107 protein-coding genes and 1 pseudogene (2 of these 108 cut by a window edge) are annotated in these 112323 nt (G+C 71.2%); 52 read left to right on the top strand and 56 right to left on the bottom strand.

What is annotated here, in order from left to right; translation table 11 throughout:
• A protein-coding gene (locus tag CPH93_RS12760; protein ID WP_331716988.1) for an ATP-binding protein crosses the window boundary here: on the top strand, positions 1-82 show its final stretch. The gene continues 260 nt to the left of window position 1, outside the view; the window shows 82 of its 342 coding nt (coding positions 261-342); the start codon falls outside the window, past its left edge; it ends in the stop codon at positions 80-82.
• A gap of 350 nt (positions 83-432) precedes the next feature.
• Positions 433-645, top strand: coding sequence for a hypothetical protein (locus CPH93_RS12755; protein ID WP_085924810.1), 213 nt, complete (start codon positions 433-435; stop codon positions 643-645).
• Between the two features lie 26 nt (positions 646-671).
• On the opposite strand, the gene CPH93_RS12750 is transcribed toward CPH93_RS12755, so the two are convergent.
• Positions 672-1373, bottom strand: a complete 702-nt coding sequence (locus CPH93_RS12750; RefSeq protein ID WP_006603606.1) for a FadR/GntR family transcriptional regulator — start codon at positions 1371-1373, stop codon at positions 672-674.
• Between the two features lie 131 nt (positions 1374-1504).
• Here CPH93_RS12750 and CPH93_RS12745 point away from each other — a divergent pair, with 131 nt between their 5' ends.
• Complete coding sequence (locus CPH93_RS12745; RefSeq protein WP_096212908.1) at positions 1505-2023, top strand: gluconokinase; 519 nt, start codon at positions 1505-1507, stop codon at positions 2021-2023.
• Between the two features lie 59 nt (positions 2024-2082).
• The gene (locus CPH93_RS12740) at positions 2083-3480 is read left to right on the top strand and encodes a GntT/GntP/DsdX family permease (protein WP_096212907.1); all 1398 of its coding nucleotides are present in this window, start codon (positions 2083-2085) and stop codon (positions 3478-3480) included.
• A gap of 181 nt (positions 3481-3661) precedes the next feature.
• Here the strand turns inward: CPH93_RS12740 and CPH93_RS12735 are convergent, their stop codons facing one another.
• Positions 3662-5230, bottom strand: a complete 1569-nt coding sequence (locus tag CPH93_RS12735) for an FAD-dependent monooxygenase (RefSeq protein ID WP_231977299.1) — start codon at positions 5228-5230, stop codon at positions 3662-3664.
• A gap of 38 nt (positions 5231-5268) precedes the next feature.
• On the opposite strand from CPH93_RS12735, the gene CPH93_RS12730 reads away from it, so the two are divergent.
• Entirely contained in the window at positions 5269-5952 is a 684-nt protein-coding gene (locus CPH93_RS12730) for a TetR/AcrR family transcriptional regulator C-terminal domain-containing protein (RefSeq protein ID WP_093484808.1), read from the top strand.
• Here CPH93_RS12730 and lepB read toward each other — a convergent pair.
• The 4 genes from lepB to CPH93_RS12710 all read right to left on the bottom strand — a co-directional run bounded on the left by lepB (position 5905) and on the right by CPH93_RS12710 (position 10536).
• A complete protein-coding gene (gene lepB, locus CPH93_RS12725; RefSeq protein ID WP_173909796.1) occupies positions 5905-6798 on the bottom strand; it encodes a signal peptidase I in 894 nt (297 codons plus the stop codon). The two genes, CPH93_RS12730 and lepB, sit on opposite strands and share 48 nt — an antisense overlap.
• A 245-nt stretch (positions 6799-7043) precedes the next feature.
• A complete protein-coding gene (locus CPH93_RS12720; RefSeq protein ID WP_096212904.1) occupies positions 7044-8207 on the bottom strand; it encodes an acyltransferase family protein in 1164 nt (387 codons plus the stop codon).
• Positions 8204-9559 carry an alpha-2,8-polysialyltransferase family protein gene (locus CPH93_RS12715; RefSeq protein WP_096212903.1) on the bottom strand — a complete coding sequence of 452 codons (1356 nt, stop codon included), beginning with the start codon at positions 9557-9559 and terminating at the stop codon, positions 8204-8206. Before CPH93_RS12715 ends, CPH93_RS12720 begins: the two co-directional genes overlap by 4 nt.
• Positions 9559-10536, bottom strand: a complete 978-nt coding sequence (locus CPH93_RS12710) for a glycosyltransferase family 2 protein (RefSeq protein WP_093484812.1) — start codon at positions 10534-10536, stop codon at positions 9559-9561. The genes CPH93_RS12715 and CPH93_RS12710 overlap by 1 nt, the downstream gene beginning before the upstream one ends.
• Positions 10537-10724: 188 nt before the next feature.
• On the opposite strand from CPH93_RS12710, the gene CPH93_RS12705 reads away from it, so the two are divergent.
• From CPH93_RS12705 to CPH93_RS12635, 15 genes are all read left to right on the top strand, one after another.
• Entirely contained in the window at positions 10725-12062 is a 1338-nt protein-coding gene (locus CPH93_RS12705) for a DUF6716 putative glycosyltransferase (RefSeq protein WP_096212902.1), read from the top strand.
• Between the two features lie 56 nt (positions 12063-12118).
• Entirely contained in the window at positions 12119-13324 is a 1206-nt protein-coding gene (locus CPH93_RS12700; protein WP_093484814.1) for an acylneuraminate cytidylyltransferase, read from the top strand.
• A 66-nt stretch (positions 13325-13390) separates the two neighbouring features.
• Complete coding sequence (locus tag CPH93_RS12695; protein WP_093484815.1) at positions 13391-14317, top strand: N-acetylneuraminate synthase family protein; 927 nt, start codon at positions 13391-13393, stop codon at positions 14315-14317.
• Between the two features lie 56 nt (positions 14318-14373).
• Positions 14374-15552, top strand: a complete 1179-nt coding sequence (locus tag CPH93_RS12690; protein ID WP_096212901.1) for a hypothetical protein — start codon at positions 14374-14376, stop codon at positions 15550-15552.
• Positions 15553-15735: 183 nt separating this feature from the next.
• Positions 15736-16992 (top strand): amidohydrolase, encoded by a 1257-nt coding sequence (locus CPH93_RS12685; RefSeq protein WP_096215415.1) that lies wholly within the window; start codon positions 15736-15738, stop codon positions 16990-16992.
• 141 nt (positions 16993-17133) lie between these two features.
• Positions 17134-18168, top strand: a complete 1035-nt coding sequence (locus CPH93_RS12680) for a BMP family lipoprotein (protein ID WP_093484817.1) — start codon at positions 17134-17136, stop codon at positions 18166-18168.
• 130 nt (positions 18169-18298) lie between these two features.
• A complete protein-coding gene (locus tag CPH93_RS12675) occupies positions 18299-19975 on the top strand; it encodes an ABC transporter ATP-binding protein (protein ID WP_371126881.1) in 1677 nt (558 codons plus the stop codon).
• Entirely contained in the window at positions 19972-21087 is a 1116-nt protein-coding gene (locus tag CPH93_RS12670) for an ABC transporter permease (protein WP_093484819.1), read from the top strand. Before CPH93_RS12675 ends, CPH93_RS12670 begins: the two co-directional genes overlap by 4 nt.
• A gap of 73 nt (positions 21088-21160) precedes the next feature.
• Positions 21161-22453 (top strand): ABC transporter permease, encoded by a 1293-nt coding sequence (locus tag CPH93_RS12665; protein WP_173909795.1) that lies wholly within the window; start codon positions 21161-21163, stop codon positions 22451-22453.
• Positions 22450-22845 carry a cytidine deaminase gene (locus CPH93_RS12660; RefSeq protein WP_096212900.1) on the top strand — a complete coding sequence of 132 codons (396 nt, stop codon included), beginning with the start codon at positions 22450-22452 and terminating at the stop codon, positions 22843-22845. The genes CPH93_RS12665 and CPH93_RS12660 overlap by 4 nt, the downstream gene beginning before the upstream one ends.
• A gap of 233 nt (positions 22846-23078) precedes the next feature.
• On the top strand, positions 23079-23432 hold the full coding sequence (locus CPH93_RS12655) for a DUF6247 family protein (protein WP_093484821.1): 354 nt from the start codon (positions 23079-23081) through the stop codon (positions 23430-23432).
• Positions 23429-23701 (top strand): hypothetical protein, encoded by a 273-nt coding sequence (locus CPH93_RS12650; RefSeq protein ID WP_096212899.1) that lies wholly within the window; start codon positions 23429-23431, stop codon positions 23699-23701. The genes CPH93_RS12655 and CPH93_RS12650 overlap by 4 nt, the downstream gene beginning before the upstream one ends.
• 459 nt (positions 23702-24160) lie before the next feature.
• Entirely contained in the window at positions 24161-24331 is a 171-nt protein-coding gene (locus CPH93_RS12645) for a hypothetical protein (RefSeq protein ID WP_197708750.1), read from the top strand.
• 119 nt (positions 24332-24450) lie between these two features.
• Positions 24451-25728, top strand: coding sequence for a thymidine phosphorylase (locus CPH93_RS12640; protein ID WP_096212898.1), 1278 nt, complete (start codon positions 24451-24453; stop codon positions 25726-25728).
• Positions 25729-25826: 98 nt separating this feature from the next.
• Complete coding sequence (locus tag CPH93_RS12635) at positions 25827-26417, top strand: Uma2 family endonuclease (protein ID WP_231977296.1); 591 nt, start codon at positions 25827-25829, stop codon at positions 26415-26417.
• Positions 26418-26492: 75 nt separating this feature from the next.
• Here the strand turns inward: CPH93_RS12635 and CPH93_RS12630 are convergent, their stop codons facing one another.
• Positions 26493-27812, bottom strand: coding sequence for an MFS transporter (locus CPH93_RS12630; RefSeq protein WP_093484824.1), 1320 nt, complete (start codon positions 27810-27812; stop codon positions 26493-26495).
• Between the two features lie 95 nt (positions 27813-27907).
• Here CPH93_RS12630 and CPH93_RS12625 point away from each other — a divergent pair, with 95 nt between their 5' ends.
• A complete protein-coding gene (locus CPH93_RS12625) occupies positions 27908-28888 on the top strand; it encodes a LysR family transcriptional regulator (protein WP_093484825.1) in 981 nt (326 codons plus the stop codon).
• Positions 28889-28914: 26 nt separating this feature from the next.
• Here the strand turns inward: CPH93_RS12625 and CPH93_RS12620 are convergent, their stop codons facing one another.
• The gene (locus tag CPH93_RS12620; RefSeq protein WP_096212897.1) at positions 28915-29721 is read right to left on the bottom strand and encodes an alpha/beta hydrolase; all 807 of its coding nucleotides are present in this window, start codon (positions 29719-29721) and stop codon (positions 28915-28917) included.
• A gap of 103 nt (positions 29722-29824) precedes the next feature.
• Between CPH93_RS12620 and CPH93_RS12615 the strand changes: the two genes are divergently transcribed.
• Together CPH93_RS12615 and CPH93_RS12610 are read left to right on the top strand one after the other, a co-directional pair.
• On the top strand, positions 29825-30985 hold the full coding sequence (locus CPH93_RS12615; protein ID WP_096212896.1) for an adenosine deaminase: 1161 nt from the start codon (positions 29825-29827) through the stop codon (positions 30983-30985).
• 142 nt (positions 30986-31127) lie between these two features.
• A complete protein-coding gene (locus CPH93_RS12610) occupies positions 31128-31412 on the top strand; it encodes a hypothetical protein (RefSeq protein WP_093484828.1) in 285 nt (94 codons plus the stop codon).
• Between the two features lie 151 nt (positions 31413-31563).
• On the opposite strand, the gene CPH93_RS12605 is transcribed toward CPH93_RS12610, so the two are convergent.
• From CPH93_RS12605 to afsQ1, 5 genes are all read right to left on the bottom strand, one after another.
• Complete coding sequence (locus CPH93_RS12605; protein ID WP_093484829.1) at positions 31564-31773, bottom strand: PspC domain-containing protein; 210 nt, start codon at positions 31771-31773, stop codon at positions 31564-31566.
• A 45-nt stretch (positions 31774-31818) separates the two neighbouring features.
• Positions 31819-32373: a VanZ family protein gene (locus CPH93_RS12600; RefSeq protein ID WP_162501011.1), complete on the bottom strand. Its 555-nt coding sequence runs from the start codon at positions 32371-32373 to the stop codon at positions 31819-31821.
• 66 nt (positions 32374-32439) lie between these two features.
• The gene (locus tag CPH93_RS12595) at positions 32440-33066 is read right to left on the bottom strand and encodes a hypothetical protein (RefSeq protein WP_231977294.1); all 627 of its coding nucleotides are present in this window, start codon (positions 33064-33066) and stop codon (positions 32440-32442) included.
• Complete coding sequence (locus tag CPH93_RS12590; protein ID WP_096212895.1) at positions 33063-34856, bottom strand: sensor histidine kinase; 1794 nt, start codon at positions 34854-34856, stop codon at positions 33063-33065. Before CPH93_RS12590 ends, CPH93_RS12595 begins: the two co-directional genes overlap by 4 nt.
• A complete protein-coding gene (afsQ1, locus tag CPH93_RS12585; RefSeq protein WP_026169550.1) occupies positions 34853-35530 on the bottom strand; it encodes a two-component system response regulator AfsQ1 in 678 nt (225 codons plus the stop codon). Before afsQ1 ends, CPH93_RS12590 begins: the two co-directional genes overlap by 4 nt.
• Positions 35531-35756: 226 nt before the next feature.
• Here afsQ1 and CPH93_RS12580 point away from each other — a divergent pair, with 226 nt between their 5' ends.
• Positions 35757-36554, top strand: a complete 798-nt coding sequence (locus CPH93_RS12580; RefSeq protein WP_096212894.1) for a SigE family RNA polymerase sigma factor — start codon at positions 35757-35759, stop codon at positions 36552-36554.
• Between the two features lie 252 nt (positions 36555-36806).
• Here CPH93_RS12580 and CPH93_RS12575 read toward each other — a convergent pair whose 3' ends face one another.
• Positions 36807-37409, bottom strand: coding sequence for an ATP-binding protein (locus CPH93_RS12575; protein ID WP_093484832.1), 603 nt, complete (start codon positions 37407-37409; stop codon positions 36807-36809).
• A gap of 274 nt (positions 37410-37683) precedes the next feature.
• Here CPH93_RS12575 and CPH93_RS12570 point away from each other — a divergent pair, with 274 nt between their 5' ends.
• On the top strand, positions 37684-38088 hold the full coding sequence (locus CPH93_RS12570; RefSeq protein ID WP_093484833.1) for a hypothetical protein: 405 nt from the start codon (positions 37684-37686) through the stop codon (positions 38086-38088).
• A 118-nt stretch (positions 38089-38206) separates the two neighbouring features.
• On the opposite strand, the gene CPH93_RS12565 is transcribed toward CPH93_RS12570, so the two are convergent.
• The 7 genes from CPH93_RS12565 to deoC all read right to left on the bottom strand — a co-directional run bounded on the left by CPH93_RS12565 (position 38207) and on the right by deoC (position 44547).
• On the bottom strand, positions 38207-38902 hold the full coding sequence (locus CPH93_RS12565) for a hypothetical protein (protein ID WP_096212893.1): 696 nt from the start codon (positions 38900-38902) through the stop codon (positions 38207-38209).
• A gap of 19 nt (positions 38903-38921) precedes the next feature.
• Positions 38922-39578: a hypothetical protein gene (locus tag CPH93_RS12560; RefSeq protein ID WP_096212892.1), complete on the bottom strand. Its 657-nt coding sequence runs from the start codon at positions 39576-39578 to the stop codon at positions 38922-38924.
• Between the two features lie 32 nt (positions 39579-39610).
• Positions 39611-40753: a WXG100 family type VII secretion target gene (locus CPH93_RS12555; RefSeq protein ID WP_096212891.1), complete on the bottom strand. Its 1143-nt coding sequence runs from the start codon at positions 40751-40753 to the stop codon at positions 39611-39613.
• The gene (locus CPH93_RS12550; protein WP_096212890.1) at positions 40750-41085 is read right to left on the bottom strand and encodes a hypothetical protein; all 336 of its coding nucleotides are present in this window, start codon (positions 41083-41085) and stop codon (positions 40750-40752) included. Before CPH93_RS12550 ends, CPH93_RS12555 begins: the two co-directional genes overlap by 4 nt.
• A gap of 141 nt (positions 41086-41226) precedes the next feature.
• Positions 41227-42093 (bottom strand): aldehyde dehydrogenase family protein, encoded by an 867-nt coding sequence (locus CPH93_RS12545; protein WP_162501010.1) that lies wholly within the window; start codon positions 42091-42093, stop codon positions 41227-41229.
• Positions 42093-43544: an aldehyde dehydrogenase family protein gene (locus CPH93_RS12540; RefSeq protein WP_096212888.1), complete on the bottom strand. Its 1452-nt coding sequence runs from the start codon at positions 43542-43544 to the stop codon at positions 42093-42095. The genes CPH93_RS12545 and CPH93_RS12540 overlap by 1 nt, the downstream gene beginning before the upstream one ends.
• Positions 43545-43551: 7 nt before the next feature.
• Positions 43552-44547, bottom strand: a complete 996-nt coding sequence (gene deoC / locus CPH93_RS12535; RefSeq protein ID WP_173909970.1) for a deoxyribose-phosphate aldolase — start codon at positions 44545-44547, stop codon at positions 43552-43554.
• A 214-nt stretch (positions 44548-44761) separates the two neighbouring features.
• Here deoC and CPH93_RS12530 point away from each other — a divergent pair, with 214 nt between their 5' ends.
• Positions 44762-45394 (top strand): PH domain-containing protein, encoded by a 633-nt coding sequence (locus CPH93_RS12530; protein WP_096215410.1) that lies wholly within the window; start codon positions 44762-44764, stop codon positions 45392-45394.
• A 309-nt stretch (positions 45395-45703) separates the two neighbouring features.
• Here CPH93_RS12530 and CPH93_RS12525 read toward each other — a convergent pair whose 3' ends face one another.
• The 3 genes from CPH93_RS12525 to CPH93_RS12515 form a co-directional block, all read right to left on the bottom strand.
• Positions 45704-47389, bottom strand: coding sequence for a phospho-sugar mutase (locus tag CPH93_RS12525; protein WP_096212886.1), 1686 nt, complete (start codon positions 47387-47389; stop codon positions 45704-45706).
• A gap of 617 nt (positions 47390-48006) precedes the next feature.
• Positions 48007-48828: a purine-nucleoside phosphorylase gene (locus CPH93_RS12520; RefSeq protein ID WP_093484842.1), complete on the bottom strand. Its 822-nt coding sequence runs from the start codon at positions 48826-48828 to the stop codon at positions 48007-48009.
• A gap of 458 nt (positions 48829-49286) precedes the next feature.
• Complete coding sequence (locus tag CPH93_RS12515; RefSeq protein WP_096212885.1) at positions 49287-49724, bottom strand: gamma-glutamylcyclotransferase; 438 nt, start codon at positions 49722-49724, stop codon at positions 49287-49289.
• A gap of 138 nt (positions 49725-49862) precedes the next feature.
• On the opposite strand from CPH93_RS12515, the gene CPH93_RS12510 reads away from it, so the two are divergent.
• Positions 49863-51308, top strand: a complete 1446-nt coding sequence (locus CPH93_RS12510) for an NAD(P)H-quinone dehydrogenase (RefSeq protein ID WP_093484843.1) — start codon at positions 49863-49865, stop codon at positions 51306-51308.
• 339 nt (positions 51309-51647) lie between these two features.
• The gene (locus CPH93_RS12505) at positions 51648-52601 is read left to right on the top strand and encodes a DeoR/GlpR family DNA-binding transcription regulator (protein WP_006603550.1); all 954 of its coding nucleotides are present in this window, start codon (positions 51648-51650) and stop codon (positions 52599-52601) included.
• A 48-nt stretch (positions 52602-52649) separates the two neighbouring features.
• On the opposite strand, the gene CPH93_RS12500 is transcribed toward CPH93_RS12505, so the two are convergent.
• The 6 genes from CPH93_RS12500 to CPH93_RS12475 all read right to left on the bottom strand — a co-directional run bounded on the left by CPH93_RS12500 (position 52650) and on the right by CPH93_RS12475 (position 58405).
• The gene (locus CPH93_RS12500) at positions 52650-53204 is read right to left on the bottom strand and encodes a TetR/AcrR family transcriptional regulator (RefSeq protein ID WP_096215409.1); all 555 of its coding nucleotides are present in this window, start codon (positions 53202-53204) and stop codon (positions 52650-52652) included.
• 209 nt (positions 53205-53413) lie between these two features.
• A complete protein-coding gene (locus tag CPH93_RS12495) occupies positions 53414-54223 on the bottom strand; it encodes an inositol monophosphatase family protein (RefSeq protein ID WP_096212884.1) in 810 nt (269 codons plus the stop codon).
• Positions 54220-54843: a 2'-5' RNA ligase family protein gene (locus tag CPH93_RS12490; protein WP_096212883.1), complete on the bottom strand. Its 624-nt coding sequence runs from the start codon at positions 54841-54843 to the stop codon at positions 54220-54222. The genes CPH93_RS12495 and CPH93_RS12490 overlap by 4 nt, the downstream gene beginning before the upstream one ends.
• The gene (locus tag CPH93_RS12485; RefSeq protein ID WP_096212882.1) at positions 54840-55682 is read right to left on the bottom strand and encodes a carbohydrate kinase family protein; all 843 of its coding nucleotides are present in this window, start codon (positions 55680-55682) and stop codon (positions 54840-54842) included. Before CPH93_RS12485 ends, CPH93_RS12490 begins: the two co-directional genes overlap by 4 nt.
• 47 nt (positions 55683-55729) lie before the next feature.
• Positions 55730-56872 carry a hypothetical protein gene (locus tag CPH93_RS12480; protein WP_443031442.1) on the bottom strand — a complete coding sequence of 381 codons (1143 nt, stop codon included), beginning with the start codon at positions 56870-56872 and terminating at the stop codon, positions 55730-55732.
• 264 nt (positions 56873-57136) lie between these two features.
• Entirely contained in the window at positions 57137-58405 is a 1269-nt protein-coding gene (locus CPH93_RS12475) for a hypothetical protein (protein ID WP_096212880.1), read from the bottom strand.
• Positions 58406-58772: 367 nt separating this feature from the next.
• Between CPH93_RS12475 and CPH93_RS12470 the strand changes: the two genes are divergently transcribed.
• Positions 58773-59957, top strand: coding sequence for an alpha/beta hydrolase (locus CPH93_RS12470; RefSeq protein ID WP_096212879.1), 1185 nt, complete (start codon positions 58773-58775; stop codon positions 59955-59957).
• Between the two features lie 91 nt (positions 59958-60048).
• Here the strand turns inward: CPH93_RS12470 and CPH93_RS12465 are convergent, their stop codons facing one another.
• Positions 60049-61818, bottom strand: coding sequence for an acetyl/propionyl/methylcrotonyl-CoA carboxylase subunit alpha (locus tag CPH93_RS12465; protein WP_093484845.1), 1770 nt, complete (start codon positions 61816-61818; stop codon positions 60049-60051).
• Positions 61819-62300: 482 nt separating this feature from the next.
• Between CPH93_RS12465 and CPH93_RS12460 the strand changes: the two genes are divergently transcribed.
• The gene (locus CPH93_RS12460) at positions 62301-62765 is read left to right on the top strand and encodes a hypothetical protein (RefSeq protein WP_096215408.1); all 465 of its coding nucleotides are present in this window, start codon (positions 62301-62303) and stop codon (positions 62763-62765) included.
• 35 nt (positions 62766-62800) lie between these two features.
• On the opposite strand, the gene CPH93_RS12455 is transcribed toward CPH93_RS12460, so the two are convergent.
• The 7 genes from CPH93_RS12455 to CPH93_RS12430 all read right to left on the bottom strand — a co-directional run bounded on the left by CPH93_RS12455 (position 62801) and on the right by CPH93_RS12430 (position 68731).
• Complete coding sequence (locus tag CPH93_RS12455) at positions 62801-63382, bottom strand: DJ-1/PfpI family protein (protein WP_093484846.1); 582 nt, start codon at positions 63380-63382, stop codon at positions 62801-62803.
• 51 nt (positions 63383-63433) lie between these two features.
• Complete coding sequence (locus CPH93_RS12450; protein ID WP_093484847.1) at positions 63434-64264, bottom strand: MOSC domain-containing protein; 831 nt, start codon at positions 64262-64264, stop codon at positions 63434-63436.
• 55 nt (positions 64265-64319) lie between these two features.
• The gene (locus CPH93_RS12445; RefSeq protein WP_096212878.1) at positions 64320-64931 is read right to left on the bottom strand and encodes a Maf family protein; all 612 of its coding nucleotides are present in this window, start codon (positions 64929-64931) and stop codon (positions 64320-64322) included.
• A 44-nt stretch (positions 64932-64975) separates the two neighbouring features.
• Positions 64976-66460, bottom strand: coding sequence for a peptidoglycan D,D-transpeptidase FtsI family protein (locus CPH93_RS12440; RefSeq protein ID WP_096212877.1), 1485 nt, complete (start codon positions 66458-66460; stop codon positions 64976-64978).
• A 162-nt stretch (positions 66461-66622) separates the two neighbouring features.
• The gene (gene mmpB, locus CPH93_RS37255; protein ID WP_256332016.1) at positions 66623-66751 is read right to left on the bottom strand and encodes a morphogenic membrane protein MmpB; all 129 of its coding nucleotides are present in this window, start codon (positions 66749-66751) and stop codon (positions 66623-66625) included.
• A gap of 135 nt (positions 66752-66886) precedes the next feature.
• Complete coding sequence (locus CPH93_RS12435) at positions 66887-67099, bottom strand: acyl-CoA carboxylase epsilon subunit (RefSeq protein WP_093484850.1); 213 nt, start codon at positions 67097-67099, stop codon at positions 66887-66889.
• Between the two features lie 42 nt (positions 67100-67141).
• Positions 67142-68731, bottom strand: coding sequence for an acyl-CoA carboxylase subunit beta (locus CPH93_RS12430; RefSeq protein ID WP_093484851.1), 1590 nt, complete (start codon positions 68729-68731; stop codon positions 67142-67144).
• A gap of 293 nt (positions 68732-69024) precedes the next feature.
• Here CPH93_RS12430 and CPH93_RS12425 point away from each other — a divergent pair, with 293 nt between their 5' ends.
• The 5 genes from CPH93_RS12425 to hutH all read left to right on the top strand — a co-directional run bounded on the left by CPH93_RS12425 (position 69025) and on the right by hutH (position 75464).
• Positions 69025-69978, top strand: a complete 954-nt coding sequence (locus CPH93_RS12425; RefSeq protein WP_093484852.1) for a biotin--[acetyl-CoA-carboxylase] ligase — start codon at positions 69025-69027, stop codon at positions 69976-69978.
• 189 nt (positions 69979-70167) lie between these two features.
• Positions 70168-71415 (top strand): adenylate/guanylate cyclase domain-containing protein, encoded by a 1248-nt coding sequence (locus CPH93_RS12420; RefSeq protein WP_096212876.1) that lies wholly within the window; start codon positions 70168-70170, stop codon positions 71413-71415.
• Between the two features lie 121 nt (positions 71416-71536).
• Entirely contained in the window at positions 71537-72337 is an 801-nt protein-coding gene (locus CPH93_RS12415; RefSeq protein WP_096212875.1) for an enoyl-CoA hydratase/isomerase family protein, read from the top strand.
• A gap of 359 nt (positions 72338-72696) precedes the next feature.
• Entirely contained in the window at positions 72697-73809 is a 1113-nt protein-coding gene (locus tag CPH93_RS12410) for a GGDEF domain-containing protein (RefSeq protein ID WP_096215407.1), read from the top strand.
• Positions 73810-73919: 110 nt separating this feature from the next.
• Positions 73920-75464, top strand: a complete 1545-nt coding sequence (hutH, locus tag CPH93_RS12405; RefSeq protein WP_093484854.1) for a histidine ammonia-lyase — start codon at positions 73920-73922, stop codon at positions 75462-75464.
• Between the two features lie 23 nt (positions 75465-75487).
• Here the strand turns inward: hutH and CPH93_RS12400 are convergent, their stop codons facing one another.
• A complete protein-coding gene (locus CPH93_RS12400; RefSeq protein WP_093484855.1) occupies positions 75488-75880 on the bottom strand; it encodes a hypothetical protein in 393 nt (130 codons plus the stop codon).
• 108 nt (positions 75881-75988) lie between these two features.
• On the opposite strand from CPH93_RS12400, the gene CPH93_RS12395 reads away from it, so the two are divergent.
• The 3 genes from CPH93_RS12395 (at position 75989) to CPH93_RS12385 (ending at position 79452) form a co-directional block, all read left to right on the top strand.
• Positions 75989-76327 (top strand): hypothetical protein, encoded by a 339-nt coding sequence (locus CPH93_RS12395; protein ID WP_231977293.1) that lies wholly within the window; start codon positions 75989-75991, stop codon positions 76325-76327.
• 339 nt (positions 76328-76666) lie between these two features.
• Positions 76667-77947 carry a L,D-transpeptidase gene (locus tag CPH93_RS12390; RefSeq protein WP_093484856.1) on the top strand — a complete coding sequence of 427 codons (1281 nt, stop codon included), beginning with the start codon at positions 76667-76669 and terminating at the stop codon, positions 77945-77947.
• 269 nt (positions 77948-78216) lie between these two features.
• On the top strand, positions 78217-79452 hold the full coding sequence (locus tag CPH93_RS12385; protein WP_093484857.1) for a DUF2786 domain-containing protein: 1236 nt from the start codon (positions 78217-78219) through the stop codon (positions 79450-79452).
• A 35-nt stretch (positions 79453-79487) separates the two neighbouring features.
• On the opposite strand, the gene CPH93_RS12380 is transcribed toward CPH93_RS12385, so the two are convergent.
• Both CPH93_RS12380 and CPH93_RS12375 read right to left on the bottom strand, forming a co-directional pair.
• Complete coding sequence (locus CPH93_RS12380; RefSeq protein WP_096212874.1) at positions 79488-80135, bottom strand: response regulator; 648 nt, start codon at positions 80133-80135, stop codon at positions 79488-79490.
• Complete coding sequence (locus tag CPH93_RS12375; RefSeq protein WP_231977291.1) at positions 80132-81523, bottom strand: sensor histidine kinase; 1392 nt, start codon at positions 81521-81523, stop codon at positions 80132-80134. Before CPH93_RS12375 ends, CPH93_RS12380 begins: the two co-directional genes overlap by 4 nt.
• Positions 81524-81836: 313 nt before the next feature.
• On the opposite strand from CPH93_RS12375, the gene CPH93_RS12370 reads away from it, so the two are divergent.
• From CPH93_RS12370 to CPH93_RS12360, 3 genes are all read left to right on the top strand, one after another.
• Positions 81837-82388: a hypothetical protein gene (locus CPH93_RS12370; protein WP_096212872.1), complete on the top strand. Its 552-nt coding sequence runs from the start codon at positions 81837-81839 to the stop codon at positions 82386-82388.
• Positions 82389-82674: 286 nt separating this feature from the next.
• A complete protein-coding gene (locus CPH93_RS12365) occupies positions 82675-84600 on the top strand; it encodes a sulfatase (protein WP_096212871.1) in 1926 nt (641 codons plus the stop codon).
• A gap of 58 nt (positions 84601-84658) precedes the next feature.
• Positions 84659-85078 (top strand): hypothetical protein, encoded by a 420-nt coding sequence (locus CPH93_RS12360; protein WP_173909794.1) that lies wholly within the window; start codon positions 84659-84661, stop codon positions 85076-85078.
• Positions 85079-85138: 60 nt separating this feature from the next.
• Here the strand turns inward: CPH93_RS12360 and CPH93_RS12355 are convergent, their stop codons facing one another.
• The gene (locus tag CPH93_RS12355) at positions 85139-86164 is read right to left on the bottom strand and encodes an alpha/beta fold hydrolase (protein ID WP_159394989.1); all 1026 of its coding nucleotides are present in this window, start codon (positions 86162-86164) and stop codon (positions 85139-85141) included.
• Positions 86165-86460: 296 nt separating this feature from the next.
• On the opposite strand from CPH93_RS12355, the gene CPH93_RS12350 reads away from it, so the two are divergent.
• Positions 86461-87612 carry a baeRF10 domain-containing protein gene (locus tag CPH93_RS12350; protein ID WP_096212869.1) on the top strand — a complete coding sequence of 384 codons (1152 nt, stop codon included), beginning with the start codon at positions 86461-86463 and terminating at the stop codon, positions 87610-87612.
• 90 nt (positions 87613-87702) lie between these two features.
• On the opposite strand, the gene CPH93_RS12345 is transcribed toward CPH93_RS12350, so the two are convergent.
• On the bottom strand, positions 87703-88302 hold the full coding sequence (locus CPH93_RS12345; RefSeq protein WP_096212868.1) for a TetR/AcrR family transcriptional regulator: 600 nt from the start codon (positions 88300-88302) through the stop codon (positions 87703-87705).
• Positions 88303-88420: 118 nt separating this feature from the next.
• Here CPH93_RS12345 and CPH93_RS12340 point away from each other — a divergent pair, with 118 nt between their 5' ends.
• Together CPH93_RS12340 and CPH93_RS12335 are read left to right on the top strand one after the other, a co-directional pair.
• A complete protein-coding gene (locus tag CPH93_RS12340) occupies positions 88421-89188 on the top strand; it encodes a class I SAM-dependent methyltransferase (protein ID WP_096212867.1) in 768 nt (255 codons plus the stop codon).
• Between the two features lie 205 nt (positions 89189-89393).
• A complete protein-coding gene (locus tag CPH93_RS12335; RefSeq protein ID WP_096212866.1) occupies positions 89394-89993 on the top strand; it encodes an SLATT domain-containing protein in 600 nt (199 codons plus the stop codon).
• A gap of 37 nt (positions 89994-90030) precedes the next feature.
• Here the strand turns inward: CPH93_RS12335 and CPH93_RS12330 are convergent, their stop codons facing one another.
• Positions 90031-90768: an SDR family oxidoreductase gene (locus tag CPH93_RS12330; protein WP_096212865.1), complete on the bottom strand. Its 738-nt coding sequence runs from the start codon at positions 90766-90768 to the stop codon at positions 90031-90033.
• Positions 90769-90996: 228 nt separating this feature from the next.
• Here CPH93_RS12330 and CPH93_RS12325 point away from each other — a divergent pair, with 228 nt between their 5' ends.
• Complete coding sequence (locus tag CPH93_RS12325) at positions 90997-91824, top strand: helix-turn-helix transcriptional regulator (RefSeq protein ID WP_096212864.1); 828 nt, start codon at positions 90997-90999, stop codon at positions 91822-91824.
• Positions 91825-91966: 142 nt separating this feature from the next.
• On the opposite strand, the pseudogene mgt reads toward CPH93_RS12325, so the two are convergent.
• The 6 genes and pseudogenes from mgt to CPH93_RS12295 form a co-directional block, all read right to left on the bottom strand.
• Positions 91967-93287: pseudogene (gene mgt, locus CPH93_RS12320) on the bottom strand (macrolide-inactivating glycosyltransferase).
• A 41-nt stretch (positions 93288-93328) separates the two neighbouring features.
• A complete protein-coding gene (locus tag CPH93_RS12315) occupies positions 93329-94219 on the bottom strand; it encodes a toll/interleukin-1 receptor domain-containing protein (RefSeq protein ID WP_093484868.1) in 891 nt (296 codons plus the stop codon).
• 52 nt (positions 94220-94271) lie between these two features.
• The gene (locus CPH93_RS12310) at positions 94272-95738 is read right to left on the bottom strand and encodes a vWA domain-containing protein (RefSeq protein WP_096212862.1); all 1467 of its coding nucleotides are present in this window, start codon (positions 95736-95738) and stop codon (positions 94272-94274) included.
• Between the two features lie 315 nt (positions 95739-96053).
• Positions 96054-96470, bottom strand: coding sequence for a hypothetical protein (locus tag CPH93_RS12305; protein WP_231977290.1), 417 nt, complete (start codon positions 96468-96470; stop codon positions 96054-96056).
• A gap of 156 nt (positions 96471-96626) precedes the next feature.
• Positions 96627-97307, bottom strand: coding sequence for a peptide-methionine (S)-S-oxide reductase MsrA (gene msrA / locus CPH93_RS12300; protein ID WP_096212860.1), 681 nt, complete (start codon positions 97305-97307; stop codon positions 96627-96629).
• A 131-nt stretch (positions 97308-97438) separates the two neighbouring features.
• Complete coding sequence (locus CPH93_RS12295) at positions 97439-98602, bottom strand: hypothetical protein (RefSeq protein ID WP_096212859.1); 1164 nt, start codon at positions 98600-98602, stop codon at positions 97439-97441.
• Between the two features lie 256 nt (positions 98603-98858).
• Between CPH93_RS12295 and CPH93_RS12290 the strand changes: the two genes are divergently transcribed.
• Entirely contained in the window at positions 98859-100010 is a 1152-nt protein-coding gene (locus tag CPH93_RS12290; protein WP_096212858.1) for a cystathionine gamma-synthase, read from the top strand.
• Between the two features lie 24 nt (positions 100011-100034).
• Here the strand turns inward: CPH93_RS12290 and CPH93_RS12285 are convergent, their stop codons facing one another.
• From CPH93_RS12285 to CPH93_RS12275, 3 genes are all read right to left on the bottom strand, one after another.
• On the bottom strand, positions 100035-100337 hold the full coding sequence (locus CPH93_RS12285; RefSeq protein ID WP_443031441.1) for a hypothetical protein: 303 nt from the start codon (positions 100335-100337) through the stop codon (positions 100035-100037).
• Positions 100334-100819 carry a sigma factor-like helix-turn-helix DNA-binding protein gene (locus CPH93_RS12280; RefSeq protein ID WP_096212857.1) on the bottom strand — a complete coding sequence of 162 codons (486 nt, stop codon included), beginning with the start codon at positions 100817-100819 and terminating at the stop codon, positions 100334-100336. The genes CPH93_RS12285 and CPH93_RS12280 overlap by 4 nt, the downstream gene beginning before the upstream one ends.
• 224 nt (positions 100820-101043) lie before the next feature.
• Positions 101044-101544: a MarR family winged helix-turn-helix transcriptional regulator gene (locus CPH93_RS12275; protein WP_006603484.1), complete on the bottom strand. Its 501-nt coding sequence runs from the start codon at positions 101542-101544 to the stop codon at positions 101044-101046.
• Positions 101545-101751: 207 nt separating this feature from the next.
• On the opposite strand from CPH93_RS12275, the gene ilvA reads away from it, so the two are divergent.
• The 3 genes from ilvA to CPH93_RS12260 all read left to right on the top strand — a co-directional run bounded on the left by ilvA (position 101752) and on the right by CPH93_RS12260 (position 105525).
• The gene (gene ilvA / locus CPH93_RS12270; RefSeq protein WP_443031440.1) at positions 101752-103035 is read left to right on the top strand and encodes a threonine ammonia-lyase; all 1284 of its coding nucleotides are present in this window, start codon (positions 101752-101754) and stop codon (positions 103033-103035) included.
• A 526-nt stretch (positions 103036-103561) separates the two neighbouring features.
• Positions 103562-104650, top strand: a complete 1089-nt coding sequence (locus CPH93_RS12265) for an ATP-binding cassette domain-containing protein (protein ID WP_096212856.1) — start codon at positions 103562-103564, stop codon at positions 104648-104650.
• Positions 104647-105525: an ABC transporter permease gene (locus CPH93_RS12260; RefSeq protein WP_173909792.1), complete on the top strand. Its 879-nt coding sequence runs from the start codon at positions 104647-104649 to the stop codon at positions 105523-105525. Before CPH93_RS12265 ends, CPH93_RS12260 begins: the two co-directional genes overlap by 4 nt.
• A 78-nt stretch (positions 105526-105603) precedes the next feature.
• On the opposite strand, the gene greA is transcribed toward CPH93_RS12260, so the two are convergent.
• Both greA and CPH93_RS12250 read right to left on the bottom strand, forming a co-directional pair.
• The gene (gene greA, locus CPH93_RS12255) at positions 105604-106101 is read right to left on the bottom strand and encodes a transcription elongation factor GreA (RefSeq protein WP_006603480.1); all 498 of its coding nucleotides are present in this window, start codon (positions 106099-106101) and stop codon (positions 105604-105606) included.
• A 318-nt stretch (positions 106102-106419) separates the two neighbouring features.
• The gene (locus CPH93_RS12250; RefSeq protein ID WP_093484875.1) at positions 106420-106830 is read right to left on the bottom strand and encodes a DUF4307 domain-containing protein; all 411 of its coding nucleotides are present in this window, start codon (positions 106828-106830) and stop codon (positions 106420-106422) included.
• A gap of 129 nt (positions 106831-106959) precedes the next feature.
• On the opposite strand from CPH93_RS12250, the gene mca reads away from it, so the two are divergent.
• Together mca and CPH93_RS12240 are read left to right on the top strand one after the other, a co-directional pair.
• Positions 106960-107832: a mycothiol conjugate amidase Mca gene (mca, locus tag CPH93_RS12245; protein ID WP_096212855.1), complete on the top strand. Its 873-nt coding sequence runs from the start codon at positions 106960-106962 to the stop codon at positions 107830-107832.
• 4 nt (positions 107833-107836) lie between these two features.
• Positions 107837-108085 carry a hypothetical protein gene (locus CPH93_RS12240; RefSeq protein ID WP_096212854.1) on the top strand — a complete coding sequence of 83 codons (249 nt, stop codon included), beginning with the start codon at positions 107837-107839 and terminating at the stop codon, positions 108083-108085.
• A 191-nt stretch (positions 108086-108276) separates the two neighbouring features.
• Here CPH93_RS12240 and CPH93_RS12235 read toward each other — a convergent pair whose 3' ends face one another.
• Complete coding sequence (locus tag CPH93_RS12235; protein WP_096212853.1) at positions 108277-111546, bottom strand: tetratricopeptide repeat protein; 3270 nt, start codon at positions 111544-111546, stop codon at positions 108277-108279.
• A gap of 431 nt (positions 111547-111977) precedes the next feature.
• Between CPH93_RS12235 and CPH93_RS12225 the strand changes: the two genes are divergently transcribed.
• Positions 111978-112323 carry the 5' end (the start) of an MFS transporter gene (locus CPH93_RS12225; protein WP_231977289.1) on the top strand. The gene runs 1385 nt beyond the window's last position, so 346 of the gene's 1731 nt are visible here — the first part of the coding sequence; its start codon is at positions 111978-111980; its stop codon lies off the right edge, out of view.

Here is a 112323-nt window from a genome sequence, read left to right as displayed (position 1 = left end):
CGAGACCAGAGAGCCTCTGGGCAAGGTCGTCTGGTCCCGCTTCAAAGCCGGATCCAGAGACGGCCAGGGCCGCCCGTGCTGAAGCCGCACCCCCTACGGTGGCCGAGCCCTGGCCTCCTGGTCTCGCTGCATTCTCCGCTGCGCGCCCTACGGCCTGCGGCTGCCGACCCACCCGCGCTGGAGCGACCTCGTCTGCGGCAGCGGCCAGGCGGTTCTGGTCCTCGTCCCGGACCCACTGCGGCAGACCGCCAACGTGGTCCGCGTCCCCGCTGTCCCTGGCCGCCGAGCCCGCCCCGGGCGCGGCCTGCGATGGGTCGTGGGGCGGGGCCCGGCAGCCGGCCCCTGGCCGGGGCCGTCTCCGGAACGCGACCGCTCGCCCCGCAGGCGCCGGCAGCTTGTGAGTCGTGGGGCGGGCTGCGTCAGACTGTGGGCATGTTGTCACCCCGCCGTGCGTGCCCTATCTGCACTCGAGAGATCGCCGTTGTCGGCGGGCGCTTCGCTCGCCATGACCCGCCCGGGCGGCGGACGGTGCTGGAGCTGATCTCCTGTCCGGGCTCGCGGCGGATCGCGCCGATGATGGCTCCGGCGGAGAAGCTCTTCGATCCGGAGGAGCCGCCGATGCCGGGTCAGCAGCCGTTGTTCTGAGGCAGGCTGCCGACGGCGGGCGGTAATTACGGGGCCAGGACGTCCAGTTCGGCCATGGCGCCGGCGGTGATCTCGCGGGTGAGGGACTCCGCGCGGGCTGCGTCGCCGGTGCGTACCGCCTCCGCGACCTGTACGTGGAGGGTGACCGCGGCCGGGTCGGGGTCGGTGAACATCACATGGTGCTGGGTGCGGCCGGTCAGGACGGCGGCGACCACATCGCCGAGGCGGGCGAACATCTCGTTGCCGGAGGCGGTCAGCACGATCCGGTGGAAGGCGACGTCGTGGACCAGATAGGCGTCGAGCTGCTGGCCGCGTGAGGTGGCGACCATGCCCATGGCGTGCTCGGTGAGTTCGGCGCACTGCGCGGGGGTGGCGTGCTGCGCGGCCAGGCCCGCGGCGACCGGTTCGACGGCCGAGCGCAGCACGGTCAGGGAGCGCAGCTGCCGGGGCCGGTCCCGGCCGGCCAGCCGCCAGCCGATCACCCGCGGGTCGTAGACGTTCCACTCCTCGGTGGGCCGGACGGTCACCCCGACCCGGCGCCGGGAGGCGACCAGCTGCATGGATTCCAGTACCCGGACCGCCTCGCGGATGACCGTGCGGGAGACGTCGAAGCGCTCCTCCAGTTCATCCGTGCGCAGGACCGTGCCCGGAGGGTAGTCGCCCGCGGTGATCGCGGGTCCGAGGGACTCCAGTACACGGGCGTGCAGTCCCTTCCCCTCGTTTTCCATGGGCCAAGCCTACGTTCCCGCACCCGGCCAATTAAGTATGACGTTTTCATCACGAGCTCTTGAATACGTCGTACCTAATGGGTTTCAGTGGGGCCCGCACGAGGTCAAGGAAGACAGCGAGGTACCACGGGATGAGCACCCCCGACGTGATCGTCGTGATGGGCGTGGCCGGCACCGGCAAGACCACGATCGGTCCGCTGGTGGCCGCCGCACTGGGCGTCCCGTACGCCGAGGGGGACGACTTCCACCCGCCGGCGAACATCGCCAAGATGTCGGCCGGCATCCCGCTGGACGACCACGACCGCGGCCCCTGGCTGGACGCCATCGGCGCCTGGGCGCACGGGCGGGCCGGGCAGGGCGGGGTGGTCAGCAGCTCCGCGCTCAAGCGCGGCTACCGCGACCGGCTGCGCGCCGCCGCCCCCGGCGCCGTCTTTCTGCACCTCACCGGGGACCGCGCGCTGATCGAGGCGCGGATGGCCGAGCGCACCGGCCACTTCATGCCGGCCGCGCTGCTGGACTCCCAGTTCGCCACGCTCGAACCGCTCGGGCGCGACGAGACGGGCGTCACCGTGGACGTGGCCGGCACCCCGCAGCAGATCGCCGGACGGGCCGTCACCGCGCTGCGCGCGATGACCGCACCGGCCGGATAACCCCCCAACACCCCCCACTGCAGCACCCCTTCCCCCTCCGTACGACCAAGGGAATCGCCGTGACACATCTCAGCGTCGAGATGCTCGCAGCGGATGCGACCGAGCCGATCACCTCGGCCGGTCACGCTCAGCTGGGCATCGCCGTTCTGGCCGGCATAGCCGTCATCGTCCTGCTCATCACCAAGTTCAAGCTGCATGCCTTCCTGTCGTTGATCATCGGCTCGCTGGTGCTCGGTGCGGTGGCCGGTGCGCCGCTCGACAAGGCCATCACCAGCTTCACGACGGGGCTCGGTACGACGGTCGCGGGCACCGGCGTGCTGATCGCGCTCGGTGCCGTCCTCGGGCGGCTGCTCGCCGATTCCGGCGGCGCGGACCAGATCGTCGACACGATCCTGGCGAAGGCGGGCCGGGGGGCGATGCCCTGGGCGATGGTGCTGATCGCCGGGATCGTCGGGCTGCCGATCTTCTTCGAGGTCGGCATCGTGCTGCTGATACCGGTGGTGCTGCTGGTCGCGCGGCGCGGCAACTTCTCGCTGATGCGGATCGGCATCCCGGCGCTGGCCGGACTGTCCGTCATGCACGGGCTGATCCCGCCGCACCCCGGGCCGCTGGCGGCGATCGACGCGGTCGGCGCGAACCTCGGTGTCACCCTCGCGCTCGGTGTGGTCGTCGCCGTCCCGACCGCGATCATCGCCGGTCCGGTCTTCTCCCGTTACGCGGCCCGCTGGGTGGACGTCCGCCCGCCGGAGCATCTGGTGCCCGCGCGCAGCTCCGACGACCTGGAGAAGCGGCCCGGTTTCGGGATCACGGTCGCCACCGTGCTGCTGCCGGTCGTGATGATGCTGGCGAAGGCGCTGGTGGACATCGTCGTCGACGATCCCGCGGCCGGCGTGCAAAGGGCCTTCGACGTCATCGGCTCGCCGCTGATCGCGCTGCTGACCGCCGTCATCGTCGCGATGTTCACGCTGGGGCGGGCGGCCGGCTTCACCCGGGGCCGGATCGCCACGACCGTCGAGAAGTCGCTCGGCCCGATCGCCGGTGTGGTGCTGATCGTGGGTGCGGGCGGCGGCTTCAAGCAGACGCTGGTGGACGCCGGCGTCGGCCAGATGATCCTGGACGTCTCCAAGGGCTGGCACGTCTCCGCGCTGCTGCTGGCCTGGCTGATCGCGGTCGCCATCCGGCTCGCGACGGGCTCCGCGACGGTGGCCACCATCTCCGCCGCCGGGCTCGTCGCCCCGCTCGCCGCGGAGATGAGCACCACCCACGCCGCGCTGCTGGTGCTGGCCATCGGCGCCGGGTCGCTCTTCTTCAGCCATGTCAACGACGCCGGATTCTGGCTGGTCAAGGAGTACTTCGGCCTGAGCGTCGGGCAGACGCTGAAGACCTGGTCGGTGATGGAGACGCTGATCTCGGTCGTGGGGATTGTGTGCGTCCTGTTGTTGTCGTTGGTTCTGTAGGGAGCCCCGGGCCAGTCGCTGATTCTTTGGAGCCCCGACCCTTCCGACCCCGCCAGCCCTTCAGAACCCCAGTCCCTCAGGGCGGTTCACGCCCCGGGCGCCCCACCCCCCTCAGGCGCCCGTTCCCCGGCACGAGGCCGCACCGGCAGACATCCGCCGGTGCGGCCTCGTGCGCTTGAGGTCAGCCGGCCGGCTGGAGAGCGGCGGTGCCGACGAAGTCCGTGAGGGCGGCGGACACGTGGGTCGTGGCGTCCTTCGCCGGTGCGCCGAGGGCGAGATAGCCGTCGGGGCGGACGAGGACGACGGCCGGGCCGCTGCCGTACGCGTCCTGGACATGGCCCTCGGCATCGAGCAGATCGGGGGCCGGGCCGCCGACGCGGACGATCCGCAGCAGGGCGGGGTCGGCGGGCAGTCGGGTCTCGTCCAGCTCGACGTCGCCCAGGGCGAGCACGGTGAAGTGCGGGCCCCGGAAGGCGTCGAAGAGCCGGGTGGGCCGGCCGTCGGCGGTGCGGCACGGGGCGTCGGGGGCCCGGTCGCCGGCGACGGGTATGCCCTCGGCGAGGTCGGTCCGCAGTTCCCGGGTCAGGGGGCTGTCGGGGTAGCCGATGTCGAGCTGGTGCAGGTCCCGGCCGCGGTGCAGGCTGCCGGAGCGGTGCAGCCGGGTGCTGGTGTCCAGGATGCGCGCGGCGATCGGGCGGCGCTCGGTGCCGTAGCTGTCGAGCAGGGAGTCGGGGGCGCCGTACCGCAGCACCTGGCCGAGCTTCCAGCCGAGGTTGTAGGCGTCCTGCACGCTGGTGTTGAGGCCCTGGCCGCCCGCCGGGGAGTGGATGTGCGCGGCGTCGCCGGCCAGGAAGACCCGGCCGGTGCGGTAGGAGTCGGCCATGCCCGCCCGGGGGCGGAAGAGCGAGGTCCACACCACCTCGCGGATCTGGTCGGCCGCCAGGTGGGTGCGCGCCGCGAGCAGGGTGCGGATCGTCTCCGGCGAGGTGTCCGTCGTCCCCTCGGGGGCCGCGATCAGGGTCTGGAAGAGGTCGGTGCCGGCGAGCGGCAGCAGGGCGGTGAAGGCGCCGTTCGGCAGAACCCAGCGGTGCCAGTGGTCCCGGTCGAGGCCGTCGACCCGGACGTCCGCTATCAATGCCGCGCCCGGCTCCAGCGACGGCCCGCTCATCCCGACGCCCAGCGCCCGGCGTACGGTGCTGCGCCCGCCGTCGGCGGCGACCAGATAGCCGGCGCGCACCGTGTGCGGCGCCCCGCCGACGCGTTGCAGACGGACCGTCACCCCGTCCGCGTCCTGGGTGAAGTCGGTGAGTTCGGTGCCGAGGAGCACGCTGCCGCCGAGCTCGGTCAGCCGGTCGTGCAGCACCTCCAGGTTGCGGAACTGCGGCACCATCAGGGCGCTCGAATGGGGCACGGCGGGCGTCGGGTCGACCCGCTCGATCATCTCCCGGACCTGGGTGATCCGGCCGTTCTCCCAGAGGGCGGTCGGCGGATAGAGCCCGCCGACCGCCTGGATCGCCTCCAGCACTCCGAGGTCCTCGTAGACCTCCTGGGTGCGCGGCTGCAGACCGGTGCCGCGGGCGCCGGGCGAGAGGCGGTCCTGCCGCTCGACGACCAGGGCGCGCACCCCGCGCCGGGCGAGGTCGATGCCGAGCGCGAGGCCGGTGGGGCCCGCGCCGGCGATCAGTACGTCGACGGTCGTGGGGAGGTCGTCCGCCACAACGGCGCTGTCCTTAACGTTGTTAAGCTCCATGCTTCCGAGCATGTCTTTAACGGTGTTAAGTTGTCAACATGGTTTCTCGCATCGACCGGAAACAAGTGGTGGACACCGCTCTGCGGCTGCTGAACGAGGTGGGCCTCGACGGTCTCACCCTGCGCCGCATCGCCAAGGAGCTGAACGTCCAGGCTCCCGCGCTGTACTGGCACTTCAAGAACAAACAGGAGCTGCTGGACGAGATGGCCACCGAGATGTTCCGGCGGATGATCGCGCCGATGCTCGGGGAGGGCCCCGGGACGACGGGCCTCGGCGGGACGTGGCGGGACGCCCTGCTCACCAGCTGCCGGGCGCTGCGCCGCGAACTGCTCGGCTACCGCGACGGCGGCAAGGTCTTCAGCGGCACCCGGATGACCGACGAGAGCTACGCCCGGCCGCTCGACAACCTCCTCACCCGGCTCACCGGGACGGGCTTCTCGGCGGGCCTGGCGGCGCGGGCGTGGTGGACCGCGTACAGCTACACCATCGGCGTGGTGATCGAGGAACAGTCCGTCTATCCCGAGCCGGGCGTGCCGGAGGCCCGCCGCCCGGAGGACCGCGACCCGGCCTACGACCTGGAGAGCCGCGCGGAGAAGATCGGCGTGGACTATCCCCTCGCGGCGCGGGCGGGTTTGGAGATGTTCGGCGACATGGACCGGAACTTCGAGGCCGGGCTACAGCTCATCATCGCGGGCGTCGAGGCCACTGCCGCGGGCGGGTGAAGCCGGCGACGCAGTGTCCTCGGTGGTCTGCCGGGCGCCACTCCGGCGGCGCCATACGGCGATCGGCACCGCGCCCGCGAGGCCCAGCGCCGCCGGAGCCGCCGCGACGGCCTTGTCGAGTCCGGGCTGGTCGAAGGTGTCCGGCACCGGCAGCCACGACCAGCGGTTGATCGGCCATGCGATCGTGAAGGCACGTCCCACGACCTGCTTGGTCTCGACGGTGCCGTTGCCCTTGAGGTTCGTGTGGTAACGGGAGTCCTGGGACCTCTGACGGTGGTCACCCATGACCCAGATGCTTCCCTTGGGTACCTTGATCGGCCCGAATGGCTTGTCACCGCAGGGGGTGTTGCCGGGAAAGAGGTACGAATCCTCCTTCAGCGCCTTGCCGTTGACCTTGACCGGGCCGGTGCCGTGGCACTCGACCGTGTCGCCGCCGACCGCGATGACCCGCTTGATCAGGTCCTTCTCCTCCGCTGACGGCATCAGGCCGATGAAGCTGAGGACCTGCTGGACAGCGTTGGGCTCAGGGGCCGGCGTCTCGTCGAGCCAGCCGCCCGGGTCGTGGAAGACCACCACCTCGCCGCGCTGCGGCTCGGAGCCGAACCATGGCGTCAGCTTGTCCACCAGGACCCGGTCCCCGCGCTGCAGGGTGTCCTGCATCGAGTCGGACGGGATCGAGAACGCCTGCACCAGGAAGGTCTTGATCAGCAGGGCGAGGAGAAGAGCGATACCGATGAGAATCGGCAGCTCTTTCCAGAAGCCGCGCTGCCTTCTGGCCTTCTTCACGCTGCCGCTCTCCTCCTCGCCCCCGAGTCGTCCCCACGGCCGCTGCTGGTCCGTCGACACTCCGGACCGGTCGGTCGCCCCAGGCCCGCCGACTGTCCTGCGTCCGCCGTCCGTGCGGCGCTGAACACGCACGCATTCCCCCGCACGTTAAGCGGCACCTGTTGCGATCGTCCCGAGGCCGTGTATCAGGCACATCTCGATCTTTTCCCCGGACCGTGACAGTCACCGGGAACGGCGTCGGGCCCGGGGCGATTCCTACGCGGTTCTTGGACGTCGTTTCCACGCGGAGTTGAACCGCCCGGCCGTCAGAGCGACGGCCGCCGCGGATCGATCGCGTGCTTCAGCAGCGGGGTCAGCGGGCGCTCCAGGAAGCGGTGCAGCAGCCACGCCAGCAGCAGCATCAGCCCCACCGTCAGAAGCAGCGTGGCGTACGAGGGCAGGCCGAGGGTGTGGTGCAGGGCGCGGACGACCACCCACCCCAGGTGTTCATGGACGAGGTAGAACGGGTACGTCAGCGCGCCCGCGACGGTCAGCCAGCGCCAGTTCGCCCAGCGCAGCAGGCCCAGGGCGACCGCCGCGACGAGGGCGAAGCCGAGCGTGACGACGGCGATGATGCCGGCCGTCGAACGGTAGGAGAACGCGGTGGCCGACGCCGCGTGCCAGAGCCCGGCGACCGCGTAATGCTGTCCGACCAGCCAGCTGACCAGCACTATCGCCCAGGCGATCGGATCGCGGGCGCCATAGCGGTGCAGCAGATACAGACCGATGCCGCCGATGAAGAACGGGGCGTACTCGGGCATCAGGACGGTGTCGAGGAAGGGCTCGTGCGCGGCCTGGGCGAGCGCGGCGGCCAGGGTCCAGCCGGCGCAGAAGAGCACCACCCGGCTGCGGGTGGCGCCCGGCAGGACGACGCAGAGCGCGAAGAGGGCGTAGAACCGCATCTCCGCCCAGAGGGTCCAGCACACGCCCAGCACCCGGTCCACGCCCAACGGCTGTTGCAGCATGGTCAGGTTGGTGAGCACCTCACTGGGCGGCAGCGCCTTGTAGGCGACCCAGGGGAGCGCGAAGACCGCGGTGATCAGGAGGATCGCGGCCCAGTACGCGGGATAGAGGCGGGAGATGCGCGAGGCGATGAAGGCGCGCAGCGTCCGGCCCCAGCCGCTGAGGCAGATGACGAAGCCGCTGATCACGAAGAAGATCTGGACGCCCAGACAGCCATAGGCGAACAGCGGCGCCAGGGTGGGGAATTGGTGGGCGGGCGTGCCGCCCCAGGCCTGGGATATCTCGCCGCTGCGCCCCCCGTAGTGGTACGCGGCGACCATCAGCGCGGCGAGCAGCCGCAGCCCGTCCAGGGCGCGCAGCCGCGACGAACCGCCACGGCTGCGCCCTTGTATTGCCGCCGGTCCCGGGGCGGTGACGGCCACCGGCGTGACCGGTGGCGCGCCGGTGGTCAGCTCGGTGGCGGTCATCCGAACGCGGCCCGCTTCTTCAGCCGCCGCTGCACCGCGCGCGCCCGGCGGGCGACCCGGCGGACGGCGGCGTTGCGCGGGATGAACGACAGCTGGGACGGGATGGCGCCGGGCAGCGCCAGCGCGGTCAGCCGGCGGCGCTTGAAGTAGCGCCAGGTGAACTGGTCGAGATGGGCCGCGAGATAGCGCTCGGCGTGCGGCCGCAGCTCCGGGTACATCTGGTGCTGCATCGCATAGCCGACCGCGGCGACCAGGCCCTCGACGCTCTCCGCGGTGGCGGCGGTGCGCGGCTGCTCGCTGCGGTCGCCCAGGTCGGGCACCAGCGCGTCCACGAGCGTGACCGGGATCCGGTTGCTGTTCTGGTACGGGGTGAGCCGCTCCAGCAGCAGACCGGTGCCGGTGCGCGCCGTCGGCAGGCCGTAGAAGGTGGCCGCCGTCAGCAGCGCGGTGGAGAAGCAGCCGACGACCAGCGCGGGCCGCATCCGCTGGTAGAGCACCTCGGCCAGCACCGGGCGCTCCAGCACGGTCAGTTCCAGGTCCAGCTTCTCGGCCTCCCGCTCCAGCAGCCGCGACCAGCGGGCCGGCGCGGACGGGTGCGGCTTGAAGACGACCGTGCGGTGACCGCGCTCGGCCGCGCCGCGCAGCATCCGCACATGCAGCTCCTCTTCCTCCTCGGGAGTGAGGATGCCCAGCGCGGAGAGGTACTGGCCGAGCAGCAGCGCGGCACCCTCCGGCAGGTCCAACTCGCCGCTGGCATCGGAGAGTTCGGACAGCACCTTGAGGAAGGTGTCGGCCGGCACACACCGCGGCTCGACCTCGAACTCGGTCAGCAGGAGCGGCGTCAGGCCCGGCACCAGGTCCAGGTGCAGCAGCCGGTTGATCCGGGTGCCGATCAGCGGGTCGAGCTTGTTGCGGGTCGGGCCGTAGCTCATCAGGCCGTCGGCGTAGACGTCGATCGGCGCGTCGGGGAACAGATGGGCGACCGCCAGTGCCGGGTTGACCTGGATGGACTCCACGACCAGCTCGACGCGGTCGTCGCCCAGGCCCCACAGCAGCCGCAGATGCCGCTCCCACATCGGGGCGTCGTCCGCGCGCGGGGACCAGCCGCCGGGGTGGAACGGGCTGATCGTCTCGTTCCAGGACAGCACCCGGTCGAAGCGGCCGCGCAGCCGCTCGAAGCCGGGCATGGTGTCCAGCGAGGCGCTGGTCTCCGGGGTCGCCGCGTTGTTGCTGAGCAGCAGCAGCCGGCGGTCGGCCGGGGCGAAGCAGTCGGCGTCCAGCGCGGCGGCGAGCGTCGCCGCGCCGTAGAGCGTGGACGCCATGAAGATCTGGGTACGCGGTCGGGTGGACATCAGGCGGCGACCTCCGCCGGGACAGGGCGACGGCGCAGTCGCCGCAGCCGGGACGCGCGCTGCACATCCATCGAATCCAGGGCTTCCTTCAGTACGTCCTGCGGCATGCGTTTCATGGCCGCCGCGCTCATCGCGCGCAATTTACGGGCGACCTGCGGTTCGAAGCGTTCGATCGAACCGAGGTGGTGGGCAATGATCGCGCAATAGGTGCGCACCGCCTTGGGCAGCAGGAATTCCGCATCGCGATCTTGCGCGGTCTCCTCGATCACCTGATCGAAGGCGCGGATGAAGTCCAATTGCCGCACATCGCCGATCTGGGTCAGGGAGGAGGCCACTCCGCGCCGGTAGAAAACGCCGAGTTGTCCGATCACCGCCATGGACTGCGCCTCGCGGTGCAGCCGCCAGATCCACGGGCGGTCCTCCGCGGTGCGCAGCCCGTCCCGGAAATGCAGCACCCCGTCGTCCAGCAGCCGGCGGTGGTACATCCCGGCCCAGGCGAAGGCGTAGTCGACGGAGGTGGAGCGGTCGGCGGGCAGGATCACCGCGCGCGGGTCCAGCACCACCCCGCGCCGGCCGTGCGGGACCCGGTGGACGGTGCGCGCCCGGGCGGTGCACTGGACATGGTCGGTACGGACGAAGTCGCACCCCAACTCTTCGATGGCCGAGAGGAGTCGGGGGTAGTAGCCGGGTGCGAGCCAGTCGTCGCCGTCCAGGAAGGTGACGTATTCGCCGCGGGCCTCGTCCAGACCGGTGTTCCGGGCGGTGGCCAGCCCCCCGTTCTGTTCGTGCCGCAGCAGTCTGGCGCCCGGCAGCTCGCGCTCGGCGCGCGCGAGGATCTGAGGGGTCTCGTCGCGCGAGCAGTCGTCGACGAGCAGGAATTCAAAATCCTCGCGGGCATTGGCCGCCAGGCTTTTCAGGGTGTCGGGCGCGTATGTCTGCACGTTGTAGAACGGCACGATGACGGAGAGCTTAACCACCCGGGTGACGTTAGGCGCGGCGCCCGGCTTTCGTCTTTACGGGGTGCGGACCCCAGGGTGAACGAAGAATGGCGGGATGGTTAACCAGGCCGACAATCGGGCCGGTTCGTCATTCGTCGACCCGCTGTTAACCCTTTGTTGCGGCCCAGTTGGCCCGCCAAACGGAATGCCTTCCTAGCGTCTTCGACGTGCCATCACGTACCGCTTCCACGCCGCGAGTCGCCGTGCTCGCCGACTCGGATACCCGCTGGAAATGGGGCGCTTTGACAGCGTACCGGCTCCAATCGGACATTCGACTCGACGGATACCTCCTCCGCGGCCGCGCAACCCCCACGGTCCGCCAGCTCGACGAGGTCGGCGCCCGTGCGGACTCGCTGCGCGAAATCAGGGGCGTCGATTTCGTGCGTTCCGTCGACCGTACGCGCTATGACGTCATCGTGCTGGCCTGTGTAGGCGGAGCGGTGCAAGCCGTGCTGCACGGCCTGGCCCGCGCCTGGAGCGCCGGGACGCCGGACGCCGCCGGACAGCACCGCCCGGTCGTGGTCACCGGCTACGTCGGAGTGGTCTACGAGAAGCTCGCCGACGGGCTGCTGCTGCGGCACGGCGCCGACGTCGTACTCGCCAACTCCCGGCACGACGCGGACCGGTTCCGCGAGGTCTACCGCGGCGTCGGCGCCGACGACCACAGCGTCGTCGAATGCGCCCTGCCCTTCCTCGGCGGCGAGCGCTACACCGGCGAACACACCCCTTACACCGTGGTGTTCGCCGCCCAGCCCTCCGTCCCGGAGAGCCGCGCGGACCGTGGCTACCTGCTGCGCCGGGCGGTGGAGCACGCCCGCATGCACCCCGACCGCGAGGTGCTGATCAAGCTCCGCAGCAAGCCGGGCGAGCACACCACGCACATCGAGGAACTGCCCTACCAGAAGCTCGCCGCCAAGGCGCCCGGCGGACTGCCCGCCAACTGCCGCCTGGTGTACGGCAACATGGGCGAGGTCCTGGACCGTACCGACCTGATGGTCACGGTCAGCTCGACCGCCGCCCTGGAGTCCCTGCACCGCGGCATCCCCACCGCCGTCCTCACCGACCTCGGCGTCCGCGAGGCCCTCGGCAACCACCACTTCCTGGGCTCCGGCTGCCTGGCCTCCTGGGACGAGCTGGACGCCGGCCACCGCCCGGAGCCGGACGCCGACTGGCTCGCCCGGCAGGGCGTCGCCGCCCACGGGGACTACGAGAAGGCCTTCGACGCCGCCCGCGCCCGGGTCACCGTGCTGCGCGAGGCCGGCCTGCTGCCGCCGCTCGCCCCCTACTACACCCCCCGCACCGCCCCCGGCTACCTCCCCGGCATCCTCGCCCGGCACGGCCTCGACCCGCACGGCGAGCCGCTCGCCGGATACGACGAGGCCCCCGAGGAGACCGGCGGACTGCGCCGGGTCGCCCGCGAGACGGTCCGCGAGGCCGCCCGCGGCGCCTACCGCCACGGCGTCCAGCGCGTCGCCCCCGCCATCCGCCGCTGGGGGCAGCTGTGAGCGCCCGCCCGTCGCCCGCCACCTCTGATGGCCCGAGCCCTACCGAGGAGCCCGCAATGTCACCCACTGTTGTGGCCGTCATCCCCGCCCGCGGCGGATCCAAGGGCGTGCCCGCCAAGAACCTCGCCGCCGTCGGGGGAGTGCCCCTGGTGGCCCGTGCGGTCCGTGAGTGCCGCGCCGCCCGCCTGGTCACCGATGTCGTCGTCTCCACCGACGACGCCGGGATCGCGGCCGCAGCCCGCGGCGCCGGAGCCGTCGTCGTACGCCGCCCCGGAGACATCGCGGGCGACACCGCCACCAGCGAGGCCGCCGTCCTGCACGCCATGGACGCCTACGAGGCCGAGCAGGGCACCACAGTCGACGCGGTGCTGCTGGTCCAGTGCACCAGCCCGTTCATAGTCCGCGAGGACATCGACGGGGTGGCCGCCGCGGTCGTCGAGGACGGCGCGGACAGCGCGCTGACCGTCGCCCCCTTCCACGGCTTCGTCTGGCGCGACGCCGAGAACGCCGTGGCCGGCACGGCCGACGCCACCGACGGCGGCCACGGCGTCAACCACGACAAGTCCTTCCGGCCGCGCCGCCAGGACCGCCCCCAGGACCTGCTGGAGACCGGCGCCGCCTACGCCATGGACGCGGCCGGCTTCCGCACCAGCGGCCACCGCTTCTTCGGCCGCACCGAACTCGTCCGCACCGACCCCGCCCGGGTGCTGGAGATCGACGACCCGCACGATCTCGCCCGCGCCCGCGCGCTGGCCCCGCTGCTGGACGCCCCGCGCCCCGGCGCCCTCCCCACCCGCGAGGACATCGACGCGGTGGTCCTCGACTTCGACGGCACCCAGACCGACGACCGGGTGCTGATCGACTCCGACGGACGGGAGATCGTCGCGGTCCACCGCGGCGACGGCCTCGGCGTCGCAGCCCTGCGCAAGGCGGAGCTGAAGCTGCTGATCCTGTCCACCGAGACCAACCCGGTCGTCGCCGCACGGGCCCGCAAGCTGAAGGTGCCCGTCCTGCACGGCATCGACCGCAAGGACCTCGCCCTCAAGCAGTGGTGCGAGGAGGCCGGCATCGCGCCCGAGCGCGTGCTCTACGTCGGCAACGACGTCAACGACCTGCCGTGCTTCGACCTCGTCGGCTGGCCCGTGGCGGTCGCCGGCGCCCACGACGTGGTGCGCGGCGCGGCCCGCGCCGTCACCGCGACGCCCGGCGGCAGCGGCGCCATCCGCGAGATCGCCGCCTGGCTCCTGGGCCCGTCCCTGTAAACCCGCCCAGCCCCGTACACCCCAGACCCCACCCCCGCACACTGATCAACACGAAGGAATCTCCCCATGAGCAACAACTCCCGCCTCCGCACCCTCGGCAACCGCGAGGCCGGCCCCGGCCGCCCCGTCTACGTCACCGGTGAGATCGGCATCAACCACAACGGCGACCTGGAGAACGCCTTCGCGCTGATCGACGCCGCCGCCGACGCCGGCTGCGACGCGGTGAAGTTCCAGAAGCGCACCCCGGAGATCTGCACCCCGCGCGACCAGTGGGACATCGAGCGCGACACCCCCTGGGGCCGGATGACCTACATCGACTACCGCCACCGCGTGGAGTTCGACGAGGACGGCTACCGCGCCATCGACGAGTACTGCAAGAAGCGCGGCATCGCGTGGTTCGCCTCCCCGTGGGACGTCGAGTCCGTCGCCTTCCTGGAGAAGTTCGACGTGCCCTGCTACAAGGTCGCCTCCGCCTCGCTCACCGACGACGAGCTGCTGCGCGCCATGCGCGCCACCGGCCGCACCGTCATCCTCTCGACGGGCATGTCCACCCCCAAGCAGATCCGGCACGCCGTCGAGGTCCTGGGCAGCGACAACATCCTGCTCTGCCACGCCACCAGCACCTACCCGGCCAAGGCCGAGGAGCTCAACCTGCGCATGATCAACACCCTGCAGGACGAGTACCCCAACGTCCCGATCGGCTACAGCGGCCACGAGACCGGTCTGCAGACCACCCTCGCCGCGGTCGCCCTCGGCGCCACCTTCATCGAGCGCCACATCACCCTCGACCGCGCCATGTGGGGCTCCGACCAGGCCGCCTCCGTCGAGCCCGGCGGCCTGACCCGCCTGGTCCGCGACATCCGCACCATCGAGGAGTCCCTCGGTGACGGCGTCAAGAAGGTCTACGAGAGCGAGCTCGGCCCGATGAAGAAGCTGCGCCGCGTCACCGGTGTGGTCGCCGAGGCCGAGGCCGCCGAGCCGGCCGCCGTCTGAGCCCCACCGACGAACCGACGGGAGCCAAGGTGAGCTCACCTGAAGGGGCCCGCGCCGTGCCCGTCACGCCCGGCGCCGAGGTCCCGCCCCCGGAGACGACGGATACTCCCGCCCGTCGTCTCCGGGGGGTCCCGCGCCAGCGCCACCGGACCACCGGCGACGGCAAGGGCCCGGCCGCCCGGGGCAGGGGCACCCTCGCCTTCGTCGAGAGCCCGGTGCAGCTGCTGAACGTCCTGGAATGGGCGCACACGGCACAGGCCACCGCACTCACCGTCGTCGTGCTCTCGCCGCACGACCCGATGACCCGCGGCCAGCTGCGCCGGATGGCCGAACTCGCCCGCGACGAAGGCCATGCGGTGCGCTGGGAAGAGGCCCGCGGCGGCCCCACCGCCCCGGTGCGCACCATCGGCGGGCTCACCCCGATGCTGCGCCGCGCCGGGCGCATCGTCATCGGCGACCCGTTCTCCCGCTACGTCCAGCTGCTGCTCACCCTCACCAAGGCGCGCGATCTGGTCGTCGTCGACGACGGCACCGCCACCATGGAGTTCATCTCCCAACTCGCCCGCGGCGAACGGCTGGTGCGCTGGCACCGCAACGGCAGCGGGCGCGGCGCCCGGGACCTGGCCTTCGCGCCGTTCTCGGCCACCGCCAGGCGCCGGCTCACCCCCACGCCCGAGGGCGGCCGGCGCACCGTCGGCCTGTTCAGCTCGATGCCCGTCGAGGTACCGCCCGGCGTCGAGGTCACCGCCAACGACTTCGCCTGGACCCGCGGTCGCTTCGGCCCGCCCCGGCTCACCCGCGCCGCCGACATCGTCGGCACCTCGCTGGTGGAGACCGGCGTCGTGGACGCCGACCGCTATCTGGCCGCGGTCGGCGCCCTGGCCCGTACGCACGGCGCCACCCGCTACTTCGCGCACCGCAAGGAGAGCACCGAGAAGCTGCGCCGGCTGTCCGCCGAAACCGGCCTGGAGGTCGTCCGCCCGGACCTGCCGCTGGAGCTGATCGCCCGGCGCGGCCCCATCGGAGCGCTGATCGTCAGCTTCCCCTCCACCGTCGTGCACACCCTGCCACTCGCCCTGCTCGGCACCGAGGTCAAGGTCGCGGTCTGCGACATCGATCCGCAGTGGCTGACCGCCCACGCCTCACCGCGCGCCCAGGGTTTCCTCGACGGCGTCACCGGCACCGCCCGGGACGTCCAGCGGCTGCCCTTCACCCAGCAGATGGCCGCCGGCTGAGGACCGGCCGACGTCCGGCCGGGCGGACGACGGCACCGCGCAGGAAGCCCTACTGCATACCCTTCGCATAAACCGTCCATGCGCCGAGCGGCCTAGATTTTCTTCCCCTAACGGGCTGAACTTTTGTTGATCGAGGGACAGTTGCCCCACCCGGGCCCGTAACCTGCCCAGGTGAACCATCTGATGTCCCGCGATGCCGGCTCCGCCCGTACCCCCGCCGGGGACCAGCTCCCCGGCACGCTCCCCGACGCGCTGCGCGCCGAACTCAGCCTGTTCCGGCGCGACTTGCACATGCACCCCGAGCTCGGCAACCAGGAGCTCCGGACCACCGCGGCGATCAAGGAGCGGCTGGAGCGGGCCGGGTTGCGCCCCCGGGTGCTGGCCACCGGCACGGGCCTGATGTGTGACATCGGCACCCCCGACGCCACGGCCGACGGGCAGGCCGTCGCCGCGGACCCCGCCCGCCCCCTGCTGGCCCTGCGCGCGGACATCGACGCCCTGCCCATCCCCGACACCAAGGACGTCGACTACGCCTCGACGATCGCCGGCCGGGCGCACGCCTGCGGCCACGACGTCCACACCACCGTCGTCCTCGGCGCCGGCCTGGTCCTCGCCGAACTCGCCCGCACCGGCGCCCTGCCGCGCCCGGTCCGGCTGATCTTCCAGCCCGCCGAGGAGGTGCTGCCCGGCGGTGCCTCCGACGCGATCGAGTCCGGCGTCCTGGAAGGCGTCGGCCGGATCCTCGCCGTCCACTGCGACCCGCGCGTCGACGCCGGCCGGATCGGGCTGCGGGTGGGAGCGATCACCTCCGCCTGCGACCGTCTGGAGGTCGGACTCGACGGCCCCGGCGGTCACACCGCCCGCCCGCATCTGACCACCGACATGGTCACCGCCGCGTCCCGGGTCGCCCTCGACGTCCCGGCGCTGCTCTCCCGCCGGGTCGACGCCCGCGCGGGGCTCGCGGTCACCTGGGGCCGCCTGGCCTCCGGCCACGCCTGCAACGTGATCCCGCAGCACGCCGAGCTCTCCGGCACCGTCCGCTGCCTCGACCTCGACGCCTGGCGGCAGGCTCCGGACCTGGTCCATGCGGCGATCGACGAGGTCGCCACGCTGCACGGCGCGAAGTCGCAGATCACCTACGTCCGCGGGGTGCCGCCGGTGGTCAACGAGCCGGTCACCGTCCAGCTGCTGCACTCCGCGATGACCGCCCGCCGCGGCGAGGGCGCCATCGAGGACACCGAGCAGTCCCTCGGCGGCGAGGACTTCTCCTGGTACCTCGAACACGTCCCCGGTGCCATGGCCCGCCTCGGCGTCCACCCACCCGCCGAGACGACCCGCCGCGATCTGCACCGCGGCGATTTCGACGTCGACGAGCGGGCGATCACGGTGGGTGTCGAGCTCTTCACCGCCGCCGCGTTGCTCGACGGTGACCGGGCGTAACCTCGGCGAACCCTGCTCGTCAGCTCGCGTTCGCGACGATCCGATAACGGCTTCCAGCACCCCCTTTATCTGACATCTACGCGCGTTACGATGCCGCGGAATCAGCGCCAATGGAGGCGCTACGAGTCGAAGGGGCCCCTCGTGCGCCGGGTATCCAAGATCGTTGCCGCGGGCATCGCCACCGCGGCCCTCACCTGTTCGCTGACCGCCTGTGGCGCGTCGTCCACCGAGTCCGGAGGCCAGAACAAGGGCGTCGGCCTCGCTTTCGACGTCGGCGGCCGGGACGACCACTCGTTCAACGAAGCCGCTGCCCGCGGTGTGGACAAGGCCGGTAAGGACCTCGGCGTCAAGTCCAAGATGATGACCGCCAAGAACGGCGAGACCGAGGCGGACCGCGAGCAGCGGCTGTCCTCCCTCGCCGAGGCCGGCTTCAACCCCGTCATCGGCGTCGGCTTCAACTACGGCAAGTCCGTCAACAAGGTCGCCAAGGACTTCCCGAAGACCACGTTCGGCGTAGTCGACTCGCCCGCCGAGGCCAAGAACGTCTACGGCATGGTCTTCGCCGAGAACGAGGCCTCCTACCTCGCCGGTGTCGCCGCCGCGCTGAAGAGCAAGACCCACAAGGTCGGCTTCATCGGTGGTGTGAACAACGCGCTGATCCAGAAGTTCCAGGCCGGCTTCGAGCAGGGCGTCAAGGAGACCGACCCCAAGGCGAAGGTCACCTCCGAGTACCTCTACGCCAACGACGACAAGGGCTTCAACGACCCGGCCGCCGCCAAGGGCAAGGCCAAGGGCATGCTCGACTCCGGCATCGACGTCATCTACACCGCGGCCGGCCAGTCCGGCAACGGCTCGATCGAGACGGTCGCCGGCAAGAAGGGCACCTGGGCGATCGGCGTCGACTCCGACCAGTACCTCCAGCCCGGTCTGGCGAAGTACAAGGGCTCGATCCTCACCTCGGTGATGAAGAACGTCGACGTGGCGGTCTACGACCTCGTCAAGAGCGTCAAGGACAAGAAGCCGCTGACCGGCACCAAGAGCTACACGCTCAAGGACGACGGCGTGCGCCTGTCCACCTCGGGCGGCTTCATCAACGACATCCAGGGCAAGATCGACGCGGCGAAGAAGAAGATCGCGTCGGGCCAGGTGAAGGTCAAGGAGACCCCCGCCAAGTAGCAGGGCACCAACGGGCCCGGCGCGGTGGCCACCGAGCCGCCGCGCCAGGCCCGTTCGCCGGAGCGACCCGGCAGCCCCTTCGGCTTTTTTCAGGCGCCGACACTACGCGCGTAGCGCGGGAGTTGGCGCGATACCGTCGCCTCCCCGCTCCTCCGTACCACTCCCTGTCCCCCGAGGAGAGTGCGCCATCAAAGCGTCCAGCAGCCCCCAGGCAGGCAGCGCCCCCGCCGCAGCACCCGCGGTGGAACTCCGCGGGATCACCAAGCGGTTCCCGGGCGTCGTCGCCAACCACGACATCGACATCACCATCCACCGCGGCACCGTCCACGCGCTCGTCGGTGAGAACGGCGCGGGCAAGTCCACGCTGATGAAGATCCTCTACGGCATGCAGAAGCCGGACGAGGGCACCATCCGCATCGACGGCGAACAGGTCAGCTTCCACAGCCCGGCCGACGCGATCGCCCGCGGCATCGGCATGGTGCACCAGCACTTCATGCTCGCCGACAACCTCACCGTCCTGGAGAACGTCGTCCTCGGCGGCGAGAAGCTGCACGGCATCAGCGGCAAGGCCCGCGCCGAGATCCTCAAGATCTCCGACCGCTACGGCCTCGGTGTCCGCCCCGACGTCCTCGTGGAGGACCTCGGTGTCGCCGACCGCCAGCGCGTGGAGATCCTCAAGGTCCTCTACCGCGGCGCCCGCACCCTCATCCTCGACGAGCCGACCGCGGTCCTGGTCCCCCAGGAGGTCGACGCGCTCTTCGACAACCTGCGGGAGCTCAAGGCCGAGGGCCTGACCGTCATCTTCATCTCGCACAAGCTGGGCGAGGTGCTCTCGGTCGCCGACGACATCACCGTCATCCGGCGCGGCACCACCGTCGGCTCCGTCGTCCCCAGCGAGACCACGCCCAAGCAGCTCGCCGAGCTGATGGTCGGCAGCGAGCTGCCGTCGCCGCAGACCCGCGAGTCGACGGTCACGGACGTGGAGATGCTGAAGGTCGAAGCGCTGCGGCTGACCACCACCGACGCCGAGGGAGTGGCCCGTACCGTCCTGGACGATGTGTCGCTGACCATCCGCAAGGGCGAAGTGCTGGGCATCGCGGGTGTCGAGGGCAACGGCCAGGCCGAACTGGTCGAGGCCCTGATGGGCATGCGCGACCCCGACAGCGGCACCATCGAGCTGGACGGCACCGACATCAGCCACGCGCCGACCCGCACCCGGCGCGAGGACGGCATCGGCTACATCCCCGAGGACCGCCACCGGCACGGCCTGCTGCTGGAGGCCCCGCTGTGGGAGAACCGCATCCTGGGCCACGTCACCGAGAAGCCCAACGCCAAGGGCCGGCTGCTGGACCTCAAGGCCGCCCGCGCCGACACCGAGCGGATCGTCGCCGCGTACGACGTCCGTACCCCCGGCATCGAGGTCACCGCGGCCTCGCTCTCCGGCGGCAACCAGCAGAAGCTGATCGTCGGCCGCGAGATGAGCCACCACCCCAAGCTGCTCATCGCCGCACACCCCACCCGGGGCGTGGACGTCGGCGCCCAGGCGCAGATCTGGGACCAGATCCGCGAGGCGCGCCGGGAAGGGCTGGCCGTGCTGCTGATCTCGGCCGACCTCGACGAGCTGATCGGGCTGTCCGACAACCTGCGGGTCATGTACCGCGGGCGGCTGGTCGCCGACGCGGACCCCGCCACCATCACCCCGGAGGAGTTGGGCTCGGCCATGACCGGCGCCGCAACCGGCCACCTTGAAGCATCTGACAACGGCTCCGCCGAGGGCCCGTCGACGGAGGAAGGTGATTCCGAGTGAAGAAGTTCGCCAGGTTCGACAAGAACAAGGTGATCCTCGGGATCGCCGCCCCCGTCCTCGCCATCGTGGCGGCCCTGCTGATCACTTCGGTGATCATCCTGGCCACCGGCAAGGACCCGCTGCACGCCTACGCCGTGATGGCCGACTTCGGCTCGAAGAGCGACAGCCAGGTGTGGATCATCAACAAGGCGGTCCCGTACTACCTGTCCGCGCTGGCCGTCGCCATCGGCTTCCGGATGAACCTCTTCAACATCGGCGTCGACGGCCAGTACCGCATCGCGGCGTTCTTCGCCGCGGTGGTCGGCGGTGCCCTGACGCTCCCCGGCTTCCTCCAGATCCCGCTGATCATCCTCGTCGCGATGCTGGTCGGCTCGGTCTGGGCGGGCATCGCGGGTCTGCTGAAGACCACCCGCGGCGTCAGCGAAGTGATCACCACGATCATGCTGAACGCCATCGCGGCGGCGGTCATCGGCTACTTCCTCCAGGACGGCCGGCTCGCGGTCAAGGACGGCAACCTCTTCCACACGCCGAACCTCCCGGCCTCCAGCCACTTCTTCACCCTCCCCACCCAGCCCGCTCCCCTCGACGGCTTCCTCGTCGTCGCCGTGGTCGTCGGCTTCGTGTACTGGTTCGTGCTCAACCGCACCCGCTTCGGCTTCGACCTCCGCACGGTCGGCCAGTCCGAGTCCGCGGCCGAGGCGGGCGGCGTCAGCGTCAAGCGGATGATCGTCACCTCCATGCTGCTGTCCGGCGCCGCGGCGGGCCTGATCGGCATGCCGACGCTGCTCGGCGAGTCGTACAACTACGGCACCGACTTCCCCATCGGCATCGGCTTCACCGGCATCGCCATCGCGCTGCTGGGCCGCAACCACCCGGTCGGCATGGCCTTCGGCGCGCTGCTGTGGGGCTTCCTCGAACGCACCGGCACCCAGCTCGAATTCGAGGACTACCAGCAGGAGATCGTCGGCGTGATGCAGGGCGTCATCGTGCTCTGCGTCGTCATCGCCTACGAGCTCGTGCGCCGTTACGGCCTCAGACTCCAGCAGCGGCAGGTCGGCGAGCAGCTCGCCGCCCAGGCCCGTAAGACCGACAAGGCGGAGGTGACCTCGTGAGCGAACGGAGTGAGCGAACCATCGAGAGGTGCGTGCCGTGCGAATGCGCGGCCGAGCGAAGCGAGGTCTCGGCATGAGTACGAACCTCACGGCCCCGGTCGCGGAGAGCACCGGCCACAAGCACAAGCCCAAGCCCCCCAGGATGAAGCTCACCTACCCCAAGGTGCTGCTGATCATCGCGGGCGCGCTGATCCTGCTGTCCCTGCTGCGGGTCATCACCGGCGCCAACAACCTGACCGAATCCGGCCAGTACACCGCGGCACTCAACGCCGCCGTGCCGATCGGCCTGGCCGGCCTCGGCGGCCTGTGGGCCGAGCGCTCCGGCGTCATCAACATCGGCCTCGAAGGCATGATGATGCTCGGCGCCTTCTCCGCCGGCGCGGTCGGCTGGGAGCACGGCCCGTGGGCCGCGGCCCTGGCCGGCATCGTCGGCGGCGCATTCGGCGGACTGCTGCACGCCCTCGCCACCGTCACCTTCGGTGTCGACCACATCATCTCCGGCGTCGCCATCAACATCATGGCGCTCGGCATGACCCAGTTCCTCGCCAAGCTGTGGTTCGGCGCGGAGGGCAGCGCGGCCGCCGCGGCCGGCGGCAACGACAAGCAGTCGCCACCGATGCCCGACATGCCGACCTTCACCGTCCCCGGCCTGTCCGACTGGCTCTACTCCATCGAGCAGCACCACTGGTTCCTGGTCTCCGACGTGGCCGGCATCTGCGGCTCCCTGGTCAGCAATGTCTCCTGGCTGACGGTGCTGACCGCCGTCCTCTTCGTGCTCACCTTCTTCGTCCTGTGGCGCTCCTCCTTCGGGCTGCGGCTGCGCTCCTGCGGTGAGGGCCCGATCGCGGCCGAATCGCTCGGCGTCAACGTCTACCGCTACAAGTACGCGGCGGTGGTCGTCTCCGGTGCGCTGGCCGGACTCGGCGGCGCCTTCCTCGCGATCTACGTGCACATCTACCAGGACGGCCAGACCGGCGGCCGTGGCTACATCGGCCTCGCCACCATGATCTTCGGCAACTGGCGCCCGGGCGGCGTCGCCATGGGCGCCGGCCTGTTCGGCTTCATGGACGCGCTCCAGCTGCGCGGCGGCGGCCCCACCGTCCATGCGCTGCTGCTCCTGCTCGCCGTCCTGCTCGTCGGCCTCGCGGTGTGGAAGCTGCGCACCGGCTACCGCACCCAGGCCGTCATCAGCCTGGTCTGCGCGGTGCTGCTCGCCGTCTGGTACCTCACCACGACGACCGTCGCCCTGGAGATCGTCAGCGTCGCCCCGTACATCACCACGCTGCTGGTACTCGCGCTGGCCGCCCAGCGACTGCGGCCCCCGAAGGCCATCGGCAAGATCTACCGAAGGGGCCAGGGCAAGTGACCACCGCTCCCGACTGGGAGTCGTTGCGAGGGCAGGCCCGGGACGCGATGTCCCGGGCCTACGCCCCGTACTCCCGCTACCCCGTCGGCGCCGCCGCCCTGGTGGACGACGGCCGCATCGTCACCGGCTGTAACGTCGAGAACGCCTCGTACGGCCTCTCGCTCTGCGCGGAATGCGGCCTGATCTCCGCCCTGCACGCCGGCGGCGGCGGTCGCCTGACCGCCTTCACCTGCGTGGACCACGCCGGCGACCTGCTCGTCCCCTGCGGCCGCTGCCGCCAACTCCTCCACGAACACGGCGGCCCCGACCTCCTGGTCGACACGGCGGCCGGCATCCGCCCGCTGTCGGAGCTGCTGCCGGATGCGTTCGGGGCGGGGCATCTGAAGGGATGACGGGGCGGCCGGCTGATGGCGGCTCTGCGGTACGGCATGGAGTCGCGGGCGTCCAGCAAGCGGCTCCGGGATCGCGCACGCCCCGGAAGTCACGGAGCAGTAGAACGCTCCCGCCAGCCCGGTCCAGGCGCGGGTAGTCACACCGCCTCTCCCTCACTCGTTCGAGGGGAGGGAGAGCACTTGCGCCGGATACGCTGACGCACGGGATCAGAATCACGCCCATGGGAGTAGCCATGACCACCTCCGCCGCTGGGCAGCCACTCATTCCCCAGCCCCCTGCCACGGTTGCCGCACTGCGACAGGCGATCAGCCAGATCGCGCCCGCAGCGCTGCCGGCCTTCACACGGGAGTTGGACCAAGCGGCCGACCAGTCCCGGCAGGGCTCCGACCTGGCACCGCTCCAGCGGTTCATCGCCCAGTGGGCCGCCTATGTCCACATCCAGCGTCAGCCCGACGTGGCAGCGGACCTCCGCCGGTGGGAGAACGCTGCCGAATCGGGCGACGCGGCTCAGGCACGGCAGGCGGCCTCCGAGATCGGCCGGATCCTGGACGAAGCCCACGCCGCCATCGGACTCCCGGCGCGGTGAGCGCTGACTGGCGCTGGGAGTACGACCCCGACCACGAACATGTGGCGGGCGGTATACCCGGTCACGTGGTGACGGAAGTGGAACGTCTGGCCGGCCAGCTCGTAGACCTTGCAAAGACGGGCATCGACGTCAGCGATTTCGGCAACGGTCCCCGACCGGGAGGCCTGCGCCGCATGGACGCGGCCGGCGGCTGGTTCTACTTCCTCGTGGCACCACGTGCCCCGCTGATCATCATCGTCCGCATCATGCCACCGTTCGACGCGCTGTAGCCGTCGCCACTGAAGCATCGTGCGTACCTAGGGTTACTTGGCACGCGAGTCCCGTAGGCACCGGGGTCTCCTGCCCGGTGGGCATCACACCGGCGCCAGATGCGACAGACAAGTAGCTGCCCGCCTCCATCAGATCGGCCGTGGCCCCGACAGGGTCTAACTGTGCTACGGCCTCTGTTGTTCCGCGGACCTACCGGTCCGACTCCGCACCACAGGCATTTTTCCTGGTGCCCTTTTCGGTCAAGTGGCCCTGGAGGCAAGGCGTGTGCCTCCCCTCGACTCGCCAGGATTCAAGGCATGGCGAGTCCAGGGGCAAGGACATCCATGCTCTTGCCGGGGAAAGTGAGGACCAGGTGGCCGCTGCGCCGGTGGCTCTTCGCGCGGTACTTCGGCTTTCCGGGCGGCCGCGCCTCCTCGACTGGCGTTGGCTTTTGTCCCCATCGGTAGGCGACGCCGCTGGTGACTTCCACCGGACCGCGCGACCTGTGGGCACCGATGGAAGAAGCCCACCAGCTGTGGCGGCGGCTCAACCGGCCACGACGCGAGTGGTTCAGCATCGAGGCCGGCCCCGCTGAGCAGACCGTGACCTACGCGGAACCGGACGGCCAGCTCCACCGCTGGACGCTGTAGCCGACACCGGCGGCAGCGCACCGCCCCTGGGGCCGCCCCAGGGGCGGCCGCCCGCCGCCCCTGGCCACCCCGGCGTCTATGCGTGTAGAACGGACCTACCCGTTCGAAAGGAACCGTCCATGGACGTCATCTCCGTCATCCGTACCAAGCGCGACCGCGGCGAGCTGACCCCCGCTCAGATCGACTGGGTCATCGACGCCTACACCCGCGGCGAGGTCGCCCACGAGCAGATGTCGTCCCTGGCGATGGCCATCTTCCTCAACGGCATGAACCGCACGGAGATCGCCCGCTGGACCGCCGCCATGATCGCCTCCGGCGAGCGCATGGACTTCTCCTCCCTGCCCCGCCCCACCGCCGACAAGCACTCCACCGGCGGTGTCGGCGACAAGATCACCCTCCCGCTCGCCCCGCTCGTCGCCGCTTGCGGTGCCGCCGTCCCGCAGCTCTCCGGCCGGGGCCTCGGCCACACCGGCGGCACCCTCGACAAGCTCGAAGCCATCCCCGGCTGGCGCGCGACCCTCTCCAACGACGAGATGCTGAACGTCCTCCGCGACGTCGGCTCCGTCATCTGCGCCGCGGGCGACGGTCTCGCCCCCGCCGACAAGAAGCTCTACGCGCTCCGCGACGTCACCGGCACCGTCGAGTCCATCCCGCTCATCGCCTCCTCGATCATGTCCAAGAAGATCGCCGAGGGCACCGGCTCCCTCGTCCTGGACGTCAAGGTCGGCTCCGGCGCCTTCATGAAGCACCTCGATGACGCCCGCGAACTGGCCTCCACCATGGTCGAGTTGGGCACCGACCACGGCGTGAAGACCGTCGCCCTGCTCACCGACATGGCCACCCCCCTCGGCCGGACCGCCGGCAACGCCCTCGAAGTCCGCGAATCCGTCGAGGTACTGGCCGGCGGCGGCCCCCAGGACGTCGTCGACCTCACCCTCGCCCTCGCCCGCGAAATGCTCGACGCGGCCGGCCTCAAGGACGCCGACCCGGCCAAGGCACTGGCCGACGGCTCCGCCATGGACCACTGGCGCCGCATGATCGCGGCCCAGGGCGGCGACCCCGACGCGACCCTCCCCGTCGCCCGCGAACACCACGTCGTCACCGCCGCCTCCTCCGGCACCCTCACCACCCTCGACGCCTACGCCGTCGGCCTCGCCGCCTGGCGCCTGGGCGCCGGCCGCGCCCGCAAGGAGGACCCGGTCCAGGCGGGCGCGGGCATCGAGATGCACGCCAAGCCCGGCGACACCGTCACCGCCGGCCAGCCCCTGCTGACGCTGCACACCGACACCCCCGAGAAGTTCCCCTACGCCCTGGAGGCCCTCGACGGCGGCGTCCTCGTCGGCCCCGAGGAGGCGGCCTTCGCCGCCACCCCGGTGGTGCTGGAGCGGATCGCCTGACCTGGGGTTTTCCCGTATGGGTGAACGGGACCTGCGGGCTGCCGCGGGTCCCGTTCGGCGTGGTGGAGTCGGGGGTGAAGTGAAGCCGAGGAGCCGCCGTGATTCCACTCACCGCCGAGCATTACCCGCAGGAGGGCCGCGTTTGGGAGGCCCTCGTCCGCATCTGGGAGGACACCGAGGCCCCTGAGGGCTGCATGGTGGAGATCATCGACGGCGTCATCACCGTGGCGCCGCCGCGCGACACTCTGCAGAACGTGATCGTCTGCACGCTGCAACGCCCTCTTTACTCCGTCATGCCGGATGACTGGGGCGCCTATCAGAAACTCGGCCTGGCCCTTCCCGCCCGCCGCGGAATCTACGTCCCGCACCTTGTCGTGGCGCCCGAAGCCGCACTGAGCGTCGCCGGTTACGTCACTCCCGCCGCAGCCGCCGAACTCGTCGTCGAGATCACCTCGGTGACGAACGCGGTGCACGCACGGACCCAGAAGCGCGCCGGATACGCCTGCGCGGGCGTCCCGCTCTACCTGCTTGTGGACAAGTGGGCCCCGGGTGGCCCGATCCTCACCCTCTACGGCGAGCCCGAGGGCGAGACGTATCGCAGGCGCAGCACCATGAAGTTCGGCGAGCCGGCCCACCTCCCCGACCCGTTCGGCGTGACCATCGGCACGGACGACTTCCTGTCGCCATGACCACCCGCCGCACATGGACGAAGAGCCCGCCCCACCAGGACAGGTGGCAGGGCGGGCCCTTCGGACCGAGGGGTGTTACGCGGCCTTCTCCAGGTGGAGGAGCCGGCGTTCGGCCACGGCCTTGCGGGTGGCGTAGAGGGTGATGGAGGCGGCGGCGACCATCGCGACGAGGCCGAGGAGGACGGTGCCCTCCCAGCCGACGGCGTAGAAGGCGGCGGCGCCGAGTGCGCCGCCCAGGCTGCTGCCGGTGTAGTAGGCGCACTGGTAGAGGGCCGACGCCTGGGCGCGGGCCGTCTTGGCCGTGCGGCTGACCGAGGACGAGGCGACCGCGTGGCCCGCGAAGAAGCCCGCGGTGATCAGGATGAGCCCCGCCAGGACGGCGTACACCGAGTCGGCCAGCGAGAGCAGCAGGCCCGTGGAGGTGGTGCCGACGGCCAGGTAGAGGGCGCCGCGACGGCCCGTGCGGGCGACCAGCTTGCCGGCCGCGGCCGAGGAGACCGTACCGACCAGATAGACCACGAAGATCGAACCGACGATGCCCTGCGGGAGGTTGAACGGCTCGGCGACCAGGCGGTAGCCGATGACCGTGTAGACCGCGCCGAAGACCGTCATGAACAGCCCGCCGATGGCGTAGAGACGGCGCAGCAGCGGGTCGGCGAGGTGGCCGCCGAGCGTACGGGCCAGTGCCCGCGGGCCCACCGAACGGGACACGAAATGCCGGGCCTTGGGGACCAGCAGCCGGAACGTCACCGTGCAGACGACGGCCAGCACACCCACCGCGCCGAGCGCGGCGCGCCAGCCCCAGGCCTGGGCCACCCAGCCGGTCACGATCCGGCCGGACATCCCGCCGATGCTGTTGCCCGCCACGAACAGTCCGATGGCCGCCACCAGGGCCTTGGCCCGTACCTCCTCGGCCAGGAACGCCATCGCCGAGGCCGGCAGCCCGGCCAGCGCCACACCCTGGATGCCGCGCAGCGCGATCAGGACGCCGAGCGACGGGGCGAACGGCACCAGCATCGCGATCAGCGTGGCCACCGTGAGGGACACCGTCATCAGCGTGCGCCGGCCGAAGCGCTCGGAGACCGCGCTCAGCGGGATCACGCCGAGCGCCAGGCCGAAGGTGGCCGCGGACACGGTCCAGCTGGCCTGGTCGGGGCTCACCGCGAGGTCGGTGGAGATCGCGGGCAGCAGCGCCTGCGTGGAGTAGAGCAGCGCGAAGGTGGCCACTCCGGCGGCGAAGAGGGCGAAGCTCATCCGGCGGTAGCCGGGGCCGCCCGGCCGCAGCTTGGCCGACTCTGGGTCGGTCGTGGCGGCGGAAGAAGAGGAGCCGGTGGACGACGGGGGAGAGGCGGCCGCACGGTCGGTGACGGACGCCCCGGTATCAGCGGGAGGCATGGTTTGAAAGTAGGCCTCTGAGTTTCATGCGTCCAATGCATGGAAACGGCATAATCAATGCTGTGATGCATGATCGCAGGTCAGGAGAGCCTCTGTTGCAAGGTCGCAACAGAAAAGACGCCGCAACGACAGCTCGTGGCGGTGGGGAGGCGGAGGCGGCCGAGCTCGGCACCGGCTCCTGGGCGGCCGTTCTCGCCCCGCGGCTCGCCCAGTTCACCGCCGTCGCCCGGCACGAACACGTCACCCGCGCCGCGCTGGAGCTCGGCATCCCGCAGCCCACCCTCAGCCGCGCCCTGGTCCGCCTGGAGGACGACCTCGGTGTCGCCCTCTTCGCCCGGCACGGCCGCACCCTCTCCCTCACCCCGGCCGGCCGCGCCTTCCTCGCCTCCACCGAACGGGCGCTGACGGACCTGGAACGGGCGACCGAATCCGTACGGGCCGACGTCGACCCGGCGGCCGGGAAGGTGGCGTTCGGCTTTCTGCACACCATGGGCTCGGAGACCGTGCCCGGCCTGATCCGCAGCTTCCGCGCCGACCACCCGCGGGTGCGCTTCCAGCTCGTCCAGAACTACGGCGAGGCGATGATCGAGCGGCTGCGCGCCGGTGACCTCGACCTGTGTCTGACCTCGCCGGTCCCCGACTACCCGGACCTGGTCGCCCGGCGGCTCGACGAGCAGAAGCTGCGCCTGGTCGTCCCGGACGACCACCCGCTGGCCGCCCGCAAGCGGGTCCGGCTCGCGGAGGCGGCCGGGGAACTGTTCGTCACCCTCGAACCCGGCTACGGGCTGCGCCGGATCACCGATGCGCTGTGCGCCGAGGCGGGCTTCACCCCACGGGTCGCGTTCGAGGGGGAGGAGGCCGAGACGCTGCGCGGACTGGTCGCGGCGGGGCTGGGGGTGGCGCTGCTGCCGCCGCCCGCCGTGCCGCGGCCCGGGGTGGCCGAGCTGACCGTCACCGCGCCGCGGGCGGTCCGCGAGATCGGCGTCGCCTGGCTGGAGGGCCACCCGGACACCCCGCCGGTGGCCGCGTTCAAGAAGTTCCTGCTGAGCCGGCGGGGGAAGCTGCTGCCCCGGTGACGAGCATTGCCGCGCGGGGGAGGGCGTCAGTGCCGCAGCGACGCGCCGAAGCCCGCCGCCAGCGGCATCCGCAGCCCGAGCGGCGGCGGTGCGGCCAGCGCGTCCCGCACCGGCCGGGCGAAGTCCCGCGCGAACAGCGAGCCCAGCATGAAGTCGGCCGCCAGGGCCTGGACTTCGCCGCGGTGCTGGTGCAGCGAGTGGCCGTCGGAGTGCACCTCGAAGCGGCAGGTGTCGCGGTTGACCTTCTTGGCGCGCTCGGCGTAGCGGTAGGACAGATCGGGGTCGGTGCGTTCGTCGTTGGTGCCGTGCACCAGCAGGACCTGCCGGCCGATGAGCTGTTTGACCGGATCGGGCTGCGCCCGGTCCTGCTGCGGGTCGGGCAGCCAAGGAGCCAGCGCCAGTACGGAGTTGACGGCCGGATGCCCGGCGGCGTGCAGGGCGGCGCGGGCCCCCATGCCCGTCCCCACCAGGCAGACCGGCACATCGCCGTAACGGCGGACGACCTCCTCCAGGGCCCAGGCCGCATCGTTCGCCGGATGGGCCGCGGTCCCGTTCCAGCCGCTGTGGCGGTAGCGCACGACATGAGCCGTCAAGCCCTCGGGCCGCCCCGCCTTCGCCAGCCGGCGCGCCAGCGGACGCATCGCCAGCGCCGTCACCGGCGACGGCCGCCGCACCCCCGTCGGCCCGCCCCCGGGCAGCAGCAGCGCCACCCCGCTGACCTCCCGGCCGCCACCACCCCTCCACCGGAGCGCCTCGCGCGCCCCGTCCCTGCCACTCGTTCCCAGCGGTTTTCCCAGCCGGGCTTCGCGCACCGGCAGTGCTTGCTGAGCCATGACCAGAACGATGGCAGATCGTGGCGTGCCCGCCACCCTGCGGACGGGTCACTGTTACGTATCGTTCGGCGATATCTACGCGCGTAGGGGCTAGAGTGCCGAAATGACGAGCGAGACCACCACCCTTCCGACCAGTGAACAGATCCGCCGTGCCCCCAAGGTGCTGCTCCACGACCACCTCGACGGCGGCCTGCGCCCCGCCACCGTCGTCGAGCTGGCCCGCGAGACCGGCTACGAGGGACTGCCCGAAACCGACCCGGAAAAGCTCGGGGTCTGGTTCCGTGAGGCCGCCGACTCCGGCTCGCTGGAGCGCTACCTGGAGACCTTCGCGCACACCTGCGCCGTCATGCAGACCCGCGACGCACTGGCCCGGGTGGCCGCCGAGTGCGCCGAGGACCTCGCGGCCGACGGCGTCGTCTACGCCGAGGTCCGCTACGCGCCCGAGCAGCACCTGGAGCAGGGCCTGAGCCTCGAAGAGGTCGTCGAGGCCGTCAACGAGGGCTTCCGCGAGGGCGAGCGGCGGGCCCGCGAGAACGGCCACCGCATCCGCGTCGGCGCCCTGCTGACCGCCATGCGGCACGCCGCCCGCGCCCTGGAGATCGCCGAACTCGCCAACCGCTACCGCGACACCGGCGTCGTCGGCTTCGACATCGCGGGAGCCGAGGCCGGCTACCCGCCCACCCGCCACCTCGACGCCTTCGAGTACCTCAAGCGGGAGAACAACCACTTCACCATCCACGCCGGTGAGGCCTTCGGCCTGCCGTCCATCTGGCAGGCCCTGCAGTGGTGCGGCGCCGACCGCCTCGGTCACGGCGTCCGGATCATCGACGACATCGAGGTCGCCGACGACGGCTCGGTCAAGCTCGGCCGGCTCGCCTCGTACGTACGGGACAAGCGCATCCCGCTGGAGATGTGCCCGACCTCCAACCTCCAGACCGGCGCCGCCGCGTCCTACGCGGAGCACCCCCTCGGCCTGCTGCGCCGGCTGCAGTTCCGGCTCACCGTCAACACCGACAACCGGCTGATGAGCGGGACGAACATGTCCCTCGAATTCGAGCACCTGGTCAAGACATTTCGATACACGCTCGATGACATGCAGTGGTTCACAGTCAATGCGATGAAATCAGCGTTCATTCCTTTCGATGAACGACTGGCCATGATCAATGACGTCATCAAGCCCGGTTATGCGGAACTCCGGGCCGAATGGCTGTTCCGCCCGGCAGCCACAACGACCCCTGTGAGCAGCGGTTCTGACTCTGTGTAAGGGAAAGTGTGAGCGTATAGCGCAGCGGCCGGTGGATTGTCCACCGGCCGTTTTTCCATTCGCCTCGGCTGTTTGCGGCGCCGGTTGGCACATCAGTAGGTTGATTGGCCGGTCAAGCCCCCATCAACGAGGACGTAATTCGATGAAGCAGGGAACCATCAAGACTCTCGGTGTCGCCGCCCTCGGCGCCGCCTTCGCCGTCACCGCCGCGGGCGTCGCCAGCGCCGCCCCGGCGGTCGCCGCCGGGGACACCACCGGCGTGCTGCACAGCCTGCCGGTGAAGGACGCCGCCAAGACCGTCTCCGGTCTCACCAAGACCAAGGCGACCGGCAACGACGTCAAGACCAAGATGAACTCCCAGGGCAACAAGCTGCTGGGCGGCCTGCCGACCAGCGCCGTCACCAAGACCCTCCCCCTCGGTGGCTGAACCTTCCCCCAGGCCCGTCCCGTGAGGGACGCGCAGGGCACTCTGCCCCGGTCTTACGCCCTCGTGCGTACGGCCGGGGCATTGCTGTGGGGCAGGGGAACGGGCCGGGCGTGCGGCCAGCGGCCGGGCCCGGGGCCGTCGGCCGGCCGGGTCACCAGGAGGTGGCGGCCCTGGCCCGGTCCTCGGAGGGCAGGAGTATCCACAGCGCCAGGTAGACCAGGAACTGCGGGCCGGGCAGCAGACACGACAGCACGAAGATCACGCGCATCGTCGTCGGTGTCGTACCGAAGCGCTGGGCCAGGCCCGCGCACACTCCGGCGATCATTCGGTTGTTGCGGGGACGGACCAGTGCGGTGGCCATGACGGCGACTCCTTTGTGACGTGGTGGGACGTGTGCCCCGATGTCTCAAAGGTAGGTCCGGCTGCCGGAGAGGACATCAGCCTGCGGAGCCACCTCGACCCTGGGGATCCTCGGGGTTCTCCCCCTGAGCTGCTCCTCCCGGCGACGGAGCCGGCACCGGGCCCCGGGGACGACCGCCAGATGCACCAGGGCCACCCCGAGCGTGCCCAGCAGCACCGAGTCGATGTCCGGGACCCGTCCGGGTACCCCTGACTGCAGCAGCTCGATGGCCAGCGCGATCATCGCCCCGGCGAACGTGGTCCGGGCGAACGACACCAGGGGCGAAACGTTCAGCCGGCCTGCCGAGAGGGGCAGCAGCACCCCCAGCGGCGCCAGCAGCATCACCGAGCCGCCCAGATGCTCGACGGCCTGCCACGACGGGCCGAGCGCCAGCTCGGCACGGATCGTCGCCAGCGGTTCCAGATTCGCGGCCGGCACCCACGGCACCGTGCGAGGACGCAGCGTCAGCCAGCTGACGATCAGCAGATGCGCCACGAGGAGAAGCAGTCCGGTGACGCGCATACGGGGGTCGGCGGTGGTGCCGGGGCCATGACGCTGCACACAGGCCAGGACGCCATGAGCGGGGGCTGCGGTTCCGCCCCCTTGCGCCTCTCTTGGCCCGCCCCTTCACCCCACGTCGGACAGCGGGTCCCCCCACCCGGCGTTCTCCGCGATGTCCGGATTGGCCAGCACATCCGCGGAACAGTCGAAGCGGTGCGCCGTATCGTCGCCCGGCCCGCCCAGCACCGCCGCATGCGTACGGCCCAGCGCCGCGCTCGCGCCGTAGGTGCACACCAGCTGCGCCAGCGCGAAGGACGGCAGATCGTCCGGCCGGATGCTCAGGCGCAGCGCATCCGACGGATCACCGGACCGCGGCCCCGTGACCTTCAGATGCGGCGGCAGCGCGCTGCTGAAGCCGGCCTTCTCCTCGTCGGGCGAGGGCCGCCGCTGCAACTCGGTCAGCAGCGCCCGGGCGGTCGGCAGCCGCGGGTCGGTGGCCGGCGACCCCTTGGGCAGCGTCACCGTCCGCTCCACCTGCGCCAGCGCCGAACCGCACACCAGATAGACGGAGGCCTGGGTGGTGCCCGGTGTGCCCGGCGCCGTCCCGGCCGCCGGCGCCTTGCAGCTCACCCGGGACGGCGCACCGCCCGCATCGACGGGGACGGACGTACCGCGGATCCCGCAGCCCGCGACGGCGAGCGCGAGCGCCGCCACGGCGCCGGCGCGCCGCCCTGTCCGCCTGGTCGGCGTCATCGGTCGCCCTCCGTACCCTCGTCCGCCGCGCCGTCGTCCCGGCCGCGCTCCCGGTCGCCGTCCGCCAGCGGGGAGGCGTCCATCGGCAGCCGCAGCGTGAAGACCGCGCCGCCCTCGGGGAGGTTGGCCGCGGTGATCTCCCCACCGTGGATGTGCGCGTTCTCCAGCGCGATCGACAGGCCCAGACCGCTGCCCTCCGACCGCGGCCGGGAGGCGCTCGCCTTGTAGAAACGGTCGAAGACATGCGGAAGGACCTCTTCCGGGATGCCGGGGCCATGATCCCGTACCCGGATCACCAGCGTCCCGCCCCCGGGCCGCCCCGCCTCCGCGCCGTGCCCGGACCGCTCCGGCCCGCCGTCCCCTGCACCGGCCTGCGGCCCGCCGTCCTCCTCCGGCCCGGCCGAAGGGCCTGCCGCATCGGCGGCGCCGAGGGCCGTGCTGCCCGTCCGGCCGGCCGCCCCGGCACCCGCCGCGGCCTCGGTGCGGACCGAAACCCGCACCGGGGAGCCGCCGTGCTTGAGGGCGTTGCCGATCAGATTCGCCAGGATCACATCCAGCCGCCGCGGGTCCAGCCGGGCCACGATGCCGCGGTCCGCGTCCAGATCGACCGCGTCCAGCCAGGCCCGGGCGTCGATACAGGCGGTCACCTGGTCCGCGACATCGACATCGTCCAGCACCAGCCGGGCCGTGCCCGCATCGAAGCGGGTGACCTCCATCAGGTTCTCGACCAGGTCGTTCAGCCGCCGGGTCTCGCTGACCACCAGCTGCACCGCGGGCGCGATCATCGGATCGAGGGACTCGGCCTCCTCCTCCAGCACCTCGGAGACCGCGGTGATCGCGGTCAGCGGCGTCCGCAGCTCGTGCGACATATCGGCGACGAACCGCCGGGACGCCGCCTCCCGCCCGCTCAGCTCCTCGACCCGCTGCTCCAGCCGCTCCGCCGTACGGTTGAAGGTCCGTGAAAGGTCCGCGAGTTCATCGGTGCCGGTCACCCGCAGCCGGGTGTCCAGCCGCCCCTCGCCGAGCTGCCGCGCCGCATGCCCCAGCCGCTGGACGGGTCGCAGCACCGTCGTCGCCGCGGCCTGCGCCAGCAGCGCCGAGCCGACCAGCGCCAGCGCCGTCGCGATCCCCAGCGACCAGGCCAGCGAGTTGAGGTCCTGCTGCTCGGTGGCCAGCGACTTGATCATGTAGCCGGTGGGGCCGCCGCCGGTCACCTTCGCCCCGGCCACCAGATAGGGAGTGTCCTGGACCTCCCTGCGCTGCCAGTACAGATGGTGCGCATAGCGGTTGGACTCATCGACCGGACGCGCCTCGTTGACCGCCGTACGCAGCGACGCCGGCACGGTGGTGAGCGTCAGCAGATCCTTGTCGGTGGTGGCCGCACAGTCCTTGCCCTTGCTGTCCACCCCGATCAGCAGCACCGCGTAATTCTGCGGCCCGGCCGCCATCTGCCGCGCCGCGTCCTGGAGTTCGGCACAGCGCGGACGCAGCGGCAGCGACCGGGTGCTGTCCTCCAGCGCCTTGCGGAAGTCGTTCAGCACGGCATTCTGGGTGCGGTCCAGCACGGTGTTGCGGTTGAGCCAGTACGCGATACCGGACGCGGAGACCGCCGCGGTCAGCGCCACCAGCGCAAAGACCACCACCAGCCGCAGCCGCAGACTCGTCCAGCGCAGCAGTCCCGACGCCCGGCGCAGCAGCCGCAGCGCCCGCCGGCCGCCCGCGGGCGCGCCGGCGTCCCCGCCGCCCGCGGTGTCCTCCTCCGTGGCGCCGCTCGCGGAACGTTCCCTCACTGCGGCGAATCCAGCCGGTAGCCGACACCACGGACCGTACGGATCAGCGTCGGCGAGGACGGCACGTCCTCCACCTTCGCCCGCAGCCGCTGCACACACGCATCCACCAGACGCGAGTCACCGAGATAGTCGTGCTCCCACACCAGCCGCAGCAGCTGCTGGCGGGACAGCGCCTGACCCGGCCGGCGGCTCAGCTCCAGCAGCAACCGCAGCTCGGTCGGTGTCAGTTGCAGATCCTCGCCGTTCTTGGTGACCGTCATCGCCGAGCGGTCGATCACCAGCGAGCCGAACGTCGCCGAATCGCTCGACTCCCGCTCACCACGGCGCAGCACGGCCCGGATCCGGGCGTCCAGCACCCGCCCCTGCACCGGCTTGACCACATAATCGTCGGCGCCCGACTCCAGCCCCACCACGACGTCGATGTCATCGTTACGCGCGGTGAGCAGGATGATGGGCAGCTGGTCCGTACGCCTGATCCGCCGGCACACCTCGAAGCCGTCGATGCCCGGCAGCATCACATCCAGCACGATCAGGTCCGGGCGCTGCTCACGCAGCAGCTTCAGGCCGTCCTCGCCCGTCGCCGCGGTCACCACACGGTGACCCTGGCGGGACAGCGAGAGTTCGAGGGCCGTGCGGATGGCGTCGTCGTCCTCGATCAGCAACAGGAAAGGCACCCGGCCATTCTGTCCCATGGGGCGCCGAGACATCGACCAGTGGCGCTTTCGTACACAAGGCCCGCATCCCCCGCACCCCGGCGACGCGCCGCACCGGGCCCCTGTGACAGGCCTGTGACAGTCGGCGGACAACGCGATGAAACTGGGTTGGCAGTCTTTTGGGCACCGGGAGAGATCAACAACCGGGACACACCGAACGAGCTGGCTCTACGACGGGGGGCGCGCGATGAACACACTGCACGGCACCACTACCAGCGCAGTTATCACGCGACTCCACGACGTCGTCAGGAACGGCGAGAAGTCCGCAGGGGCCACCTCCCTGCGGGGAGCGTGCACACGCGGCCCCGGACGTCAGCGGACGCCCTACCGGGTGGCCATCGACGCCACGACCGTGACGCTCGACGGGGGAAACGGGCAGCGCACGGGAGACGCCGCCCACAACGGGGGAACGGAGTACGGGGAGGCCACGGGGGAACGGCGCTCCGCGTCGCAGGAGGCCGAGGCCGAAGCGGCCTTCACCGCCTACGTCCAGGAGCGCCGCGCCTCCCTGTACGCCACCGCCTACCACCTGACCGGCGACCGCTACGAGGCCGAGGACCTGCTGCAGAGCGCCCTGTTCTCGACCTACCGGGCCTGGGACCGGATCAGCGACAAGGCGGCGCTCGGCGGCTATCTGCGCCGCACCATGACCAACCTGCACATCAGCGCCTGGCGCCGGCGCAAGCTCAACGAGTACCCGACCGAGGAGCTGCCGGAGACGGCGGGCGACGTGGACGCGATGCGCGGCACCGAACTGCGCGCCGTGCTGTGGCAGGCGCTGGTCCGGCTGCCCGAGACCCAGCGCACCATGCTCGTACTGCGCTACTACGAGGGCCGCACGGACCCGGAGATCGCGGACATCCTCAACATCAGTGTCGGCACGGTGAAGTCGAGCATCTGGCGCGCCCTGCGCCGGCTGCGCGAGGACGAGGTCCTCAGCTTCGGCCGTGACGAGGAGGAGTCCTTCGGCGAGCTGGTGGCCTGAAGGACGGGGGGAAAGCCCGAGGGGGACCGGGGGGAAGCCCGAGGGGGATACGGGGGAACCGGCACGAACCAAGCGCTCGGCGCTCGGTGACGGCCGGACGTATCGGGGGATACGGGGGAACACGGGGGAAGAAAAGCGGGTTCGGACGACCGGGGGGGCCGTCCGAACCCGCTTCTTCATGCGTACGCGGCCCCACGACCGCAGGCGGCCGGCGCAACCGGCCCCCGGCACTTGGCCGAACGGATCCGCGCCTCAGGAACGCGCCGCCGCGCCCACCGCATCCACCGCCCGCGCGGCCGATATCCGGGCCAGCGCCTCCGGCTTGGCACAGGGGTGCGCGCCCAGCGCGGTGAGCCGGGCGACGATCGACCGCTCGCTGCGCATCAGCCGCAGCCCGCGGCGCAGCAGATACGGGGCCGGCTTACGGCCCTCGCGCAGATCCCGGGCCAGCCGGCGGCGGAACGTGGTGGACGGACGCCCGCGCAGACACAGCGCATCGGCCAGCAGCCCCGCCGCCCGGCACCGGGCGATGACATCGGCGGCGAAGACCCCCTCCGCGAGGAACAGCGGCGCCCCGCCGAGGTCCAGGCCCGACGCGCCCACCCGGGCACTGGTCGCGATGTCGTACACCGGAACATCGGCGCGCCCCGTACGGCACAACGCCTCGATGGCCGCGACCGCTGCTTCGGCGTCCCAGGACAGCGGCGAGTCCCAGTCGGCGCCGCCGCCGTCGGGCAGTTGCGGCAGGGTCGGGTCCGTCCCCTCCTTGTAGAAGTCGTCGAGCGTGAGGACGGGCAGGCCACTGCACGCGGCCAGGGACGACTTGCCGGAGCCCGAAGGGCCGGTCAGCAGCACGACCCGGGCGGGAGGGCCGCCCTGCTCATGGGGGTCCCCCCGCTTGAGCGAAGCCGAGAGTGGGGGAGGAGTCGAGAGCGCGGGGGAGGACGGCCGGGAGGAGGAGTGAAGGCTCACGGGCACCCATTGTCGCGCATTGGCCCGTGTGGGGTACCCCTGGCGCGCGAGGTGGATCGGCCCCCGCACCTCAACTACGCTACGCAGTCAACCGATTACCGAGCCGCTCTCGCTCGCACAGCACTTCGACCGCTTCGACCCCACAGGCAGGTGGCACATGCCCTCCCACGCACGTCCCAAGCCCAGCCGCATCCCCCGCACCCTGCTGCGCGCGGGCCTGGTGATCTCCGCGGCCGGTGCGGCGATCGCGGCGGGCGGTGCGGCAACGGCGAGCGCCGCCCCCGCCTCCGCCACCCAAGGCAGCACCGACACCGGCGCCGCGGCCTCCGCGCTGACCGGCGCGGTGCTGCACTCCACGGCCGGCGGCGTCGGCCCGGTCAAGGACCTCAAGGTGGACCCGCTGGCCAACACCGCCGTCGACCCGCTCGCCAACACCGTGGGCGCCCAGGTCGCCGACTTCAAGCCGGTGGGCACCACCGTGGTGACCGGTCCTCTCTCCAGCGGCAGCACGCTCCGGAACCTGCCGTTGGTGGGGACGTTGACGAGGGTGTTGCCGGGGTGAGGTCCCGCGCGGCTGGCGTGGTCCCGGCGTCCGTGGGGCGTCCGGACCGGCCGCGGGCCCGGCCGCCGGCCCGTTCGTCGGGGCCCCGGCCGACCCGGGTTCAGCGCCCGGCCCGGGGTCAGCGCCCTTGGAACGCCGTGACCATCGCCTCCATGTCCTCCTGAAACGAACAACTCAGCGCCAGCCACGAGCCGTCGACGAAGACGAGGTCGAAGCGGCCACGCGGGAACGTCATACGCGGCCTGGGCCGCAGCTCCGCGATGTTCGAGAGCTGTATCTGCACGGCGAGTTCCAGCTCGGGCTCGCGCTCCCGCCACCCCGTGGCCTGGTCGGTCAGCACGAACAGCCGGCGGTCGGTGAGCGCCTGGTGCTGGAGCGAGCCACCCGCGTTGGTGACCTGGACGAGGAATCGGCCGGCCATGCTGGTCCAGTCGCCCTCCATGGTCTTGCCGAACAGCGCGCGGTTCGCGGCGTCGTCGAGCGCGTCCTCGATGTCCTCCTGGGCCTCGTTGAGTGTCTCCGCCACGTTTCCGGCGGCGCGCGTCAGCCGGTTGTTGACCAGCCCGTTGTTGAGCAGGCGGCTGTCGGAGGGTCGGCGCTCGGCCGTCCCGACGGACGGCTGCGACGCCTTGTCGAGGACATCGCTCAGCTTCCCCAAGAGACCCTTCGGGCGCGACGACCGCTTCCGCGGCGCCTTGAGATGGGCGGGCACGAGCGGGAGGTCGGGGTACTCGGAGTAGTCCCGGGCCTCCCAGAGCACCTCGCTGGGCTGGAGGAACCGGCGGCAGGGGGTGGCATGGTCGATCTTCGGCATACGGTCATTCTCCTCGGTTCTAGGCGGCGACGAACCCCTCCATGCGCTCGCGCGACAGGCTGCCCAGGGCGATCCACGATCCGTCGACGAAGGCGACATCGAACCGCCCCCGGCTGACGACCTTCGAATGTGCGGTGGCCCCGGCGATATGCGTGCGGGGTACCTCCGCCCCGAAGCCCCACTGCGGGGCGGGGTTCCGCCAGCTCGTGTTGTGGTCCACGAGAAGGATCAGCCGGCGGTCGGTCAGCGCCTGACGCCCGGGCTCGCCGCCCGCGTTGGTCAGATCGACCAGGAAGCGCCCGGCGATGCTGTGCCAGCCGCCGTCCATGACGGTGCCCCAGATCGCACGCTCGGTCGCCCGGTCGGCGATGTGCTCCACATCGATCGCGGCATTCTCCACCCGGTCACTGACGCGGTCGACGGCCCGGACCAACGGGTTGTTGGTCACCCGGCTGCTGCCCATGGCCTCCAGCGGGCGGCTCACCTTGCCCAGAACGCTCCCCAGCGCGCCCCGCACCCGCTGTTCGAGCGCCGACGGCGGGGGCGGGGTGCGGGGCGTGCGCAGCTTCGGGGGGACGGAGGGCAGCGCCGAGTTTTCCCAGTAGTCCGAGGCGACGATCAGCCTTTCCCCTGGCTGGAGAAAGGGCTGGAAACAGTCGCGGTAGTCCGGCCTCATCCGGCGCGGCCTCCTTCGTGGTGCATCCGCCGTCAGCCGAACGGATTGTCGGGATCGCGCGGCTGCTCGGCGGCGGCCGGGCGGGTGACCAGGCGCGGATCCTGCTCGACCGCGGGTTCGCGGTAGCGGCTCAGCGGGTCCTGGGCGACCGGCGTCGGGTCGGTGGGGAGTCCCGTGGGCGGCGGTGGATTCTGATGGCCGCTGACCGCGGGTTCGCGGTAGCGGCCGACGGGGTCCTGGGCGACGGGCGGTGCCTCGAAGTCGGAGGCCGGGGGCAGATGGGGGCTGCCGTGCCTGCCGCTGCCGCCACTGTCGTGGGAACCCTTGCCGCTCAGTGCTTTGTCGAGCTCGTCGGCCTCGTGCTGAACGATGGGCGAGACCGCCTGGGTCGGGTCGCCGGAGAAGCCGAGGGCGCCCATCCCGAGCCCCACGGCCCCCTTCATCGGCGTCTTGATGATCTTCAGCGCCTTCTTGGCAGCCAGCGCCTTCGCGAACTTCTCGGCCTCGACCGGGTCCTTGAGGTGCTTCCAGGTCCAGGGCTTGAGCTTTTTGACCTTCGACATCTTCTTGGCTTTTTTCAGCAGCTTGATGATGTTGACGAAGGCCTTGAGTTCCTTTGCCAGTTCGGCCAGCACCCTCGCGACGCGCGCCGACACGAAACTGGCCTCGGCCGCCGCTGCCGCCGCGGCGGCAGCGGCCGAGACACCGGCGGTGACGATCGAGGTGGCCAGGGCCACCGCGAGTTCGATGATGGCCCATTCGATCAGCTCACGGATGAGCGTCTCGACGACCTGCTCGGCCATCTTCGCCTGTGCGCCGGCCTGTTCCAGGACGCCGGCCACCGCGTCCATGTCCTCGGCTTCCGCCTCCAGGGCGGTTTCCAGCTCGGCGAGGTGCCCTTGGAACGCCTCGGCGGCCTCGCCGGTCCACTCGTGTGCGAGGTCCGCGCGGTCGCGCCGCTGGTCGGCGATCAGCTCACGCAGCTCGGCCGCCTGGTCGCGCCACAGCTTGGCGGCTTCCTGGATGCCTTCGTCATCGCCGGTCACCGCTTCCAGATGCTCGGCGAGCGGTTCCACGAGCGGACGCATGATGCTGTCGACGGCGGAGTCGAAACCGCTCATCCAGTCGTTGACCTTGTTGTAGGCGCCCAGCGCCCCCGATACCGGCCCGCTCATCGCATGCTCCCCGGCCCGCCCGAGTGGATCTGCCGCATCGACGCGGCGGTCGCGTCCTCGTCGGACTGGTAGGCACGCGCCGTCTCCGTGACGCCCTCGCTGATCTTCTCCTCCAGCGTGGCCGCGGAGTCGAGCGTGTCCAGGCAGTGCTCGCCCTGTTCGTCGTAGGCCTGGTAGAGCTCATCGGACTCCGGGAGCTTCCCGAAGGCCTCCTTGCTGAGCTCGTGCGAGGCGAGCTTGCTGCGGATCGCCCGCAGCTTCTCCGCCCGCTGATCGGAGCTCTTGGCGAACTTGTGCAACGCTTCCTGAGCAGCACTGAATTTCTCCGGCACAGATCTCCCCCGAAATGTTGTCGTGATGCCGATCAAGGTCAATCGTAGTTAAAGGTTCGGACATGCATGCGGGGCCCCGCCAAAAGGCGAGGCCCCGCACGGGCATTTGTGACGGCATGTCATAAGGCCGCCAGAGCAGCCCTAAACGCCCATCGGATGCCACACCGTCTTCGTCTCCAGGAAGCTCATCAGCCGGCCGGTGCCGGGGTCCGCGGACCAGTTCACCGGCGCCGGACGCAGCACCCGCTTGAGGTTGTCGGCCGCGGCCACCTCCAGCTCCTTCGCCAACTCCTCGCCGGCGCCCGCGAGATCGAGGGCGTTGACGTCCTGATGCGCGGCGAGCGGCGCGGCGATCTCCGCCGTACGGCCCGAGAGGATGTTGACCACACCGCCGGGGAGGTCGGACGTGGCGAGCACCTCGGCCAGGGAGAGGGCGGGCAGCGGAGCATCGTGCGCGGCCACCACGACCACCGTGTTACCGGTGACGATCGCCGGGGCGATCACCGACACCAGGCCGAGGAACGACGAGTCCTGGGGGGCCAGGACCGCGACCACACCGGTCGGCTCGGGGGAGGAGAGGTTGAAGTACGGGCCGGCCACCGGGTTGGCGCCGCCCGCGATCTGGGCGACCTTGTCGGACCAGCCCGCGTACCAGACCCAGCGGTCGATCGCCGCGTCCACCTGCGCCGTGGCCTTCGCCTTCGACAGCCCCTCGGCCGCCGCCACCTCCGCCACGAACTGGTCGCGGCGGCCCTCCAGCATCTCGGCGACGCGGTAGAGGATCTGCCCGCGGTTGTAGGCCGTGGCACCCGACCAGCCGCCGAACGCCTTACGGGCGGCGACCACCGCGTCCCGGGCATCCTTGCGGGAGGCCAGCGGCGCATTGGCGAGCCATGTGCCCTTGGAGTCGGTCACCTCGTACACCCGCCCGCTCTCGGACCGGGGGAACTTCCCCCCGACGTACAGCTTGTAGGTCTTGAGCACACTCAAGCGGTCAACAGTGTTCATCAGCGCGTGCCCTCCGGGCTCGACGGGGCGAGGTACGCCTCCAGACCGTGCCGGCCGCCCTCGCGGCCGAAGCCCGACTCCTGGTAGCCGCCGAACGGCGAGGCCGGGTCGAACTTGTTGAACGTGTTGGACCAGATGACGCCCGCACGCAGCTTGTTCGCCATCCACAGCATCCGCGAGCCCTTCTCCGTCCAGATGCCCGCGGAGAGTCCGTAGGGGGTGTTGTTGGCCTTCTCCACGGCCTCCGCCGGGGTGCGGAAGGTCAGCACGGACAGCACCGGGCCGAAGATCTCCTCGCGGGCGATGCGGTGCGCCTGCGTGACGCCGGTGAACAGCGTCGGCGCGAACCAGTAGCCGGCGGTGGGCAGCTCACACGACGGCGACCAGCGCTCGGCGCCCTCGGCCTCGCCGGCCTCGGCCAGCGCGGTGATCCGGGCCAGCTGCTCGGCGGAGTTGATCGCACCGACGTCGGTGTTCTTGTCGAGCGGGTCGCCCACGCGCAGGGTCTGCATCCGGCGCTTCAGGGCGTCCAGCAGTTCCTCGGCCACCGACTCCTGGACCAGCAGCCGCGAGCCCGCACAGCACACCTGGCCCTGGTTGAAGAAGATGCCGTTGACGATGCCCTCGACGGCCTGGTCGAGCGGCGCGTCGTCGAAGACGATGTTCGCCGCCTTGCCGCCCAGCTCCAGGGTCACCTTCTTGTCGCTGCCGGCGACCGTACGGGCGATGGCCTTGCCGACCTCGGTGGAGCCGGTGAAGGCGACCTTGTCGACGTCCGGGTGCGCGACCAGCGCGGCACCCGTGGAACCGTCTCCCGTCAGGATGTTGACGACACCCTTCGGCAGGCCCGCCTGCCGGCAGATGTCCGCGAAGAACAGCGCGGACAGCGGCGTCGTCTCGGCGGGCTTGAGGACGACCGTGTTGCCGGTCGCCAGCGCCGGAGCGATCTTCCACGCGAGCATCAGCAGCGGGAAGTTCCACGGGATGACCTGGCCGGCGACGCCCAGGGGGCGGGGGTTCGCGCCGTAGCCCGCGTGGTCGAGCTTGTCGGCCCAGCCCGCGTAGTAGAAGAAGTGCGCGGCGACCAGCGGCAGATCGGCGTCCCGGGACTCCCGGATCGGCTTGCCGTTGTCCAGCGACTCCAGCACGGCCAGCTCGCGCGAGCGCTCCTGAATGATCCGGGCGATCCGGAACAGGTACTTGGCCCGCTCGGCGCCGGGCAGCGCCGACCACTTCTCGAAGGCCTTGCGGGCGGCCTTCACGGCACGGTCGACGTCCTCGGCGCTCGCCTGGGCGACCTCGGAGAGAACCTCCTCGGTCGACGGGGAGACGGTCTTGAAGACCTTGCCGTCATGGGCCGGGACGAACTCGCCGTCGACGAACAGGCCGTAGGACGGCGCGATGTCGACGAGCGCGCGAGACTCGGGTGCGGGTGCGTATTCGAAGGTCATGGGAGCCTCAGTCCACCGTGACGTAGTCGGGGCCGGAGTAGCGGCCGGTGCTGAGCTTCTGGCGCTGCATCAGCAGGTCGTTGAGGAGGCTGGAGGCACCGAAGCGGAACCAGTCGGCGGTCAGCCAGGGCTCGCCCAGCGTCTCGTTGACCATCACCAGGTACTTGATCGCGTCCTTGGTCGTACGGATACCGCCGGCCGGCTTCACCCCGACCTGGACACCGGTCGCGGCATGGAAGTCGCGGACCGCCTCCAGCATCAGGAGGGTGACCGGCGGGGTGGCGTTGACCGCCACCTTCCCCGTCGAGGTCTTGATGAAGTCCGCACCCGCGAGCATCGCCAGCCAGGACACCCGGCGGACGTTGTCGTACGTCTGGAGCTCACCGGTCTCGAAGATGACCTTGAGGTGCGCGGCCGTGCCATCGGGGCGCGCGCAGGCCTCCTTGACGGCCTTGATCTCCTCGAAGACGTCCATGTAACGGCCGGAGAGGAACGCGCCCCGGTCGATCACCATGTCGATCTCGTCGGCGCCGGCCGCCACCGCGTCCCGGGTGTCGGCGAGCTTGACCGGCAGCGCGGCCCGGCCCGCCGGGAAGGCGGTGGCGACGGACGCGACGTGGATACCCGAGCCGCCGAGCGCCTCCTTGGCCGTCGCGACCATGTCCGGGTAGACGCAGATCGCCGCGACCTTGGGGCAGCTGCGGTCGGTGGGGTCCGGGTGGATGCCCTTGGCGCACAGCGCCCGGACCTTCCCCGGGGTGTCCGCGCCTTCGAGCGTCGTCAGGTCGATCATCGAGAGGGCGAGATCGATGGCGTACGCCTTCGCCGTCGTCTTGATCGAGCGGGTACCGAGGGTGGCGGCGCGGGCCTCAAGGCCGACCGCGTCGACCCCCGGGAGGCCGTGGAGGAAGCGGCGCAGCGCACCGTCGTCGGCGGTCACGTCCGCCATTGACGCCAGACGCCCCGCGGCTTCCTTGCCGTATGCGGGAACAGTGATGGGCATGGTCACGAGGGGAGCATATCTACGCGCGTAGCGCCATGTCATCCCCCTGGACAGTCCGAATCCGGCCGGTGCGCGCGGGCGCAAGGAACCGAGGTGCCTGGTGGCGGGCACCGGAACCGTCCGCCACCAGGGCCCGGACACCTCCGCCGCACGCCCCCCGAATGATGCCGTACCGCAATGTCCGGCATCCGGACGGTCGGGCAGAATCGGCGGCATGACGAGCCAGGACCGGTCCACCCCGCCGCAGCAGCAGTACGCGGAGCGCAGCTACCGCTCGCCCGCGGCCCTCGCCGGCGGCGCACTGCTCCTCCTGCTCGGCCTCTGGCTCGGCGGCGACGCACTGCTCCGCGGCGACGCCCACACCCGGCTCACGGCGCTCTTCGCCCTCCTCCTCGGCGTGCCACTGGTGACCGCCTTCACCTTGCGCCCCCTGGTCAGGGCGGGCGAGGACCGGCTGACGGTGCGTAACCCGTTCCGTACGATCACGCTGCCCTGGGACGCCGTGGAGGGCCTGCGGGCGGGCTACTCCACCGAAGTGGTCACCGCCGACGGCACCTACCAGATGTGGGCCATCCCCGTCTCCCTGCGCCAGCGCAAGAAAGCCGGCCAGCAGGCGACGCGCGGCACCGGGGCCCAGCCCCGCTTCGGCCCGCACGCCGACGCCGGGCCCACCCCGCGCGCCATGGCGGACCAGGCTCTCGACGAACTGCGCGAGGTCAAGGAACGGGCGGCGCGCGGAGGGAGCAGCCAGACCCAGGGGGGCGAGCCGGTGGTGCGGTGGTCGTATCCGGTTCTCGTGCCGGTTGTGGTGGGGGCGGTGGGGCTTGCGGTGATGATCGCGGTCTGAGGGGGGTGGGGCGCCTTTTAAGGGCTCGTGCTCTGAGGTATGCCGGGTATCGCGAATGCCGTACACGGCCACGGCAGCGGCCCCCGTCGCGGGAGACGGGGGCCGCTGTCTGTTGTGGCCGGACGGGCCGGTCGGCGGGCCGGGGGATACGGACCGGGCGGAGCGACCGTTGGCCGTACAACCCGGCCTGACGGGCGGACCGGCCGTCAGGGGCCCCGCCGGCGGAGGACGCCGACCGTGCGTCAACCCTGCGTGGAACCGCGCAGCAGCCGCGCCTCTACCGTGCGTCAGGCGTGCCTCTACCGTGCGTCAGGCGTCGATCCCCGCCGCCGCCGACACATCCCGCTTGATGGCCGCCAACGCCGCCGTGGCCGTCGTCCGGGCCTCGGGCAGTGCCTCGGGCGAGGACACCGGGACCACGACCTCCAGATAGCACTTGAGCTTGGGCTCGGTGCCACTGGGACGGACCACGACACGGGCGGACTCGATGCCCGCCTCCGGCGAGCCGGCCAGGTAGTAGCGCAGACCGTCGGTCGGCGGCAGCGTCTCCGTGCCCTGGGTCAGATCGTCGGCGCGGGAGACTGCCAGGCCCGCCAGCGCGGTCGGCGGCTGCTCCCGCAGCCGGCGCATCGCATCCGCGATCAGCGACAGGTCCTCGACCCGGACCGAGAGCTGGTCGGTGGCGTGCAGCCCGAACTCCCGCGCCAGGTCGTCGAGGAGATCTGTCAGCGTGCGCCCGTCCTGCTTGAGCTCCGCGGCCAGCTCGGTGATCAGCAGCGCCGCGGTGATGCCGTCCTTGTCGCGGACGCCCTCCGGGTCGACGCAGTAGCCCAGCGCCTCCTCGAACGCGTACCGCAGACCGTCCACCCGCGCCAGCCACTTGAAGCCGGTCAGCGTCTCCTCGTACGGGAGCGCGGAGGCGGCCGCGATCCGGGACAGCAGCTGCGAGGAGACGATGGTCGTCGCGAAGGTGCCGGACGCCTGCTTGCGCACCAGATGGGCGGCGAGCAGCGCACCGACCTCGTCGCCGCGCAGCATCCGCCAGCCCTCCGGGGTGCCGGGGGCGGGGACGGCGACGGCACAGCGGTCCGCGTCGGGGTCGTTGGCGATCACGATGTCGATGTCCGCGCCCGCCGCCCGGGCGGCCGCGAACGCGAGGTCCATCGCGCCCGGCTCCTCCGGATTGGGGAAGGCGACCGTCGGGAAGTCCGGGTCCGGCTCGGCCTGTTCCGCGACGACCACCGGGGCCGGGAACCCGGCCCGGGCGAAGGCGGCGACGAGGGTGTCCCGGCCGACGCCGTGCATCGGCGTGTAGACGACCCTGGTGTCCCGGGGGGAGCCAGGCGTCAGCACCGCGTCCGTACGCTCCAGATAGGCGGTCAGGACCGTCTCGTCGAGGGTCTCCCAGCCGGCCTCCGGGCGCGGCACGCCGTCCAGCGGGCCGACCGCGGCGATCTCGGCGGCGATCCCGGCGTCCGCGGGCGGCACGATCTGCGAGCCGTCGCCCAGATAGACCTTGTAGCCGTTGTCGCGCGGCGGGTTGTGGCTGGCGGTGACCTCCACACCGGCGACCGCACCCAGATGCCTTATCGCGAAGGCCAGGACGGGGGTGGGCAGCGGGCGCGGCAGCAGCGCGGCGCGCAGGCCCGCGCCCACCATCACGGCTGCCGTGTCACGGGCGAAGTCGGCGCTCTTGTGGCGCGCGTCGTAGCCGATGACGACCAGCCCGGAGCCCTCGCCCTGCGCCTTGAGGTACGCGGCGAGACCGGCCGCGGCCCGGATGACCACGGAGCGGTTCATCCGCATCGGGCCCGCGCCCAGCTCACCGCGCAGCCCGGCGGTGCCGAACTGGAGGGTGCCGGCGAACCGGGCGGCCAGCTCGTCGGTGTCCTCGGCCTCGATGAGCTTGGCCAGCTCGCCCCGGGTCTCCGGGTCCGGGTCCTCGGCCAGCCATGCCTTGGCCCGGTTGATCAGCTCCGCGGGATCGGTAGCCACGTGATGCTCCTGACGGTGGGTGCGTGGTGGAGTTGCGTACGGGGGGCCTGCGGGCGGCCGGACGCCTGCGCGGTGCGCGCCCGGCTCGTACCCCTTACCCCGCGTGGGGTGCGAACGACGCCATCCAGCCACGGGCGGCCCACCCCCCACCCGGCCTTGACGCCACCCTCCCTCCGTCACAGAATGTAACGAAGTGAGGAACGAATTACTCTCCGTAATCGTTGCCGGGGGAGAGGGGGAGGCGGCGCGGCGGGCTCGGGGGCGCGATCGGCCGGGGCGCGTGCTCGGTTGGGTGGGGCAGGCTGAGCGGGTCAGGCCTGGCCGGGCTCGGGCCCGGGCCCGGGCCCGGGCCCGGGCCCGGAGCCGGACCAGGCTCGGCCGGACTAGACCGGACTCGGCCGGACTCGGCCGGACCAGGCGGGCTCGGCTGGACCGTGCTTGGCCGGAGCGAAGTCGGCTGGACCGGACGGCGGTCGGCCGGTCGGGCCGCACTCGGCCGGACCGGACCGTGCGGGGTCGGATCCGACTGCGGGCCGGGCCGCACTCTGCCCGCTCAGTCCAGTCCGCCGGATCGAACCGGCCTCCGCCGGACCGGCCGCCGGACCGGACCGCCTCCGCTAGATCTTGCTGAGGACCTGGCCGAGCAGCGTGCCCATCCGGGTCGCCGAGTCGCGGCCGGCCTGCAGCACCTCTTCGTGGTTCAGCGGCTCGCCCGTCATGCCGGCGGCGAGGTTCGTCACCAGCGACAGGCCGAGCACCTCGGCGCCCGCCTCGCGGGCCGCGATGGCCTCCAGGACGGTGGACATGCCGACCAGGTCGGCGCCCAGCGTCCGGATCATCTTGATCTCGGCCGGGGTCTCGTAGTGCGGGCCGGGGAACTGGGCGTAGACGCCCTCTTCCAGGCTCGGGTCGATCTCCTTGCACAGCGCGCGCAGCCGCGGCGAGTACAGATCGGTCAGGTCGACGAAGTTGGCGCCGATGATCGGGGAGGTGGCGGTCAGGTTCAGGTGGTCGCTGATGAGGACCGGCTGGCCGGGGCGCATGCCCTCGCGCAGGCCGCCGCACCCGTTGGTGAGCACGACGGTCTTGCAGCCGGCCGCGACGGCGGTGCGTACGCCGTGCGCGACCGCGGCGACTCCGCGGCCCTCGTAGTAGTGCGTACGGCCCAGGAAGACCAGCGCCCGCTTCTCGCCCACCCGGTACGAGCGGATCTTGCCGCCGTGTCCGGCGACGGCCGGCGGCGGGAAGCCGGGCAGCTCGGTGACGGGGAATTCGTGCTCGGGCGCGCCCAGGGCCTCGGCGGCCGGCGCCCAGCCCGAGCCCATCACCAGGGCGACGTCATGGGTCTCGGCGCCGGTCAGCTCGCGCAGACGGGCGGCGGCGTCGGCGGCGGCACCCTGCGGGTCGCGCGCGATGTCCGGAGTAACAGATGCGTTCACGCGGACGAGGGTAACCGCTATTCCCCTACGCGCGTAGATGTTGCTGCCCACGGTGCTGAGATCGTTGTCTTGTGGTTTACGCCAAACGCTTGCCCGGGCGCGTCGCCGTACCCCCATACGGGCGCTGACCCGCCCCTGTGCCCGGCCTGTCAGTGACACCTGGCGTCAGCGACACCCGCCCGCTGACTGTCCCCGGCCCACGGCCGGGCCCCGGCCCACGCCCGTCACCGGCCTGTCAGCGACACGGCCCGGCCAGGCCGCCATCCGGCTCGCGCCATCGAGATCGGGCAGTCCGCCCCGGCACCCGCCCCGGGCCGACACCGGCCCGCCGGCCGCGAGAACCATCCCCTCGGCCCAGACGCTCGCCCCTCGGCCGTGAGCCCCACCCACTTGGCCCTTCTCGGCTGCGCCAACCGCCCCCTGACCCGCGCCCCCACCCGACGCCGAACCCCCACCCCTCAACAAGGCCGCTTCCGCAGCTCCATCACATAGTCGTGGGGGGCGCCGGCGGATTCTGCGGCGTCGGCGATCTCGCCCAGGTAGCGGGCCGACGGCAGGCCGCCCTCGTAGCCGTTGAGGACGTAGAGCCACGCCGCATCGTCGCCGTCGAGGGTGTGCACCCGCACCCGCATCCGGCGGTAGACGTCCATGCCGACGCCCTCCCAGCGGTCCATTGACTCCTCGTCCATGGGCGCGATGTCGTAGAGCGCGACGAAGACCTGGGAGGCGGGGGCCTCGACGATCGTCGCCAGTGCGCCTTCCCAGCCCATCTGCTCGCCACCGAAGGTCAGCCGCCAGCCGTTGAGCCAGCCGGTGCCGCGCAGCGGCGAGTGCGGTGCGCGGCGGGACATCAGCCGCGCGTCGAGGTTGCCGGCGTAGGCGGCGTAGAGCGACATGGTTCCGAGGGTACGGGAGGTTGCCCGCCGGACTCGTGGTACCGGAGGTTCGCACCACGTGCTCGGTCGGCGCGTCCCGGTGCCGGTCAGCGCGGCAGTGCGCCCCCGGGCGTGAGCGCCGTACGGGCGTGCGGGACAATGGAGTACGTGACTCGGATCGTGATCATCGGTGGCGGACCCGGCGGATACGAAGCGGCCCTGGTGGCCGCCTCTCTCGGCGCGGAGGTGACCGTCGTCGACTGCGACGGTCTGGGCGGGGCGTCGGTGCTCACCGACTGCGTGCCGTCGAAGACTCTTATCGCCACGGCCGAGGTGATGACCACCTTCGATTCGTCGTACGAGGAGCTCGGCATCATCGTCGAGGACGACACCCCGCACGTGGACCGGCCCGCCCGGGTCGTGGGCGTCGACCTCGGCAAGGTCAACCGACGGGTCAAGCGTCTCGCGCTCGCCCAGTCGCATGACATCACCGCCTCGGTGACCCGCGCGGGCGGCCGGGTCATGCGCGGCCGCGGCCGGCTGGAGCCGGGCCAGGCGCCGGACGGTTCCCGCAAGGTGACGGTCACCGCCGCCGACGGCACCTCGGAGGGCCTGATCGCGGACGCGGTGCTGATCACCACCGGCGCGCACCCCCGCGAGATCCCCGACGCGCTGCCCGACGGCGAGCGGATCCTGAACTGGACGCAGGTCTACGACCTCGACGAGCTGCCCGAAGAGCTGATCGTGGTCGGTTCCGGTGTCACCGGCGCCGAGTTCGCCGGCGCCTACCAGGCGCTCGGTTCCCGCGTCACCCTCGTCTCCTCCCGTGACCGCGTGCTGCCGGGGGAGGACCCGGACGCCGCCGCCGTACTGGAGGACGTCTTCCGCCGCCGCGGCATGAACGTCATGGCGCGCTCGCGGGCCCAGTCGGCCAAACGGGTCGGGGACCGTGTCGAGGTCACCCTCGCCGACGGCCGCACGATCTCCGGTACGCACTGTCTGATGGCGGTCGGCTCGATCCCCAACACCGCGGACATCGGTCTGGAAGCGGCCGGCGTCAAGCTCAGGGAGTCCGGCCACGTCTGGACCGACAAGGTCTCCCGCACCACCGCCCCGGGCGTGTACGCGGCCGGTGACTGCACCGGCGTCTTCGCGCTGGCGTCCGTCGCTGCGATGCAGGGCCGGATCGCGATGTACCACTTCCTCGGTGACGCGGTCACGCCGCTGAACCTCAAGACGGTCTCCGCGAACGTCTTCACCGACCCGGAGATCGCCACCGTCGGTTACTCCCAGGCCGATGTCGACAGCGGCAAGATCGACGCCCGGGCCGTCAAGCTCCCGCTGCTGCGCAACCCGCGCGCCAAGATGCAGGGCATCCGCGACGGCTTCGTCAAGCTGTTCTGCCGCCCCGGCACCGGCATCGTGGTCGGCGGTGTGGTCGTCTCGCCGCGCGCCAGCGAGCTGATTCACCCGATCTCGATCGCGGTCGACAACAATCTGACCGTCGAGCAGATCGCCAGCGCCTTCACGGTCTACCCGTCGCTGTCCGGCTCGATCGCCGAGGTCGCCCGCCAGCTGCACACCCGTAAGACGGGCAGCGAGTAGCAGCCGGTGACCGGACGGCAGGCGGCGGATGAGGGCGGTCGATTCGCATGTTTGTGCTCCCGGTGAGCACTGTGGATGAAACGTCCCTGCGCCGGCCGGGAACCGTCCCTTCCGGGCCGCCCGCCGTCGTGGCGGCCGGCAGGGCGGCTGACCAGGCCGCAAGCGGGTCCTACCGCCCGGCAGTTCGACATCCGCACGACATATGCACACCGCATACCACGTCACGCTCCGCGGTGTGAACAACTTCCGTTAATTGGTGCAACCTGCTGAAAACAGACGGTCGTTGGCGTTACTGTCAGTTTCGTGTTCGCTGCAGAACGTCGCCAATTGATCCTTGAAATGGTGCGCGCCAACGGAGCCGTATCGCTCCGGGAGCTCGCCCGCGTCGTCCAGACCTCCGAAGTAACCGTACGGCGGGATGTGCGGGCGCTGGAGGCAGAAGGACTGCTGGACCGCCGGCACGGTGGTGCGGTCCTGCCGGGAGGCTTTACTCGCGAATCCGGATTCCCACAGAAATCCCATCTAGCGACCGCGGAGAAGACGGCCATCGCCGATCTCGCCGCGGGCTTCGTCGAAGAGGGCGAGGCCATCGTGGTCGGGGCGGGAACGACCACCCAGGAGCTGGCCCGCCGGCTCGCCCGGGTGCCCGGCCTGACCGTCGTCACCAATTCCCTGCTCGTTGCCCAGGCGTTGGCCCATGCCAACCGCGTCGAGGTCGTGATGACCGGCGGCACCCTGCGCGGCTCCAACTATGCGCTGGTCGGCAGCGGTGCCGAACAGTCCCTCCAGGGGCTGCGGGTGTCCCGCGCCTTCCTGTCGGGCAGTGGGCTGACCGCCGAGCGCGGGCTGTCCACGTCCAACATGCTCTCCGCCAGCGTCGACCGGGCGCTGGTGCAGGCCGCGGGGGAGGTGGTGGTGCTCGCCGACCACACCAAGCTCGGTTCCGACACGATGTTCCAGACCGTGCCGACGGATGTGATCACGCGGCTGGTCACCGACGAGCCGCCGGGTCATGACGACCGTGCCGCCACGGAACTCCAGGCGCTGGCCGATCAGGGCGTACAGATCGCCGTCGCCAACGGCTCGGGCGCCACCGGTCACGGGCCGGGGCAGCCGGGTATGGAGGGCGGCGCGGGAGACCGAAGAGGCCCCCGGCGGGACGTCCCGCTGCCGGGGCAGCGCCGCAGCCATCCTCCGGGCGCCGCGGGCGGGGGGCCACAGCTCCGCTCGGCCCCCTCACTGACCGAGGCCTCGGGCGGCCGGGTCGCGGATCTCGCCCCACGGCGGCGCTGAAACGCAGGAGCCGGGGGCGCGCCCGCCGGGCGCGCCGCACCGGCACCGTCAGCGCTTGTCCCCCTTCAGCCCGCTGAGGGTGAGCGTCAGCAGCCGGTCGGCGAGCTGGGGGTCGTCCGGGGATTCCTCGACGGCCAGCGCGATGCCGTTGGTCAGCTGCATCAGGTCGCCGATGCTCACGTCGGGGCGTACGGCCCCGGCCTGCTGGGCGCGGGTCAGCAGCGCATCGCCGGCCTCCCGCATCGGCACGCAGCACCGCGCCATCCCCGAGTTCTCGTCCGACGATGCCGTCATCAGCGCACGGGACAGCCCGCGGTAGATGCTGGCGTGGGTGATGATCGCGCGCAGCCAGGCGACCAGCGCGGCGCACGGCTGCGGCGCGTCGGCCAGCTCCCTGGCGTAGGCCAGCAGCGCGTCCACCTCGCCCTGGAAGACCGCGCCCATGAGGGCGGTCCGGTTGGGGAAGTGCCGGTAGAGCGTGCCGATGCCGACGCCGGCGCGGCGCGCGATGTCCTCCAGCGAGGTGTCCGTGCCGTGCGCGGTGAACGCCGTACGGGCCTCGGCCAGCAGCCGCTCGTAGTTGCGGCGCGCATCGGCCCGCATGGGCCGTACGTCCTGCGTCCGCACCGGTGCGGACGCCACCGGCCCCTGCGCCGCCTGCCGCTGCCCTGCCGTTTCGGTCGCCATCGCCGTCCTCCCTCGACCCGGCCGGTCGCGGCCCGGTGGCTCCAGGATGCCATTGCGGGGTGGGGGCTCGGGGGGTTCCCGGTGGGGGCGCTCGCGTGCGGGGCCCGATGCGGGCGGGGTCGCCGTCATGGCTGTTCCGGCGCCCGGAGTTCTGTCGTGTCGGGGCCCGCACCGGCCGGCGGTGCCTCCCACATGCCGAGAATCTGCCGCGCCAGCGCCTCCTCACCCGCCACGAGGACCGGCGAGCCGAGGACGAACTCCCCGCCGCCCGCACCCAGGACCGTCTTCCCCCGTTCCCGGGCGAGGGCGGTGCCGGCGGCCACGTCCCAGGGCTCGGGCCCCAGGCACAGACAGGCGTCCAGCCAGCCCTCCGCCACTCCCACCAGGTCCAGGCTCATCACCCCCTGCATCCGGATCCGGTAGGCCGCGCTCTGCAGCAGCGCGATGCGCCGGACGAGGCGGGCCTCCCCGGACCCGGTCCCCGTGATCCCGACGACCGCCTCGCTCACCGTCCGGGCGCGGGCCGGCGCCCGGGTCGGGCCGCCGTGCGCGCCGGTGCGCCAGCGGCGGCCGAGGGCCGGGGCGTCGATCACTCCCAGCAGCGGTGCGCCGTCCTCGGCGTACGCGAGGGACAGGGCGTGGAAGGGAGCGCCCCGGGCGAAGTTCATCGTGCCGTCGATGGGGTCCAGCAGCCAGCACCGCGGGGGCAGCGGGCGGCCGGTGGCGGACTCCTCGCCGATGACCGGGATGCCGGGGGAGAGCCGCCGCAGTACCTGCGACACCACGCGCTCCACCTCGACGTCCGCCGCCGTCACTTCTTCCCCGGACGGCTTGAAGGAACGGGCCGACCACTCTTCGCCGGCGCGGGCCAGCCAGCTGCATCCGGCGTCGACGGCCTGTTCGGCGACGGCGAGTAGAGCGGTGAGGTCCCTCACGCCGGGTCCAGTGGCCGCTCCGTCAGGGTCTGTGCATGGGCGCCGTGCTCCCCCATCACGTAGAAGCTGAGCCGGTCGAAGGTCCACTGGGACGGCAGGGACGTGCGCCGGGGCGCGTGGCGCACCACCTCCTGGGCGATCTGTTCCTCGGCGCGGCCCAGGGTGATGTGGGGTGCGTAGGCGTCGCCGGTGTACCGGTAGCCGTACCGGGCGAAGCTGGCGCGCTCGCTCTCCGAGAAGCGCGAGGTGTCCTTGGTGCCGATCGCCTGACGGTCGAGGTGGGCGTCCAGGGCGTCGAGGGCGGCCGTCTGCAGCCGTTCCAGCAGGGGTGGCCGTTCCAGGGCGAGGAAGACCCATCCGGTGGGCTGGTAGACGATGCCGGTGGCGGCGAGCCGCAGTTCCTTGGGCAGGGCCAGCGTGCCGCCGATCTTCTCCAGCTCCGTCTCCGGGTCGAGGGAGTCGGTGAACGGGCCCTGGAACACGGTGACGTGCGGAAGGTTTCCGTCGGCGGTCAGGCTGGGACGCAGCGCGTGGTCACCGCCGATCTCCTGCTGCATCCTGATCGCGCGGTGTACGTGCTCCGCGCTCGGAAGCAGGGCGATGCCAAGCCATCTGGTCACGGATGAGCTCCTATCTTCGTGATCACGTGTATCGCTGCGCCGAGGCCCCGGCGCAGACAGGTTTCCGGCGATTCTCCGCTCAACCACCCTGCGATGACACCGGCGTTGAAGGCATCGCCGCCGCCGGTCCGGTCCACCGGCGCCACCGGAGTGGTGGGTACGTGCAGCGTCCGGCGGCCGGGTGAGGCCCACAGCGCCCCCTCCGGGCCGAGGGTCACGATCACCTCACCGGGCAGCGCGTCGGCGTATTGCCGGGCCGTGGCCGCCGCGTCGTTGCCCGGCGCCCTCCTCGGCAGCCGGTGGGCCTCGTCCGCGTTCATCAGATGCAGGGTCGCCTCGCCGGCGAGGACGCTCATGTCCCTGCCGTTCCATTCGACCGATACCGGGCGGCCGCACCGGCGGGCGAGGCGCGCCAGCCGGACGAGGGGCGGTGTGGGTTCGCCGACGACGTGGACGTGGTCCACGGCGCGGAGGTCGTCCTCGGTGACCGCGCCGATCGCGGCGTCCCGGTCCGCTCCGGCGAACGTCATCATTCTTTTGCCCGCGCCGGCGGACAGGACGATCGCCATACCGGTCCGGGTGGCCGGGTCCACCCGGGTCAGCGAGGTGTCCACGCCTCCGGCGCGCAGCTCGTCGAGGCACACTCTGCCCAGGGCGTCGTCGCCCACCGCGGACACCAGCCGGACCGCGCAGCCCTGCCGGGCCAGGCCCAGGGCGGTGTTGGCCGCCGATCCTCCCGGCGACGCAGCGCACTCGCCGCCCCGCAGCTTCTCGTGCTCCTCGGGCAGCCGGTCGGCCCGGACGATGATGTCGAAGTTGGTACCGCCGGCGACGAGCACCCGCCGCGGCTCCCGGGACGCCGAGGGGCCGGGGGGCCGGTCGCCCTCTAGCACGGCTCTCCCAGCCGGTAGCTTTCGAACAGGACGTGGCGCACCAGCCGTTCCCTGCTGGCGAGGCTGCTTTCCTGCGGGAACGAGGCGTGGGTGACCAGGTCCTTCACCACGTCCTCGAAGCGGGCCTTCTCCGCGCTCAGTTCGTGGAAGCAGCGCATGAGTTCGCGGTGGAGCTCGGCGGGCTGGGCCCGCATCTCGGCGAGCCAGGAGTGGTTGGCGATGAGGACGTTCGAGGCCGCCGACCGCAGTCTTTCCTGCGCCTGTGGCGGCAGCATTTCGGAGTTGAGCAGTTCGAAGTAGCCGGCGTTGTCCCGCGCGTGCATCCGCAGATTCTGGCCGCCGACGGCAAGTACGTCCTTGTTCAGGTGAAAGAGTTCAAGGCCCAGATGGTGCGGCACATCCAGAATCTCCACACCCATGTCCCGCAGTCCCGCCTCGTCGGTCGAGAATGCCGCCAGGATGTTGTCGAACATATCGCTCAGTTTGGGGACGGCGATCTGCGCGCCGGCCGGGTTCGCCAGGAATTCGGCCGGAGTGGTGTTTCCCCAGCGGCCGTTGCGTGCGGCGAGCAGATAGAAATTCCGGCCGCCCATCGAGTAGCCCATGCGTCCGATGGGGATCACCTGGGACCTGATCTCCTCGTGCTTTTCGCGCAGGCGCAGCACCCGCTGCTCGTTGTAGATCGCCAAGTCGAGCAGCCGCTGGGAGACGTCCGTGACCAGATGGTCCGACCAGGGCAGCTGGACCTGCACCATTCGGTGGCTGCGCTGCGCCAGCAGCTGTTCGAAGCCGCAGCCCAGGAGGAGCGCCTTCACCACGATCAGGGACGAGTCGGCGATGCGTGAGGTGCTGGTGGCGTGCTGGACGGCCGCCAGCCCCTGCCGCGCCTCGTCCTCGGCCAGTGCCTTGCTCGTCTGCCCGTACCAGACCGCCAGTTGCGTCAGGGCGTTGAGGCACGGTCTGACGTCCTCCGCGGAAATTTCCTCGCCGGCAGCGTTTTGCGCATGGCTGCCGTAATTCCCGTAGTTCTGAATGGTTCGCACGGCGAGTACGACCTTGGGGGGAACGAGTCCCTTGCCGGCCAGCACCGTCAATAAGGACTCAAGTGTCGGCTTGGAGCCAACCGCTTCCTGCATGGCGATATCCAAGAGGATCGACTCCGCCGCTCTCCTCGCTGTCCCGAGAAAGACCTCTGGGTCCGTCTCGGCGTACCGTAACGCCTTCTTGTAGAGCCGGAGCGACTCTCCCCCGTTGACCGTCACGTCGTCCGTGTCCTCTTCGGCAGTTTTTGATCACGGTACCAAGGGGCGTGGGCCTCAACCAGCCGTTCCCGGGGCCCACTTGCTGGCATACGGGGCGCTCGGGGCGGCATACGGGGCGCTCCGGGGCGCACGGTGACTTCACCTCCCGCGCCCCACCCTGTTCCGGAGCGACGACAGCACGAGCCGGCCGTAGCGGGTGGTGAAGGCGAGGGCGGTGGCCAGGGCTGCGGTGGTGAGGGCGAGGAGGAGGTGGGTGGGGGCGTGGTCGTCGAGGACCTGGAGGATGCTCAGGGCGGTGCCCAGGGGGAGGCCGAGGATGGTCAGGACGCCCAGGGCGCCGGCGATCTGCTGGTTGTCCTGGGTCTGGACGAGCCGGGCGTAGTCGGCCGCCTCGGCGAGGATTTCGGTGAAGCGGTCGGGGAGGCGGTACTGGGCCTGGTAGGCGAGGAGGAGTTCGTTGGCCGGGCCGTGGGCGGTCAGGTGCTGGCGCCAGTAGGTGCTGCGGAAGGCGGCGATCTGGGTTTCCAGCGCGGTGACGCGGGCGCCGAGTTTGGGGCCGTCGAAGACGCCGGAGAGGGCCTCGGTGAGTTCGTCGATGTGGTCGCGCTGGACGGTGCCGAGCAGCAGGGCGTCGAGGTAGATGGTGCGGTGGTGCACGGCGCCGAAGTCGTAGAAGTCGCCGTCGCCGCCGTCCGGACGGTGGCCGAGGAAGGCCGCGCCGTGCCGGAGTACGAGGGCGCTCCAGTCGGCGGATATCCGTACCGCGTGTTCCATCTGGGACGGCATGAGCTCCGGTGCCAGCGGGAAGTCGGCGGCGGTGGAGCGGGAGGCCAGGGACCACAGCCACTGGTCGGCGGTGGCGGGGAGCCGGTCGCCCCGGCGCAGGGCCGGGGTGTGCGCGGCCTGGGGGGTGAGGAAGGCGATGGTGTAGGGGCGGGCGATGGCGAACGGCGCCCCGGAGGTTTCGGGGACGGCGACGCCCGCCAGGAGGGTCTCCGGTGCCAGCGGCCCGTCCAGGGGGTCGGGGCCCGCCGCGTGGCGGTGGCCGATGGCCCGCAGGGTTTCCAGCAGCGCGGGGCCCTCGACCAGCAAGTGCAGGACTGCCAGGGCGGCTCCGGGGTGGCGGGCGGTGGCGGTGCGGAGCAGTTCGATGCCGTGCAGGTGCAGCGGGCCGTGGGTGCGGTTCTCGAAGCGGTGCCAGCGGCAGGGGCGTTCGGGGGTTCCGTAGAGGACGCGGGCCGCGGAGGGGGTGAAGTAGGTCTGCCGGGTGGTCGTGTCGGCACGGCGGCTGCCGAGCTCGAACGGCAGCGGCCCCTGCTCCCAGGCCGGCGGGGCGGGGAGCCGTACGGGGAGGATGACGGTGAGGGCCTGGCGGGCGCCCGTCAGGTGGCGGAGTTCCGTGGTCACGGTGTCGGTTGTCTCCTTGGGTGGGGACGGCGGCCCCGGGGCCGGGCGGTCGTTGAGGGTGGCGCGGGCCCGTTGTTGTTCCGTTTTGGCGGGCGGTGTGGTTCTCCCGGTGACGTGCCCCCGCCGGCGTTCCCGTGAACCGGCGTTCCCGCGAACCGTCCCGTGTCTGCCCGGGGGACGGTGCGTGAAGTCCCGGCATACCGCAGGAGTCGGGCGTCCGAACACCTCGCCGGGCCCGCAACGCCGCCCCCGTACGAGCCATCAAACCAGGCGGAATGAGGTCTTCGGGGATGTTCCGGAGGCCCGGGATTACGTCGTGGCAGGCCGCCGGGGGAGCGGGCCGCGGCGCGGACATCTGGGGATCGTCATGGGACTGACCAGCCGGTCGTTGTTGTACGCCATGGCCGCGGCCGCCGTGGTCTGCGTGGGACTGACCCTCTGGCTGTGGCCGCGGTTCGCGGGGCGCGGGGTGCGGCCGCTGCTCGGACGGCTCGGGGTGATCGCCGGGACGCAGCTGGCCATCGTGGCGGCGCTCGGCCTCGCCGTGAACGCCAACTTCCAGTTCTACGCCTCCTGGCACGAGCTGCTCGGGCTCTACGACGATGCGCCGGGCGCCGTCGGCAAATGGGGCGACGGGGGTGCGGCCGGGCCGGTCGGCGACCCGTCGAAGGGCCTGGTGCAGGCGTCGGGGCCGGACGGTCTGGACAAGGTGCACGGACTGCCGAAGGGCCCACCGGCGACCTCCGGCCGGGTGGAGTCCGTACGGATCGTCGGCAAGCGGACCCGGGCGGTGGACCCGGCGTACGTGTATCTGCCGCCGCAGTACTTCCAGCCGCAGTACGCCCGCCAGCGGTTCCCCGTCATCGTCGCGCTCAGCGGCTATCCGGGCGGCACCTTTCTGCTCGGCCAGCACCTGCGGCTGCCGCAGACCGCTGCGCAGTTGATCCGGGACGGGCGGATGCAGCCGACGGTCATCGTGATGCTGCGGCCCACCATCGCCCCGCCGCGCGACACCCAGTGCGTCGATGTGCCCGGCGGCCCGCAGGCCGAGACGTTCTTCGCCCGCGATGTGCCGGACGCGCTGCGGTCGCACTACCGCGTCGGCCACGACCCCGGCGGCTGGGGCGTGATGGGGTACTCCTCGGGCGGCAGCTGCGCCCTCCAGCTCGCCATGCGGCACGACCGTACGTACACCTCGGCGGCCGCGCTCTCGCCCGACTACAAGGTCGCCGACGATCCCACCACCGGCAATCTCTTCGGTGACGGCCGGGACCGGGCCCGCCGCCGTCAGGAGCACGATCTGATGTGGCGGCTGCGGCATCTGCCCGCACCCCAGGTGGACGTCCTTGTCGGCACGAGCCGCAGCGGGGAGAAGAACTACCCGGCGGCCAGGGCGTTTCTGGCGGCCGTCAAGCCGCCGATGAAGGCGGAGTCCGTCGTGCTCGACCACGGCAGCCACAACTTCGCCACCTGGCGGCGTGAACTTCCCACGGCGCTGCAGTGGATGAGCCGTTCGCTGACGTTCCCGGAGGATGTGGTGGGGAATTCCTAGCCGTGACAGCCGGGCGGAGGGCTCCCGGTAGACGCGAGGGGCTCCCGGCGGATGTGCCGGGAGCCCCTCGCGTCTGTCGGACGGTGTCGCGTCAGTCCTTGATCTCGCAGATGACGGCGCCGGAGGTGAGGGCGGCGCCGACCTCGGCGGTCAGGCCCTTGATGGTGCCGGAGCGGTGCGCATTGAGCGGCTGCTCCATCTTCATGGCTTCCAGGACGACGACCAGCTCGCCCTCGGTGACCTGCTGGCCCTCCTCGACGGCGACCTTGACGATGGTGCCCTGCATCGGGGAGGCGAGCGCGTCGCCGGAGGCGGCGGAGCCGGACTTCTTGGCGGCCTTGCGCTTGGGCTTGGCACCGCCGGCGACCGCGGCGCGGGCCAGCGGCATGCCCAGCGAGGACGGCAGCGAGACCTCCAGGCGCTTGCCGCCGACCTCGACGACGACCGTCTCGCGGGTGTCCGCCTCGGCCTCGTCGGTGCCGGGCGCCGTGAACGGCGGGATTTCGTTGACGAACTCGGTCTCGATCCAGCGGGTGTGGACCGTGAACGGGTCGGCGGAGCCGGTGAGTTCGGGGGCGAAGGCCGGGTCGGTGACGACGGCGCGGTGGAAGGGGATGGCGGTGGCCATGCCCTCGACGGTGAACTCCGCCAGCGCGCGGGAGGCGCGCTGCAGGGCCTGCGCGCGGGTGGCGCCGGTGACGATCAGCTTGGCGAGGAGGGAGTCCCAGGCGGGGCCGATGACCGAGCCGGACTCGACGCCCGCGTCCAGGCGGACGCCGGGGCCGGCCGGCGCGTCGAACTTCGTGACCGTGCCGGGGGCCGGGAGGAAGTTGCGGCCCGGGTCCTCGCCGTTGATGCGGAACTCGAAGGAGTGGCCGCGCACCGCCGGGTCGTCGTAGCCGAGCTCTTCGCCGTCGGCGATCCGGAACATCTCGCGGACCAGGTCGAGGCCGGTGACCTCCTCGGTGACCGGGTGCTCGACCTGGAGGCGGGTGTTGACCTCCAGGAAGGAGATGGTGCCGTCCTGGCCGACGAGGAATTCGCAGGTGCCCGCGCCCTCGTAGCCGGCTTCCTTGAGGATGGCCTTGGAGGCGCGGTAGAGCTCGGCGTTCTGCTCGTCGCTCAGGAAGGGGGCCGGGGCCTCCTCGACGAGCTTCTGGTGGCGGCGCTGGAGCGAGCAGTCGCGGGTGGAGACCACGACGACGTTGCCGTGCTTGTCGGCCAGGCACTGGGTCTCGACGTGCCGGGGGCGGTCGAGGTACCGCTCGACGAAGCACTCGCCGCGGCCGAAGGCGGCGACCGCCTCGCGTACCGCGGAGTCGTACAGCTCGGGCACCTCGTCGAGGGTGCGGGCGACCTTCAGGCCGCGGCCGCCGCCGCCGAAGGCCGCCTTGATCGCGATGGGCAGGCCGTGCTCCTTGGCGAAGGCCACGACCTCCTCGGCGCCGGAGACCGGGTCGGGGGTGCCGGCGACCAGGGGGGCACCGGCGCGCTGGGCGATGTGCCGGGCGGCGACCTTGTCGCCGAGGTCGCGGATGGCGTGGGGCGGCGGGCCGATCCAGGTCAGTCCGGCGTCGAGGACGGCCTGGGCGAACTCGGCGTTCTCCGACAGGAAGCCGTACCCGGGGTGGATGGCGTCGGCGCCGGAATCGGCGGCGGCGGCCAGGACCTTGGCGATGTCCAGGTAGCTGGTGGCAGGAGTGTCACCGCCCAAGGCGTACGCCTCGTCTGCCGCGCGGACGTGCAGGGCGTCCCGGTCGGGGTCGGCGTAGACGGCTACGCTCCCGATCCCCGCGTCCCGGCATGCACGGGCAACGCGAACAGCGATTTCGCCACGGTTGGCGATGAGCACCTTGCGCACGATGGGTCCTTCCTTGGCGCTTCGCCGTAACTTATGGATGCGGCGATTTTAGGGACTGGCGACACCGCGTGCCGACCCGTTCCCTGGGGTGAGCTTGCCCACACGGAGTGTGCTCGGGGCGCCAGTGAGAGACCTAAGTCCCCTGGTGTCCCAGGGTAGGCCCGGATTCCTGGGCTCCGGCTCGAGTCCTGGTGTGGCTTAGGTCTCGCGCTTCTGGCGTCCTGCGGATCGTCAATTCTTTGTGGAGTCCCTACGAATGGGCGAAGGAAACTTTGCGGTCGGCTCCGTCCCTCCGGCGTGCCGCCGCGCGCCGCTCGCCATGGTCCGTATCCACCCGTGCAGAACCCTTGCCCCAGGCATTACCCATTAGTAGCGTGCCCGATGTCTTCTGTACTTGCGGTAACGGCGGAAAACGCGGAAACCGGCGCCCACCTGGGCGACCGGGCACGGCAAAACGGCGGAAGTGGGTGGACGGGGTGACGATGGCCCGACGGCCGGTGGCCTTGGTCGCGGCGGTGGTCCTGGTCCTGGAGGCGTTCGGGATCGTGCTGCTCAACTGGATCCTGAGCATCGTCGTGGACCGGCAGCAGATGTCCCTGGCCGGGCTCCAGCCGCGCGCGATGTCCGCCGGATCCTGGATCGGCGGCGGCGTTTTCGGCCTCTATCTGCTGCTCTGCGCGGCCCTCCTGGTCCGCAGCGCGCTGCGGGACCGGGCGCCTGCCGGCTTCGCCCGCATCTGCCTCATCAGCTGTGCCGTGGTGCACGGCGTCCTGGGCGCCCTCGCCGTCGGGCTGGCCGGCTGGGTCGCCTTCCTCGCGCTGATGGTCGTGCTGGGGCTGCTGGTGCTGACGCTGGTGGCGTACGGGGAGGGCCGTCCGGGGGACGCGCGCGGAAACGCGGAAAACCCCCCGAACGGCGTACCGCCGGCCGCTCCTACGTCTGCCTGACGCCCTCGCTCCCGGGCCGAGTTGGGGCGCCGGGGTCAGCGGTCCCCGGCGCTCTTCTTCACCGGGGCGTGCTCCCGCAGGACGTCCATGAACGCGCGCATCCAGTCCGGGTGGTCGGGCCAGGCGCGGGCGGAGACGACCTTGCCGTCCACCACGGCCGAGTCGTCGACGAAGGTCCCGCCGCCCATCTCCACGTCCGGTGCGCAGGCGGGATAGGCGGCGGTCCGGCGGCCCTTGAGGAGGCCGAGCGGGGCCAGGGTGATCGCCGCATGACAGATGTGGGCGACGGGCTTGTCGGCGTCGAAGAAGTGGCTCACGAGGCGCCGGTAGTCGGCGTCGTTGCGCAGGTACTCGGGGGCCCGGCCGCCGGGGAGCACCAGCGCCGCGTACTCGGCCGGATCGACGTCGGACAGGGCGAGGTCGGACGGCCAGGAGTGGCCCTCGCGCTCGACGTAGGTGTCGAAGTTGTCGACGAAGTCATGGACGACGAACTGCAGCTTCTTGTGCGTCGGGGCGGCGATCCGGGGCTCGTAGCCCTCCTCCAGCAGCCGCTGGTACGGGTAGAAGAACTCCAGGTCCTCGGTGGCGTCGCCGGCGATGATGAGAATCTTGGGCATGCAGCGCACTCCTCGCGATGGCGTCGATCGGGGCGATCGAGTCGTTCCGGATCAATCGGTTCCCCAGTCGGTGACGTGGAATGCGTCGCCGACCGCCACCTTTCCGGTCTTCACCACGGAGAACTTCGAGCCGAACGCCACCCCGCCCTCGGGCGCCCGCCGGTAGGAGGCGAGCGTGCGCAGCGGCTCGGGTCCGGCCTTGCCGCCGGTGCGCTGGTCGACGAGGGTCACGGCGCAGCGCACGGCGAGCTTGGTGAAGCCCAGCTCGCAGTCGCCGACGGTCAGGCGCCGCGCCCGGTCCTCGGTCCCCGGCTCCGTCCAGCCGTCGACGACGAGGTTGGGCCGGAAACGGCTCATCGGCAGCGGTGCCCGCCCGGCCGCGGTGATGCGGGCGTTGAGGTCGTCGAGGGAGGCGCGGGAGAGGACGTGCACGGCGCTGCTGTCGGCGAAGCCGGACGTGCCGGGGGTGAGGCCGTCGGTCACCCGGCCGTGCTCCGGGGGGACGCGCACCAGCCGGCTGGGCGCGCCCAGCACCTCCGAGAGCCAGTCGGCCGCTTCGGCGCCCTGGTCGACCGCGCGGTACGGCGTGCCGAACATCTCGACCTCGGCCCGGTCCGCCGTCCCGGTGCCGGGGTCGATGCCGAACCGGAGGGGGTCAACTCCCGGCGCCGACAGGGTGAGCCGGGTCCCGTCGGCGCTGACCTCGGGCCGGATCACCGCCAGCTTCGGGTCCTTGCGCTGGCTGCGGAACACGCCGTCCGTCCCGACGACCATGAAGCTGCGGTCGTGCCGGAGGCCGGCCGGGGTGAGCTCCGCCTCGGCCGCCGGGATGCCGGCACAGCCCTTGACGGGGTAGCTGATCAGTTCGACTACGGTCGCCATGCGGGCAGCGTACGACCCGGGCGGCGCAGGCCACCGGGTTTTACCGCCGGGGGCGTCAGGTCCACAGGTCGGTGATCGCCACGTCCAGGTCCGCGAGCAGCCGGCGCAGCAGCGGCAGGGACAGGCCGATGACATTGCCCGGGTCGCCGTCGATGCCGTCGATGAAGGGGGCGGAGCGGCCGTCGAGGGTGAAGGCGCCGGCGACGTACAGCGGCTCGCCGCTCGCGACGTAGGCGGCGATCTCGTCGTCGGTCGGCTCGCCGAAGCGGACGGTGGTCGAGGCGGTGGCGGCCGCCTGGCGGCCGGTCGCGGTGTCGATGACGCAGTGGCCGGTCTGCAGGATGCCGGAGCGGCCGCGCATGGACTTCCAGCGGGCGGTGGCGTCCTCGGCGTCCGCGGGCTTGCCCAGCGCCCGCCCGTCCAGCTCCAGGACGGAATCGCAGCCGACGACCAGTGCGCCGTGGATCTCCGGGCGGGCGGCGACGGCGGCGGCCTTCGCCTCGGCGAGTATCCGGGCCAGCTCCTCGGGTGTGGCGGCGCTCAGCGCGTCCTCGTCGACACCGCTGACGACGACCTCGGGCGCCAGCCCGGCCTGCCGCAGCAGGGCCAGCCGGGCGGGGGACTGGGAGGCGAGGACGAGACGGCGGGGGCGGGGCTCTTCGGTCATGTGCGCCATCGTACGGAGCCCCGGAAGGCCGCGGTGTGCCCGGACTACTTCTTCAGCACCGCTTCCATCACCGACTTCGCGATCGGCCCGCCCAGCTTGCCGCCGGCGATCTCCGACCGGGGGATGTCGATGTCCTTGGGGTCGACGAAGACGGCGACCGCGACCGGGGAGGAGCCGTCGCTCTGCTTGGCGTAGGAGACGAACCAGGCATAGGGGCGCTCGTCGTTGACGTTCGCGCCGTGCTGGGCGGTGCCGGTCTTGCCGCCGACGGTCACGCCGTCGATCTTCGCCTTGGAGGCGGTGCCCTCCGAGACGGTGTACTCCATCATCTCCTGCACCTTCTTCGCGGTGTCGGCGGAGACGGCCTGGGACTTCTGCTTCGGTTCGGGCTTCTCCAGCGTCGACAGGTCGGGGCCGCGCACCTCGTCGACGAGGTGCGGCATCATCAGCTTGCCGTCGTTGGCGAGGGCGGCGGTCACCATCGCCATCTGCATCGGGGTGCTGGTGAGGCTGCCCTGGCCCATGCCGGTGAGGGCGGTCTGCGGCTTGTCGAGCTTGGCGGGGTAGAGGCTCTTGGTGGCCAGCATGTCGCCGAACTCCTTGTCGTAGACGTCGGAGTTGAACCCGAACTTCTCGGCGGTCTCGCGCATCTTGTCCTTGCCGACCTTCAGCGCGGTGTCCAGGAAGACGTTGTTGCACGACCACTGCATGCCGGTCTTCAGCGAGGCCTTGTCGCAGGGCGCACCGGCCACGTCGTTGCCGATCTTGGTCGAGCTGAGCGGCAGCTGGTACGGGGCGGGGGCGCCGGTGGGGGCGTTGATGTCGCTGATCACGCCGTGCTCCAGGGCGGCGGCCGCGGTGAGGATCTTGAAGGTGGAGCCGGGGGCATAGGTCTCGCGCAGCGCCCGGTTGCTCAGCGGCTTGCTCTTGTCGGCGTCCAGCGCCTTGAACTTGTTGCTCTCGGCGGTGGAGATCCCGGCGAACTGCGAGGGGTCGTAGGAGGGCGTGGAGGCCAGCGCGAGGACCCTGCCGTTGCGCGGGTCGAGCGCGACCACCGCGCCCTTGGCGTCGAGGTCGGTCAGCCCCTTGTACGCGGCCTTCTGTGCCTTGGGGTCGATGGTGGTGAGCACATCGCCGCCGCGCGGCTTCTCGCCGGTCAGCACGTCCTTGGCCTGCTTGAGGGCGAGCCGGTCGTCCTTGCCGCTGAGCACCTTGCCGTAGACGCTCTCCAGGAACGAGGTGCCCTGCGCCTGCGAGGCGAACCCGGTGACCGGCGCGTACATCGGGCCGTCCTTGTACGTGCGCTTGTACTTGAAGTCGCCGGAGGTGGCCACGGAGCCGGTGACCGGCTGGCCGCCGACGATGATGTTGCCGCGCGGGTAGGAGAACGCCTCGATCTTGACGCGGCGGTTGTTGGGGTCGCTGGCCAGCTTGTCGGCCTGGACGAACTGGACCCAGGTGGCACGGACCAGCAGCGCCAGCATCAGCACCCCGCAGAAGACGGCTGTATGCCTCAACGGCCTGTTCATCGCTCTTCCCTCCCGTTCGGCTGCCGGCCCGGCGCCGTGACCGATTTGCGCCCTCGGGAGGGAAAGAAGGGAATTCAGGGGCGATGGTTGCGGGGGAGTGCTGTGACCGTTACCTCCCCGCGGACGGGAACAACCGCCGCGGCCGCCGGGTGACGGGCCTGGCTAGCCCCCCGCGAGCAGGAGCATCACCACCACCGCTGCGACGGCCAGCACGATGCCCAGCCGGCGGAGCTTTGCCTGTACCTCGCGCAGCTCCTCAGGCGGCTCATCGGGCGGATCTGACCACAGCATGTATCGATCCTGTGCCCGTTGTGCGTGTGGCGCCTGAGTACGCGTACTCAGGCGCCACACACGCAAAGGACTATTCCGTGCACGGTGCACCGACATGACCGGTCCGCCCGGCCGGTCACCGCACGCCGCGGCCGCTCAGTGCGGCCAGTAACTCGTCCGCCAGGCCCGCGGGCCCGGGTGCGGCATCCGCGCCCGCGCCGGAACCGTGGACGCGGGGTCCGACCATTCGGTGCCGCGGTCCTTCCCGCCGGGCGCGGCGGTCGCGACCGCCGCCGCGCGGGCCTGCACCACCGCAAGCGCGGCGGCCAGCTCCTCGGGGGTGGGATTGCCCCGTACGACCTTGATCATCGACGACGCCTCCTTCGCTGGTCGTGGGACGGGTGCTGCCGGTCAGAGGGGGATGTTGCCGTGCTTCTTCGGCGGCAGCGACTCGCGCTTGTTGCGCAGCGTGCGCAGCCCGCGGACGATGTGCCGGCGCGTCTCGGACGGCATGATCACCGCGTCGACGTAGCCGCGCTCGGCCGCGACGTACGGGTTGAGCAGGGTGTCCTCGTACTCCTGGATCAGCTCCTGGCGGCGCTCGTCCAGGGCGGCCGGGTCCTCGATCGAGGCCAGCGTGCGGCGGTGCAGGATGTTGACCGCGCCCTGCGCGCCCATGACGGCGATCTGCGCGGTCGGCCAGGCCAGGTTGAGGTCCGCGCCCAGGTGCTTGGAGCCCATCACGTCGTACGCGCCGCCGAACGCCTTGCGCGTGATGACCGTGATCAGCGGGACGGTGGCTTCCGCGTACGCGTAGATCAGCTTGGCGCCGCGCCGGATGATGCCGTCGTACTCCTGGTCCGTGCCGGGCAGGAAGCCGGGCACGTCCACGAAGGTGATCACCGGGACGTTGAACGCGTCGCAGGTCCGCACGAACCGTGCGGCCTTCTCCGACGCCTTGATGTCCAGGATGCCGGCGAACTGCATCGGCTGGTTGGCGACCACGCCGACCGCGTGGCCCTCCACCCGCCCGAAGCCGGTGACGATGTTCGGCGCGAACAGCGCCTGGGTCTCCAGGAATTCGCCGTCGTCCAGGACGTGCTCGATCGCGGAGACCATGTCGTACGGCTGGTTGGCCGAGTCCGGGATCAGGACGTCCAGCTCACGGTCGGTGTCCGAGGTCTCCAGGTCCGCCTCCTCCGGGAAGGCCGGCGGCTCGGAGAGGTTGTTGGACGGGAGGTAGGACAGCAGACCCTTGACGTAGTCGATGGCGTCCTTCTCGTCGCCCGCCATGTGGTGGGCCACGCCCGAGGTGGTGTTGTGGGTACGGGCGCCGCCCAGCTCCTCGAAGCCCACGTCCTCGCCGGTGACGGTCTTGATCACGTCCGGTCCGGTGATGAACATGTGGGAGGTCTGGTCGACCATGACCGTGAAGTCGGTGATGGCGGGGGAGTAGACCGCGCCGCCCGCGCACGGGCCGACGATCAGGCTGATCTGCGGGATCACACCCGAGGCGTGGGTGTTGCGGCGGAAGATCTCGCCGTACATGCCCAGCGAGACCACGCCCTCCTGGATGCGCGCGCCGCCGGAGTCGTTGATGCCGATGACCGGGCAGCCGGTCTTGAGCGCGAAGTCCATCACCTTGACGATCTTCTCGCCGAAGACCTCGCCCAGCGCCCCGCCGAAGACGGTGAAGTCCTGGGAGAAGACCGCCACCGGGCGGCCGTCGACCGTGCCGTAGCCGGACACCACGCCGTCGCCGTAGGGGCGGTTCTGCTCCAGCCCGAAGTTGGTCGACCGGTGCCGCGCGAACTCGTCCAGCTCGACGAACGAGCCCTCGTCCAGCAGCAGGTCGATGCGCTCACGCGCCGTCAACTTGCCCTTGGCGTGCTGCTTTTCCACGGCACGGGCGGAACCGGCATGCGTGGCCTCTTCGACCCGCCGCTGCAGATCCGCCAGTTTGCCCGCGGTGGTGTGGATGTGTGCTTCCGGCTCGGACATCGGGATGCGGCTCCTGCTCGTCCTGGACTGGTGCTCGTACTAGGGCCTGTCGTTTGGATCAGGTCGGGCTCGCGGGGTCTGGCACGCGCATCTGCGGCGTTGTCGTCAATCAGCAACGCTCCGCGTTGCCTCAATCCTCCGCCTTGCAGCTGCACGCACCAGACCCCGCTCCCTGATCCGACCTGATCCAAACGACAGGCCCCAAGAGTGGTACGGGTGTGGCTACCGACTCGTAGCGTATCCGCGGGACTGCTCAGCGGCACTGCGTCGTTGACCACACCTAGGCTGGTCCCATGACGCCTCAACCACCGGAAAACCGGGACAAAGATGCCGGTCGCTGGAGTGATCTGGGCCGCCCGCCGCTGAACGCCACGGCACTGTGCCGGGCCCTGGTGCGCCCCGGCTCGCTGTGGACCTCCCTGGACGTCGTCCCCGCCACCGGTTCCACCAACACCGACCTGGCGGAGCGGGCGGCCCGGGGCGAGGCCGCCGAGGGCGCCGTCCTGGTGGCCGAGGAGCAGTCCGCCGGCCGCGGCCGCCTCGACCGTGCCTGGTCGGCGCCCCCGCGCTCCGGACTCTTCTTCTCCGTCTACCTCACCCCCCGGGTCCCCGTGGAGCGCTGGGGCTGGCTGCCGCTGCTCGCCGGCGTCGCCACCGCCACCGCCGTCTCCCGCGCGGCCGGCATCGACACGGCACTCAAGTGGCCCAACGACCTCCTGGTGACTTCCGCCGAGGAACCGGGCGGGTCGGGAGCAGGCGGGTCCGGCACGGGCGGGGCCGCCGCGGAGCGCAAGGCGGGCGGCATCCTCGCGGAGCGGGCCGGCGAAGGCGTCGTCGTCGGCATCGGCCTCAACGTCTCCCTCACCGCCGAGGAGCTCCCCGTGCCCACGGCCGGCTCGCTGGCCCTGGCCGGCGCCCGCACCATCGACCGTGACCCGCTGCTGCGCGCCGTCCTGCGCGCGCTGGAGCACTGGTACGGCGAATGGCAGACCGCCGACGGCGACCCCGCCGCCAGCCGCCTCCAGGAGGCCTACGCCGCCGGCTGCGCCACCCTGGGCCGCTCCGTACGCGCAGAACTCCCCGGCGGCGGCGACCTCACCGGCGAGGCCGTGGCCATCGACGGCGACGGCCGCCTGGTGCTGGCCACCGCGGACGGCGTGCAGCAGCCGGTCGGGGCGGGGGACATCATCCATCTGCGCCCCGCGCCCCCGGCCGGGCCCGGGGACGGTGCCGGCCACGAAGGGTGACCGCGTCCGGCGCCGGCGGACCACCCGCCCGCCGCACCGGCGCACCCCTCCTCTTCCGTGGTCAGAGCGGGCATGTGAGAGTGAGCCAGAGCACACCTGCCGTATCGTTGAGGCGGTCCGCCAGGGAGCGGACCACCGGCGAGCAGTGATCGGAAGGGCAGTGCGCAGGGATCGGACAGGGAGCGGCCGGTGACCGCCGACGACTCGGGCGCCACCCCGCGCGACGTGGACACCGAGGACGACGCCGTGCGCGACGTCCCCCCCGAGGGCTCCGTACGGGCCTCGGGCGGCGGTGCGGGCGGCGTCCCCGCCGAGCCCTCCGCACAGGACCGGGCCGACGCGGCGGGCACCGCCCCCGACGCCGCCCCGGCGGCCAGGGGCGAGGACGACGAGAACAACATCGCCATCCGCCTCGAACAGCTCATCCTCGGCGCCGACCGCCGCTACACCCCGTTCCAGGCGGCCCGCGGCGCCGGTGTCTCCATGGATCTCGCGGCGCGCTTCTGGCGGGCCATGGGCTTCGCCGACATCGGCCAGGTCAAGGCCCTCACCGAGGCCGATGTGCTGGCCCTGCGCCGCCTCGCCGGTCTCGTGGAGGCGGGCCTGCTGAGCGAGGCCATGGCCATCCAGGTCGCCCGGTCCACGGGCCAGACCACCGCCCGTCTGGCCGACTGGCAGATCGACTCCTTCCTGGAGGGCCTCACCGAGCCCCAGGACTCCGGCCTGACCCGTACGGAGATCACCTATCCGCTGGTCGAGCTGCTGCTGCCCGAGCTGGAGGAGTTCCTCGTCTACGTCTGGCGGCGCCAGCTCGCCGCCGCCACCGGCCGGGTCGTACGGGCCCAGGACGACGCCGAGATGGTCGACCGCCGGCTCGCGGTGGGCTTCGCCGACCTGGTGGGCTTCACCCGCCTGACCCGCCGCCTGGAGGAGGAGGAACTCGGCGAGCTGGTGGAGGCGTTCGAGACCACCTGCTCCGACCTGGTGGCCGCGCACGGCGGCCGGCTCATCAAGACCCTCGGTGACGAGGTCCTCTTCTCCGCCGACGACGCCGGCGTCGCCGCCGAGATCGGCCTGCGGCTGATCGAGACGATGACCCACGACGAGACGATGCCGGAGCTGCGGGTCGGCATCGCCTTCGGCACGGTCACGACCCGGATGGGCGATGTCTTCGGTACGACCGTGAACCTCGCCAGCCGCCTGACCTCGATAGCGCCGAAGGACACCGTGCTGGTGGACGAGGCGTTCGCCGAGGAGCTGGGGCGGATCGGCGAGGCGCCGGTCTCCGAGGCCGAGGCCGCGGCCGCGGAGAAGGCCGCCGAGGAGGGCACCGGCGGCCCGGCCCCGTCGTACCGCTTCGCGCTCCAGCCGATGTGGCAGCGGCCGGTGCGCGGCCTGGGCGTGGTCGAGCCCTGGCTGCTGAGCCGCCGCGGCTGACCGGGGCCGTCGGAAGGGCGTACGGCCTTTCCCACGGGCCTCTTCCCCCTCCTGTGCCCCGAGGCGCGTACCTGACATGATCCCTCCGTCAGGTCAACGTCCGTTCACAGGGAGGGCTTGCATGCCACAGCAACGGTTCGGCGCGGACGGCTGGGTCGCCATCGAGCGCCATGACCACGTGGCGGAACTGATCATGGACCGTCCCAAGGCCATGAACGCCGTGTCGACGGCCATGGCCGACAGCCTGGCGCAGGCCTGCGACGCGCTGGCGGCGGACCGCTCCGTGCGGGCGGTGGTCCTCACCTCCACCCACGAGCGGGCGTTCTGTGTCGGCGCGGACCTCAAGGAGCGCAACTCCCTCACCGACGCGGAGCTGATGCGGCAGCGCCCGCGCACCCGCGCCGCCTACACGGGCGTACTGGAACTGCCGATGCCCACCATCGCCGCGGTGCACGGCTTTGCGCTCGGCGGCGGCTACGAGCTGGCGCTGGCCTGCGATCTGATCGTGGCCGACGGTACGGCCACGGTCGGCCTGCCGGAGGTGTCGGTGGGCGTCATCCCGGGCGGCGGGGGCACCCAGCTGCTGCCACGCCGGGTGGGCGCGGCGCGGGCGGCCGAGCTGGTGTTCACCGCGCGGCGGGTGCCGGCGCCCGAGGCCGCGGAGCTGGGCCTGGTCGACCAGCTGGTCGAGGACGGGCGCGACCGTGCCGAGGCGCTGGAGCTGGCGGCCCGGATCGCCCGGAACTCGCCGCTCGGACTGCGCGCCGCCAAGCGCGCGATGCGGCTGGGGCACGGACTGGACCTGCGGACCGGCCTGGATCTGGAGGACGGCGCCTGGCGCAGTGTGGCCTTCTCCGGGGACCGGACGGAGGGCGTGGCGGCCTTCAACGAGAAGCGGGAACCGCAGTGGCCCGGCGAGTGAAACGGGGTCGGGGCGGGGCCCGGTGACCGCGGCGACCGGCGACCGGCGGGCCGGTGACCGCGGCGACCGGCGACCGGCGGGCCGGTGACCGCGGCCGGCCGGCGGTGGCGTCGTACGCGCCGCCTCGGTGACGCACCGTAAGACCTGCCCGCAAGGCCTCACCGGAGGGTCACCCGTCCCGCCCCGACCAGGGCCGACGCGCGGGGCGCCCGGGTGTCGAACGCGTACCGGAAGGGGCGGAAGGGGTTAAACATTCCTACGCTGGAATACAGAGCGTGCTCACGGTGACGGAATGCGAGGATCCGGTGACGGGCGAGGGCGATGCGAGGCTGCGGGCCGTGGTGGAGTTGGCGCAGGCGATGGCGGCCGCCCACACGCCGCGCGAATCGGCGCACGCCGCGGCCCAGGGCGTGTGCCAGGCCCTGGGCGGCTCCTTCGCGGCGATCTCGAAATGGGAGCGTGAACTGGGGAAGCTGCGGGTGCTGGTCAACACCGGCGAACTCGCCGACGGCGAGGAGGAGTTCCCGGAGGACGAGAGCTACCCGGTCCACGAGTTCCCGGAGATCGCCGGCTTCGTGCACGAGCAGTGGGCGGGCGGCGGCGAGTCCAGCGCCTGGGTGGAGGATGCCGAGGGGCCGGCCGGCGACCCGGCGCAGGCGGAGCGGGACGGCGGCCGGGGCAACACCCAGCGGGTGGCCGCGCTGCGCCGCCGGGGCCGCGGCTGCTGTGTGGTCGCGCCGATCGTGCTGCACGGCCGGGCGTGGGGCGAGCTGTATGTCGCGCGGCGTACGGGGGAGCCGGTCTTCGGCCGGGCGGACGCCGACTTCGCCGGGGTGCTCGCCGCCGTGACGGCCGCCGGGATCGCCCAGACCGAGCGGCTGGCGGAGGTGCGCCGGCTGGCGTTCACGGACTCGTTGACCGGTCTCGCCAACCGCCGCGCCGTCGACATGCGGCTGGACGAGGCGCTGGAGCTGCACCGCAGCGACGAGGTGGTGGTCAGCCTGGTGGTGTGCGATCTGAACGGTCTGAAGCGGGTGAACGACTCCCGCGGCCATGCGGTCGGCGACCGGCTGCTGGAGCGCTTCGGCTCGGTGCTGTCGCTGTGCGGCGCCATGCTGCCGGGCACCCTGGCCGCCCGGCTCGGCGGCGACGAGTTCTGTCTGCTGGCGGTGGGCCCGCCGGCCGACGAGGTGGTCAAGGTGGCCGGTGAACTGTGCGACCGGGCGGGGGAGTTGGACCTCGGTGAGGGGGTCGCGGTCGGGGTCGCCTCGACCGGCGATCCGATCGGTGAGGTGCGCAGCCCCCGGCGGCTCTTCCGGCTCGCGGACGCCGCGCAGTACAAGGCCAAGGCGGCGCGGTCGGGCGAGCCGGTGGTCGCCGGGCGGCACGGCGGCAAGGACGACCCGGTCGTCCGGCTCGCGGACGCCCCGGACCGGCGGCCGGGCCCCGAGCGCCGGCGCTTCCGGAGATGAGGGTGCGCCGCGCCCCGCGCCCCGGCTCGACGGGCTGTGCCCCCCGGGGCGGGGGTGATCCCGAAATCCGGTGGTGACATCTGGCGATTCAGTCTCTAGGGTGCCTGAATATGGATATGCACACTGTGGTGCTGGGGACGTCCGGCACGAGCGCACAGGACGTCATCGCGGTGGCCCGCGGTGCGGCCCGGATCGAGCTGTCCGAGGAGGCCCTCGCGGCCGTCGCCACCTCCCGCGCCTTCATCGACGAACTCGCCGCCAAGCCCGACCCCGTCTACGGCGTCTCCACCGGCTTCGGGGCCCTGGCCGTCCGGCACATCAGCCCCGAGCTGCGGGTCCAGCTCCAGCGCAACATCGTGCGCTCGCACGCGGCCGGCATGGGCCCGCAGGTCGAGCGCGAGGTGGTCCGGGCCCTGATGTTCCTGCGGCTCAAGACCCTCGCCTCCGGGCACACCGGCGTCCGCCCCCTGGTCGTCGAGACGATGGCCGCGATACTCAACGCCGGCATCACCCCCGTCGTCCACGAATACGGCTCGCTCGGCTGCTCCGGCGACCTCGCACCGCTCTCGCACTGCGCGCTGACGCTGATGGGCGAGGGCGACGCGGAGGGCCCCGACGGTGTGGTCCGCCCGGCCGGTGAGCTGCTGGCCGCGCACGGCATCGAGCCCGTCGAGCTGCGCGAGAAGGAGGGCCTGGCGCTCCTCAACGGCACCGACGGCATGCTCGGCATGCTCGTGATGGCCTGCGCCGATCTCGCCCGGCTGTTCACCTCCGCGGACATCACCGCGGCGCTGTCCCTGGAGGCGCTGCTCGGCACGGACAAGGTCCTCGCGCCCGAGCTGCACGCCATCCGCCCGCACCCCGGCCAGGCGGCCGCGGCCGCCAACATGTCCAAGGTGCTGGCCGGTTCGGGCTTCACCGGCCACCTCCAGGACGACGCCCCGCGCGTCCAGGACGCCTACTCCATCCGCTGCGCCCCGCAGGTCGCCGGCGCCGGCCGGGACACCCTCGACCACGCCCGGCTGGTCGCCGACCGCGAGCTGGCCGCCGCCGTCGACAACCCCGTCGTCCTCCCGGACGGCCGGGTCGAGTCCAACGGCAACTTCCACGGCGCGCCGGTCGCCTACGTCCTGGACTTCCTGGCCATCGCCGCGGCCGACCTGGGCTCGATCGCGGAGCGCCGTACCGACCGGCTGCTGGACAAGAACCGCTCACACGGGCTGCCCGCCTTCCTGGCCGGCGACCCGGGCGTCGACTCCGGCCTGATGATCGCCCAGTACACCCAGGCCGCGCTGGTCAGCGAGCTGAAGCGGCTGGCCGCGCCGGCCTCGGTGGACTCCATCCCGTCCTCCGCCATGCAGGAGGACCATGTCTCGATGGGCTGGTCGGCGGCGCGCAAGCTGCGCACCGCGGTGGACAACCTGACCCGGATCATCGCCGTCGAGCTCTACGCGGCGACCCGCGCCATCGAGATGCGCGAGGGCCTGGTGCCGGCCCCCGCCACCCGTGCCGTGCTGGACGCGGTGCGCGGCGCGGGCATCGAGGGGCCGGGCGACGACCGCTTCCTCGCCCCCGACCTGGCGGGCGCGTATGCGTTCGTGCGGGACGGGAAGCTGGTGGCGGCGGTGGAGTCGGTCACCGGCGCGCTGGCGTAACGCAGTCGGACGGGGCGCCGGTCTCAGCTGGTCTCGTCGCGGGTGCGGCGGACGGAGTAGCTGACCAGGCCGGCGCCGAGCGCGAGGCAGGCGGTGCCCCCGATCACGTACGGCGTGGTGTCCGGGCTGCCGGTGTCGGCGAGGAAGTGCGGTGCGATGCCGGCCCGGTGGCGGTCGGCGCCCGCGTACCGGGCGCCGTCGTGCGCGGTGGTCGTCGCGGACCGGTCGCCGCTGTCCCGCGCCTGGTCCCCGGCCCGGTCGGCCACCTCGGACCCGGCCGGTACGGAGGCCGCCCGCGGACGGGAATCTGTCACTCCGTCATGTTCCGCGGTGGCATTGGCGGACGGTACGAACCACAGGGCGAACAGCACCGATCCCGCGGCCGCGGCGGTCAGCAGTGGTCGTCGTGCCGTCACGGATGCGATCCCCCTTGTGGGTCGGCGAATTGGCCGTTGACCTCAGATGTTAATGACAGCCGCGGGTCGCGGGGAAGTCGGGACCCGTCCATGCCTAACCTCCGTGCTATGAGCAATGGCGAGACATCACGTTTTGTGCGGCTTCATGTCGAACTGATCATGGAGATCACCGACACCCGCCGGCTGACCGGCGCCGCCGTCGACCACATCGACAAGGACCCGTCGCTCCCCGACGAGGAGCGCAGACAGTCCCTGGAGGCGGTCAAGGAGGACCCGGCGGACGCGCTGGCCCATCTGATCGACCCGTTCGACCTGGTCACCGCGGTGCCCGGGACCGAACTCGCGCAGGCCTCCTGGAGCAGCGAGGAGCTGACCGACTACGACCCGGACGCCGAGTGGGACGCGGCGGAGTGGGATCTGGCCGACGACGCCGACGGGGAGGGCTGACCGGCACCCCTCCCGCGCCGCGCCCCCTCCCGTCGGCGCGCTCGCCCGACCGATGACCACGGCCCCCGTACGGCACCCGCCGTACGGGGGCCGGCTACGTCGGCGAGCCCGATTTCTACCGCAGCGAGCCCGATGTCCGACCCTGGTGAGCCCGATTTCGCACCGCGATCACCTTCTGACCGGCATCGGACCGATACGTGTCCTACCCCACACTTTGTGGAGGCATGGAACCGACGAAACGGAAAAGGCGTTTCCATGGCGTCGGCCGGAATGCCTGCGTCCAGATATGCCTGCGTTCAGTTGGCAGCTCGCTCGGGGATACGTGCGAAACCGGTAGCAATGGAGATGCGTGTGATAACGGACAGCAAGCGTCGCAAACGCCTTATGGCCAGCGCCGCGCTGCTGGGGGGCGTACTCACGCTTGCAGCGTGTGGCGGCAGCAGTGCGGCCGACCGAGGCATGGGTGACAGTGACGGCACCCGTCACGAGAACATCCAGCAGGTGGACCAGGCGGCCGCGAAGGACGCCTCCGACGCCAGGATCAAGATCCTCCCGGCGGACGGGTCCACCGACGCGGGCATCAACAGCGACGCCCTGGTCACGGTCAGCAACGGAAAGCTCACCGATGTCGCCCTGACCTCGGTGGACGCCAAGAAGACCGTCGACGGCACGCTCTCGGCCGACGGCAGCTCCTGGAAGCCGAACCAGCCACTGAACCGTGCGACCAAGTACAAGGTCACCGCGCACGCCGTGGACGCCCAGGGCCGCACGGCGGTGGAGAACTCCACTTTCACCACCGTCTCCCCGGCGAACAGCTTCATCGGGAACTTCACGCCCGAGGACGGCTCGACCGTCGGCGTCGGCATGCCGGTGTCGGTCAACTTCGACAAGCCGGTCACGAACAAGACCGCCGTGCAGTCCGCGATCAAGGTTTCCGACGACAGCAACCAGCCGGTCGTCGGCCACTGGTTCAACGACAAGCGGCTGGACTTCCGCCCCCAGGAGTACTGGAAGGCGAACTCCAAGGTCACCATGACCCTGGGCCTGGACGGCGTCGAGGCCTCGCCGGGCGTCACGGGCATCCAGAACAAGACCGTCGGTTTCCGGGTCGGCCACTCGCAGGTCAGCACCGTCGACACCAAGAAGCACGAGATGACGGTGGTGCGCGACGGCCGCACGATCAAGACCCTGCCGATCTCGGCCGGCGCCGACGACCACCCGACCTACAGCGGCCAGATGGTCATCTCGGAGCGGTTCAAGCAGACCCGGATGGACGGCTCGACCGTCGGCTTCAAGAAGAAGGGCGGCAAGGGCGAGTACGACATCCACGATGTGCCGCACGCCCAGCGCCTGACCTCGTCCGGCACCTTCATCCACGGCAACTACTGGGGCAAGGGCGTCTTCGGCCACGCCAACACCAGCCACGGCTGCATCGGCCTCCAGGACGTCAAGGGTGCCAAGGACAGCAAGACGGACGGGGCATGGTTCTTCGACCACTCGCAGACCGGCGACGTCGTCAAGGTGATCAGTTCCCCCGAGCGCACCGTCAAGCCGGACAACGGCCTCAACGGCTGGAACATGCCCTGGTCGCAGTGGGTGGCCGGCAGCGCGGTCCACTGACCTCGCGGCCCCACGGCGGTGACGCCGCGGGGTGACGGCGAGGGGTGACGGCGGCGGACCGGGCGCGGGACGTGCGCCGGGGCCGCCGCCCACCCGTGCCCGGACCGACGCCCGGTGGCGCCCTTGAAGGGGGCGCGCCGGGCGTCGGGCCTGCTGTACCGGAGCGTGGGCGCGGCGCCGTCCTCCGTACAGTTGAGCGGGTGAGCGAGCGCGGAAGAAATGGGCGTGGCGGGCCGTCGTCGCCGGCGGCCGGTGAACTGGTCGGGCAGGTGCTCGGCAGCGTCCGTTACGCGCCGGACGGCGAGCCGGCCGAGGACGCCATCGAGGCCGGCGCCTCGATGCTGGCCGCGGCCGAGGCCGGCTGGGAGGCGGTGAGCGCGGCCGTGGTCGCCGCCGCCGTGGCCGGCGTGCGGCAGTGCTGGGCGGGCGGCTGGTACCCCGCCGACCTGGAGCGGATCGTACGGCGCGAGACCCCCGGTACCACCCTGGCGGCCCTGGTCGTCGATGCCGTCGCGGCCGAGGCGGCCCGGCCGCCCGCCTCGCGTCCCCCGCAGGACCCCCGCTGGGCCGGTCAGCTGCGCGACCTCGGCGCCGAGGTCTGGTGGCCGTCCGACGGCGGCTATCTCGACGCGCTGGCCGCCCGCCGCCGCACCTCCCGCTTCGAGACCGCGTACGACGTGCTGGCGGCGCTGCGCACGCTCGCCCGGCTGCCCCGGATCACCCCGCTGCCGGCCCCGCCGCGGACCGCGGGGAAGAGCGGCCCGGCCGGCGCCGCCGCGGATCGTGCCCTCGGCCGGATCCGCGGGCTGCTCGCCAAGGCCGAGGCGACCGACTACGCCGAGGAGGCGGAGGCGCTGTCCGCCAAGGCCCAGGAGCTGATGGCCCGGCACAGCATCGACGAGGCGCTCCTCGACCGCGCGGACGGCCCCCGGGGCGGGCGGACCGCCGGCCCGTCAGCGGTCCGGATCGGCATCGAGGGCCCGTACGAACAGGCCAAGGCGCTGCTGCTCGACGCGGTCGCGGCCGCCAACCGCTGCCGAGCCGTCTGGGCCGCCGACGTCGGCTTCTCCACCCTCGTCGGCTTCGCCCCCGACCTGGAGGCGGCCGAGATGCTCTACACCTCGCTGCTGCTCCAGGCCACCACCGCGATGCACCGCGCGGCCGACGACCTCCCGCGCGCTCTCAAGGAGCAGGGCGGTACGCCCCGCGGCCGCTCCCGCCGCACCCGGGACTTCCGCCAGACCTTCCTCGTCGCCTACGCCGACCGCATCCGCGACCGGCTCGCCGAGGCCACGGCCACGGCGACCGCCACCGCCTCCGCCGAGTCGGCCCCCGCGGCCCCCGACCTCCGCCCGGTCCTCGCCGCCCGCGACCTCGCCGTCGAGGAGACCACCGGCGCCCTCTTCCCCGACACCGCCCCGGTCCGCCTGCGCGGCGTACGCGACGCGGACGGCTGGCACCAGGGCAGAGCGGCAGCGGACCGGGCCCGGCTGGGGGAGGGGTGACGGGGCGGACCCGGCCCTGATCCACCGGACCCGCCCTACGACAGCAACCCGCGCTCCAGCGCCGTGATCACCGCCGCCGTCCGGTCCGAGACGTCCAGCTTCTTGAACGCCCGGAGCAGATGCGTCTTGACCGTGGCCTCACCGATGAACAGCTTCCGGCCGATCTCCGCATTGGTCAGGCCCTGGCTGACCAACTGCAGCACCTCGCACTCCCGGCCGGACAGCAGCGGTACCTCCACCGTCCGCGCCCGGAACAGCTTGCCGGCCAGCGAAGGGGTCAGCACGGTCTCCCCGCGCGCCGCCGCGTGCACGGCGCCGGTCAGCTCCGCCCGTGAACTGCCCTTGAGGAGATAGCCGGCCGCGCCCGCCTCCACCGCCCGCAGGATGTCGGCGTCGTCCTCGTACGTGGTGACGATGACGACCTTGGTGTGCGGCGTCTGCCGCCGGATGTGCCCGGTCGCGCCGACCCCGTCCATCCCGCCCATCCGCAGATCCAGCAGCACCACGTCCGGCACCAGCCGCTGCGCCAGCGCCACGGCCTCCTCCCCGGAACCCGCCTGCCCGACGACCTCGATCCCCGGATCGGCGGCGAGCATCGCGCACAGGCCCTCGCGCACGACGGGATGGTCATCGGCGAGCAGCACCCGTACCGCGGCGGCAGCGGTGGCTTCCATGCCGGTCATCGGCGGCCCTTTCCGAGCGCTCCGGCGAGGCTCTTCCCGAGTGCTCCGGCACGGTCCGGGTCCGTCCGGTCCGTGTCTGCCCGGGTCGTGTCTGTCCCCTGCGCGTCCGGGCCCGCGTCCGCGTCATCCACCGTTCCCGCCAAGGGAATCCTCACCTCCACGACGGTGCCCGCGCCCCGCTCGCTCACCACGCTCATCACGCCTCCGGTCTCCGCGACCCGCGCCGCCATCCCCCGCAGCCCGAAGCCCCCGCCTTCGTCCTCGTCCGCACTGCCACTCGGGCCACTCCCGCCTCTTTCCTCCGCCGTGGCGAACTCGCCCTGCTCCGTGGCGAATCCCTTGCCGTCATCGGCGACCCGCAGCCCGACCTGCCCCTCGCCGAACCGGAGCACCATGTCCACCGTGCGGGCCTCGGCGTGCTTGCGTACATTCGCGCCGGCCTCCTGCGCGGCACGCAGCAGGACGACACCGGCCGCCATCGGCAGCGGCCGCTCCGTCCCCTCGACGGCGAACCGCACCAGCAGCCCGGACTGTGCGGTCAGCCCGTCCGCCTGCCGCCGCAGGGCCTGGGCCAAGGAGCTCTCCTGCAAGGACGCGGGCGTCCGGTCGGCGACGAAGGCGCGGGCCTCCACCAGGCTCTCCCTGGCCACCCGCCCTACCAGCGCGAGGTGTTCACGGGCCGTGGCGGGGGCGGTCTCCACCTCCGCATCGACGGCCTGCACCAGGCTGATGATGCTGATCAGGCTCTGCGCGAGGGTGTCATGGATCTCCCGCGCGAGCCGCTCGCGTTCGGCGGAGATCCCGGCCTGGTGGGACAGCCGGGCCACCTGCTCGCGGTTCTGCCGCAGCTCCTCGATCAGCGCGGCGTGCTCCTCGTTCTGCCGTACCACCCTCTTGATCCACAGCCCGAGCAATACGGACAGCGCGATGCCCAGCAGTGACACCAGCAGCACGAACAGCACCAGCGGGCCCGCGGCGCCACCGCCCTGCAGCCACAGCATCGTCACGGGGACGAGATTGCCGAGCACGGCGGTCACGACGGCCGCCCGGGCCGCCAGGCTCATCATCAGCATCGGGACCAGCGCGAACAGGGCGAACGCGCTCATCAGATCGACCGCGGCCGCCACCCCGAAGAGCACGAACAGCCCGGCGGCGAAGACGGTGTTGCGCCGGTCGCTCGTACGGTGCCGCATCAACGGCCGCCCGAGCCCCGCGTACCAGGGCACGATCAGCGTCAGCGCACCGATCGCGACGACACGGTGGCCCTGGGGGACTCCGGACGTGAAAACCAGCCCCGTGGTGAGCAGGTAGCAGATCACGAAGTAGCTGTCCCACAGCCCGAACCAGCGCACCCGCGCCTCCGCCGCGCGCCGCGCGTCAAGCCTCACCGTGTGTCCCCCTGCATCCGACTGCATCCGATCGCCCCACACCGGGGCGCGGGCGGCACCGCGCCTCACGCGACCGGCCACAGTCCTATCACTCTCCCCGCAACCTTCTCCCGTCGTTCTCCACCGCACTGTCCACCGACCGGTGGACACCCGAATCCACCGGCCGGTCGTCCCGCGGCAACGGTCCACCGCCATAGCGTCGTTGACGGCGAAACGCGGAGGCCGAAAGCCGCATGGTGAATGCTGGTGCGGGATATCGCGGACGCCGCCGAAATGACAGACATCGCAGAATTGCGGAAGGGCCCCGATTTTCATGAACCACCTGAGTCAGTTCGTCACTGCACTCATCGCCGGCGGCACGATCCTGGCCATCATCCTGGCGACCGATCTCGGCCGCCGCCGCGTCACCAATATGCGCATGGTGCGTTCCGTACTCGCGGTCGCCGTCATCATCGTGATCTTCGTGCACTCCTTCCCGACCTCGGGGAATGCGCCCTCGTTGCAGCTCATCGGCGTCGGAGTGGGCGTGATCTGCGGCCTGGTGGCGGGCGCCCTGCTCCCCGCCCACCGCGGCGCCGACGGCCTCATCTACACCACCGGAGGGTTGGGTTACGCCCTCGTCTGGATCGTCCTTTCCAGCGCCCGCGTGCTCTTCGCGTACGGTGCCGAGCACTGGTTCACCGAGGGGCTGATCCGCTTCAGCATCGACAATGAGCTCAGCGGCCCGGACGTCTACGCAAATGCCTTTGTTTTCATGTCCCTTGCCATGGTCCTGACCCGGACCGCGGTCCTGGTGACAAAGCGCCGCCGCATCCGCAATTCCCCCGTTGAGTCGGCGGGAATGGAGCAGCCTGCCGCGGTCTGAGCGGCGTCGGCCGACATGGCCGTCACACACCGGGCGGCACGGTCCGGGCCGATCGGGGGACGGCCTGGCTCGTCCCGCCCTGTTGCGTCATTACCGTCCACCACCCATCCGGCTCGCATATTCGCGACATACCACCACGGTTCGTCCTCGCCCGCATCCGCCTCCCAGGCCGACGACCTGCGGAATGAACGGAACCGGCCGGCCGCCCGTACAGCTATCGACGGCGCCGACCTCCCGAGTCCGGTCCGCCGTGCCACTACCGGGCCTCGCACGGAAGGACCTTCGGGTGTCGCACACCACGAGCTCTCGCCCACTGCCTCAGGAGGAGCGGAACACCGCGACCGAGGAGGACCTGCCGCCGGACGGCCTCCCGGAGCCCGCGCCGGACGCCGGGGAGTCGACAGCGGACGCCGGGGAAGCGACACCGGAACAGGACACCGCCGCGAGCGAGGGCACGGGCCCCGAAGCGGCCACCGCCCCCGAAGCGGCCACGGAAACCGAAGCGGCCACCGACCCCGAGCCCGACTCCGCCGCACGCCCCGCCCCCGGCTGGCGCGACCGGCACCCGATCGCCGCCCGTACGCTGGCATGGACCACCACCGCCCTGGCCGCCGCCCTGGTGCTCGTCACCCTCCTCCTGCCGAACGACCCCGCCCGCCTCACCCCCGCCGAGTTCGTACGCATCCCGGTGGAGGGGATAGCCGGTGCCGCGCTGCTGCTCGTCCTGCCGCAGCCGGTACGGCGGGTGGCAGCGGTCCTCGCCGGGGTGGGTCTCGCCCTGCTGGCCATCCTGGACGTCCTCGACATCGGCTTCATCGGGGCGCTGGGCCGCGGGTTCAACGTGGTGTTCGACTGGCCTCTGCTCGGCGACGGCGCCTCCTTCCTCCAGGACTCGATCGGCCCGGCGGGCGCGCTCGGCGTCGAGACCGCGGCCGTGGTCCTCGTGCTAGCCCTGCTCGTCCTCACGGCGCTGGCCGTCGTCCGGCTCAGCAACCTCATGGCCCGCCATCGTGCCACGGCCGCCGGCACCACCCTCGCCCTCGGGACCGCCTGGGTCCTCTGCGCGGCGCTCGGCCTGCAGATCGCCGGCGCACCGGTCGCCTCCCGGAGCACCTCCGACCTGGTCCAGGCCCGGATGGACGCGGTGAGCGCGACCCTGAAGGACGAGCGGGACTTCGCCAAGCAAGCCGCCACCGATCCGTACCACCGCACCCCGGGAAGCCAGCTGCTGACCGGACTGCGCGGCAAGGACGTCATCTTCACCTTCATAGAGAGCTACGGCCGCAGCGCGGTCCAGGACCCGCTGATGGCGCCGGGGGTCGACGCGGTGCTCGCGAAGGGGACCAAGCGGCTGCGCGCGGCCGGCTACTCGGCCCGCAGCGGCTGGCTGACCTCGGCGACCTACGGCGGCAGCAGCTGGCTGGGGCACTCCACCTTCCTGTCCGGCCTGTGGATCGACAACCAGCAGCGCTACCGCACCGTCACCGCGGGCGATCACCTCACCCTCACCAAGGCCTTCCAGCGCACCGGCGCCTGGCGGACCGTCGGCATCATGCCCGGCGTCACCAAGGGCTGGCCGGAAGCCTCGTGGTACGGCCTCGACCACGTCTACGACTCACGGGAACTTGGCTACAAGGGGCCCAAGTTCAGCTGGTCGACCATGCCCGACCAGTACAGCCTCTCCGCCTTCCAGCGCCTGGAGCACGGCCGGCCGCACGACAAGCCGCTGATGTCCGAGATCATCCTGACCTCCAGCCACAACCCCTGGGCACCGCTCCCCAAGACGCTCCCCTGGAACAAGGTCGGCGACGGCTCCGTCTACAACTCCGTCGAGAAGGCCGGCAAGAACCCCGTGGACGTGTGGCAGCAGACCGACCGGGTGCGCACCGAGTACGGCAAGTCCATCCAGTACTCCCTCAACAGCCTGATCTCGTACGTCGAGAAGTACGGCAACAAGAACACCGTGCTCGTCTTCCTCGGCGACCACCAGCCCGTCGCGAAGGTCTCCGGCGATCACGCCAGCCGGGACGTACCGGTCGCGCTCGTCGCCCACGACCCCGACGTCCTGAAGCGGATCTCCAACTGGCACTGGACCCCCAGCCTGAACCCCGGCCACCAGGCCCCGGTCTGGCGGATGGACACCTTCCGCGACCGCTTCCTCAAGGCCTACGGCCCGCACCCCGACTCCGCCACGCCCCCGGTCGCCCGGTAACCGCGGACGCCCCCTGCCCCGCCGAACCGCAGGCGGCGGGGCGGGGGCCCGATTTCAGATGTCTCTTTACGGCCGTGACGACATCGAGTGGGATCAACTGGTCCAAGCTGGAACGAAGTTCCTCATCGAACGCGCCAGGCTCGGCAAGGTCACGACATACACAGAACTCAACTTCACGCTGGAGAGGCGAACGGGATATCGCCCCTTCGACTTCGAACGCCCCGCTGAGCGCGCCGCGATGGGCCATCTGCTGGGCCTGATCGTCGTACGCGACCACGAAAGCGACCCCGCCGCTCCACGACTCATGCTCTCGGCCCTGGTGCACTACCTGGGCGCCAACGACGCCGGATCCGGATTCTATGAGCTCGCCAGACAGGTCGGCCTGCTGTCGCCCAAAGCATCCAAGGCCGCGAAGGAAGAATTCTGGATCGGCCAGATCAAGGCGCTGTACGACCGGTACGGCGCCCCGCGACCATAGCGGTCCGCCCACCGTCCCTTTCGCCCCGTCAAGAAGGCGGACTACTTACCACTTTGCGGACTACTTACCACTTTGCTGCCCACGGGCCTTCTCGACCACCTCACGCACCGCATCGATGACGAGCTGCGGCTGATTGTTCTGGATGTTGTGGTCACTCCTCGTCCTGGTGACGTGTCGCGCACCGGGAAACTTCCGCGCCAGATCTCCTTGCGAGGCGAGTTGCGCCCGCCAGAAGACCTGCGGGTAGTCCGCCGGGGCGCCGGCCGGCAGACGAGCACGGAATGCACGGGGGTCGAATTCATCCCCGGTCAGCACCACCACCGGTACCTTCGGCACGGGCGGAGCGGCCCGCACCTGCCGGAACACGGTCACCGGATCCTGCCTTTCCACATCCTTCCACTGGGCGATGCGCTTCTTGTCGTCGCTGCGCTCCAGCGCCAGAAAAGTGGCGAACTGCCCCGGCGTGAGCCGCGATTGCAGGAATTCCGTCTCGGCATCCACGAGAACGAGGCCGGACACCTCATGCGGGTACTCGCCGGCATAGATCCTGACGATCGGCCCGCCTGCCGACCACCCCACCAGCACATAAGGGCCGGGCACCTTCGCCGCTTTCAACAACGTATGCAGGTCCGCGACGTCACCACGCGGCGTCGTGGGCTGAGGGACCGACGTCGAGGTGGTGACCTTCCCGCCCTCCCGTGCCGTTCCCGGGCGATCGTAGGAACAGACTCTGGTGAATCGCCCCACTCCGGGATATACGGCCGAGCTGCTGGCCTTCATCGCGCCGCCAGGACCTCTCACATATCTCCAGGTATCAGCCGCGGCGACCAGCCCCGGCACAAGAATGACCGTCGGAGACCCGCTGCCGTGGCACTCCAGGTACATCTTGCGCCCCTGACCGACATCGACCAGCCGCGCAAAGGACGTCGAGGAATCGGAGCTCGCGTCCGCCGAGAGGGCGGAGTGCGTGGCGGAGGTACTGCAAGCCGTGCCGAGCAGCGCAGCCGCGACCAGAATTCCGGCCGGCCCGAGAATTCCTCCGCGAACCCCGCAATCACCCCGGCGGACAACGCCAGATCGACTCATCTCACTCCCTCGTGAATGCTCGTACCGGAGAATTCGGCCGGGTCCATCGGGATGCACACGGACGCGCCAAAGCCACCCGTCCACCGCCCGCCCATGATCTCCCCAGGGGCGGGAATATCGCGGCAGTCCCGTACGGAGAGTCGTCACTTCCGAACGAACCGTCATCGGTCCTGACACGGAGGAGTGGCCGGGTCTCAAGCCCGTCACCAGCGTGACCCTGCGTACCCCCTGCGGTTGCCGCGCCCCTGCACACCCCGTTACCTGGAAGCGAGGGCTCATCGAGCGGAGGAGCGCCAATGATCACCCAAGGGCAGGTCGACCGGATCCTCCAGCTGGGCGGCAATGGACTTCCGCTGGTCTCCCTCTACGTTCCGGTGGAACCGGGCCCGCCCGGCCGCCGTGAGTTCACCACCCGTGTGGCGAGCCTGCTGGATCGCATCCGGCCGCTCGCGGAGGACCGCGAACGGGAGCACGAGGTGCGGATCTCGCTCCGCGACGACATCGCGAAGATCGAGAAATCCCTCGGCGCGGAGCCCGTCGAACCGGGCACCGTCGCGGTCTTCTCCTGCAGCGGCAACGACGTCTACGAAGAGGTGTGGCTGCCGCGAAACGGCCACGAACGCATCGTGGTGGACGCCGATCCCTACGTCCGTCCGCTGCTGGGCGTGCTCGACGAGTACTACCGCACCTGCGCGGTCCTCGTGGACAAGGGCAGCGCCCAGGTCTGGGAGTACTACCTCGACCAGGCCCGCGAGCTGGAGGCGATCCGCGACCGTACGCTGCGCAAGCCCAACTTCGCGGCGGGCCTGGCCGAGTACGGGGTCCGCAACAAGGCCGACGAGCTGAGCAAAAAGCACTACCGGCGGGTGGTCGGTGAGCTCAAGCAGCTGTTCGGGAGCGGCGGCTACGACGTGCTCGTCGTGGGCGGCCATCCCCACGAGGTGCCGGTCTTCCTCGATTACCTCCCCCTCGACCTGCGGAACCGGCTCGTCGGCAGCTTCACCGTCGACCGCGAGACCGCGACGTCCGCGGACATCAAGCAAAAGGTGCAGGAGCTCGTCTCCGCCCACGCACACGAGGAGCAGCGGCGGCTCGCCGACGAGATCCTGCAGGCCAAGGGGGCCGGGCGGCTCGGCGCCGTCGGGCTCGACGAGACACTGTGGGCGGGCTCGCTGGCCGCGATCCGGACGCTGGCCGTGGACGGCGAGTCCGCCGCTCCGGGGGCCGTCTGCGACCAGGACAGGCTGCTTGCCCGGTCGGCGGGGCCCTGTCCGCTCTGCGGGGAGCCGCTGCGGGAGGTTCCCGACGTCATCGACGAACTGACCGAGGCCGTCATCGACGACGGCGGCGAGGTCCGCCACCTCGACGTGGAAACGGAACTCCGCCCCCCGCAGACCGGCGCCCTGCTGCGCTTCGAACTGCCTCCGCAGCCCACTGCCGCGACGTAGTTCGCCGGCCCCTTGCCCGCGACCCGTGGCACATCGAAGTAATGCGCGCGCCCTTCAGGCACCGGCCGCCCCCTCCCGGCACCGGCCCCTTCAGAGCCCCGGCCCGCTCACGACACCCGCAATCACCGTCATCACGACCTTATGGACGGCTCTGGCCTCCGGCGGCCCTCCTTCCCCATCGGCGAAGAGCAGATGCCCCGCCCCGATCAGCGTGGGAGCGAGCGTGTCGACGTCGGCGTCCGCTGCGATGCGGCCCCGTTCCCGCTCGGCGGCGAGGTAGGAAGCGACCATGGTCGTGGCTTCCGTCAGGACCGGGATGCCGGTCGGCGTGGTCCGGCGCAGCCGGGCGCGCAGTTCGTCCCGGAAGGTGACGAGGCCGATGATCCGCACGGCGACCGACTCGAACAGGGTCGTCAGCGCGGCGGTGAGGTGGCCGGCGACGGTGCCGGTCCCCGCGGCGTCGCGCAGGGCGGCTGCCTGGGCGTCGATCCGGGCGATGCGGTCCCGTACGAGCTCGGCGAGGAAGTCGTCGAAATCGGCGAAGTGCCGGTGCAGGAGACCCTTGGCGCACCCTGCCTCCGTGGTGACCGCCCGGCTGGTCAGCGCGTTCGGCCCGTCCCGGAGCAGGACGCGCTCGGCGGCGCCGAACAACTGCTCACGCGCGTCCCGCATGGCCACCCCTGTCGGCACCGTGCCACCGCCTTCCCTCGTCCCGGTCCCACCCGTTGACGAGTGGGCATGTGCCCACCATAGTGGGCGCATGCCCACTTTACCGTTCTCCGGGAATGAGCCTCATCAACACCGGCTGATGGCCGAGTCGTTCGGCTCGGACGCCGAACGCTACGACCGGGCCCGCCCCCGCTACCCCGACGCCCTGGTGGCGGCGATCGTCGCCGGCAGCCCCGGCCCCGACGTCCTCGACGTCGGCTGCGGCACCGGCATCGCCGCCCGGCAATTCCAGGCAGCCGGCTGCAAGGTGCTCGGGGTCGACGTCGACGCCCGCATGGCCGACCTGGCGCGGCGCAGCGGACTCGCGGCCGAGGTCGCCGCGTTCGAAGCCTGGGACCCGGCCGGCCGGGACTTCGATGCCGTCATCTCCGGGCAGACCTGGCACTGGCTGGACGCGGCCGCCGGCGCGGCCAAAGCGGCGCAGGTACTGCGTCCCGGCGGCCGGCTGGCAGCGTTCTGGAACGTGGGCCAGCCCCCACCCGACGTGGCAGAAGCCGCCGCCGCGGCCTGCCAACGCGTCATGCCCGACGCGCCGTTCAACCTCCGGACGCCGACCAAGCAAGCCCTGGACGGCTACCAACCCCTGCTCACCAAGGCCGCCGACGGAATCCGCGAGACGGGCGGGTTCACTACCCCGGAACAGTGGCGATTCGACTGGCAGTGTTCCTACACCCGCGACGCATGGCTGGACCAACTCCCCACCCATGGCATCTTCACCCAACTCCCACCGGACAAACTGGCAGAGGTCCTGCATCACGTCGGCTCCGCCATCGACGCACTTGGCGGCAGCTTCACGATGTCCTACGCGACGGTAACGCTCACCGCATCGCGAACGGGCGGGTCCTGACCGGGCTTCACGGTTGCCGAACTCCTCGGGAAAGCATCCGGAACGGCAGCGCAGGCAGCGCCAATCTTCGTACCCTCTACGTCATGCGCACTGACGCTGCACCTACTCCGGAACCAGGCGGACCGAAGGATGGTCACCTCCGGGTGATCGCTGTACTCGAAGGGAAAACCTTGGCCGGTAGTTGCGGGGAGGGCGAGTGCGGGTAATGGCGCAAATCAACATCACCGCCACCAAGGCTCCCGTCATGCCTGAGGGGCGAGATTCCGTACTTGATGCGTATGACCTCCTCTTCAGGTGGATGGAAGAAGAGTCCCTCAAGGCTTACGAGTGGTACATGGAGGAAAAGAGAAGCAAGGCTGCTGCCTCCAAGGTCCTTCGCGCTCTGTCCATCGCTGGTCTGACACTCGGAACTGTTACCCCTGCGGTGTCGATTTTGACCGGGGGAGCGATTCCCACCGAGTCCGGGTACGTGGTTCTTGGACTTGCCGGCGGCTTCCTTCTTCTGGACAAGGGCTTCGGCTTCTCGTCCGCCTGGGGGAGGTACATGGTGTCCGCCACCAAAATTCTGTCCTCACTGAAGGGGTGTCAAATCAGGTGGTCCATGCTGCTGGCGGACTGGAAGGGAGGCCAGCGGGATGAATCGGTTTTGATCGAAGAAGCGAGAGAGATCATTACGGGTCTCGTGGTTGCCCTGCATGAGACCTTGGAAGGTGAGACCGCCGAATGGCTGAGCGAGTTCCATCAAAACCTGGAAGGTGTGCGGGCGATGGTGGGTGAATTACCCGGGCGCAGCATCGCCGGCTGACCTGACTGGTGTCCCGGCGATCACTGCATGGCAGAGGTCAGCTCTGCGCGGTGGGACGGACGACGATCTCGCTCACATCGACCGCGGCGGGTTGTTCGATGGCGAACGCAATGGCGCGGGCGATCGCGTCGGGCGGTATCGCGATGTCGTCCCGCATCTTCGTGATCTCGGCTCTGACCCGCCTGTTGGTGGACGCCTCGGCGAAGTCGGTGGCCGTCGCACCGGGCGAGACCGTGGTCACCCGCAGGGATTCGCCGGCCTCCTGACGCAGCCCTTCGCAGATGGCCCGGACCGCGAACTTGCTGCCGGCGTAGACGGCCATGGCGGGGACGACGCGAAAGGCAGCCGTGGAGGCGGTGGTGACGAAGTGCCCGGTGCCCTGCGCGCGGAAGACCGGCAGAGCGGCGGCGATGCCGTGCAGCACACCCTTCACATTGACGTCGATCATGTGGTCCCACTCCTCGACGCGCAGATCGTCCAGAGGCGAAATCGTGCCGACCCCGGCATTGTTGACCAGGACGTCGAGCCGGCCGAAGCGCTCTCCGGCCAGCGCGACCAAGGCGTGCAGGTCGTCCCGTCGGGTCACGTCGGTGCGGATCTGCACGGCCGCGCCACCCGCCTTCTCGATCCGGGCCACCAACTCCGCCAGACGCTGCGACCGGCGCGCGCCGAGGACGAGTTGCGCGCCGCGTTCGGCGAGCCGTAGCGCCGTCGCCTCGCCGATACCGCTGCTGGCTCCCGTAATCGCCACCACTTTGCCCTCGATTCCGGACATGAGGACTTCCTTTCCCTTTTCCGTACCGGGTCTGAGGCCCTGGCGGCGACTCGTGGAAGAGCATCGAGCCGTTGCCGGGGCCGGCCGGGCCCCAACGTGCCCATGGAATAAGGCCGTCGGCACCGCCAACGGCCTGTACTCGCGTACGAGTACGCCTACGAGAACGAGTCTCCTGGAGCCTTAACCTGGTATCCAGAATGCATTTATTCTGGAACCGGGAGTTCTCCCATGTCGCTACAGCCGGACCGACGCCGTCAGCTGGGTGCGTTCCTGCGCAGCCGAAGGGAGCGCCTCACTCCGGACGAGGCCGGCCTGCCGCGGACCGCTCGCCGCCGGACCCCGGGGCTTCGCCGGGAGGAATTGGCAGTGCTGGCCGGGATCAGCGCCACCTGGTACACGTACCTGGAGCAAGGCCGGGAGATCCGCGTCTCCGAACAGGTGCTGACCGCTCTGGCCGAGGCGCTGCGGCTCGACGGGCCCGAGCGCGCTCACCTTCTCCAGCTCGCCGGTCACGCGGCTGCGGCTGAATCCGAGCAACGCGAGCCGCTCAAGGACGAGGTGGCAGCCGTGCCGCTGTTGCTCCAGCCGAACCCGGCGTACCTCATCGGCGGCAACTACGACGTGCTCAGTCACAACCGGGCGGCCGACGAACTGTTCCCGCGGCTCCTCGGCGACCAGGCGGAGCGGCCGGCCAACTTCGTCCGCTGGATGTTTCTCGAACCGGTGGCCCGGGACGTCGTGATCGACTGGGAACCCGAGGCACGCGGCCTGCTCGCCCGGCTCCGGACGCAGGCCGGACGCCACCCCGCTGACCCGCGATACACGCGGCTGATCGATGAGTTGAACGAGGCGAGCCCGGAAGCGCGGGCCTGGTGGCGCCAGTACGAGGTGCAGGCCCGGCGCGGCGGACGCAAACGGCTACGGCACCCGGCACGCGGACCGGTCGAGTACGCCTACACCGCATTCCACCTGGCCGAACAGCCGGAACAGACGCTGGTGGTCTATGTCGACAGCAGTGAACGGGCCGACGCCGACCCGTTCGTGCCCGGCGGATGAGGGCGAAGACCGGCGGCAGTACGGCCGGTGGCAGTACCACCGGCTGCACGCCGGACGCCGACCGCTGCGGCCCGCCGCCCCAATGTGGGTGACGGGCCGGGCGCCTCAGTCGATCGCGGGGGAGGGGGCGAGCTGCGGGTGATCACTTCTCCGTCGAGGCACTGCCGCCGGTGCCCTTACCCGGGCGTAGTTCGGCCTCGATGAGGTCGGCCGCGCGCCGGGTGCCGCCTTCGGCGGCCATGTCCCGCTGGATGGACGCGAGGCGGCGCCTCACTTCCGGGTCGTCGACGAGCGCGAGCACCGCGGCGCGGAGGGTGGCGGCGTCCGCCTGGTCCATCGGCACGTGGCGGGCCACGCCGAGCCCCTGGAGCATGTCCGCGTTGCCGAACTGGTCGACGGCCTGCGGGACGGCCACCATGGGAGTGCCGGTGGCCAGGCCCTCCTGGCTGCCACCCGCGCCGGCATGCGTGAGGAAGGCATCAGCCTTCCGCAGGATCGCCAACTGCGGTACCCAGTCGCGCACTTCGACGTTTCCGGGAACCTCGCCGAGCTCGTCGACGGTGACGTGCTTGCCCACCTGGAGCACGGTGTGCCAGCCCGGCAGGTCGCCGAACGCCTTGACGCACTCGCGGTAGAAACCGGGCTGCTTGGTGAAGGACGAGCCGAGTGAGACCAGCAGCACGCGCTCGGCGTCCGCGGGCCGCTCCCAGTCGCCCTGTGCGGCGCGGTCGCCCTGGCAGGCGCCGACGAAGGAGTGCACCGTCTCGTCGACCCGGTCGGCGTTCGGCTGCAGGGCCTTCGGGATGAGCACGATCGAGCGGTCGGGACGGCCGACGAACGGGTCGGGGTGCTGGCTGATCCCGTTCTCCGCAAGCCAGTTGGTGAACTTCTCGTAGTACGCCCTGCCGCGCTCGGTCGCCCTGGGCTCCGCCCACATCGGCTCGGCGACCTCCTCCTCGTACCCCTCCCACGCCACGAGGTTCGGCGAGAGGGAGACCGCGGGCACGCCCCAGCGGCGAGCGAGGACACGCGCCGGATACGAGGTGATGTCGTGCAGCACGAGGTCCGGCTCATCCCCCTGATACGCCGCGATGAGCTGCGGCAGCGCCTGGATCGCGTCGTCCAGGAACGGCTCGACGTTGTCGAGGAGCGTGCTCCCCCACGCCGACGGGTCGTCGTCGGGCGAGGGCAGCGTGGTGCGGTACCGCACCGGCTCGGCGCCGGTCTCGGCCACCTTCTCCCCGAAAATGTGCGGGATCGCGTACGTGACGCGGTGCCCACGGGCGACGAGCTCGCGGATCACTTCGAGGCTCGGGTTCACGTGCCCGTGGGCGGCGATGGAGAACATGGCGATATGGGCGCGTGTGGTGGACACCGGGTTCGTCATGGCCACGAACGTAGGAGAGACGATACGTCTCGTGCAACGTATTTCCGAGCGGGCAACCCGAAGTTGTGGTCACCATCCTTCGGTGGAGTCGGATTTCGGCCGGCGCCGGCGGACTCTTCAGTGACTGAGCAGGAAACTGATGAACTCGTCGAACACGGTCTTGTTGGCGCTGGAGATGTAGCGCTTGCCCCTCAGCAGGATCGGGATGTGTTTCGGCTCGACGTCCGCCAACAGCACCGGGATGATCCTGGTCGATGACTCACCGCTGAGCTCGCGGCTGAGGACGCCTCCGTACTCCGCCGTAACCCACTCCCCTTGGGAGGACTCGCTGATACAGGCCAGGAGATAGCGGCTGTCGCCCAGCCCCTCGTTTATCTTGCCGGGAACACTGTCACCGGGCTTGATCTGCTCGCTGTCCAGCCAGTACGTGAGCCCCCTCGCGGCCAGTGCCTTGGCGAGGCCCTTCACCTCTTCCTTGGTGTCCGACGTGTGGCAGAGGAAGACGTCCCACTTGGACTTCTCCCTGGCCGGCCGGGATGCCGCCGAGACGATCGGCATCCGGGTCTGCTCGATGGACCAGGACTTGGCGAGCACACCCGCGCCGTAGAACTTGACCAGCCCCGCGTGCCCCGGGAAGGGCACGTGGGGGCAGACCGTCGTCAGCTCGTACGTGCGGTCTTCGGCCCTGATCTCCCCGCGCATCCGCCCGGCGAAGAACTCCAGGGTGAAGTGGTTGTAGCCACGCGAAAGCCGGACCGGTTCCTGAAGTTGGGCGAGGGGCATGAGCAAGCCCTCCCGGAACACCCCGAACCTCGCGACGGTGGTCTCGTCGGCCGCCTCCTGCGGCGCTGTGTAGAAGGCTACGAACGTCCAGGCCAGGTCGGCGCGGCAGACCAACCCGGCACCCGTCGACCGGCGTTCGGTCAGGCGGATGTCGGCGGAGACGGAGCCGTTGAGCATCGGGCGAGCCGCCAGGTCGACGGCGTACGAAGCCGCATACGGTCCCATTCCGCCACCGTGGCCGGTGAGCAACCGGTCGCCGACCGGCGTCCACTCCGAGCTATTGGAGACGTGCCAGTTGCTCACTGAGAGCCTCGCGCTTCTGCTCCAGGTCGGCCCGCTGCTCCGGGAGGCGTCGGATGAGGGCGTCGATGACGCCCAAGGCTTTGACCAGCAGGGAGATTTCGACGTCCTCGTCCGACGCGCTCACGTAGTTCCAGCGGACGCGGCCGCGCTGTGCCTCGTGGCTCATGCCCTTGCGCAACGGCAGCAGCAGGGCCCGTACCTCGGGCTCGCTCCTGTACTGCTGCGTCAGTTCGGTGAGGAGCAGAGCCGTCTCGCTCATGCTGAGGTGCTTGCCGATATTGGCCCATTCCACGTCCACACGGTCCGTGCCGATGTCAGCCCGTTGGCGCATCAATTCCGCCTCGGCCCGCCGCATACGCGCCACCTCGGCCTCGAGCATCTCCGTCATGTCGCTGAGATCCGGCTCCCCGGACTCCATGCCCTTGAGCATCTTCTCCTCGGTCTGCGAGGAGCGGTACTGATCCACCACGCTGCTCACCAGTGCGTGCACGGGAGTGGTGACGACCTCCGCCTGCGGGACCAGCGCGATGTCCGTCGTGGCGGAAGTCACCGTGCTTGTGCCGTCGTACAGGGTGGCCCCCAGGGTGAACTGGGAGCCGACGATCTGCGTGGGGTCGATCTGCAGGCGTACGGCGAAGTTGAAGAGGTCGTCGCCCTTCAACGGACGCAGCCCGTAGCGGCGGGAGACTTTCCGCAGGGAGTTCAGCTCCTCGCTCACGCTGACGCCGGGGGGCAGGCTCAACTCGACTTTGGAGCGGTCGAGGACCACGCTCAGGGCGTTGCGGAACTCTTCTTCCAGGATGCTGTCGATACCCGACTCGGCGATGTACCAGAACCGTCCACCCGAGGCGGTCGCGATCGCTTCCAGGAGGTCTTCCTGGAAGTCGCTGTCCCTGCCGACCCCGATCGTCGAGGTGGTGATGCCCTCGTCCCGGGCTCGTGTCGCCACTGCCTCAAGGGCCGACTTCTTGGTCTCTCCCTCGTTGGCCAAGCCGTCCGAAAGGAGAATCAGCCGGCCGTAATGCTCGTCGGTCATGTGGCTCTGCAGTTCCAGCAACCCCTGGTACCAGCCCAGCGAGAGATTGGTGAGCGACCCGGGCCGGATCGACTCGAGCTTGCCTGCGACCTGGTCCCGGGGCGTCTGTGGATTGACCACCACCTGGGCGTCGGAGTCGAATACGACAACCGTGAACAGGTCGTCGTCCTTGATCCGTTCGAAGATGTCCAGGCAACTGCGCTTGGCTGTCTCGAGTTTGCCCTGGGCCTCCATACTGCCGCTGCGGTCGATGACCAGGCAGAGGTTCATGGCCCCGCCCGAACTGGCCGTGCTCTCGCCGGTGCGGCACCTGACCTCGATCGCCACGTCGAACTCGGTGACCTCGTCGTTCCGGGCCGCAGGCCTCTCGGGCAGAACAAGGATTTCAATGGCTTGATCGTCCATGTTGACTCCCCCCATAGGCAACAGAGAAGCACATTGAGGGGACCTTGAGGAGGCAGTACGCGACGATTTGATGGCGGAGAGGGAGCGTGCCTTTCCCCGCGCGCCCCCTTTGTCGGGGGCGAGTGAATGATGCGCCCAAGGTCAATTGGCTATCCCGACAGGACGTCTTGCCACCGTTCCCCAGGAGTAGGTACCGGGGCCGGCTGAGAGAGCTTCTGCTCGTGCTGCCACTCAGCCCAGGCCGGCGCTCGGGGAGATCCCGGACGTAGCATCCCGTTGCGCTGTGCCAGTTGCTGTGGATGGCCGCAAGTGTGGTCATTTGAGAGCCACGCCGGGGATGAAGGCCACGAGACCGGAGAGGAAACTGCCGATCGCAGCCAGCGTCACGAGGGTGGCCTTGCCGTCCGTGAACAGTCCCGAGCAGAAGGCGCGGAACTGACGTCGCAGGATCAGCATCTTGAGTTTCTGCCAACGGTGCTGGCGGATGTGGCAGCCCATAAGGATTCCGGTCGCGTTGTTACGGCAGCCGTCTTCCCGCCCCCTGACGGGGGCGCCGCATGTCACCGGTGCTTGGAAGAGAGACCAGATCAGGACCAGGGCTGACAGAGCGGCGACAATCGCCGGTCCCGCTGCCTTGTTGATCCATGCGGCGATCAGCAATGCCGCCGCGATGATGCCCCACCATTGCCCCAAGCCGCCGAGCCGACCGCTTCTCGCCCCCGAAGTCGCCATGGTCTCCATGGTGACGAGACGTGTGCGACCTAGCGAGCCGCCCTGGCTTCCTGGCCGAAAAGGACCTCAAGGCGGCTGATGATCGATGTCGGACAACCCTCTGCGGCCCAGGTGAGAGCAAGGCCCCCAGGGGCCACTGACGTACTGCGTCGGCAGTTACTGGTCCCCGTCCGGCGCCGGCGCCACCCCCACCGGGCAGCTCACCCCCGTCCCCCCGATCCCGCAGTACCCCGCCGGGTTCTTGTCGAGGTACTGCTGGTGATACCCCTCCGCCGGATAGAAGGGCCGAGTGGTGTCCGCCGGGAGGATTTCGGTGGTGATGTCGTCGCCGTGGCCGGAGGTGTGGAGGGCGGTGCGGTAGGTGTTGCGGGAGGCTTCGGCGGCCTGTTGCTGGGCGGGGGAGTGGGTGTAGATCGCGGAGCGGTACTGGGTGCCGACGTCGTTGCCCTGGCGGAAGCCCTGGGTGGGGTCGTGGGACTCCCAGAAGAGCTTCAGGAGGGACGTGTAGGGGACGACTGCCGGGTCGTAGACGACGCGGACGGCCTCGGTGTGGCCGGTGTGGCCGCTGCAGACCTCTTCGTAGGTGGGGTTCGGGGTGTGGCCGCCCTGGTAGCCGACGAGGGTGGTCCAGACGCCCTCGGTCTGCCAGAACTTCCGCTCGGCGCCCCAGAAGCAGCCCAGGCCGAAGTCGGCGATCTCCAGGCCGTCCGGATACGGGCCCAGCAGCGGGTTGCCGAGGACGGTGTGCCGGTCGGGGACGGTGAAGGCCCGCTCGGGGCGGCCTTCGAGCGCCTCCTCCGGGGTGGGGAGCTGGGTCTTGAAGCGGGAGAAGAGCATGAGATCAGGCTCCTGGGCTGGGCTGGGCTGGGGCGGGGCAGCGGCAGTCGGGGTTGCACTGCCGGGAACGCGTAGGGAGGGGGAGGTATTCCGGCCCGGCGGGGGGCAGCGTGGTTCCCGCCGGTCGCCGGTTACTGGGGTCCCGCCGGCGGGAAGTCCGCCGAGCTGCCGCCGAGTTTCTCCCAGCCCGCGATGGCCAGGGCGCGGTAGGCGGCGTACTCGGCGGCGGGGCTGCGGCCGTACGACCAGGGGACGGCGCCGACATGGCCGTCCACCAGGCGGAGCTGTTCCATGGCCTCGGCGTAGCGCTCGGCCCGTACCAGGAACCAGACGAGCAGGTGGCGGACGTGCGGGGCCATGGGGTGGTCGGCGGGGGCCTCGCGGAGGGCGAAGTGGGCGCCCTCGATGGCGCGCTCGACGACCGCGCTCTGGTAGAGGCTGCGGACCATGTTGGCCTCGGGGAGGTGCTCGTAGACCGCGAAGAGGGGGAGGGCCGGCAGGAGGGTCTTGGCGGGGGCGCCGGCCGCAGCGCGCTCGGCGAAGGCCTCGGCCTCCTTGCGGGAGCCGTGCCACTTCTGCGACCAGTAGGGGAGGGCGGCGAGGTGGGCGCCCATGTGCTGTGGGGCGCGCTGGGCGACCTTGGACCACAGCTCCTCGTAGTCGGCGGGGCGGTCGCCCAGGCCGCGGGCGACGGCGAGCTCGATGATGTACGGGAGAGGGCTGCCCGGCGCCAGCAGGGTCGCCTCCCGGCAGACCGTACGGGCCTCCTCCAGGATCATGCGGAAGTCCTGCGAGCCGGGATCGCGCAGCGCCTGGAGGACGAGGAACTGGGCGTGGGTCTGGGCGCCGCCGGGGTCCTTGGGCGCCTCCGTGCGCCAGGTGCGCAGCCAGATCCCGCCGGTGCGGCCGCCGTCGCCGTATCCGGGCGCCGTACCGCGCAGCTGTTGCTCACTGGCCTCCTGCGCGGCCAGCTCGAAGGCGGCGGCGCCGGCCAGCGTCTGCACCCGCTGCCAGCGGCGTTCCCAGTCGTCGCCGGTGGACTTGAGCAAGGCGGCCGCCGGGCGCCAGTCGTGGGTCCGGCGCATTTCGGACAGTGCGTCGTCCAGCTCCTGATCGGGACCCGGCAGCCGTACGTCGAGCTCCTCCAGCGGTACGAAGCCGTAGCCGGCCATCGGGTCGGCGGCCACCGCCATGCCCTGCCGGGTGTGCTGTACCGCCCGCCGGCGGCGCATCCAGGGCAGGAAGACGAAGCCGCCGAGCGCGAGCGCGGCGAGGAGAAGCAGCAGTGCGTCCATGTGGGTGTCCTGTACCTGAAATTCTTGTTACGGCTGCCGTGCTGGTCAACGGGCCCGGACCGCCGACGATTCCCGGTGCGGCGGGCGGTCACCGGTGCCGCGGCGGGCCGGGAGCGTGACGGAAGGGGCGGGGTGGCGGGGTGCGGCGGACGGGATCTGGCGGGAACTGGTGTGCGGTCCTTTCGTAGGTATCCACTATCCAGCCAACCAGAAAGTTCCGAAAAGTTCGGTCGTCCGGCCGACTACGCTCGGCGGCATGAGCGAACAACACGCACAGCACTTCGAAACCGTTGCCATCCACGCAGGTCAAGAGCCTGACGAGGCCACCGGCGCGGTGGTACCGCCCATCTACCAGGTGTCCACCTACAAGCAGGACGGCGTGGGCGGGCTGCGCGGCGGCTACGAGTACAGCCGCAGCGCCAATCCGACCCGTACCGCCCTGGAGGAGAATCTCGCGGCGCTGGACGGCGGCCGCCGCGGCCTCGCCTTCGCCTCCGGCCTCGCCGCGGAGGACTGCCTGCTGCGGACCCTGCTGGTCCCCGGCGACCATGTCGTCATCCCGAACGACGCCTACGGCGGAACGTTCCGCCTCATCTCCAAGGTCGTCGAGCGGTGGGGCGTGGAGTGGTCGGTCGCCGACACCTCCGACCCGCAGGCCGTACGCGATGCCCTGCGGCCCCGTACGAAGGCGATCTGGGTGGAGACGCCCAGCAACCCGCTGCTCGGCATCAGCGACATCTCGGCGCTGGCCGGCGTCGCCCGGGAAGCCGGCGTCAAGCTCGTCGTCGACAACACCTTCGCCAGCCCGTACCTCCAGCAGCCGCTGGCCCTCGGTGCGGACGTGGTCGTCTACTCCACGACCAAGTACATGGGCGGACATTCGGACGTGGTCGGCGGCGCCCTCGTCGTCAACGACGATGCGCTGGGTGAGGAACTCGCCTACCACCAGAACGCGATGGGCGCGGTCGCCGGCCCCTTCGACGCCTGGCTGGTGATGCGCGGCATCAAGACGCTCGCCGTCCGCATGGACCGGCACAGCGCCAACGCGGCCCGCATCGCGGACCTGCTGACCTCGCACAACAAGGTGACCCAGGTCTACTACCCGGGGCTGGCCGAGCACCCGGGCCACGAGATCGCCACCAAGCAGATGCGGTCCTACGGCGGCATGGTGTCGTTCCGGGTCGCGGGCGGCGAGCAGGCCGCGGTGGAGGTCTGCAACCGCGCCAAGCTGTTCACCCTCGGGGAGTCGCTGGGCGGCGTCGAGTCGCTGATCGAGCACCCGGGGCTGATGACGCACGCCTCGACGGCCGGTTCGCTGCTGGAGGTCCCGGCCGACCTGGTGCGCCTCTCGGTCGGTATCGAGTCCGTCGACGACCTGCTGGCCGACCTCACGCAGGCGCTGGGCTGACGCAGCCCTCGTCCCTCGCGCCGTTCACCACCCCTCCACGGGAGGGGTGGTGTGGGCCGGCGGGGGCAGCCAGGGCCGGTCCATGACCAGCCAGCACAGCACCGCCAGTGCGAGCAGGGCGAGCAGCCAGCCGAGGCGGTGCCGCAGGATGCGGTGGGCCAGGAGCCGGCGGCCGCGGTCGGCGGCGCGGGCCGCCAGATCGGGCGGTACGAGGGGATACGGGCCGGCCAGCATCCGTCGCACCTCGGTCTCCTTGCGGTCGGGGAGGTCGGGGAGGCCAGGGGGTCCGGCGCTCTCGGGGAGCTCAGGGAGATCCGGGAGGCTCATCGGGCCGACGGTTCCGGTGCCGGGGCGGGCGGCGGTTCGGGACGCCGGCGGCTGCGCAGGTCCGCGACGGCCCGCAGGCACAGGGCGTGCACCCGCTCGGCGGGCAGGCCGAGTTGGGCCGCGGTCTGCTCCTCGGCCACGTCCTCGTACAGCCGCAGGACGAGGACCAGCCGCTCCTGCGGGGACAGCCGGTCCAGCAAGCCGCCGCGCGGCCGGCGGTGCCTGCGCGCGGTGTGTGCGAAGCGGGCGGCCATCTCGCGGCGGGTGCGCTCGTACGGATCGTCGCCGCGCAGCCGGTCCCAGGCGGCGTAGGTCCGCGACAGCGCGCAGAGCAGCAACTCCTCGGCGGCCGGGGCGGGACGGGAGACGGGCTCGCCGGTCAGCAGCGTGGCGGCGTACAGCAGCCTGCCCCCGGCGCCCGCCACGAACGACTCGAACTCCCGGGTGCGGCGGCGCTCCTGCGCCGGTCGCCGCTCTCGCACCACGCCTCCCGGATGACGGACACCCGACCCTGGGCTCCTATAGCACGGCAGTGCGGCCACCCGGTCAAGAGGCGTGACGTGCGCGGCCGGTCAGGGGTACCGGGCGTCTGAGCGGGCGGCCAGGAGGGCGGCGGGTCGGACGGCGAACGCGGGGTGCCGGACGTCGGTGAGGACGTTGGGCAGGACGCCGTCAGGACGTCGGGCAGGACGCCGTGAGGGCGTCGTCAGGACGCGGGACCGGCCGGTGTCAAGGACGCGGTGAGGTCGGCGAGGGAGGCGTTGAAGCGCGTCAGGAGCGTGGTGAACGCCTCGCGCTCCGCCTCGGACCACTCCTCCGTCACCAGGGCCATCAGCGCACGGCGCGAGGTGCGCACCTCGTCCAGGCGGGCCTGGCCGCGCTCGGACAGCTGGAGCACCACGGCCCGGCCGTCCTCGGGGTGGGTGGCGCGGCTGACCAGCCCGGAGTCGACCAGCGGGGCGACCTGCCGGGTGACCGTCGAGGAGTCGATGCCCATACCGGCCGCCAGGGCCTTGACGCCCATCGGGCCTTCCTGGTCCAGACGGTTGAGCAGCAGATAGGCGGCGCGGTCCATGGAGTTGCGCGCCTGCCCGACGCCGCCGAGCCGGCTCTGTTCTGCACGGCGGGCGAAGACGGCCACTTGGTGCTGGAGGGCGTCCAGGAGAGCGGGGTCGGTATGGGTCGTCATGTCCGAAGAGGTGGGCATGGCCGGGAGCTCGCTTCGATGGATGTGCGTATGGATGGGAGGACAGCGTACGCGGACCCGGCGCGGAGCGTACCCGGGCTGTCCATTCCGATAACGCCCTGTAACCCCTGGGCGGCTGTGGGGTGCCCGGGGCTGCACCGGCGTCCGTGCCGTCCTGACAGCCGGACAGAAAAGGCCCTCAGGTGGGCAAACTGCAAGACTGGCGGCATGGCCGCTCACACGCCGCGCACGTCACACGAGTCCTCTGCCGCCCTCGGTGCCGAGGGCCCGGTCGCCGGGGGTTCGCTTCCCGCAATTACGGTCGATGACGTACGCAAGGCGGAGAAGATGCTCTCCGGTGTCTCCCGGGCCACCGCCATGGAGGGCAGCCGCTATCTGACCGGCCTGGTGGGCGCGCCCGTACACCTCAAGTGCGAGAACCTCCAGCGCACCGGCTCCTTCAAGATCCGGGGCGCCTATGTACGGATCGCCGGGCTCACCGCGCAGCAGCGGGCGGCCGGTGTGGTGGCCGCGAGCGCCGGCAACCACGCCCAGGGCGTGGCGCTCGCGGCGTCCCTGCTGGGGGTGCGCTCGACGGTGTTCATGCCCGTCGGCGCCCCGCTGCCGAAGGTCGCCGCGACCCGCGAATACGGCGCCGAGGTGCGGATGCACGGTCAGGTGGTGGACGAGACGCTGGCCGCCGCGCAGGAGTATGCGCGGGAGACCGGCGCGGTCTTCATCCACCCCTTCGACCACCCCGACATCATCGCCGGCCAGGGCACCGTCGGCCTGGAGATCCTCGAACAGTGCCCGGAGGTACGGACGATCGTCGTCGGGGTCGGCGGCGGCGGTCTGATCGCGGGGATGGCGCTCGCGGTCAAGGCGCTGCGGCCGGACGTGAAGATCGTCGGGGTGCAGGCGGCGGGCGCGGCCGCCTATCCGCCCTCGCTGGCGGCCGGGCGCCCGGTGGCGATCGAGGGGCTGTCGACCATGGCGGACGGCATCAAGGTGGGCCGCCCCGGTGAGGTGACCTTCGGGATGGTCGAGCAGCTGGTGGACGAGGTCCGTACGGTCACCGAGGACCAGCTCTCCAGCGCGCTGCTGCTGTGCCTGGAGCGGGCGAAGCTGGTGGTGGAGCCGGCAGGGGCGAGCCCGGTGGCCGCGCTGCTCGCGGACCCCGAGTCCTTCGAGGGGCCGGTGGTCGCGGTGCTGTCCGGCGGCAATGTGGATCCGTTGTTGATGCAGCGCATCCTGCGGCACGGCATGGCCGCCGGCGGACGCTACCTTTCGCTGCGGCTGCGGCTCACCGACCGGCCCGGGGCGCTGGCGACGCTGCTCGGGGTGCTGTCGGTGGTCGACGCGAACGTCCTCGACGTCGGGCATGTGCGGACGGATCCCCAGCTCGGGCTGACCGAGGTCGAGGTGGAACTGCATCTGGAGACCAAGGGCCCGGCCCACTGCGAGGAGGTGCGCACGGCGCTGCGCGAGGCGGGGTACGTCGTCGCGGAGTGAGCCGGGGGGCCGCCACACGGTTCCCGCGCCCGGTACGGGAGTGGGTGCACCACCGCTCCTGGTAGGAGACGGCAAACGTGCGGGTGTAAACGGGGTGAGGCAGGGGGCGTCACGGGTATAGCGTGGCGCCCCTCATGCGTGGATGAAACCCCCGTTCCCGTCGGCCTTCATCGGTCACTTGGGGGCACCCCGGGGCGCCCCGGCCTCTCCGGTCACCCCGGCCTCTGCCCCCCACCACCCCGGTCTCTTCGGCGTCTCCGGCTGCTGTCCCTCGTTCCTCTCCCTACCTCCCCCTCCCTTGCTCCTGTTGCCCTCCGGCGCCCGGTCACGGCTCCGGTGCGGTCCCCTCGGGCCGTGAAAGCTGGAATGTGTATCGCGATGTATCGCGTTTGCGCGTACCATCTATCGCGAGTGCGGGGCGTGCCGTGCGTCGTGGTGTCCGTCGTGGGCAAAAGCCATAGAGCAGGCATAAGCCGCCAACCGTAATATTCGACCTGGAACTTACCCAAGCCATGGGAGTATCCCTATGCCAGGCGCCATATACGCCGAAGGTCTGGTGAAGGCCTTCGGCGCCGTGAGGGCGTTGGACGGCGTCGATCTCGACGTTCCCGAAGGAACCGTCCTCGGAATGCTCGGCCCGAACGGCGCCGGGAAGACCACCGCCGTACGGGTCCTGACGACCCTGCTCCAGCCCGACCGCGGCAAGGCGGTGGTCGCCGGCATCGATGTCCTCGCCCACCCGGACAAGGTGCGGCGGTCCATCGGCCTCTCCGGCCAATTCGCCGCCGTGGACGAGTACTTGACCGGACGAGAGAACCTGACGATGGTCGGCCGGCTCTACCAGATGAGCGGCCGTGACGCGAAGCGGCGAGCCGACGACCTGCTGGAACGCTTTCTCCTCGGCGACGCCGCCGACCGCACCGCCAAGACCTACTCCGGCGGGATGCGCCGCCGGCTCGACCTGGCCGCTGCGCTGGTCGTCAGCCCGCCCGTGATGTTCATGGACGAGCCGACCACCGGCCTGGACCCGCGCAACCGCCAGGAGTTGTGGGACGTCATCCAGGAACTGGTCGCGGGCGGCACGACCCTGCTGCTCACCACCCAGTATCTGGAGGAGGCCGACCGGCTGGCGCACGACATCTGCGTCGTCGACCACGGCAAGGTCATCGCCCGCGGCACCGCCGACCAGCTCAAGGCGCGCACCGGCGGCGAGCGCGTCGAGGTCGTGGTGCACGACCCCGACCACCTCACCGTCGCCGACGAGGTCCTGCGCGGCTTCGGCAAGGGCGAGGGCACGGTGGACGCCCACATCCGCAAGCTCACGGTCCCGGTGACGGGCGGCGCCAAGCTGCTCGCCGAGGTCATCCGCGAACTGGACCTGCGCGGCGTGGAGATCGACGACATCGGGCTGCGCCGTCCGACCCTCGACGATGTGTTCCTCTCGCTGACCGGGCACCACGCCGAGGACGCGGAAGGCGACGGCGCGGGTGACGGGAGCGCGGGCCGGACCGATCCGGGCGGGGGCGCCGTCGGACGGCAGAAGCGCGGCAAGAAGGGCGCCGGGACGGCCGGCGTGGAGGCGGGCATGACGAGCGACAGGGAGGGCGTGCAGTGACCACGGTGACCGAAGCGGCCGGGGGTGCCCCGGTCCGGACCGTGCCGCCACGCGGTGGCATCAGCCGGTCCGTCCGCGACTCCCTGGTCGTGGCCCAGCGCAATCTGATCCGGATGCTGCGGATACCCGAAGTCGTGATCTTCGGGCTCATCCAGCCGATCATGTTCGTGGTGCTGTTCACGTACGTCTTCGGCGGCTCCATCAACGTCCCCGGCGCCCCGGCGGGCGACGCCCAGGCCTATCGCGAGTTCCTGATGGCCGGGATCTTCGCGCAGACCGTCACCTTCGCCACGGCGGGGGCCGGTGCGGGCATCGCCGACGACATGCACAAGGGCCTCATCGACCGGTTCCGGTCCCTGCCGATGTCCCGCGGGGCGGTGCTCACCGGCCGTACCCTCGCCGACCTCGTACAGACCGCGCTGACGCTGGTGGTGCTGGCGGTCGTCGCGCTGCTGATCGGCTGGCGCACCCACGAGAACATCGCCGAGGTGCTGGCCGGCTTCGCGCTGCTGCTCCTGCTCGGGTACGCCTTCTCGTGGATCGGCGCGCTGATCGGCCTGACGGTGCGGACGCCCGAGGCGGCCACGTCGGGCGGGCTGATCTGGCTCTTCCCGCTGACCTTCATCTCGAATGCGTTCGTTCCGGTCAACGGCATGCCGGCGTTCCTGCAGCATGTCGCCGAGTGGAACCCGTTCAGTGCGACGGTGGCCGCGGCCCGGCTGCTGTTCGGCAACACCAGCGACGCGGTGCCCAAGTCGGTGACCGGCGCCTGGCCGATGGACCACCCGGTGCTGGCTTCGGTGATCTGGTCCGTACTGATCATCGTGGTCTTCCGGACCCTGGCCGTCCGCAAGTACCGGTCGGCCACGGCCTGAACACGGCGCACGGCACGGCGAAGCGGCCCGGAGCATCAGGCTCCGGGCCGCTTCGCCGTCTGCGGGGCGCCTCGGGACTCAGCCGGAGTACGGCTTGGCGTCGAGGATCTTCACGGCCGCCTTCTTGCCATTGGGGAGCTCGTACTCCGCCTGGGCGCCGACCTTCTTGCCGTTCACGCCGGTGCCCAGCGGGGACTGGGGGGAGTAGGTCTCGATGTCCGAGCTCGCGTATTCCCGGGAGGCCAGAAGGAACGACAGGGTGTCGTCCGGGTCGCCGTCGAACGCGATGGTGACGACCATGCCGGGAGCGACGACGCCGGTCGCGGCGGGGGCCTCGCCGACCTTCGCGGTCTGCAGCAGCTGGGTGAGCTGGCGGACGCGAAGCTCCTGCTTGCCCTGCTCTTCCTTGGCCGCGTGGTACCCGGCGTTCTCCTTCAGGTCACCTTCCTCGCGGGCCGCCGCGATCTTTTCGGTGATCTCGGCGCGTGCGGGACCAGACAGGTGCTCCAGCTCGGCCTTGAGCTGGTCATACGCCTCCTGGGTAAGCCAGGTGACGTTCTCGCTGGTCTGGGTCACAGGTGCTCCTCGTCGGTACTGGGGATAAATCAAACGCCCTACCAGGAAGGTTTGCGCCTTCACAGGTGGGCGAAACCACGAGCCTAACAATTACGGCACAAAACGGGGAAGAGGAATTTCACAGTGGCCGCCCAGGAACGCATCATGCCTGATCAGAGGCGGTTCCGACACGCCTCGCCGGTGAGCGGGAGGGCGGTCGACGGGGGTGGGACGCGGGGTGCGGTTGCGGTGTGCCGAGGACTGTGAGACGGGGGGTGCAGGTGGGGTCGGGTGCCGGAGCGCGGGCCGTGGCGGGCGATCCGGGCGCCGGGAGAGGGGTCAGCCCTTGCCGGCGGCCGTGCAGCCGACGAGTACGGCGTTGGTCGCGCGCTTCGTCGTGCGCAGCGTGACCTCGGTGTCCACCTGGCCCGCGCGCTGATCGACGGTGACGTCCTTGCGGCCGACTTCGCTGCCGTCCGCGGCCTGTGAGCGCAGCGTGCACACGCCCTTGGCGTCCGCGTCCTTGACGACTTCCAGGTGGACCTTGACGGCGTGGTCGGAGACCGCGTCCCAGGTGATCACCCGGCCGCTGAGGTCCTGACCGGAGATGTACGAGATGCCGCACCAGGCGATCACGCCCAGCAGCGCGACGCCGAGCACGCTGCCGATGATCTTGAGCTTGCGGTCCGCGCGCGCGTCCGCGGAGCGGCCGTAGCGTCCTTCGGGGAGCCCTTCACGCACCGCGGTCATGATCGATTCTCCTGCTCGGGGGACCGGAACCAACAACCCCCGGGGGGTCCCCGCCCCAGGGAATACAGCGCCCCCCGCTTCGGTCACTATAGGAGGCATCTTCTCCAGCTCTTCACTGAGGATCGAGTCTTGACTGAGCAGTTGCGATTGATGGCGGTCCATGCCCACCCCGACGATGAGTCGAGCAAGGGTGCGGCCACCATGGCCAAGTACGTGTCCGAGGGGGTGGACGTGCTGGTCGCCACCTGCACAGGCGGTGAGCGAGGCTCCATCCTCAACCCCAAACTCCAGGGCGATCCGTACATCGAGGAGAACATCCACGAGGTACGGAAGAAGGAGATGGACGAGGCCCGGGAGATCCTGGGCGTCAAGCAGGAGTGGCTCGGCTTCGTCGACTCCGGGCTGCCCGAGGGTGACCCGCTGCCGGCGCTGCCCGAGGGCTGCTTCGCGCTGCAGCCCGTCGAAACGGCTGCGGAGCCCCTGGTCCGGCTGATTCGGGCCTTCAAGCCGCAGGTCATCACGACGTACGACGAGAACGGCGGCTATCCGCACCCGGACCACATCATGACCCACAAGATCACGATGGTGGCCTTCGAGGCGGCCGGTGACCCGGAGAAGTATCCGGACGCCGGCGAGCCCTGGCAGCCCCAGAAGCTCTACTACAACCAGGGCTTCAACAAGCCGCGCACCATCGCGCTGCACGAAGCGCTGCTGGAGCGCGGCATGGACTCGCCGTACGGGGAGTGGCTGGAGCGCTGGAAGCAGTTCGAGCAGCGCGAGCGCACGCTGACCACGTACATCCCGTGCGACGACTTCTTCGAGATCCGTGACAAGGCGCTGATCGCCCACGCCACCCAGATCGACCCCGACGGCGGGTGGTTCCGGGTGCCGATGGACATCCAGCGCGAGGTCTGGCCGACGGAGGAGTACGAGCTCGCGAAGTCGCTCGTGGACACTTCCCTCCCCGAGGACGACCTCTTCGCGGGCATCCGCAACAATTGAGTCCATGATGAGCGCGACCAGCACCCTCGCCCTGACGCACTTCGTCACCCTTGCCGACAGCTTCGACAAGGACAAGGTGACCCCCGGCGTCCTCGGCTTCATCGTCTTCGCGGTCATCGGCGGCGCCGTGTGGCTGCTGATGAAGTCCATGAACAAGCACATGAAGAAGGTGGACTTCGAGGAGCAGCCCACGGGCGGCGAGGCCGCCGGCACGGCCTCCGCCGCGCAGGCACCCGAGCCGAAGACCGGCTGACGGCGGGGCCGCCCGCCCCGCACGCCGGACCGCCGGGCCCACGGGTCCGGGCGGTCCGTGAAGACCGGGTGGCGGTCGACGGCCGGCCGATGGACACGGCCGGCTGACCGGCCCGGCGGCTCGCCGGCCCGAGCGGTCGGCGGGCCGGGCCCGAGCGTGGTTCCGGGGCGCCTGGTTCAGTGCCGCCGCCGTCACTCGCCATCGGGCGGCGTGACGCTCACCCCCATGACCTCGCGCGCATGGCGGCCGGGCACCATGCCGAGCCGCCATGCCTGCCACCCCGTCTCCGGCTCCACGCCGCGGTCCAGCAGCAGCGTGAACGTCTCCGCGCAGTCCTCCAGCTTGGCGTCGCGGGCCGGGTGCTTCTCCCGCACCAGCTGCGCCAGCTCCTCCTGGGCCACGGCAGCGCCCACCACCGAACCGCCCGGCGAGGCGAGCGGCAGCAGGGTGCAGCGCAGGAAGCGGGCCCAGTCCTCGCCGCGCCGGTCGCCGTAGCCGGCGAACAGCCGGGCCGCCTCGTCGGCCAGCTCCAGCGCCTGCGCCGCCCGGCCGTTGCCGGCGTCGATGATCAGCAGCTCCAGGCAGGACCAGGCCTCCCCGTGCGGCACTCCTATCCGCTGGAAGTCCTTACGGGCGTCCTGCAGCAGCTGCCGGGCGAAGCCGCTGTTGCGCAGCGAGCCGGTCTGCTCCGCCCGCAGGTCACGGGTGACCCGCCCCGAATCGTGCCGGGTGCAGGCCAGACCGTAGGCGTCCTGCATCCTGCTGAACATCGTCCGCGACCGCTCCAGCTGGCGCAGCGCCGCATCGGGCTCGCCGCGCTCCTCCAGGGCCTGGCCCAGGTAGTACATCGTCCAGGCCTCACCGCGGGCGTCCTCGTGCTGGCGGTGGAGCGGAAGTGCCTGCCGTAGCTGGTCCACCGCGAGCCCCGCATCACCGTCCACCAGCCGGGCCCGGGCCAGCTGGGTCAGCGCCCAGGCCTCACCTCGCTCGTCGTGCGTCCGGCCGTAGAGCTCCATCGCCGCCTGCAGCGCGCGCTCCGCCGCCGGCACCTCGCCCAGGCGCAGATGCACCTGGCCGAGCTGGAAGTGCGCCCACGCCTGGCCGTGCACGCTCTCGCTCTCCTCATGGAGCTCCAGCGCCTCGTGCAGCATGGCGAGGGCCTCGGCGAGCTGCGACCGGTCCCGCTCCACCGCCGCCAGGGCGTGCAGCGTCCAGGCCCGGTCGCCGTGCATGTCCGGGCCGGACTGCAGCTCCAGCGCCTCCCGGAGCTTCGCCGACGCCTCGGCGAGACTGCCCTGCTGCTGGAGCGTGATGCCCAGATCGCGCAGCGCACGGGCCGCGCCCACCGGATGCTGCGCCTCGAAGTAGAGGTCGACCACCGACGCCAGGGTCGTGCGCGCCTTGTCCAGCTCGCCGAGCTGCCGCGCCGCGATACCCGTACGCCACTGCACCGAGCGGGACAGCAGCCCCTGGCCGACCGCCCGGGTCAGTTCGCTCAGCTCGCCCAGGCGGTAGAGGTCTCCGCGCAGCAGGCAGTAGTCGGCCAGGGCGCCCAGCAGATGCGAGACCGCCGCCTGGTCCACGCCCTGGTCGGCATGGCGCAGCGCGGCCGTGATGAAGCTGGTCTCGTCGTCCAGCCACTGCAGGGCCGCATCCAAGGACGTGAAGCCGTGGGAGCCGAAGCGGTCGGCGCGGGTGGACGTGCGGCCGTCGACCAGCCGGATGACCGAGTCGGCCAGCTCCGCATAGCCGCGGATCAGCCGTTCCTGGGCCGCGCCGCGCTCCTGTGCGTCCTCCTCGTCCTCCAGCCGGGAGTGCGCAAAGCTGTGCACCAAAGCGTGCAGACGGTAGCGCTCACCGCGGACATGCTCGATCAGCCCCGCCCGGACCAGCGTCGTCAGCTGTCGCTCCGCCTCGGCGTTCGCCACCCCCAGCAGGGCGGCCGCGGCCGCCGTCCCCAGGCTCGCCCGGCCCACCAGCGCCAGCCGGCGCAGCAGCCGCCGGGCCGCCTCGGGCTGGTCGAAGTAGCGCAGCGACAGCGCGCGCTCGACCGGCGGCAGCGGCCCGTACGCCGCCAGGTCCGCGGCCAGCGTGGCGGGGGTGCGCGGGCCGAGCGAGGAGCCGGCCACCCGCAGCGCCAGCGGGAGGCCGGCGCACAGCTGAAGGATCTCGTCGAGGGCCCGTGCGTCGTAGGGGCCCGTTTCGTCCGGGGCATCGCTGCCGGCCGCGGCGGTGGCGCGCAGCAACTCCTCGGTGCCCGCCGCGTCCAGCGGCCCCACCGGCAGCTGATGCACCCACGCCTGGAGGTCCTCGGGCAGCTCCAGCGGAGCACGGGAGGTGACCAGCACCAGGCTGTCGGACCGCTCCGGCACCAGCGTGCGCACCTGCTCCGGATCCGCGGCGTCGTCCAGCAGGACCGTCACCGGAAGGCCCGTCAGATGCTGGTGGTACAGCTCGGTGAGCCGCTTGACGTGCTGCTCCTGGGACGGCCGCTCGCGGAACAGCAGCTGCTCGCGCGGCGCGCCCAGCCGGTTGAGCAGATGCAGCAGCGCGTCACGGGTCGGCAGCGGCACCTCGCCGGGGGTGTCACTGCGCAGATCCACCACACATGCGCCACGGAACTGATCGCGCAGCTGATGGGTGGCCCGCACCGCGAGCGCCGTGCGCCCCGAGCCCGGCTCGCCGTGCAGCACCACCACCGTCGGCTTGGTCTCCGTGCTCGCACGGGCCGCCTGCACCCACTGCGCGATCTGCGTCAGCTCCGCCCGCCGCCCCGCCAACGGGCCCTCCGGGCTTGGGAGTTGGGAGAACGAATGCTCCAGTACGGACCGCTGCCGGGCCGCCGCGCTGCGGTCGGCACCGCGCAACTGCGGCCCCCGGCCGCCCTGACCGCCCCCGGTCTTGGCCGATGTGCCGCCGCCGCGGGCCGCCGCCGTCAGCATCCGCTGCTGGTCCAGGAACGGCCGGACGCCGCGCACCTCCAGCGCCGTCAGCCACTGCAGCCGCAGCTGCTGGGCGCCGCCGGGCTGGCCGCGTTTCCCGGCCTCCCGGTTGGCCGCCGGCAGGTGGGCCGCGGTCAGCTTCAGGACCGTGGCCGTCGCGCCCGCCAGCACCACGGAGGCCCCCACGGCCAGCGCCGGGCCCGTGCCCGTGCCGTACGCGAGGTCCGTGCTGAACGCCGCCACCGCTGCCACGGCCGTCGCCACCGCGGGGGTGCCCAGCTCCTTACGGGGCAGTGACGGCCGGCCGGCGGCCGCCTCGTCCAGCGCCCGGACGTAGGCGGAGTACTCCTCGGCGGCGCTGCCGGCCAGCTCCTCCAGCGCCGACCGTGCCCTGCCGAGCAGCGCACCGCCGTCGAGCCGACCGCCCGAGCGCCGCACCTCCTCCTCGACGGCTCTGGTCAACAGCGCTTCCGCTTCCGCGCGATGGTCCTCGCGCAGCGCGGCCAGTGACCCCGGCATGCTCTTCCCCCTCCAGCGTTCCTGCAGTGTCCAGCGGTGATCGTCGCCGTACGCACAGTGTTCCGCGTCCGCGCGATTTCCGGCAGGGCTGTGGACAACTCCCTCCGCTCCCCGCTCACCGTGCCTCGTGGGGAGAGGACGGACCCATGCCGAACCGCCTGGCCCATGAGACTTCCCCGTATCTCCTCCAGCACGCCGAGGAGTACCGGCAGGAGCTGATGCATCCCTCTTGCGCCGCCGAACGCGGGCTCGTGTTCCCGGTTTGCCGCAACCCGTTCGCGGGGCCCACCTTCTTCAGCCGGCGGCGGGACAGACTCTCCGGCCGTTTCCTGCGCGGGGCTTCAGTCGGGCGGCCGAAGCCATAATCCGCCCAGGGCACAAAATTGTTCAGTCCGCAAATCTGGCAGAGGCATATAGTTCATTCGGCCGCAATGGTTTTGGCGGGAAAATCCAAGCTTGACAGCATTGCGGAGTCTGCTTATATTCCAGTCGGTCAAGTTCCCGCCGATCAATATCCAAAGGTGTTCATGACTACGCCTCCAGCGCTGCCGAAGTTCAGGCAGCGGTTAATTCTTGCCGTTCTTATGGTGTGTTCGCTGCTGATTTGGCTGGACAACACCGTCCTCAGTATTCTCCTGGAGACCCTTGCCGACCCGGTCCGTGGACTGGGCGCCAGCCCGGCCGAGCTGCAATGGGCCACAGGCGCATACACCCTGGTCTTCGCAACCTTGATGTTCACCGCCGGCGCTCTGGGCGATAGCTTCGGCCACCGGAATG

Origin of the sequence: Streptomyces sp. 2323.1, from assembly GCF_900221035.1 — a bacterium.
GTDB lineage: Bacteria > Actinomycetota > Actinomycetes > Streptomycetales > Streptomycetaceae > Streptomyces > Streptomyces sioyaensis.
Note: the sequence above shows the minus strand (reverse complement) of the source record. Positions and strands in the feature narration are given on the sequence as shown.

Coding starts and splice junctions, on each gene's coding strand:
- CPH93_RS12755 (WP_085924810.1), top strand. CDS start 433: ATGTTGTCACCCCGCCGTGCGTGCCCTATCTGCACTCGAGAGATCGCC.
- CPH93_RS12750 (WP_006603606.1), bottom strand. CDS start 1,373: ATGGAAAACGAGGGGAAGGGACTGCACGCCCGTGTACTGGAGTCCCTC.
- CPH93_RS12745 (WP_096212908.1), top strand. CDS start 1,505: ATGAGCACCCCCGACGTGATCGTCGTGATGGGCGTGGCCGGCACCGGC.
- CPH93_RS12735 (WP_231977299.1), bottom strand. CDS start 5,230: ATGGAGCTTAACAACGTTAAGGACAGCGCCGTTGTGGCGGACGACCTC.
- CPH93_RS12730 (WP_093484808.1), top strand. CDS start 5,269: ATGGTTTCTCGCATCGACCGGAAACAAGTGGTGGACACCGCTCTGCGG.
- CPH93_RS12720 (WP_096212904.1), bottom strand. CDS start 8,207: ATGACCGCCACCGAGCTGACCACCGGCGCGCCACCGGTCACGCCGGTG.
- CPH93_RS12715 (WP_096212903.1), bottom strand. CDS start 9,559: ATGTCCACCCGACCGCGTACCCAGATCTTCATGGCGTCCACGCTCTAC.
- CPH93_RS12700 (WP_093484814.1), top strand. CDS start 12,119: ATGTCACCCACTGTTGTGGCCGTCATCCCCGCCCGCGGCGGATCCAAG.
- CPH93_RS12695 (WP_093484815.1), top strand. CDS start 13,391: ATGAGCAACAACTCCCGCCTCCGCACCCTCGGCAACCGCGAGGCCGGC.
- CPH93_RS12685 (WP_096215415.1), top strand. CDS start 15,736: ATGTCCCGCGATGCCGGCTCCGCCCGTACCCCCGCCGGGGACCAGCTC.
- CPH93_RS12665 (WP_173909795.1), top strand. CDS start 21,161: ATGAGTACGAACCTCACGGCCCCGGTCGCGGAGAGCACCGGCCACAAG.
- CPH93_RS12655 (WP_093484821.1), top strand. CDS start 23,079: ATGACCACCTCCGCCGCTGGGCAGCCACTCATTCCCCAGCCCCCTGCC.
- CPH93_RS12640 (WP_096212898.1), top strand. CDS start 24,451: ATGGACGTCATCTCCGTCATCCGTACCAAGCGCGACCGCGGCGAGCTG.
- CPH93_RS12630 (WP_093484824.1), bottom strand. CDS start 27,812: ATGCCTCCCGCTGATACCGGGGCGTCCGTCACCGACCGTGCGGCCGCC.
- CPH93_RS12620 (WP_096212897.1), bottom strand. CDS start 29,721: ATGGCTCAGCAAGCACTGCCGGTGCGCGAAGCCCGGCTGGGAAAACCG.
- CPH93_RS12615 (WP_096212896.1), top strand. CDS start 29,825: ATGACGAGCGAGACCACCACCCTTCCGACCAGTGAACAGATCCGCCGT.
- CPH93_RS12610 (WP_093484828.1), top strand. CDS start 31,128: ATGAAGCAGGGAACCATCAAGACTCTCGGTGTCGCCGCCCTCGGCGCC.
- CPH93_RS12605 (WP_093484829.1), bottom strand. CDS start 31,773: ATGGCCACCGCACTGGTCCGTCCCCGCAACAACCGAATGATCGCCGGA.
- CPH93_RS12595 (WP_231977294.1), bottom strand. CDS start 33,066: ATGACGCCGACCAGGCGGACAGGGCGGCGCGCCGGCGCCGTGGCGGCG.
- CPH93_RS12580 (WP_096212894.1), top strand. CDS start 35,757: ATGAACACACTGCACGGCACCACTACCAGCGCAGTTATCACGCGACTC.
- CPH93_RS12570 (WP_093484833.1), top strand. CDS start 37,684: ATGCCCTCCCACGCACGTCCCAAGCCCAGCCGCATCCCCCGCACCCTG.
- CPH93_RS12565 (WP_096212893.1), bottom strand. CDS start 38,902: ATGCCGAAGATCGACCATGCCACCCCCTGCCGCCGGTTCCTCCAGCCC.
- CPH93_RS12560 (WP_096212892.1), bottom strand. CDS start 39,578: ATGAGGCCGGACTACCGCGACTGTTTCCAGCCCTTTCTCCAGCCAGGG.
- CPH93_RS12555 (WP_096212891.1), bottom strand. CDS start 40,753: ATGAGCGGGCCGGTATCGGGGGCGCTGGGCGCCTACAACAAGGTCAAC.
- CPH93_RS12545 (WP_162501010.1), bottom strand. CDS start 42,093: ATGAACACTGTTGACCGCTTGAGTGTGCTCAAGACCTACAAGCTGTAC.
- CPH93_RS12540 (WP_096212888.1), bottom strand. CDS start 43,544: ATGACCTTCGAATACGCACCCGCACCCGAGTCTCGCGCGCTCGTCGAC.
- deoC (WP_173909970.1), bottom strand. CDS start 44,547: ATGCCCATCACTGTTCCCGCATACGGCAAGGAAGCCGCGGGGCGTCTG.
- CPH93_RS12530 (WP_096215410.1), top strand. CDS start 44,762: ATGACGAGCCAGGACCGGTCCACCCCGCCGCAGCAGCAGTACGCGGAG.
- CPH93_RS12515 (WP_096212885.1), bottom strand. CDS start 49,724: ATGTCGCTCTACGCCGCCTACGCCGGCAACCTCGACGCGCGGCTGATG.
- CPH93_RS12510 (WP_093484843.1), top strand. CDS start 49,863: ATGGAGTACGTGACTCGGATCGTGATCATCGGTGGCGGACCCGGCGGA.
- CPH93_RS12505 (WP_006603550.1), top strand. CDS start 51,648: ATGGTGCGCGCCAACGGAGCCGTATCGCTCCGGGAGCTCGCCCGCGTC.
- CPH93_RS12500 (WP_096215409.1), bottom strand. CDS start 53,204: ATGCGGGCCGATGCGCGCCGCAACTACGAGCGGCTGCTGGCCGAGGCC.
- CPH93_RS12480 (WP_443031442.1), bottom strand. CDS start 56,872: ATGCAGGAAGCGGTTGGCTCCAAGCCGACACTTGAGTCCTTATTGACG.
- CPH93_RS12470 (WP_096212879.1), top strand. CDS start 58,773: ATGGGACTGACCAGCCGGTCGTTGTTGTACGCCATGGCCGCGGCCGCC.
- CPH93_RS12460 (WP_096215408.1), top strand. CDS start 62,301: ATGGCCCGACGGCCGGTGGCCTTGGTCGCGGCGGTGGTCCTGGTCCTG.
- CPH93_RS12455 (WP_093484846.1), bottom strand. CDS start 63,382: ATGCCCAAGATTCTCATCATCGCCGGCGACGCCACCGAGGACCTGGAG.
- CPH93_RS12450 (WP_093484847.1), bottom strand. CDS start 64,264: ATGGCGACCGTAGTCGAACTGATCAGCTACCCCGTCAAGGGCTGTGCC.
- CPH93_RS12445 (WP_096212878.1), bottom strand. CDS start 64,931: ATGACCGAAGAGCCCCGCCCCCGCCGTCTCGTCCTCGCCTCCCAGTCC.
- CPH93_RS12440 (WP_096212877.1), bottom strand. CDS start 66,460: ATGAACAGGCCGTTGAGGCATACAGCCGTCTTCTGCGGGGTGCTGATG.
- mmpB (WP_256332016.1), bottom strand. CDS start 66,751: ATGCTGTGGTCAGATCCGCCCGATGAGCCGCCTGAGGAGCTGCGCGAG.
- CPH93_RS12435 (WP_093484850.1), bottom strand. CDS start 67,099: ATGATCAAGGTCGTACGGGGCAATCCCACCCCCGAGGAGCTGGCCGCC.
- CPH93_RS12430 (WP_093484851.1), bottom strand. CDS start 68,731: ATGTCCGAGCCGGAAGCACACATCCACACCACCGCGGGCAAACTGGCG.
- CPH93_RS12425 (WP_093484852.1), top strand. CDS start 69,025: ATGACGCCTCAACCACCGGAAAACCGGGACAAAGATGCCGGTCGCTGG.
- CPH93_RS12415 (WP_096212875.1), top strand. CDS start 71,537: ATGCCACAGCAACGGTTCGGCGCGGACGGCTGGGTCGCCATCGAGCGC.
- CPH93_RS12410 (WP_096215407.1), top strand. CDS start 72,697: ATGGCGGCCGCCCACACGCCGCGCGAATCGGCGCACGCCGCGGCCCAG.
- hutH (WP_093484854.1), top strand. CDS start 73,920: ATGGATATGCACACTGTGGTGCTGGGGACGTCCGGCACGAGCGCACAG.
- CPH93_RS12395 (WP_231977293.1), top strand. CDS start 75,989: ATGAGCAATGGCGAGACATCACGTTTTGTGCGGCTTCATGTCGAACTG.
- CPH93_RS12390 (WP_093484856.1), top strand. CDS start 76,667: ATGGAGATGCGTGTGATAACGGACAGCAAGCGTCGCAAACGCCTTATG.
- CPH93_RS12380 (WP_096212874.1), bottom strand. CDS start 80,135: ATGACCGGCATGGAAGCCACCGCTGCCGCCGCGGTACGGGTGCTGCTC.
- CPH93_RS12370 (WP_096212872.1), top strand. CDS start 81,837: ATGAACCACCTGAGTCAGTTCGTCACTGCACTCATCGCCGGCGGCACG.
- CPH93_RS12360 (WP_173909794.1), top strand. CDS start 84,659: ATGTCTCTTTACGGCCGTGACGACATCGAGTGGGATCAACTGGTCCAA.
- CPH93_RS12355 (WP_159394989.1), bottom strand. CDS start 86,164: ATGAGTCGATCTGGCGTTGTCCGCCGGGGTGATTGCGGGGTTCGCGGA.
- CPH93_RS12350 (WP_096212869.1), top strand. CDS start 86,461: ATGATCACCCAAGGGCAGGTCGACCGGATCCTCCAGCTGGGCGGCAAT.
- CPH93_RS12340 (WP_096212867.1), top strand. CDS start 88,421: ATGGCCGAGTCGTTCGGCTCGGACGCCGAACGCTACGACCGGGCCCGC.
- CPH93_RS12335 (WP_096212866.1), top strand. CDS start 89,394: ATGGCGCAAATCAACATCACCGCCACCAAGGCTCCCGTCATGCCTGAG.
- CPH93_RS12330 (WP_096212865.1), bottom strand. CDS start 90,768: ATGTCCGGAATCGAGGGCAAAGTGGTGGCGATTACGGGAGCCAGCAGC.
- CPH93_RS12325 (WP_096212864.1), top strand. CDS start 90,997: ATGTCGCTACAGCCGGACCGACGCCGTCAGCTGGGTGCGTTCCTGCGC.
- CPH93_RS12315 (WP_093484868.1), bottom strand. CDS start 94,219: ATGGGACCGTATGCGGCTTCGTACGCCGTCGACCTGGCGGCTCGCCCG.
- CPH93_RS12310 (WP_096212862.1), bottom strand. CDS start 95,738: ATGGACGATCAAGCCATTGAAATCCTTGTTCTGCCCGAGAGGCCTGCG.
- CPH93_RS12305 (WP_231977290.1), bottom strand. CDS start 96,470: ATGGCGACTTCGGGGGCGAGAAGCGGTCGGCTCGGCGGCTTGGGGCAA.
- msrA (WP_096212860.1), bottom strand. CDS start 97,307: ATGCTCTTCTCCCGCTTCAAGACCCAGCTCCCCACCCCGGAGGAGGCG.
- CPH93_RS12295 (WP_096212859.1), bottom strand. CDS start 98,602: ATGGACGCACTGCTGCTTCTCCTCGCCGCGCTCGCGCTCGGCGGCTTC.
- CPH93_RS12290 (WP_096212858.1), top strand. CDS start 98,859: ATGAGCGAACAACACGCACAGCACTTCGAAACCGTTGCCATCCACGCA.
- CPH93_RS12285 (WP_443031441.1), bottom strand. CDS start 100,337: ATGAGCCTCCCGGATCTCCCTGAGCTCCCCGAGAGCGCCGGACCCCCT.
- CPH93_RS12275 (WP_006603484.1), bottom strand. CDS start 101,544: ATGCCCACCTCTTCGGACATGACGACCCATACCGACCCCGCTCTCCTG.
- ilvA (WP_443031440.1), top strand. CDS start 101,752: ATGGCCGCTCACACGCCGCGCACGTCACACGAGTCCTCTGCCGCCCTC.
- CPH93_RS12265 (WP_096212856.1), top strand. CDS start 103,562: ATGCCAGGCGCCATATACGCCGAAGGTCTGGTGAAGGCCTTCGGCGCC.
- CPH93_RS12250 (WP_093484875.1), bottom strand. CDS start 106,830: ATGACCGCGGTGCGTGAAGGGCTCCCCGAAGGACGCTACGGCCGCTCC.
- CPH93_RS12240 (WP_096212854.1), top strand. CDS start 107,837: ATGATGAGCGCGACCAGCACCCTCGCCCTGACGCACTTCGTCACCCTT.
- CPH93_RS12235 (WP_096212853.1), bottom strand. CDS start 111,546: ATGCCGGGGTCACTGGCCGCGCTGCGCGAGGACCATCGCGCGGAAGCG.